The organism is Streptomyces sp. SID13726, from assembly GCF_010548375.1.
Lineage (GTDB): Bacteria > Actinomycetota > Actinomycetes > Streptomycetales > Streptomycetaceae > Streptomyces.
Genome location: NZ_JAAGLY010000014.1, coordinates 1 through 115,343, shown reverse-complemented (window position 1 = coordinate 115,343; position 115,343 = coordinate 1). Strand labels below are relative to the sequence as shown.

Sequence of the window (115,343 nt, the reverse complement as noted above, 5' to 3'; positions counted from 1 at the left end):
GCCATCTCCACTCCGACAACGGCCTGTCCAGGCGGGCCCTGCGCGACCTCCAGGTCGGCATCAGTTCCCGCCGCTTCACCAGGGTCGAACCGGTCATCGCTCTCTCCGCACTGGGCGGGACCCTGCTCTCCCTCTTGGAGCTGAGGTTCGCCCGCCCGGAACTCGACGGCGACGAGGCCGCCTCGAACCTCGCCGAGATGACCCTGCGCATGCTGGGCGTCCCGCACGACGACGCCCACGAGATCGCCCGGCGCCCGCTGCCCGAACTGGGGTGAGTACCCGGCACCACGTCTTGCGAAGGACACCACTCATGGCCGACACACAGGCCCCCGCAGGACACGCGCGAACGGCGTGGAGTCGCGTCGGCGGATCCTCGACGCCGCCCTGGAGATCGCAGGCGAACGCGGCTACGAGAGCACGTCCATCGCGGCGGTCAGCGCCAAGTGCGGGCTGCCCGCCAGCTCGATCTACGATCAGGCCGGCGGTGGCGGCACCCGTGCCGTCGTCCGCCGACGCCCCGGAGTTGACCGCGCCCAGGAGTGCGAGCAGATGGGCCTCGATGGCGCCCTGAGCGGGCCCGACGGGACGACCGTGCGGAAACGCCCTGAGCCTGTCCCTCGGCGAGGATGCCGCCGACCGTCTCGCGCGCCTGGTCCGGACCGAGGTTCTGGCCTGCTAGGCCGATCAGTGTGCGACAGCAGTCCCCGACCGGCCAGAGGGTGAGAACGAAACGCGCCAGGACACTCAGGGGGCCGAAGGCGCGTGAACTCGTCGCGGCGATCGCCAGACGTACCGCCTCCGCGGCCTCCTCAGCCAGATCCGCGACCAGCGCAGCGCGGCCGGCGAAGTGCGTGGAGACGGTGCGCCCCGATCCCGAAAGCAGGCTCGAGAATGCGGGTGCGCGTATGGCGCGTCGCGCGGCGGCGCCGTGTTGCCAGTGGCGGAGCTGTCGATGGGGTCGGGCTGCTCACGTGGGCACCTCGGCGTGGAGAAGGAAGGGGGCAACCGCGGCATTTCCACATCGACGAACAAGCCACTGATCTACTCATCGATGCCCAACTAACTCTCCGCCCTGGGCCATCGCCGCCAGCCCGCTGCCGGCCGGCGAGGAAGCCGACAACAAGGAGCATCGCCCGCTCCGTGCGCGAGTCGAGCACGCGATCGACCGGCTGAAGAACTACAACATCCTCCGTGACGCCCGCCAGCCCGGCGAGGGCCTCCACCATGCAGTCCAGGCAGTCGCCCGCATGCACAATCTCGCCCTGACCCCGTGATCAGCACAGCCGTATGGCGGGCCGTGACCTGCACACTCCCGTCCTTCTGCAACGCCCTTCAGCTCGGCACCTCGCTCCCCAACTCGGCAGCCCTATCCGCCAGTTCACGCCACACCTTCGCCGGTACCGGAATCCCCTTCGCGCCGCGCTCTGCGGCCACCATGGCGCTCCGTTCGCCCGGGTAGTAGATGTCGTCCGCGCCCTCCGCCACTGGCAGGCCCTTGAGCATGTTCAGGGTCGCGTCGACGCCCTGCGTGAAAGTCTCCGTGCCACCGAAGGCCGCCGGGTCCACCGCGATGAGCAGGGCGTTCTGGCGGTGCTTGCGGCTGTTCGGGGCGTCGCCGTGGAACGCCGCGAAAATCGGCGCGCCGACCAGCACGCTGGTGAGGATCTCGAAGGCCAGGGACATACCCGAACCCTTCGCGCCACCCAGCGGCAGGGGCATGACCGCCGCCGCGGGGTCGGTGGTGGGAGTGCCGTCCTCCGCCGCGGCCGCGCCCTCCGGCAGGGGCGTGCCGCTCGCCTTCGCCTGGCGGATCTTGCCGAGAGCGATGGTGGCCGTGGCCATGTCCAGCAACAGGGGCTCACGGCTCTCGGACGGTACGGCGATCGCGAGCGGGCTCGTCGCCACGGCCACGCCCTGCACTCCCGTGTACCCCATGTTCGGCATCCCGGCGACGAACCCGATCCCGACCAGCCCCTGGTCGGCGATCTTCGAGACGTAGTACCCGATAGCCCCGGTGTGCACCGTCTCACGCACACCGACCGAGGCGATGCCGGTCGTACGGGCACGGGTCACCGCCTCTTCGGCGGCGGCGGAGAGGGCCACGGGACCGGGCGCGCGGTCGGCGTACAGGACGGCGGCAGCCGGGGTCGTGGACTCCACCTTCATCTCGGCCCGGGCGTTGGCCACGCCCTTGGCCAACAGGTCCAGATAGGCCGGCACCCGGGCGATCCCGTGCGAGTCCACGCCACGCAGGGCGGCCCAGACAAATACGTCGGCAGTGGTGGCAGCGTGCTCCGCACTCAACCCACCCTTCTCCAACAGCGCAGCGGAGAACACCCGCAGATCATCTGCGGGAACCAGAACCTTGGGAGGTGCATCGGACATCACGAGAAAGCCTCCTGAACATGGAGCACCCCTCAGGGGCGCAGGTAACTGCGCGACCAGCGACAACCGGCCTGCAGACAAATGAATTCAGCGCGAAACCAGCACATCGACAACCGCAGTCGTCCCCGACGCCGCCGCCTTGAACGCCCGCTCCAGCGCAGGCCCGACCGCCGCCCGCGTATCGACCGTCTCGGTGTGCATCCCGAACGGCTCGGCGAAGGACGCCAGTCGAGGCAGCCGGCGAAGATCCGTCCCCCACCACTCCCCCGTCTCCGCAGCCGCCCCCTCCGGATAGAACCGCCGATGGTTGAGGTTCATCGACTTGTAGACCCGGTTGTTGAACACCACGATCAGCAGCGGGAGTTCATACGCCTTGGACGCGTCGTACGACGGAATCACCGGGTTGTAGGCGAACGCCCCGTCCCCGACGGTGAGCACCACCGGCCGCTCCCGGGCGGCGAGTTTGACCCCGAGCGCGACCGCGATGCCCTGCCCGAGTCCGCCCTGGACGTAGAAGTACGAGTCGGGAGCCGAGGTCTGCACATGCCGCTTCACCACCCGGCTGTGCGTGATCGTCTCGTCCACGACGACCCCGTCCGTACCGTCGAGCAGCTTGCGCAGAGCGGCCGCGAGGAACACCGGCTCGACGCCCTCGGCCTCCGCGGCCCTCGTCTCGGCGGAGTCGATCGCGGCCCGCTCGGCGGCATGCCGCTCCTCCTGCGCCGTACGACGCGCTGCCACGGCCGCCTCGTCGAGGTCCTTCGCCCGCTTGGCCAGCTGCCGCAGCGTGTTGGCGACGTTCCCCTCCAAGTACCGGTCGGCGAAGAGCACTTGGTAGACCACGTGCGGCCGCTGCGGCACCTCGTCGATGACGACGACCTTCGCCCGGGAGGGCCGGCGCGAGGGCGGATAGAAGGGGGCGCGGCAGTTCACGAGGAGGATCAGGTCCGCCTCGTCCATCCACGGCCCGATATCGCTCCCGGCGTGCAGCGGATGCGTCCGCGGGAAGTTGCCGCAGACCGCCGAGTCCGGCTCGACGACCGGGATGTTCCAGGCCTCCGCGAAGGCGACAAGGGCCTCGAAGCCGCCCTCCTCCCGCCCCGCGGTCTCCGTGACGATCACGGGATTGACGGCCTCCCGGATCAGCTGCGCGACCGGGTCGACCTCCTCCGGCGAGCTGTGCGTGGAGCCGGGAGCGACGAGGGGCTTGGCCTCGCGGCCGTCCCAGTCCTCCAGGAGGATCTCCAGCGGGATGTTCAGGTACGACGGTCCCGCGGGCGCCCGCCAGGCCAGCTCCGCCGCCCGCGTGACCATCGTGGGAAGCGTGTGGACGCTGGCAGCCTCAGTGGCCCACTTGGTGAATGGCTGAGCCACTCCATGCGGGCCGCCCACGATGGACAGGTTGCGGTACCACTGTCCGCCCGGGTCCTGACCGGGCCCGTCCCCGTAGGTGGTCGACTCCGACGAGGAGACCACCATCGGGACACCCGCGAGCAGCGCCCCGTGCACCGCCATCGAGCCCTGCAGCAGCCCGGGCGCCGCGTGCAGCAGCACCCCCTGCGGGCGGCGCTTCACCAGGCCGTACCCGGTGGCCATGCCGACCGCGACGGTCTCGTGAGTCAGGTCCAGATACTCCGGGCAGGGCAGCCCGTCCCGGTGGCGGCGGGCCAGGGACTCCCACACCGGGGCCCACTCGGAGCCCGAGGAGCAGAAGAGGTAGTCGGCGCCGACGGCGTTGAAGGCGGTGACGAGAGCGTCGCCGCCGTCGGCGCCCGGGGAGTTGGTCGTGTCGGTCATCTCTCGTGCTTCCTCAGCCCTCGATCGGCCAGTTCAGGACCTCGGAGATACCGCGGCCCATGATCCATTCAAGCTCCTCGGGCGTGAAGTCCCAGTGCTTGGTGAACTGCTCGATCGTGTCGGTGTAGGTGATGCCGTGGCCCAGCAGACGCGTGATGTCCGTGCCGTAGAAGCAGCGCTGCGGGCCCATCTTGTCGACCATCTCGCGGACGTACTTCTGGATGTTGTTGTTCGGGAAGGGCTGGGTGGAGTAGCCCGGCAGCGCGGAGACCTTGACGTAGATGTTCGGGTGGGCGGCCAGGTCGGCGGTCTCCTGGACCCAGTATCCGATCGCGTCGTCGACACAGCGGGCCATGATGCCCATGTGATCGATGATGATCTTCAGTTCGGGGTGCTTGGCGGCGATCTCCCCGAGCTCGCGCTTCCAGATCGGCGCGTGGACCATCGTCGGGATGCGCAGTTCCTCGGCGATCGGCCAGTACCAGTCGTTGGTGCCGTCGATCATCCAGTTGCGGTCGATCGGCCGGTGGAAGGTCAGTCGCGTCCCCTTGACGTGCGGGTTCTGCGCGAAGTCCTTGAGCATCGCCTTGCCCTCTTCGGGCTTGTTCTGCGGGATGCGGGCCATGATGCCGAAGCGGTCCGGGTGCGCCTCGCAGGCCTCCAGGGCGTAGTCGATGCGGTCGCCCTCCCAGGACGGCGGCAGGATCAGCGCGCGGTTGACGCCGGCCTCGTCCATCAGCTCCAGGGCCTCCTCGTAGGAGAAGGGGTCCTCGCGGTGGCCGTTGAGGCGGATGCGCTCCCGCGCGCCCGGCACCCAGGGGCGGTCCGGAGTCTCTTCCTTCCAGATGTGGATCTGGGTGTCGACGACGAACATGTCTTCAACTCTTTCCGTTGAGCAGGTGGTGGGGTGGTGCGGAAGGAACGCTAGGCGGGCGGTGAGGCCTTGCGGAGTCCCCGGGAGCGCAACCAGTAAGTGCGCCGTACGCAGGGAACTCTCAGGTTGCGGACGGGTTCCGGAACACCGCCTCGACGATGTGCTCGGCGATCGCCATCGAGGCCGTGGCGGCGGGCGAGGGCGCGTTGCGTACGGCGGTGACCCGGCCGACCTGATGGATGCGGAAGTCGTCCACGAGGGTGCCGTCGCGGTCCAGCGCCTGGGCGCGCACACCGACGCCTCCTCGTACGACGTCGGCCACCGTGACGCCGGGCACGTACAGCCGGGCGTCCTTCATGAAGGCCGTCGCGGAGAAGGAGCCGCGGTACTCCCTGATTCCGGTACGCCAGTGCCGGCCCGCCATCCTCCACGCGCCGGGGTAGGCGGCGAGGCCGAGGAGGTCCCTCGGGGAGACCTTGGTCCGGGTGTAGCCCTCTCTGGCGAGAGCCAGGACGGCGTTGGGGCCGACCTCCACGGAGCCGTCCACGCGGGGCGTGAAGTGGACGCCGAGGAAGGGGTAACGGGGGTCGGGCACCGGGTAGATCAGGCCCCGGACCAAGTCCGCCCGCTCGGGCCTGAGCAGCATGTACTCGCCCCGGAACGGGACGATTCGCAGCTCCTGCCTGTCCTGCGCGAGCCCCGCGACCACGTCCGACTGGAGCCCCGCGCACAGGATCAGCCGGTCCACCCGCAGACGCTCCTGTCCGGACGCCACCTCGATGCCGCCGGGGACGGAGGTGATGGAGGTGACCGGGAAGCCGAGCCGCACCTCGCCGCCGGAGTCGACGACGTCCTTGGCGAAGGCGCGGGCGATCGCCGGGTAGTCGGTGATCGCGGTGCGAGGGGAGTGCAGGGCGGCGATCCCGCCGGCGTTCGGCTCGATCTCCCGGATCTCCTCGCGGGAGACCTTCCTGAGGTCGGGCACGTGGTTGTTCCTGGCCCGGTCGTACAGGTCGTTCATCCGGCCGAGTTCGTCCTCGCGTACGGCCGTCACCAGCTTGCCGATCTCGCGGTACGGCAGCTCGCGGTCCTGGCAGTACTCGCGGAGCAGACAGACGCCCCGGACGGTGAGGTCGGCCTTGAGGCTGCCTGGCTTGTAGTAGATGCCGGCGTGCACGACACCCGAGTTGTGGCCGGTCTGGTGGAGCGAGACCTCCCGCTCCTTCTCCAGGACCACGACCCGGGTGCCGGGGCGGCTCAGGGCGATCTCTCGGGCGGTGGCCAGGCCCACGATTCCGGCGCCCACGATGCCGACGGTCTCGTCAGCCACGGGCCGGCTCCCCCAGGTGGACGGCGACCGTCTTGACGCGGGTGGAGAAGCGGAGCACCTCGTCGCCCTGCTCCTTGTAGGCCGTGCCGGAGTCGCGGAAGCCGCCGAACGGCAAGTGGACGTCCCAGCCGGTGGTGGTCGAGTTGACCGCGATCTGCCCGCACTCGACGTCGTCCGCGAAGCGGTGGGCGCTCGCGAGGTCACGGGTGAAGACCGCCGCCGCCAGGCCGAAGTCGGAGTCGTTGACGGCGTCGACGGCTTCCGTGAAGTCCTCGACGGCGCGGACGACGAGGACAGGGCCGAAGACCTCCTCGCGCCAAATGGCCGTCTCGGGGGTGATGCCGGCGAGGACGGTCGGCTGGACATAGCAGCCGTGCGCCCGCTCCCCCGTGGTGTCCGCCGCGCCGCCGGCCAACACGGTGGCGCCCTGCTCGACGGCCCTGGCCAGGTCGGCGAGCACCGAGTCCCGCTGCTTCGGGCTCGACAGCGGGCACAGAGTGGTCGCCGGGTCACTGCCCGGACCGACCTTCAGGGTCTCTACCTCGGCGACCAGCAGCCGGGTGAACTCCTCGTACACCGGCCGCTCGACGATCACCCGGCTGGTGGCGGTGCAGCGCTGGCCCGCCTGGCCGAAGGAGGCGGCGACGACGGCCTTCACGGCGGCCGCCAGGTCGGCGTCCCTGAGCACGACCGAGGCGTTCTTGCCGCCCAGCTCGCCCTGGAAGCGGACGTTGCGGTCGGCGAGCCGGCGGCGGATGCGGCCCCCGACGGCGTTGGAGCCGGTGAAGGTGATGCCGACGATCCGGTGGTCGTCGAGGAGGGCCTCCTCGATCTCCGCCGTACGGCCGGTGACGACGTTGAGCACCCCTGACGGCAGGCCCGCGTCGTGCAGGGCCCGGGCGAAGTGGAGCCCGGAGAGGGGCGTCTCGGTGGCCGGCTTGAACACGGCCGCGTTGCCCGCCGCGAGCAGCGGGGCGAGCTTGCGGGCCGGGGTGATCAGCGGGTCGTTCCAGGGGCTGATCACCAGGATCACGCCGATGGGCTCGCGCTGGGTGTGGGTGCGGTGGTTCGGGCGTACGTCGTGCAGGAGGGTGCCGTAGCCCTGGCGGGCGAGACCGGCGTAGTACTCCAGGAAGTCGGCGGCCTTGAGGGTCTCGCCGTTGGCCTCCGCGAGGGTCTTGCCGTTCTCGGCGGTGACGTCCTTCGCGATCTCGTCCACCCGCTCGCGGATCAGCCGGGCCGCGTCGGTGAAGATCCTCGCCCGCTCGAAGGGGCTGGTGCGCTTCCAGCCGGCGAAGGCGCGTTCGGCGTGGTCGTAGGCGCGGGTGACGTCCTTGGCGGTGAGGGCGGGGATCCGGGCGATCGGGGTGCGGACGTCGGCCGGGTCGTGGACGTCGATCCAGTCGCCGGTCGTCACCCACTCGCCGCCGGACAGGGTTTCGAGAGTACGCATACGGTTCACGACACCTCACCGTGCGGGGGTGGGACCAGCCCCGGGGCGGCAGACATTGGTTGCGCGGCACGCGGGCCGCTCATCAGGGGGTTCGTGCTGGAATCGGCTCGTCCCAGCACGCATTCCGCCGGAGGAAGAACATGGCCTTCACCGTCGTCGCCCACTACCGCTGCGAGCCCGCCGACGCGGACGCGGTGCGTTCCGCGCTGCTCAGGGCCCGGGAGGGCACGCGCACCGAGCCGGCCAACCTGGTGTACGAGGTGCACACGGTGGTCGACCGGCCGGGTGAGTTCCTGCTGTACGAGCGGTACGCCGATCAGTACGGGTTCGAGGCGCACAAGGTCGCCGACCACTTCAGGGAGATCATCGTGGAGACGGTCTGGCCGCTGCTGACGGAGCGGTCGGTGACCTTCGCCGAACTCCTGTGAGGGGCGTCAGAACTCGTTGCCCCACACGTACCGGGCCAGTGTCTCCACCAGGACGAGCTTCCCGCGCTGGCCCTCGGCGGTCAGCAGCGGGCGGCTCGCCACGTCGGCGAAGCCCCGGGACGGCGACAGCGCCGCGTCCTCCAGGTCCCTGAACTCGCCGACCGCGTCGATCCTGGCCAGCACCGTGTCGATGTCCTCGAGGTCGGGCACGGTCGCGTCGACCACTCCCAGGCACAGGTCACGGTCCTCAGGCAGCGTCCGGACCAGGTCGAGCTCGGCCTCGGTGCCCTGGTCGAAGGGGAGGACCCAGCGGTCGGCCGGGATCCCCTCGTACATCTTCTCGATCCGGGAGCGGTCGACCTCCGCAGGCGCCCGCCAGCCGGGGCAGACGGCGACGCGGACGCCCTCGGGGCGTTCGTCGAGGCGTACCGCGTGGGCGTCGACGGCCAGCAGTCCGTCGTCGGGCAACCCGTCCAGGAGGAGCGGGTTGTCGAGCTGGATCAGGCGTACGCCCTTCGAGACCAGCAGGGCGATCTCGGCCCGGACGATCTCCGCCAGGGCCTCGCCCAGTTCACGGACCGAGGAGGGGCCGAGGCCGGGCCGGTAGGTCGTGGCGGCGAGGTACGCCGGGGAGGGCAGCGTCACCTTGGACGCGATCACCGTCAGTGCGGCGAGCTTCTCCGCCCAGTCGGCGACCAGGGGGCCGTCCGCCTTGGGCAGGGACTCCGCGACCCAGCGGACCAGACCGTCGGGTCCGGTCTCGTCGGTACGGCGGAGACCTGACACTCCGTCAAGGACCGCGCTGCGGAAGTCCTCCCGGGGGTAGTCGCCGTCGGTGACGACGGTGGAGCGCAGCTTGCGCTGGTAGGCCACCGCGTTCTCGACCGCCTGCTCTACGCCGGTCGTGGCGAGGTCGGTCGGCCGTACCAGGCTGCCGTGGTGGTCGATGCGGTAGTTGAAGGTGTCCGCCATGGGTCATGCGTCCTTTCCGGACTCGGCCGGCCGGCCCGCGACGCCCCAGGCGGCGAACTCCAGCTCGTAGCCGAGGGACTGGAGGACCTCCTCGGCGATCTGCTGGTCCTCGTCGGCGGTGCCTCCGGCGATGCCGAGGCCTCCGATGATCTCGCCGTCCTTCTTGATGGTGACGCTGCCCTCGGTGGCCATGATCGGCAGGGCGGCGCCGGGGAGTTGGGAGAGCTGGGCGAAGAAGACGGGCTGGCTCTCCTGCCACTTCTTCAGCATCGTGCCGGGGCGTTGCATGATCGCCGCGGTGTAGGCCTTGGCGCGGGCGATGTCCGGGGTGAGCGGACGGGCCCCGTCGGGACGGCGGATCGCGATCGGGAAACCTCCCGCGTCCACCACGGCCACGCTCACCGCCTTTCCGAGGGCCTGGGAGCGCTTGTGGGCGGCGTCGATGATCTCCTCGGCGGCGTCCAGGGTGAGGGTGGTCATACGGCTTCCTTCGGTGCGGTGAGGGTGCGGTGCAGCCGGGCGATCGCCGCGTTGTAGGGGCCCGGGGTCTCCCAGTACATGGAGTGCGGGGCGCCCTCGACGATCTCCAGGTGGGATCCGGGGAGCAGTTCGTGGGCGCGGGTCACGGTCTTCACGCTGAGGACCGCGTCCTTCTCGCCCGCGAGGAAGGCGACCCGGACTCCGGACGCCTGGATCTCCTCCAGGGAGGGCCCGTTGGTGTCGAGGTTGCGCAGGTCCTGCATCTTGGCCACGTTGAACGTGCCCATCTGCTGGAACAGGAAGGTGAGGTCGGCGCGCTCCGACTGGAACGATTTTGTGAGGAGCCGGTCGATCACCGGCAGCTTGACGGCCTCGGCGCGGTCGGCGGCGGCCAGTTCCTTCAGCTCGGGGTGGCTGATGCCGCCCAGGGAGTGGCCGAGGACCACCGAGCTCACCCGCTCGGGGCGCAGCAGGCCGGCGCGCAGGGCGGCGACGGAGCCGATGGACTGGCCGACCAGCATCGCGTCGGTGACGTCCTCGGCGTCGAGGACGGCGACCACGTCACCGGGGAAGTCCTGGCCGTCGAACTCGTCCATGGAGGAGTCGGACTTGCCGAAGCCGCGCAGGTCCACGGTGAGGACGGTGAAGTCGGTGCGCAGTGCGGCGACCTGCTGCCACCAGGCGGCGTGGTGACCGCCGCTGCCGTGCACGAACAGGATCGCCGGACCGCTGCCGTGGCGCTCGTAGTAGAGGGAGGCGCCGTCGGAGTCGGCAATGGGCATGGGAGGTAACTCCTCAGCAGATGTGCTCAGTTGGGGCGCTTGCCGTGCCAGACCAGCTCGATCATGGTGTGGTCGGGGTCGTGGATGTAGCAGAACTTCGACTGGTTCTCGGGGCGTTGGATCGGCCGGGTGTGCCGGATGCCCAACTCCCCCAGGTGTTCCATGAACTCGTCCCAGTCGTCGACCTCGACGGCGAAGTGATAGGGCGCCATGCGCTCCATCTCCTCGACGGGCGTGAAGTGCAGATCGAAGTTGCCCCGGGTCATCAGCACCACCTTGGTGTTGGACTTGGGCATGATCCGCTTCATCCCGAAGACCTTCGTGTACCACTCGGCCGTACGGTCGGGGTCGGTCGTGGGGAAGTTGACGTGGTGGATGTAACGGGGTTCCTTGCTCATGCTCGATTCCCTTCGAGGTGTACGGGGTTGGACAGCACACCGATGCCGCTGATCTCGATCTCCACGGTGTCGCCGGGCTCCAGTTGGCAGGTCGACTCGGCGCCCATCCACAGCACGTCACCGGGGTGCAGGGTGAGGTGGCGGGTCATCTCCACGATGAAGTCGTAGGGGTCGAAGACCATGTCGCCGGTGGGGAACCGCGCGCACTCGGAGCCGTTGACCCGGAGCGTGGTGGTCTGCGTGAGCGGGTCGACGTCCGTCTCGATCCAGGGGCCCATCGGCTTGAAGGTGTCGCTGTTCTTGCTGCGCCAGAACGTGCGGTCCCGGTGCTGCCAGGCGCGGGCGCTGACGTCGTTGCCGATGGTCCAGCCGAAGACGGACTTCCGCGCCTCCTCGTACGTGGCGTGGCGGATCGTACGGCCGATGACGGCGACGAGTTCGGGCTCGGCCTCGAAGCGGCCCTCGACCTCGACGGGCTTGACGATGGGCGAACCGTGGCCGGTGAGCGCGTTGTTGGCGCGGTAGCCGACCTCGGGGCGCTCGGGGGTGTCGGCTCCGGCGTGGGCGATGTGGCGCGGGTAGTTGTAGCCGACCGCGTAGAACACCCCGGGCACGACCGGAGGCAGCCATACGGCCGCCTCGCGCGCCACCGTGCCGATGACGTCCGGTGTGCCCTCCAGCGGGGAGTCGGACAGCAGCTCGATCTCCGACTCCTCCACCCGGCCCCACACCGCCCGGCCGCCGACCGAGACTCGCGCGTACCTCATGGCACCAGCAGGTGGGAGACGCGCTTGGTGACCAGGTAGGCGTCCAGGGCCTCGGGGCCGCCCTCCCGGCCGTAGCCGCTGTCCTTCACCCCGCCGGAGGGGGCCTCGTGGACCGAGCCGCCGCAGTGGTTGAGGGAGAGGATGCCGGCCTCCAGCGCGTCGGAGAGCCTCTCGGCGGTCGCGGCGGAGCGGGTGAAGCCGTAGGCGGCCAGGCCGTAGGGCAGCTGATTCGCCGTGGCGAGTGCCGCGTCCAGATCGGCGAAGGGCACGATCGGCGCGATCGGTCCGAACGGCTCCTCGTGCAGCACCTCCGCGTCCTGCGGTACGTCCGTCAGGGCGGTCGGCGCGTAGAAGTACCCCGCGCGGTCGAGCCGTTCGCCGCCGGTGAGGACCTTGGCGCCGCGGGCGACGGCGTCGGCGGTGAGGCGTTCCATCGCCTTGAGGCGGCGCTCGTTGGCGAGGGGGCCCATCCTGGTGCCGTCGGCCAGACCGTCACCGACGACCAGCGCCTCGGCGGCCTTCACGAACTCAGCGGTGAAGTCCTCGACGAGGCTCTCGTGGACGAGGAAGCGGCTCGGGGAGGTGCAGACCTGCCCTGCGTTGGCGAACTTGGCCTGCGCGGCCTTGCGGGCGGCCTGCACGGGGTCGGCGTCGGCGCAGACGATCACCGGGGCGTGGCCGCCGAGTTCCATCAGGGAGGGCTTCATGACCTTGCCGGCCTCGGCGGCGAGGAGCTTGCCGACGGGGACCGAGCCGGTGAAGGCGACCAGGCGGGTGACCGGGGAGGCGATGAGGTGGGCGGAGACCTCGGCCGGTTCGCCGAAGACGAGGCCCAGGACACCGGCCGGAAGGCCCGCGTCGGCGTAGCAGGCGACCAGTGCGGCGGCGGTGGCCGGGGTCTCCTCCGAGGCCTTGATGACGAGGGAGCAGCCCGCGGACAGGGCCGAGGAGATCTTCCGATTGGGGCCGCCGACCGGGAAGTTCCACGGTACGAAGGCGGCGACCGGACCGAGCGGCTCGCGGCGCACGGTGAGCACGGTGCCGGGGGCCGACGGGATGATCCGGCCGTAGGCGCGGCGGGCGTCGTCGGCGTGCCAGCGCAGGGTCTCCGCGGTGCGGCGGGCCTCGCCGGTGGACTCGGCGAGAGGCTTGCCCTGCTCCAGGGTGCTGATCCGGCCGATCTCGACGGCCCGCTCGGCGATCAGGTCGGCGGCGGCGTGCAGGATCTCGGTGCGCCGGGCGACGGGGGTGCCGCGCCAGACGCGGAAGCCCTCCTCGGCGGCGGCGAGGGCGCGGTCCAGGTCGGCCGCGGCGGCCAGCGGTACCTCGCCAATCGCCTCCTCGGTGGCCGGGTTCACGATCGGGGCGGTGGTGCCGGATCCGCCCTGGCACCACTCGCCCGCGATGTACATGCGGACGGCGGGGTAGCCGTGGTCGGTGGTCATGGGTGGGTGCCTCTCAGGCTGGCTCTAGGGGGTCGCGGTCCGACCGCGCCGGAGGGTGCGGGTCAGGACGCCGGGGCGTCCTGGTCGCGGTTGGTGCGCAGGGCCCAGATGTGGTGCGGCGGGGTGGTCTCGTGTACCCGGGTCTCGTAGGAGTCGTCGACCCGGTCCATGTCGGCGGCGTACTCCACGCGGCCGCCGCAGGGGGCGTGCAGGAAGCGGAAGACGTTGGAGCCGATGGTGTGGCGGCCGAGCCTGCGGGCCTCCCGCCAGCCGCGTTCGATCATGAAGTTGCCGCCCTCGACGACATCGTCGAAGCCGGGCACCTCGTAGGCGATGTGGTTGACGCCCGCGCGGTCGGGACGGTGGCAGAGCAGCATGGTGTGCTGGTCGTCGTCGCCGGGGGCCTGCATGAAGACGCCCATCGGCTCGACGACGTCGGTGGGGCGGAAGCCGAGGCGCTCGGTGTAGAACGCGACCGCCTCGTCCTTGCCGGCCTTCGGGATGTTCAGGGCCACATGGCACATGCGCAGCGGATACGCGCGCCCCAGCGGCTCCAGGGCGGTGTTCCAGCGGTGGACCTCGCCGAGCGCGTTGGCGGGGCGCGGGGTGACGGGTGCCGGCCTGGGCCGGGCGAGGGTCAGCCCGACGCCGAAGCCGGTCTCGTCGACGGTGTGGTGGACGCCGTCGGCGCTCTCCCGGATCTCCCGGTCCTTGCCTGCCGCGGCCACCAGTCGCTCCAGTTCCTCCCGGGTGTCGACGCCCCACACCACCTCGCGCAGGGTGGGTCCCGCCTCCACGGGAGGCGGTGACAGGAGCTCCGTGTCCAGGTGGAGCGTCTGTCCGGTGAGCGTCTCGAACACGGCGTGCTCGTCGGTCCGCTCCACCGGGAACAGCCCGAAGTCCTCGAAGAAACGGACACACTCGCCGAGGTCGTCGATGCCGTAGGTGACCGATTCGATTCTCTGGATTCCCATGGACTCCTCGTTTCCGGGTCGCCTCGTGAGCGTAGGTTTCGGCACGCGAGAGCCTCAATGACCCGAGCCGCACGAGGTGCGCAATCGTTTGTTGCAGCTACGGCCGGATCACCGGGATGGGGTTCTGCGAGAACCACTCGCTGAGGAAGTCCAGGAAGACGCTCACCTTGCGCGGGGTGTCGTGTCCGGGGCCGTAGATCGCGTACAGGGGGCGGTCGGGGACCGCGAGGTCGGGGAGCAGGACCTGCAGGGCGCCGGAGACGAGGTCGTCGTAGGCCGGACGCTGCGGGAGCAGGGCGATGCCCCGGCCGTGCACGGCGGCCTTCTGGAGCGCGATGTAGGAGTTGGACGAGAACGCGATGTTGCGGATCTTGTGCAGGGTGCTCGCGTGTCCGTGGCCGATGCGCCAGACCGGGTCGTTCACATGGACCAGGCAGTCGTGGTTCGCCAGGTCGTTCGGGTGACCGAGGCTGCCGTGCCGGTCGATGTAGGCCTTGGAGGCGCACAGCACGAACGGCAGCGAGGAGACCTTCTTGAGCCGGACGCTGGAGTCGCGCAGATCGCGGGTGTGGAAGGCGATGTCGAATCCGCTGTCGAGAAAGTCGTAGGTCCGGTCGGACATTCCGCCGAGTTCGAAACGGATCTGGATTCTGGGGTGCTCCGCGGCAAAGGCGGCGATGGCGTCCCCGAGGTCCAGGCTGCCTATCCATTTCGGGCAGATGATGCTGAGCGTGCCTTCGGCGCGGTCGTGCGACTGGGCTATTCCGGCGTCCTCGGCCTCGATCTCGTCGAGAATCCGCGCGGCGAATTCGGCGTAACGCCGACCCGGCTCGGTGAGGCTCACCGAGCGGGCCGTGCGGTTGACCAGACGTACGCCCACCTGCCGTTCCAGCTCGGCGACGTGCCGTGAAACCAGGGAGCCGGAGGAGCCCAGCTTCTTGGCGGCCCCGCTGAAACTGCCGACCTGTGCCACGGTGACGAAGCTGTGCATGAGAAGCAGGCGGTCCATGGGTGGCTCCTTACTCGGGGCAGTACTGCGGCGCTTCGCCCACGTTGTCCTCGGTGACCAAGACAAGAGGAATGTTGGCAATCTTGTCAACGGTCTTGTCCTTGTTGAGCAGGCCGATCGTGTTCTTCACGGCCGTCTGCCCGATGGTCATCGCGGAGTTGGCGACGGTCGCGGAGAGCTGCCCGCTCTTCACGGCCGCGAGCCCGTCCTCCGTGCCGTTGACGCTGACGATCTTGACGTCGTCAGCGCCGGCCGCTTCGAAGGCCTTGCGGACCGCGAAGGCCATCTCCTCGTTGGCGACGAAGGCGTAGTCGAGGTCGGGCTGGGCCTGGATCATGTTCTCGGCGACGTCCTGCGCCTTGGCGGGGTTGAACATGCCGGGCTGGTTCGCCACGACCTTCGCGGTCGCCGGCAGCGCGCCCTTGAAGCCGCCCACCAGCAGGTCCGATGCGGCGCCCGGAGCCCCGGCGACGATGCCGACCTTCACGTCCTTGCCGGCAGCGTCCTTCGCGATCCACCCGGCGTCCAGCACGCCGACCTGCTTGAGGTCGACCTTGGCGACCCCGAGCACGTCGGAGGTGTCCGAGGTGGCGACAGAGGTGAGGTAGATCGGGATGCCTGCGTTCTTCGCCTTCGCTATGTCCCCTTCCAGGGCGTCGACGTTGACGGTCTGCACGATCAGCGCGTCCACGTTCCGGGCGATCATGTCCTCGATGTTGGACAGCTCGGTCCCGGCGTCCTGCTTGGAGTTGGCCGAGTAGACGGTGGCCTTCTCCGACTTCGCGGTCTGCTCGACCGCCTTCAGCAGACATTGATGGAAGTGCGTGTTGGCGCCGTTGACGAACCCGAGGGTGACCGAGCCCTCGACAGTGCCCCCGGCGTCAGACTCGGAACCGCAGCCGGACAGCACCAGGGCGCAGACGCCGCCGAGCGAGACCGCGAGCGCACGGCGGGAGCGGGTGGTGGACTTCATGGGGTCGGGCCTTCCTTCGTCATTGAAGTGAGGGGGTGGCGGACGGAACCCGTCGCTAATGTCCCGGCACGGACTTCCGCTGGAACTCGTTGATGATCGCGGCGACGAGCAGCACGCCGCCGGTCACGACGTACTGGTAGTAGCTATTGACCTGGAGCAGGTTCATCGCGTTGGCCACGACTCCCAGCAGTACAACTCCGAGCACGGTCCCTACGACGGTCCCGTGGCCCCCGGTCAGAGACGTCCCACCGATCACCACCGCGGCGACGGCGGTCAACTGAAGTTGCAGTCCACCGGTGTTGGGCGCGGCGGCGCCGAGACGGGACAGCAGCATGAGACCCGCCAGGCCGGCGAGGGCACCCGCGAGGGCGTACAACGCGAGTTTGCGTCCTGGGACGTTGATCCCGCTCAGCCGGGCCACGTGCTCGTTGCCGCCCATCGCGAAGGCGTCCCGTCCGAAGGTGGTGAACCGCATGGCCAGACCGGTCAGGACGAGCACCAGGACCGCGACAACGCACAGGTAGGGAACCCCGAGCACGTTGGAGTTGCCGAGGGCCCACATCCGCTGCCCGATGGTGATCGACTCGCCGTCGAGGACAAGTAGCGCGACCCCGTCGAACAGCATCGCGGAGGCGAGCGTGGCAACGAAGGGCGCGACCCGGGTGAAGGTCACGACGAGCCCGTTCACCAGCCCGATCAGGGTGGCGAGCAGCAGGGTGAGGACCACGGTGACGGACGTCGGCCGCCCGTCGTGCAGGAGCGTGGCTCCCACGGACACCGTCACCGCCGCGTTGCTGCCCATGGAGAAGTCCATGCCGCCGGCGGTCATCAGCAGGGTGAGCCCGGCCGCGATCACGGCGGTCACGCCGATCTGCCGGAGCACGTTGAGCAGATTCTGCGAGGTGGTGAAGGAGTCGGCCTGCACGGCGGTGAACACGGCGACCAGGACGAGGACGACGACGAGTCCGCCGTGCGGAGCGTGCAGCACCTCCCTTGCGGGCCTTCGGGGTTTGGGGTGGCCCAGCGCGGTTTCCGGGGTGGCCGAGGGGGTCTTGAGGCTCACTTCGGCTGACCTCCGAGTGCGGTGGCGACGAGTTCGTCGCGGGTGATGGCGGATATGTCGTGCTCGGCGACCGTGCGGCCGGCGCTGACCACGACGACCCTGTCGGCGAGACGCATGACCTCCTCGGCGGACGAGGAGGCGAGCAGTACGGCGACGCCGCGGGCGGCGAGGTCGTCGACGAGGGTGTGGATGTCGGCCATGGCGGCGACGTCGACGCCGTTGGTCGGGTCTTCGAGGAAGCAGGCGATCGGGTCGGTCTCCAGCCACTTGCCGAGCAGCACCTTCTGCTGGTTGCCGCCGGACAGCGTGCCCACGGGCGGGTTGCCGGTGAGGGCGACCACTCCGTAGCTGTCGCGCAACGGGGCGGCGCGGCGGGCGAGTTCACCCCGGCGGTGGAGTCGGCGGCGGGCGAGACGGTCACCGGCAAGCATCAGGTTCTCGTCCAGGGTCAACCCCTGGACCAGGCCCAGGGTGCGGCGGTCGCCGGTGACACAGCGCAGGCCGCTGGCGAGCGAGGCGGCGACCCGGCCGAACGGCACGATACGGCCGTCGACGTGGAGTACACCGGCGTCCGGCCGCCGCCGTCCGGACAACAGGTCGAACAGCCGCGACTGGGCGTCGCCCGCGGGCCCGAGGACGGCGACGATCTCGCCTCTGTGGACCTCCACGGAGAAGTCCCGGACGGCCCGGCCCTGCGTCAACCCCCTTACAGCAAGCCCGTGTTCGTCCTTCGGCGCGGGCCGCTCGGGGCGCCGCGAGACGACGTCCCTGCCGACCATGCTGCGGACCAGGGAAGCCGGGTCCAGCTCGGCGGCCGGGGCGCTGGTGACCACGGCCCCGTCGCGCAGGACGGTGAGGCGGTCGGCGACGGCCATGACCTCGTCGATGTAGTGCGAGATGTAGACGACGGCGACACCGTCCTCCCGCAGGGCGCGTACCAGTGAGCGGATCCGGTCCGCGTCCTGGGCGCTGAGACAGGCCGTCGGCTCGTCCAGGATCAGGATGCGGCTACCTTTCCGCACTTCGCGGGCCACCTCGACCATGGTCTGCTCGGCCACCGTGAGGGTCCCGGCGATCCGCTCGATGTCGATGTCGATGCCGAGCCCGGACAGGGCTGCGCGGGCCTCTCCCCGTACGGCCTTCCAGCGCACGGTGCGGCCACGGGTGGGCAGGTCGCCCAGCATGACGTTCTCGGCGACGGTGAGCCCCGTCGCCAGCTCGCGGCGCTGCGGGACGCAGGCGACGCCGAGCCTGCGGGCCTTGCGCACGGTCAGCCCTGAATGCTTCTCGCCATCCACCTCTACGGTACCGCCGTCCGCCTGGTGCACCCCCGAAAGGACCTGCACCAGCGTCGACTTGCCGGCACCGTTCATGCCCATGAGGGCGTGGATCTCACCGGGATACAGATCGAGGTCGACCCCCTTGAGGGCGGCGACCCCGCCGAAGGACTTGGTGACGCCCCGTACTCGTAGCACCGGGGTGATCCGCGGCACCGGAGTCACAGTCGGCCGCCCTCGGGCGCCACCCGGCCGTAGCCGCGGATGTCGGGGAACGGAGGCTCCTTGCCGGCCTGAAGGTCCACCTGGAAGGTGTTCAGGCACATGCCGAGCATGGTGAAGTTGCCGAGCGCACCGATGGTGTCGACGAGGCCCTTGGCGCCGAAATGCGCGAGAGCCGCGGCGAAGGTGTCGTCGGCGACGAAGTGCTCGTCGAGGATCTCCTTGCAGAACCGGTAGAAGGTCTGATCGGCCTCGTTGTCGAAGTCGGCCTCGCGCTTCTCGGCGACGGCCTTGACCGCGGCCTCCGGGATGCCGGCCTGGATCGCCTGGTGGACATGGGCGTTCCAGGAGTACTGCGCGTCCCAGTTGCGGGCCGCCATCAGGAGCGCGAGTTCGCGCAGATGCCTGGGCAGGGAGCAGTCGAAGCGGGCAAACGCGCCCAGGGACTCGGCCCGTTCGCACATCTCGGGGCTGTGCAGCCAGACCCGGAACGGCCCACGGACGGCACCACGGCGACCGGCGATCCGGACGGCCAGCTCCTGCTGCCGCGGGTTCATTTCCTCATCGCTGAGAACGGGAAGCCTCATCTGGCCGTACCTGCCTTCTCTTTCCGGCGTGCGGTCCGCGCGGAACGTGAACGGGGTGGCGCACGGACGCTGAAGCCGTGCGGTGCCAGGTGAAGGTACAGCCGTGTCCGAGAAGCTCACCCCTCTCGGATTGCAAGGTAAAGCTGCACGCCGGAGGCCCCCCAACGTGCCTGCGGCGACCTAACGTCGGCCACCATGACCACCATCATCAAGGCCGGCGAGGTCCCCCTGCTCGACCGCGGCGGCGCCGTCGTGACGACCCCGCTCGTCACCACGCCGGCCGCGCGCGGTGAGAACAGGATCACCAGCGGCATGAGCGTGTACCCGGTCGGCTCCGGGGCCCCCTTGCACTCCCACAACTGCGACGAGCACGTCACGATCCTCGAGGGCGAGGCGGAGGTGTGGGTCGACGGCGAGGTGACCAGGCTGGAACGGTACGACACGACGTACGTGCCCTCGCCGGTCCCCCATCTCTTCCGAAACGTCGGCGACACCCCTCTGCGGATCCTGTGGGTCTACTCCTCGGGCCATGTCACCCGGACCTTCACCGAGACCGGGAGGACAGTGGAGCACCTGTCGGCGGAGGACCAGATGGGCTCGGACACCTGAGCGGACGGGGCTCAGGCGAGACGAAGACCGGCCCCGTGCCCTTGCCCCCCGGGGCGGCCGTTGGCCGGGGCAGTGGGGGGCTGTGACCAGCTCTTACTCGCTGCCTTGCCTGTCAAGATCTACTTGTGGGGAGAACGCTGGGCAGGGCGACACTCGGGCCGGACTCAGCTCAACGCTTGGGGAGCAGGGAGTTGAGCCGTGTGAACAACTGGTCGGCGTGCGTGATCGTGGCTGCGTCGATGCGCGGTGCGAGCGCGGCTTGCTCGCGAAGGAGCACCGCGGCTGGCCTGTAGTGGTTGAACCGCGTGGTGATCTTCCGCTTCTTGAACACCGCCTCGATCTGTCGGACGACGCGGGGGTCCTTGGCGTTGAGCTCGGAGGCTGTGATCGGCTTGGTGAGCTCGGAGGCATAAGCGCGGTTAATGAGTTCGAGGTAGAAGTCCCGGTCGAAGAGGTCCTCGATGTCCGCATCGGCCGTGTTGGTGAACTCGCTGATCTCGACGAGCCCGTTCTTGCCGAGCTGGTCGTTATCCCGCAGTCGCTGGACGGCTCCGACGTCCTTGGTGCTGGAGTCGACGAGGACGGCGACATTCAGCTTGTTCGCACCCAGCAGAGTCACGAAGGTGGACAGCTTGCCGGAGCCGCCGATGGGCGTCTTGACCCAGCGCGGGTCGAGTCCGGTGGACCCGTTCGCCTCTGCGACGTCCGTGAGGACATCGAGGTAGATCAAGTCGCTAGGGCCTTCGAGGAGCAGGGTGTGCTCGCCCACGAACAGCGTCTGGGTCATCTCGACGCCCATCGCTGCCAGCAGCGGGAAGGCGGTGTCCTCATCGGCCTTGAAGATCTCAGCGGAGACCTTCGCGCCGCCGCGCTCCATGTCGATGACTGTCCGGACCCTCTGGAGGTGGTCGGGGTCGACCATGTACGGGGAATGAGTGGTGTAGAGGACCTGATGCTTGGGGGCCAGCCGCTCGTCGATCAGCCGGAGCAGGTCTTCCTGGGCCCGGCCATGGAGGGACAGCCCCGGCTCATCCAGGAGGAGGATCAGGTCGGTGGTGCCAGCCGCCTCCAGCTCGTTGAAGTAGGCGAGGAAGGAGAAGAACCAGACGAAGCCGCGGGAGCGGTCATCGAAGGGCACCGATGCGCGGTGGCGGCGGTTGAAGACGCGGACCTGCAGGATCGGCCCCTCGTGGAAGGGCGGCTGGGCCCCGGTTTCGGGGGGCAGGACCTTCAGTTGGACTTCCAGCTCAGTGTTCTGCGACCAGTACTCGAAGACCTCGTCCGAGATGACGTTGCCGGAGTTCTCCAGCTCGCGGAGAAGTCGTTCGTGCTGGTCGGAGTCTTTGAAATCCTCGGGCGAGACTCCTGCCATGTCCAGGAGGCTCAGCAGTGCGCGTTCGCCGCGTGTGAGCTGTCCCGACTCTCGTCGCTGGATCAGATCGGGCAGCGCGACCGGTGCGGACGACTACCTCGTGAAGCCGTTCCTGATGCGTGAGCTGATCGCGCGGATGCGGGCGGTGCTGCGTCGGCGCCCGGCCGGACCCGGTCCGACGGACTCCCTTCCCGACGGCCGGTGCCCGCGGCCGGAGTGCTGTCGCGACGCGGGGTCCCGGCCGCCGCGCGACTCCTACGGCCGGGTCTCCGTCGACCGCCGGGCGCATCGGGCCTTCCTGGACGGGGTCGAGGTCCCGCTGAGCCCCAAGGAGTACGCGCTGCTCGCCTTTCTCACGGAGCGGATCGACAGCCTGGTGACCCGGGAGGCCATCATGGCGTCGGTCTGGGACATCAACTGGTTCGGGCCGACGAAGACCCTGGACACCCATGTGACCGCCCTGCGCCACAAGCTCGGTGACGCCCTGTCGATACAGGCGGTCCGCGGAGTGGGCTACCGGCTGGGCATCGGGTCCGGGCGGGCCGCGGAGGCGCCGGCGTCCTGACGGCAGGGGCGGTGGGCCCTGGCGGAGTGCCATGAGCGTCCCGCCGATGTCGGGGAGGTCAGCCAAGGTCGGCGCGGCCGTCGGCGGCGCGCCACCGGTCGATCGCGGGTCGACGGCAGCGCGGATCGGCCCGTAGCGCATGACAGCCCAGATGCCCGTAGAGCATGAAAGCCCTCAGCGACGGCACCGCGGACCGGGCCGGCCGGGAGCCGACGGAAGTACAGGCAGCCCGCAGCACGCGGACCCGCGCCGGCATCGCCCCGGCGCTGTAGCAGCCCCCGCCGCAGAACCCCCCTACGGACCGTCCACCGGCCCCCACCCCGGTCTCCGGGTCAGGGCCGTCCGCCCGCCCCGGCCCCGCGCCTCAGGAACCGACCTCCGAGGGCCGGCAGCCGTCCACCATCTCGATGTGCCGTGAGATGGCGTCGGCGGCGCCGCGGACGTGGGGCAGCAGCTTCATCGGCTCGATGACCGCGACGGGGCCCACCACTCCGATCGCGGCGACCACGGCACCGCGGCTGTCGCGCAGGGGTACCGAGAGGGAGCCACGGCCGTCGACCAGGGTGCTCTGGACGAGGGCGTAACCCTGCCGCCTGACGGTGGAGAGACGATTGCGCAGCACCTCCGCGTCGGTGATGGTGGCCGGGGTGAACGCGCGCAGCACCCCGCCGCACACCGCGTCGAGCACCTCCTCACCGCCGTACGCGAGGAGCACCAGACCGGCCGAGGTGGCGTGTGCGGGCAGTCGGCGGCCCCGGGTGCCGAAGTACGCCGCGGCCCGCGGGTCGCTGGAGACGAAGGACGGGCACAGTACGTCGTTGCCGTCGCGGATCGCGATGAACGCCGCGGCCGAGGTCTGCACGTGCAGGCTGACCAGATACGGCTGGGCGCCTTCGGCCAACGACGCGCAGCGGGGCGCCAGTTCCGCCATCTCCCACAGGCGCAGCCCGATGCGGTAGGCGCCGTCGGCGTTGCGCTCCAGGGCTCCCCAGCCCGCGAGTTTGCTGACGATACGGTGCACGGTCGCGACCGGCAGCCGCGAGCGCCGGCTGATGTCGCTGAGGGTCAGACACGGGTGGTCCCGGTCGAAGCTGTCGAGGATGCTGAGCGTCCGGTCGACGACAGAGCGCTCCGTCGGTCTGGAGTGGGGGGAGATCATCCCGTCGAGTTCCCTTCACCTGCGCGCCAGGGGCGCGCGCTGACTCGTTTCAAGCAAGGTCAGACGTGATCTGACGACGGGCGGCCACCCTTATCATTGACGTATCAAGTGACTGGAGAAAGGTCGATCTCGGAACGCTCATGGTCGATTTCGCATCGTTACCGATCCCGCTCGTCCCATACACCCCGGTTTGCCGACCTGGTCTCGGTATCACTGTCGAGCGCCTGAGCAAACTCCTCGACTACATCTCCGTGGATGTCATCGCCGCTCCGCACCGGCTCGACTTCCACCAGATCCTGCTGATCACCGACGGCGAGGGCGCCCTGTCGATCGACTCCACCTGTTATCCCTGCCGCCGGGGCACTTTGCTCTGGGTACGGCCGGATCAGGTGATCCAGTCGTTTCCGCGGCCCGGCATGGAGGCGGACGTCCTCATGTTCACGGAGGCGTTCCCGCTGCGGATGGGCGCCCACATGGCCATGCTCAACGACGTCCTGCGGCCCTCGCACTGGCAGCTCTCGGACAGCGAGTTCGGCGCGTTCCAGCGGGTGCTGAACCTGCTGGAGGAGGAGTTCCGGCGGACCGACCGGGGCCTGGGCGAGGACCTGCTGAAGCATCTGCTCACGGTCGCGCTCCTGCACATCGACCAGATGTGCCGCGCACGGCACGCGCGGACCGAGGCCGACTTCCTGACCAGCGACAACGGCGAACTGTTCCTGCGCTTCCGCCGCGAGCTCGACCGCTCGTACCACGTCACCCGGCTGGTGGAGGACTACGCCGCCGCGCTCAGTTGCAGCACCCGCGCCCTGTCCCGCGCCTGCCGCGCGGTGACCGGCACGTCCGCCAAGGACGTCATCGACGCCCGGGTCGCACTCGAGGCCCGCCGCCTCCTGGCCCACACGGACCTGACCGTCAGCGCCGTCGCGCGGCAGCTGGGGTTCTCCGAGGTGACCAACTTCGGCAAGTTCTTCGCCCGGCGGGTGAACACCACGCCCGGTGCTTTCCGCAACGAGGCGAGGGCAAAGCCGGCGCGTTAAGGCAGCTGCGGTTCTACGCCCGTAAACTCAGAATTCTTTCCACTCTACGGAAGAGTGCTTGTTCAGCATTCCACCATCTGGCAACACTGTGACCTGCATACTTCGGGCGGCCACTCCGAAGTGGCGTCGACAGTTGTACAGACCAGACAGAAACTCACTGCCGTGATGCCGTCGCCGCTCTCGACGGCATTCGCAGAACTGGAACACCGCTCAAGTATCGATTGAGGATTCGGGTCGGTTTCCGGATCCGTGTCCTCAGTACGCCGCCGCGTGCCGTCCCCCGCTCACCCCTGGACGGCCCGTGCGACGGCACTCCCGCATGCCCATTCACCCGCGCCCCGGAGTCCCCGGAGGAGCGCGCGTAAGGGAAGGACGACCGTCATGGCCGTAGTGACCGCTGCCGAGGCCGAGAGCTGGCTGATCGAGAAGATCGCCCACCGACTGGGCGTGGCGCCCGCCGAGGTCTCGCGCGAGGTCTTCTTCGACGAGCTGGACCTCGACTCGACGGAGGCGCTGATCCTCGCGGGTGAGCTGGAGAACTGGCTCGGCTTCGAGCTGAGCACCACGACCCTCTGGTACCACCCGACCGTCAAGGACCTCGCGGCCTACCTCGCCGAAGAGAGCGCCGAGCGTGCGGCCGCCGCGTGACACGAGGCCCCCGGTAGCCCGCCCGTTCCGGTCCGCCGCACCCGGCGGGCGGACGGTGTACGTCGTCCACCCTGGCGCGCTCCCGGCCGTGGTCCACCAGGGCCTGGCCGACGCGCTGCCCGACGGGGACGGACTGACCGTCCTGGACCTGGGGGCGGTCGCGGAGTACGCGGACGCCGCGCTGACCGGGGGCCGGGCGGCGACCACCGTGGCCGACCTCGCCGACCGGCTGCTCGCCGCCATGGCCCCGGTGAACGGCCCCTGGACACTGGTCGGTTGGTCCTTCGGCGGGGTCCTGGCGCACGCCATGACCCGGTCGCTGCCGGCCGGCCGGCTGCCCGAGCGCCTGGTGCTCCTCGACAGCATCGCGCCCACCGAGGAGTACCAGCAGCCCGACGACGCGCTCGAACCCGCCCTGCTTCTCGGCTGGTTCGCGATGTACCTCGGGGCGAAGCGGGGACGCACCGTCGCCCTCGCCCCGGACGCCCTCGCCGGCCGGGACGTCGACGACGGACTGCCCGTCGTCCTCGACGCGGCCCTCGCGGCCGGGGCCCTGCTCCCGGGCACCCCGCTGCCGGGCCTGCGCAAGCTCTACGACACCTACGTGGACGGCCTGTTGCGCAACAACCGTCTCACCGCGCCCCACCGCCCCGGTCCGGCACCGCTGCCGCTGGTGCTGGTGAAGGCGGAGCGGAGCCTCATCCCGGGCGACCCCACGCTCGGCTGGCGCCCGCTGGCCCGGCACGGGCTGGCCCTGCACACCTGTCCGGGCGACCACTACACGATGCTCAGCCGCCCCGACGCCCTCGGTGTGATCGCCCCGCTGCTCGCCGCCGCCTGAAACCGCCGCCCCCCGCGTCACCCACAGGGCCCCGAACCGTACCGGGCCGCACTCCGGCCCGCCGTCCGACCAAGAGAGCCTCGCCGTGAACGCTTCGCGTCCCCATGACCTCGACCGCCGGCTCGCCCGCGATCCCATAGCGATCGTCGGGCTGTCCGCCCTGTACCCCAAGTCGCGCGACCTGCGCGAGTTCTGGGCGAACGTCGTCTCCGCCGCCGACTGCATCGAGGACGTCCCGGCCACCCACTGGGACGTGTCGGAGCACTACGACTCCGACCCCGCCGCACCCGACAAGACGTATGCCAGGCGTGGCGGCTTCATCCCCACCGTGCCCTTCAACCCGCTGGAGTTCGGGCTGCCGCCCAACACCCTCGAAGTCACCGACGTGCTCCAGCTGTTGAGCCTCGTCGTCGCCCGCGACCTGCTGCGGGACGCGGGCGCCGGACAGGACTGGTACGACGCCTCGCGCACCGGTGTGGTGCTCGGGGTGACCGGTGCCAACCAGCTCACCCAGCCGCTGACCGCCCGGCTCCAGACTCCGGTCCTCAAGGAGGTGGTCCGCTCCTGCGGGCTGTCGGAGCGGGACGCGGAGGAGATCGCGGAGAAGTTCAAGCTGGCGTACGCGCCCTGGGAGGAGAACTCCTTCCCGGGGATGCTGGGCAACGTCGTCGCGGGCCGGATCGCCAACCGCCTCGACCTGGGCGGCACCAACATGACGATCGACGCGGCCTGCGCCAGTTCGCTGGGCGCGGTGAAGACCGCCGTGAGTGAACTCCTGGAGCGGCGCGCCGACATGATGCTGGTGGGCGGCTGCGACGCCGAGAACACCATCTTCATGTACCTGTGCTTCAGCAAGACGCCGGCCTTCTCCAAGGCGGGCCGTATCCGCCCGTTCGACGAGAGCGCCGACGGCACGCTGATCGGCGAGGGCATCGGCATGCTGGCGCTGCGCCGGCTCTCCGACGCGGAGCGGGACGGGAACCGGATCTACGCAGTGCTGCGGGGCATCGGCTCCTCCAGCGACGGCCGGTTCAAGTCGATCTACGCCCCGCGCAAGGAGGGGCAGATGACCGCCCTGCGCCGGGCGTACGAGGACGCGGACGTGTCCCCCGCCTCCGTCGAGCTCTTCGAGGCGCACGGCACGGGGACGGCGGTCGGCGAGGCCACCGAGCTGTCGGCGCTGTCCGCGGTGGTCTCGGAGTTCACCGAGGAGCGGAACTTCGCCGCGGTCGGCAGTGTGAAGTCGCAGATCGGCCACACCAAGGCGGCGGCGGGCGCGGCCGGGATGATCAAGCTGGCGCTCGCGCTGCACCACCGGCTGCTGCCGCCGACGATCAACGTGGACCGGCCGAACCCCGCGATCGACTGGGCCGACAGCCCGTTCTACGTCGGCACGCGCACCCGCCCCTGGATCCGTGACCCGCACCGCCCCAGGCGCCGGGCGGGCGTCTCGTCGTTCGGCTTCGGCGGCACCAACTTCCACGTGGTGCTGGAGGAGCACGGCGACGGCGAGGACCTGCGGGTGCTGTTCCCCGTGAGCCGGATTCATGTATGGCATGAACCTGACATGAACAGTCTGGTGCGGGCGCTGGAGAGCGGCGCCGAGTCGGCGACCTCGCCCGCTCCGGCCGGCCGTCCGCGACTCGCGCTGGTCGCCCGCACCGACGCCGAACTCGCCGAGCTGCGCGCCCTGGCCGTGGCCGAGCTGCGGGCCAGGCCGACCGCCGGGTCCTGGTCGCACCCGAAGGGCGTCTACTTCCGCGCGTCCGCGGCCGGGCTCGGCAAGGTGGCCGCGCTCTTCGCCGGGCAGGGCAGCCAGTACGTCGAGCCCGGACGGGACGCGGTGCTGGCACTGCCTCCGCTGCGGGCGGCCTTCGACCGGGCCAACGCGGCCTTCGCGGAGTCCGAACTCCCGCTGTCCCGGGTCGCGTTCCCGCCACCCGCCTTCGACGAGGTGGCCCGCGCCGCCCAGGACAGCGAGCTGCGCCGCACCGAGTACGCCCAGCCCGCCATCGGCGCGCTCTCGGCCGGACAGTTCCGCTATCTCAGCGAACTCGGCTTCACCGCCGACGGGTTCCTCGGGCACAGCTTCGGCGAGCTGACCGCGCTGTGGGCCGCCGAGGCCATCGACGACGACACCTACTTCGCCCTGGCCAGGGCGCGGGGCGCGGCGATGGCGCCGCCCGCCGACGCCGACCCGGGCTTCGACCCGGGTGCCATGGCGGCCGTGACGGCGTCCGAGGACAGCCTCGCTCAACTCCTCGCCGCGCACCCCTCGTTGATCGTCTGCAACCGCAACGCGGCGGACCAGATCGTGCTCGGCGGTGCCACGGACGCCGTGGAGCGGTTCGTCGAGGCGGCGGGCGCTGCCGGGGTGCGGGCGCTGCGGCTGCCGGTGTCGGCGGCCTTCCACACGCCGTTCGTCGCCCATGCCGTCGAGGAGTTCGGCCGCCGGGTCGCCGACGCCGAGATCCGTGCGCCGCGCGGCCCGGTGTTCGCCAACTCGCCCGGCGCCTCGTACGGCACGGACGCCGACGCCAACCGGCGCACGCTGGTGGACCAGTTGGTGCGGCCGGTCGAGTTCAGCGACCGAGTGGAGGAGATGTACGCGGCGGGGTTCCGCACGTTCGTGGAGTTCGGGCCGAAGGGCGTGCTGACCCGGCTGGTCGGGCGGATCCTCGGCGAGCGGGAGCACCACGCGGTGCAGCTGGACCCCGGCAGCGGGGGCGACGCGGATCTCACCCTGAAGCGTGGGGTGGCTCAACTCTTCGTCCTCGGGATGCCGTTGGCGACGGCGGACCGGTATGCGGCGGAGCCGGTGGCCGTGGAGCCCGTCAAGGGGATGACCGTGCCGCTGAACGGCATCAACCATGTGCCGCAGGCGCGTCGGGAGGCGTATCGGGAGGCGCTGGAGAACGGGTACCGGGTGACGCTCTCGGGACGGGAATCCGTGCTGGAGCCGGTGGCGTCGGGCGTCGGTGCCGTCTCAGGTGACGGAGCCGTCTCAGGTGACGGTGCCGTCTCAGGTGACGGAGGCGGAGGCGTGTCTCCCGTCGCGGCCGTGCCGTCCGCCGGTCCCTCGGCGCGTCATGTGGCGAACTCCGACGGACCTGCCTGGTCCGCGCACGCACCCGGTGCGTCCCCCGTCCTGGCCGACGCGCCGGGCATCACGATCACGCCCGCCGAGGCCACCCCGACCGTCGCCGCCGCACCGGCGTCCGTCGCTCTCTCCGTCCCCACAGACGTCCTGGAGAACAAGCCCGTGGAACACGACGACCTCGGAACAGCCGCTCCGGCGGCCGACCAGCTCACCGAACTGATCGCCGGTCATCTCTCCCTGCACGACGAGTATCTGCGCAGCCAGTTGGACACCGCGCACCGCATGATGGGCCTCCTGGAACGGGCCGACGAGCAGGGCCGCGTCGAAGCGGTGACCCCGGGCGTGGCCTCGGTCAAGGAGCACGGCCTGGCCATCGGCCGCACCCACCTGCGGGCCAGCGAGATCCTGCGGGACCTGGCGTCCATGGAACTCGCCGGCACCCAGACCCCGACAGTGCCCGCCGGCACCCGGCCCTCGACGGCTCCGGCCGCCGAACCCGCGCTCCCGGCAACGCCGTTGACGGCCGCGTCGGCGCCCGCGCCCGCCATCGCCGCGGCCCCCATCGCCGTAGCCGCGCCTCCGGCCGCTCCCGAGCCGCCCGCCCTGCCCGCCCCGGCCCCGCCCGCGACCGCGGCGCTCCCGCCGGCCGGAACCCCCGCGCCCAAGCTCCCCGAGGCTCCCACGTCGGCCACCGCCACCAAGGAGGACATCGCGGCGGCACTGCTCGACGTGGTGGCGCAGAAGACGGGTTACCCGGCCGAGATGCTCGATCTCGCCATGGACGTGGAGGCGGACTTGGGCATCGACTCCATCAAGCGCGTCGAGATCATGGGCGTCCTCCAGGAACGCTTCCCCTCCCCCACCCCGGTCGGCCCCGAGCACCTCGCCGAACTCCGCACCCTGAGCGAGATCGTCGGCTTCGTCTTCAGCCTGGGCGGCACGACAGCTCGGGCGACCGCCGTCACCTCGGCTCCGGTCGCGCGCGTCAACGCCGACGACGTCACCAAGGCCCTCCTCGGCGTGGTGGCGGAGAAGACCGGCTACCCGGCGGAAATGCTCGACCTCACCATGGACGTCGAAGCAGACCTCGGCATCGACTCCATCAAGCGCGTCGAGATCATGGGCGTCCTCCAGGAACGCTTCCCCTCCCCCACCCCCGCAGGCCCCGAACACCTCGCCGAACTCCGCACCCTCAACGAGATCGTCGGCTTCGTGCTGGAGCTCAGCGGCCCCACGTCCGCAGCAACGGAACCGGCACCGACACCGATACCGGCACCAACCGCCCCCGCCCCCGCCCCCGACGACGTCCGCACCGCCCTCCTCGACGTCGTGGCCCAGAAGACCGGCTACCCGGCCGAGATGCTCGACCTCACCATGGACGTCGAAGCAGACCTCGGCATCGACTCCATCAAACGCGTCGAAATCATGGGCGTCCTCCAAGAACGCTTCCCCTCCCCCACCCCCATCGGCCCGGAGCACCTCGCCGAACTCCGCACCCTCGCCGACATCGTGGGCTTCGTGACCGGGTTGAACGGGACGCCGGTCGCCGAGGCACCGAGCAGCACCGCTCCGGTCAAGGTGGAGGCGGCGCAGATCGTGACGCCGTCCCTGATCGGCCGCGGGCAGGCGGAGTTGGTGGAGCTGCCTCTTCCCGACCGGCTCGTGGGGGCGTTCCCGCAGGCCGCGACCGCGCTGGTCGTGAACGACGGCAGCGAGGTCGCCGAGGCCGTGACGGCACGGCTGGTCGCGGCCGGCTGGCAGGTGCGGTCGCTGCGGCTGCCCGGGGTGCCGGAGCGCGTGGCCGGGGTACCGGAGCGCGAGGCCGGGGTACCGGAGCGTGTGGCCGGGGTACCGGAGCGCGTGGCCGGGGTGCGGGAGCTTCCGCTGACCGGCTGGGGCGCCAACGAACTGGCCGCCCGGTTCCAGGAGTTGGGCACCGAGAAGGTGCACCTGGCCGTGGGCTTCACGGCGGCGGACGAACTGCCGTGGTCCGAGGGCGTGCGACGGCTGGCACATCAACTGCTCGTCGCCCGGCACCTGGTGGCCCCGCTGACGGCAGCCGCCGCCGACGGCCACCGGGCCGCCTTCGTCACCGTCACCCGCCTGGACGGCGCTTTCGGGCTCGGCGGAGTCTCGGAGGACGCGGTGCCAGCGGGCGGTATCGGCGGGCTGGCCAAGACGCTGGCCGTGGAAGCACCCGAACTCTTCTGCCGGGCCGTCGACTTGGCGCCCGCACTCGGTGCCGCCGAGGCGGCCGAGCTGATCCTCACGGAGATCCACGACGCGGCGGTCGGCCCGGTCCAGGTGGGACATGACGGTGTCCGACGGGTCGCGCTGACCCTGGGTGAAGGTGAAAGGGAGAGCGAGGTCATCACCGAGCCCGCCTCCCCCCTCACCCCCGACGACCTCCTCGTCGTCACCGGCGGAGCCCGCGGCATCACCGCCCGGTGCGTCGAAGAGCTGGCCCGCACCCACAAGCCCGGCCTCCTGCTCCTGGGCCGCACCCCCCTCGGTAACGAACCCGACTGGGCGCACGGCGTGACGGCCCCGGCCGGACTGAAGGCCGCCGCGGCCGGCCGGCTCAGGGAGACGGGCGAGAAGCCGACCCCCAAGCGGGTCGAGCAGCTGTACCGGGCGGTCGTGGGCGAGCGGGAGGTCAGGAAGACCCTGGCCGCCGTACGAGCCGCGGGCAGCGAGGTCGAGTACCTCCCGGTGGACATCACCGACACCGCCGCGACCGCCGCCGCACTCGCCCCGTACCGGGAGCGGATCACCGGTCTGGTGCACGGTGCCGGGGTCCTCGCCGATCAGCTGATCTCCGCGAAGAAGGCGGCCGAGATCGAGCGGGTCTTCGCCGTGAAGCTCGGCGGTCTGCGGTCGGTGACGGCCGCGCTGCCCGCCGAACGGCTGCGCCACGTGGTGCTGTTCTCGTCGGTCGCCGGGTTCTTCGGCAACCGGGGCCAGTCGGACTACGCGATGGCCAACGAGGTGCTCAACACCTGGGCCGCATCCTTCAGGCGCACCCACCCCAAGGCCCATGTCTCCGCCCTCAACTGGGGTGCCTGGGACAGCGGCATGGTCTCGCCGCAGATCAAGGCGGTGTTCGAGGAGCGGGGCATCGCCCTGATCCCGGAGGAGACCGGAACGCGCCTGTTCACCGAGCAGTTCGCCCCCGAACGGTCCGGTGACGTCGTCACGGTCCTCGGCCCGACCACTCCCCTGTCGGCACCCGAACTCCCGGTCCGCACCGGCCCGTTCGTCCTGGAGCGCGACCTGAGCGACCTCCTGACCGACCCGCTGCTCGCCGACCACGTGATCGGGGACGCCCCCGTGCTGCCCGCCGCGGCGGCGCTGGGCTGGGCGGCCGGTGCCGTCGAACGCCTCACCGGCCGCACGGTCGCCGAGGTCCGCGACTTCGCCGTCCACAAAGGCGTCATCTTCGACGGCGGCTTCGACGGCCGACTGCGGCTGACCATCTCGACCACCGCCGACGGCACGACCGCCAACTCCGCGACCGCCGACTCCACGACCGCCAACGTCACGATCGTCTCCACCGCCGACGACGGATCCGTACGCCCCCATTACGCGGCCACCGTGGTCCTGGACCAAGGCACCCGCCGGACCCCGGAACGGCAGAGCGCCCTCCCCGCCCTGGGCGGCGGCAGCGACGCACGGGGCTTCTACGACGACGGCACGCTCTTCCACGGAGAGTCCCTGCGCGGGCTGCGCCGGGTGCTGAACGCGACGGCCGCGAACTTCGTCGTCGAGTGCGAGCTGGCTGAACTCCCCTCGGCCGGTCAGGCGTTCGGAACCGACCGCTACACGCCGGCCACCGCGGACCTGCTGCTCCAGGCGGCGCTGGTGTGGATGCGCAGCCACTTCGACACGGCCGCCCTGCCGATGGCGGTGCGCCGGACCGAGCTGTACGAGGTGCTGCCGAGCGGTGAGCCGTTCCTCGTGGTCGTCGCGCCGGAGACGGCGTCCGGAACCGGCGCCTCGGTCACGGTGACGGCGTGCGCCCCGGACGGGCGGGTGCTGCTGCGCCTGGTCGGTGTGTCCCTGGTGTCCACCCCGCAGCTGGCCGCGAAGTTCGCCAGCCGCTGAGCGAGCCGAGCCGATTTCCGGCCGCGGTCCCGGCGGGTGTGCGCCCGCGACGGCCTCAACACCCGCCGGGACGCGGCACCTTGGAGGAGACAGCTGTCATGAGCAAGTTCGCCATCGTCGGGATCTCGTGTCTGTTCCCCGGCGCCCGGACTCCCGAGGAGTTCCGCCGCAACCTCCGCGCCGGCACGGACAGCCGCCACGAGGGCGGTACGGAGGTCTTCGGGTCCGCGCCCGACGCGCGTGACCTCGATCCGCGCCACCGACTCACCTCCCGCAGGGGCGGGTTCGTCACCGACTTCGCCTTCGACCCGAGCGGCTACCGACTCGACGCCGCCGAACTCTCCCGGCTGGACCGCATCTTCCACTGGTCCCTGTACGCGGCCCGCGAGGCGCTGCGGGACTGCGGTCTGGACGGTCGGCCCGAGACCCTGGCCCGCACAGCCCTCGTGATGGGCAACTACTCGTTCCCCACTCCGACTTCGGCCGAGGTGAGCGTCCCGCTGGCGCAGGAGGCGGTGCTCGCCGGGCTGCGCCGGGCCGGGCTGCCCGAGCCGGCGGCGTTCCCGGAGTCGTACAGCCTGATCGACCGGGCGGCGATCGTGCCGGAGAACCTGCGGGTGAGCGGTTCGCCCGCCGCGGTCACCGCCGCCGCCCTGGGTCTCGGCGGCCCCCGCTACTGCCTGGACGCCGCCTGTTCCTCCGCGTTGTACGCGCTGAGCCTGGCGTGCGGTCATCTCGCCTCCGGGGAGGTGGACCTGGCGCTCGCGGGCGCGGTCTGCGCTCCCGATCCGACGCTGATCCACCTCTCCTTCTCCGATCTGCACGCCTATCCGGAGGACGGCTTCAGCCAGCCCTTCGACGCCCGTTCCGGCGGCATCGTCACCGGGCAGGGCGCCGGCATGGTCGCGGTGCGGCGACTCGATGACGCGCTCCGGGACGGCGACCGCATCCACGCCGTGGTGGACGGCATCGGCCTGTCCAACGACGGCTCCGGACGCCACCCCCTGGTCCCGAACAAGAGCGGCCAACTCGACGCCCTCGCCCGCGCCTACGCCGCTTCCGGCGTGCGCCCCGCCGACATCGACTACCTGGAGTGCCACGCCACCGGCACCCCCATCGGCGACGCCACCGAGGCGGAGTCCGTCGCCGAGTTCTTCGGAACCCACGGCAAGGTCCCCGCGCACGGCTCGGTCAAGGGCAACGTCGGCCATCTCCTCACCGTGGGCGGCCTCAGCAGCCTGCTCAAGGTCATCCTCGCCATGGCGGACGGCGTCATCCCACCGACCATCGGCGTCACCGACCCGATCTCCTCGAAGGACGGCAAGGTCGGCGCGGACACCCTGGTCCGCGCAGCCCGCCGGTGGCCCGAGGGCCCGGGCCCCCGCCGGGCAGCGGTCTCGGCGTTCGGCTTCGGCGGCACGAACGCGCACGTCGTCCTGTCGTCACCACCGGACCGCACCCCAACTACCTCCCCTCACAAGGCACATGGCACCACACCCCCCACAGCCGAGGACCACGGATCTACGACCCCCACCGCCACGGAGTCCCCCTCCACCCCCGCTCCAGCCCCGGAGCCCCACTCCAGGGTCCGCCCGGAGTCCTCGGCATCCCTCCCCGCCCTGGACATCGTCGGACTCGGCGCGCACTTCGGCTCGTTGGGCTCCCTGGACGCCTTCGAGCGTGCGGTGCACAGCGGTGCGCCGGACCTGCGTCCGCTGCCCGAGCGGCGCTGGCGCGGCCTGGACCGTACCGAGGGCGGCACTCTGGAGCGGGCGGGTCTCGCCGCCGACGCCCCGCACGGCGCCTTCGTGGACGGCGTGGAGGTCGATCCGGCCGAACTCCGGGTGCCGCCCGCCGACTTGCGGATCTACAACCCGCAGCACGCGCTGATGACCGAGGTCGCCGACGAGGCGCTGCGGGACGCGGGACTGGTGAGCGGCGCCCCGGAGTCCCGGCGGGTCGCCGTGGTCGTGGTGACGGAGATCGAGCCGTACACGCACGCCCGGCTGACCCGCTACGGGCTCGGCACCTTCCTGCGCCGCGAGTTCGACAAGGCGGGCGTGGAGCTGACGGAGGAGCAGCGGGCGGCGCTCGCCGAGGTGGCCCGGGACGCCGTGGTGGACCCGATCGGCGCCAACGAGGTGCTCAGCTACATCGGCAATGTGATGGCCGGCCGGATCTCCTCCCGCTGGAACCTCACCGGTCCCTCCTTCACGCTGTCCGCCGAGGGCGCGGGCACCGCCCAAGCCCTGGAGGTGGCCCGGCTGCTGCTGCTCGACCCGGACCTGGAGGCGGTCCTGGTCGGCGGCGTGGACCTGGCCGGTTCGGCGGAGAACCTGCTGCTCGACCCGGAGGTCCGCTCCACGCCGGGCCTCACCTTCAACGAGGGCGACGGCGGCCGGGTCGTGGGCGAGGGCGCCGGTGCCCTGGTCCTCACCCGCGCCGACGGCCCGCTGTCCCGGCGGCGGGTGTACGCCCGGATCGCGGGGACGGCCGTACGGTACGCGCCGGCTGACGGCGCGCTGCCCGCCGTATCGACGAAGGCCCTCGCCGAGGCGGCGCGGGCCGCGCTGCTCCAGGCGGGTGTGGACGCGGCCGACGTGGGCTGTGTGGAGGCGCACGCGCCGGGCACCCCCGAGGGGGACCGGGCGGAGCTCGCCGCGCTGGCGGAGGTGTACCGCGCGGGCCCCGGCGGTACCGCGCTGGGCAGTGTCAAGGCGCAGCTCGGTGACGCGGTGTGCGCGGCCGGGATCGCCGGGCTGATCAAGGCCGCGCTGTGCGTGCGGCACGCGTATCTGCCGGGTACGCGGGGCTGGCGCCGTCCGGACGACGCGCTCGCGGACGCCTTCGCCGCGTCGGCGCTGTACGTCCCCGACGCCTCGCGCCCCTGGCTGCGGGAGGAGCAGGACGGCCGTCGCCACGCGGCCGTCGACGTCCTGGGCGCGGGCGGTTCGCACGCCCACATCGTGCTGTCCTCGGTGCCCGCCGCCGAACGCCCGCGCGCCACCGCCGACTGGTACGGCGCACAGGGCCCCGTCCTGCTGGCGCTCGCCGCCGACACCCCCGAGGGGCTGGTCGCGGAGGCCGAGCGCCATCGGGTCCTGCTGACGGACGGCGGTGATCCCCGGGCCCTGGCACGGGAGGCGGCGGCCGGGCTCGACGGGCGCCGGCTGCGGGCCGTCCTCGTGGGCGCCGACCGCGAGGCCCTGCTACGACAACTCGCCTCGGCAGTAAGGGACTTGCCCGGCGCGTACGCCGAGGGAAGGGAGTGGGCCACCCCGGCCGGTTCCTTCTTCACGCCCCGGCCGCTGGGTCCCGAGGGGCGGGTCGCCCTGGTCTATCCGGGCGCCTTCAACAGCTATCCCGGGCTCGGCGCGGATCTCTTCCGGGCCTTCCCGGCCCTGCTCGACCGTTTCGAGGCACAGGCCACGCAGCCGGCCCGCATGCTGCGCGCGGCCCAGCTGTATCCCCGTACGGCGACCGCCCTGACCCGGCGCGATCTGATGCGGTGGGAGGAACGACTGGGCGACGACGTGCCGTTCATGCTCGCCACCGGCACCAGCTTCGCGATCCTGTACACCGCGCTGGTGCGGGACGTCCTGGGCGTCACCGCGCACGGCGGGTTCGGCTACAGCCTCGGCGAGGCCAGCATGCTGTTCGCGTCCGGGGGTTGGGACCCGGCGGGGCGCAGTGACTCGCTGCTGACCGAAAGCCCGGTGTTCCAGGACCGGTTGTGCGGTCCCCGGCGCACGGTGCGGGAGTCGTGGGGGCTGTCGGAGGACGTCCCCGACGAGAACGTCTGGGCCTCCCACGTGCTCCTGTCGGCCGCCGAGCCCGTCATGGCGGCGCTGGCCCGCCACGACCGGGTGCACCTCACGCACGTCAACACCCCCGGGGAAGTGGTGATCGCGGGCGATCCGGCCCAATGCCGGGCGCTGATCGCCGAGTTGGGCTGCCCCGCCGCCCGTTCGCCGGTCAACGTCGTCATGCACTGCCCGGTGGTGGACCCGGAGTTGACCGGCCTGGCCGCGCTCAACGACTACCCGACCGGCTCGTTCGGCGACCTGGAGCTCTTCAGCGCCTACGACTACGAGCCCCTGCCCGCCGAGCGGCTGGCCGACTCCCCGCAGCGCATCGCCCACACCCTGCGCTCCACGATCGACTTCCCGCGCCTGGTGCACGCGGCGTACGAGAGCGGCTACCGCTACTTCATCGAGGTGGGTCCCGGCGCCACCTGCACCCGCTGGATCCGCGAAACCCTGGGCGACGCCCCGCACATGGCCGCCTGTGTCGACCGCCGCGGCACCTCCGCGACGACTCCCCTCGCCCACCTGGCGGCCCGTCTCGTCGGCCACGGCCTCCCGGTCGACCTGACCGCACTGCTCGATGCCGCACCGACCGACCGTCCCGCCGTAGCGTCACGGCCGCGTCGCCTGCCGAAGGTGCGGGTGGGCGGAGGCGAGCCCATTCCGGTGCGGGTGGCGCGCGAGGCGGCGGCGGTTCTGTCGGCGGGACGGGGCGCTTCGGCGGCAGCGGAAGGTGAGCGGGAGGCCGACCTGGCCGCCGGTCTCGTCGGCACGCCCGCACGCGCGGCCGGTCTCACCGCCACGCCCACCCTCGCTGCCGGTCCCACCGCCACATCCGCCATCGGAGCCGGCTCGTCGCCCGGCGCCCCCGTCCCGACCGCCCGCTCCGCTCCTCCCCTCCCCACCCCACCCGCTCCGCCGGAGGTCCCCGACGTCATGCCCGCCGACCCCACGCTCGACGAGGTGCCCGAGGTCATCACCTTCGACGGGGACCCGGTCACGGCTCTCCCCTGGGCGGCCCGGCCCCCGGCCGAGGGCGTCCTCGCCCGTACCGCCCCCGCCCCGCACCGCCCGCCGTCGCCCCGCCCCGAAGCCCCGTCCGGTCCCCCTTCCGCCTCCCCGTTCCAGGCGCCGCCCACCGCCCCCTCCCGCCGCGCGGCCATCGCCGCCGACCTCGTGCGCGACCTGCGCCGGGACATCGTCGCGACCCACGGCGTGGTGATGGAGACGCACCGGATCCTCCAGTCGGCCGCACTGGACCGCGCCGAGGCACTGCTCGTAACGCCCACGGCCATGCCCATTCCCACGCCCACGCCCACGCCCACGCCCACGCCCCCCGCGAAGGCAGCCGTCCGCACCCCGGCCCTCGCCCCCGCCACCCCCGAACCCCCCTCCCCGAAGATCCACGAGGGTGTCGTCTGGGACGAGGCCGACCTCCTGGAGTTCGCCACCGGCTCCGTCGCCAAGGTCTTCGGGCCCGAGTTCGCCGAGATCGACGGCTTCCGCGCCCGCGTCCGGCTGCCCGCACCGCCGTACCACTTCGTCACCCGCGTCACCGCGCTCGACGCGAAGCCCGGTGTTCTCGAACCGTCCCGCATCACCACGGAGTACGACGTCCCCGAGGACGCCTGGTACGCCGTGGACGGCGGGGTACCGCCGGCCGTGACCGTGGAGTCGGGGCAGTGCGACCTGCTGCTGGTGAGCTATCTCGGGATCGACTTCCGCAACAAGGGCGACCGCGTCTACCGCCTGCTCGACAGCTCGCTGATCTTCCACGGCGGGCTGCCGACCACCGGCCAGACGCTGCGCTACGACATCTCGATCGACCGTTTCGTCCACCAGGGCGACACGACCATCTTCTTCTTCAGCTACCTCTGCTACGCCGACGGCGAGCTGATCCTCGAACTCAAGGACGCCTGCGCCGGGTTCTTCAGCAAGGCCGAGCTGGACACCCCGCTCGGTGTGGTGATCACCGACAAGGACAGGGCCCGTCGCGCGGCGCTTCCGCGAGGGACCTTCAAGCCGCTGGCGTACGCGCAAAAGGACCGACTCGACGCCACGGACCTGGAGTTGCTCGCCCAGGGCCGCCCCGGGGAGGTCTTCGGACCGGACCACGCCCAGGACCCCGGCCTCAACCCCGCGCTGCGGCTGCCGGATTCACGGCTGCGGATGGTCGACGAGGTCACCGTGGACCGCAAGGGCGGCCCGTGCGGGCTCGGGCTGATCACCGCGGTGAAGCGACTCCAGCCGGACGCCTGGTACTTCACCTGCCACTTCCCCGACGACCCGGTCCTCGCGGGCTCGTTGATCGCGGAGGGCGCGGTCCAGCTGCTCCAGGTCTATCTGATGCACCAGGGCCTGCACCTGACGCTCCCCGACGCCCGTTTCCAGACGGTCACGGGCCGCCGGATCGACGTCCAGGTGCGCGGCCAGGTCACCCCGAAGGACGCCGAGATCCGGTACGAGGTCGAGGTCACCGAGCTGACGCTGCTGCCCCGCCCCACGGTGATCGCCGATGTGCTGGTGTACCTCGGGGACAAGCCGGTGGTGCGGATGCGGGACCTGGGTCTTCAGATCGTGGAGAAGCCCGGCACCCCCTACCGCCCGGGCCCCGGTGGTGTCCCGGAGTTCCTGGGCCGCCGCAACAGGGCCGGCGAGCCCGCCATGATCAACGAGCTGCATCTGGCGCACGCCGCCCAGGGGTTGCTGGACATGGCGATGGGCCCGGAGTTCGAGATCTACCGGACCGGCAGGGCGCCGTACATCCCCAACGGGGACTTCCAGTTCGTCGACCGGGTCATGTCCCTGAAGGGCACGCGCGGCGACCTCGGCCCCGGCTCGGAGATGGTCACCGAGTACGACTCCCCCGAGGACGCCTGGTACTACCGCGAGAACTCCTACCCGCACATGCCGAACTTCGTGTACATGGAGTCCTCGCTCCAGGCCGCGATCTTCCTCGGCTACTACCTCGGCGCGACCCTGCGCCAGCCGGACGAGGAGTACGCGATCCGCAACCTCGACGGCCGCGCCACCCTCGTCAAGGACGTGGACCCGCGCGGACGGACGGTCCGGCACCGCTCGACGCTGCTGAGCACGAGCGTGGTCTCCGGTGCCGTGCTCCAGAACTTCTCCTACGAACTCTCCGCGGACGGCGAGGTGTTCTACACCGGCGAGTCCATGTTCGGGTACTTCAGCGAGGCCGCCCTGGCCAACCAGGTGGGCCTGGACCGGGGCGCGTACCAGGAGCCGTGGATCGAGGCGGAGCGGCCGGCCGCTGAGCGGGTCCGCCGTATCGAACTCCCCGACGAGGCGCCCGCGTTCACCGATCCGGCGGGCGGTTTCCTACGGTTGCCCGGGGACCGCTTCCATCTCGTGGACCGGGTCGACCTGGTCGCCGACGGCGGCACGTTCGGCAAGGGTTATCTGCACGGTCACCGCAAGATCCGCGCCGACGAGTGGTATTTCGACCGCCACTTCCACCGGGACCCGGTGATGCCGGGCTCGCTCGGCGTCGAGGCGGTGCTCCAGGCGATGCGGCTGTTCGTGCTGGAGGAGAACCTCGCCGAGGGCATGGAGCGGCCGAGGTTCGCGATGGCTACCGACGTCGAGATGTCCTGGAAGTACCGGGGACAGATCCTGCGCCCGGACGAGGAGCTCTCCTTCGACGTGCACGTCAAGGAGATCCGCCGGGAGCCCGGCCGGTTGCTGCTGATCGCCGACGCGAGCCTGTGGAAGCCGCGGCTGCGCATCTACGAACTCACCGACGTCGCCGTCGAAGTCCGCCCCGACGCGGGCTGACCCCGCAGCCCGAGGAGCAGTCGAGTCCATGAACACCCCAGAGGCCATGAACACCCCTGAGTCCAAGAGCACCCCACCCATGCACACCTCGTCCACCGACGGACCCTCCGTGAACTCCCCCGCAGAACCGCTCCGTTGGTACGGAGAGGGCGGCCCGAGCATCGACCCGGCCGGTGTCCAGCAGGTTCTCGGCCGGGTCGAGGAGCCGTGCTTCGTCGTGGCCGCGCCGCAGGGCATCGGCGCCGTCGCGGGCGGCGGGGCGGCCGTCGGCGGTACCGGGCCCGCCGTGCTGGCCGCCGTCCCCGCGCTGCCTCCGCAGCGGCTGGGGTCGGCCGGTTTCCGGGCCGCGCACGGCGTGCGGTACGCCTACATGGCGGGCGCGATGGCCGGCGGGATCGCCTCCGCCGACCTGGTGATCGCGCTGGCCCGGCGGGGCTTCCTCGCCTCCTTCGGCGCGGCGGGGCTGCTGCCCCGGCACATCGCGCGGGCGCTGGCCCGGTTCTCGGCCGAGATCCCCGGGCTGCCGTACGCCGTCAACCTGATCCACAGCCCGAGCGAGGAGCGCCTGGAGCGCGAGGCGGTGTCGCTGTTCCTGGAGCACGGGGTGCGGTGCGTGGAGGCGTCGGCCTTCATGGACCTGACGCCGCACATCGTGCGCTACCGGCTGGCGGGGCTGCGCCGGGACCCGTCGGGGCGGGTGGTGGCCGGTCACCGGATCATCGCCAAGGTGTCCCGGCCGGAGACCGCGGAGCGCTTCGTACGTCCCGCGCCCGCCGCGCTGGTGGACTCCCTGCTGCGGGAGGGTCTGATCACGGCCGAGCAGGCGCAGTTGGCCCACCACGTGCCGCTGGCCGACGACATCACGGTGGAGGCGGACTCCGGCGGCCACACCGACCGCCGTCCGCTTCCGGCGCTGTTCCCGGTGATCCAGCGGGTGTGTCACGCGATCCAGCGCGAGCACCACTACGCGACGCCGATCCGGGTGGGCGCGGCCGGAGGTCTGGGCACTCCCACGGCGGTCGCGGCCGCGTTCGCGATGGGCGCGGCCTATGTGGTGACGGGCTCCGTCAACCAGGCCTGTCTGGAGTCCGGGACGTCCCCTGCCGCCCGTGAGCTGCTGGCCCGCGCGGACGTCGCCGACTGCGCGATGGCGCCCGCGGCCGACATGTTCGAGATGGGCGTGGAGCTCCAGGTCCTGCGCCGCGGCTCGATGTTCCCGATGCGGGCCGCCCAGCTGTACCGGCTCTACCAGACCTACGACGGTATCGAGGCGCTGCCCGCCGCCGAGCGGGAGCGTCTGGAGTCCCAGGTGTTCCGTCGGCCGCTGGCGGAGGTGTGGCAGGAGTGCGTCGAGTACTTCACCCGGCGCGACCCCGACCAGTTGAGCCGTGCCGCGGACAACCCGAAGCGGCGGATGGCGCTGGTGTTCCGCTGGTACCTGGGCATGGCCTCGCGGTGGGCGGTGACGGGTGAGAGCGACCGCACCGCCGACTTCCAGATCTGGTGCGGCCCGGCGATGGGCAGCTTCAACGCCTGGGTGTCCGGGAGTTACCTGAGCACTCCGGGGAACCGGACGGTCGCCGACGTGGCCCACCATCTGATGCGGGGCGCCGCCTTCCACACCCGCACCGCCCAGCTGGCCACGGCCGGGGTCGCCCTGCCGCCCTCGGCGGCGGACTACCTCCCCGTGCCGCTGGAGCTGCCCGCGCTGTCGGAGGCCGCCCGATGAGCGGGCTGACCCCCGAGGCGGTCGAGGAACTGCTCGGGGACCCCGAGGACCCGCACAATCCGTACGGCTTCGCCGCCGCCGTGGCCCGTGACGAGGCCGACGCCCACCCCGACGACCTGTGCCGCAAGCTGGTCTCGGCGGGTTTCCACCTCAACTATCTGCCGCCGGCCTGGGGCGGTGAGCTGGAGTCGTTCGACCGCAGTCTGACGCTGGTGCGGGCGGCGGCCCGCCGGGACGTGAACATCATGCCCGGCACGATGTTCGGGATCATCGCGGCCACCTGTCTCCAGCTGCACGGCAGTGCGGAGCAGCGGCGCCGGGCGGCCGACGTCCTCACGCGTGGCGGCACGGTGGCGTTCGCGATGACCGAGGCCGCGCACGGCAGCGATCTGCTCGCCGGTGAGGTGCGTGTCGACGGGGACGGGCGGCTGTACGGCGAGAAGTGGCTGGTCGGCAACGGCATGCGCTGCGAGGCGGTGTACGTGCTGGCCCGCACCGGGGCGCGCGGACCGGGCGCGTTCTCGGCGTTCCTGCTGGACCCGGACGGCGAGGGGCTGGTCCGTGAGCCCGCCGCCCGGACCGGCGGCATGCGGGGCGTGGACCTGGCCCGGCTGCGCTTCACCGGGCTGCCGGTGCCCGAGGACGCTCTCGTGGGCCGGCGGGGTGAGGGCCTGGAGATCGCCGTACGCGCCCAGCAGGCGGTGCGGCTGATGAGCATGGCCGGAAGTCTCGGCTGCGCTGACACCGCGCTGCGCCTGACCCTCGGCTTCGCCGCCCGGCACCGGGTCGCCGGGGTACCGTTGGCGGAAACGCCTTACGCGCGCCGGGAGTTGGCGGTCGCGTCGGCGGCGCTGGTGGCGGCGGACGCGGTGGCGCTCTCGGCCGCCCGGGGTGTGCACGTGGCCCCGGAGGCATTCAGCGTCTGGGCGCTCGCGGCCAAGCACGTCGTCGCGGAGGCCACCGACGAGGTGCTGCGGCGCTGTGCCGGTGTCCTCGCCACCCGCTCGGTCCTGCGGGAACAGGCGCCCGGCGGGGGCCTGTTCCAGAAGCTCCAGCGGGACGTGGGCGTGGTGCGGGTGATCGACGCCAGTCCGCTGGCCAACCTGCGCGCCTACGCGGCCCAGATCCCCGCGCTCGTCGCCCGGGACGCCACGGCGGACCCGGAGCGGATACGCCAGGTCTTCGCCCTGGACGGGGAGTTGCCGCCGTACGAGCCCGCCCGGCTCGATCTCGTGGTCCGGGGCGCGGACCCGGTCCTCGGTGATCTGACCGGGATCACGGACGCGGTGTGCGAGCACCTGGCGGACGACCGCACGACCGCCCTGGTGTCGCGGCTGACCTCCGCGGTCGGCTCGCTCGGCGCGCGGGCCGACGCGGCCCGGCAGCGCGGTGCGGACCCGAACGCGCTGGTGGACCTGGCCGAGCGGTACGCCTGGCTGCACGCGGCCGCCTGCTGCGTACGGCTGTGGTGGGCGAGCCGGCATCTGTCGCTGTACGGCGGCGAGCCGGGCGCGTCCAGCTGGCTGCGCGCGGCACTCGCCTTCCTGCTGGCCCGCGCCGAGGGCACCGACCCCCGGCGCGCGGGACCCGACCAACAGCCTGCCCTGGACGCCGTCCTGGCGCTCCGGGACGGCGACCTGCTGCTGACCGCGCGGCCCGTGCGGCTCGCGTCCGGCACCGCTCACCCGAGGGAGAACTCCTGATGTCCCAGGCCGAGTTGACCACACTGGCCGAGTCGCTGGAGGAGTATCTCGGCGATCCGCACGACCCGGCGAGCCGGATGTCCTTCGCCGCCGTGCTGGACCACGACGAGCGCGACAGCTTCCCGTACGCGTTCGTCAGCATGCTGCACCGCTGGGGCTTCCTCGACCACGGCCTGCCGAAGGAACAGGGCGGGAAGGCCGGCAACCCGGAGACCGGGTTCACGCTGATGCGGCTGGTGGCCCGGCGCGACGGGGCGACCGCGATCGCGCTGGGGCTGACCAACGCGGCCTTCACCCCGCTGTGGATCGCGGGCACCGACGAGCAGAAGCGGCGCCAGATCGACGACGTCCACCGGGGCGTGAGCATCGCCTGGGGGCTCTCCGAGGCGGCGCACGGCAGTGATCTGCTCAGCAACGAGGTGGTCGCCGAGAAGGTGCCTGGCGGCTACCGGGTCACGGGTGAGAAGTGGCCCATCGGCAACGCCACCTTCGCCGACCGCATGGTCGTCTTCGCCCGTACCGGGCCGCGCGGTGGGGCCGGTGACTACTCGATCCTGGTCGTCGACAAGTGGCGGGCCGAGGCCGGGACGCTGCGCGAGACCCCGATGCTGAAGCTGCACGGGGTCCGGGCGCTGGATCTGAGCGGGCTCAGGATGGACGGCGTCTTCGTCCCGGACTCCGACCTGGTCGGCGCCGAGGGCCAGGGACTTGAGATCGCCCTCAAGACCAGCCAGACCGCGCGTCTGGTGATCCTCAGCCTGGCACTGTCCGGCGTGGACACCTCGCTGCGCACCGCGCTGGAGTTCGCCCAGGACCGGGTGCTGTTCGACCGCCCGGTCGTCGAGTCGCCGTACACCGCGCGGCAACTCGCCGAGTCGTTCGCCGAGTTGATGGTCGCCGACGCGGTGTGCCTGGGTGCCGTGCGCAGTGTCCAGGCGTCGCCGGCGCAGGTGAGCGTGTGGTCGTCGGTGGCCAAGTACGTGGTGCCGACGCTGCTGGAGCAGACCCACGCGCGGCTGAGCGTGGTGCTCGGGGCGCGTACCTTCCTGCGCGCGCATCCCCGGTTCGGCATGCACCAGAAGATGCTGCGGGACCTGATGGTGACGAACGTCGCCGACGGCAACACGATCGTCAACCTGCGCAACATCGGCCACCAGTTGGCGTCCCTGCTGGAGCGGGCGCGCACGGCGGACCCGGAGCTGCGCCGCGAGGCGGCCGGGCGGGTCGCCGTGCTGTACGGCATGGACACCGGGCTGCCGCCCTACCGGCCCGGCGCGCAGGAGCTGTCCAGCCGGGGCCTGGACGACGCGGTGCTGGCCGCGCCCGAGTCGCTGGTCCGGCTGCGGGTGCTCGCCGACCGGGCCGCCGACAAGGACCGCGACCGGCTGCTCCAGGCCGCCGACGTGGCGGCCCAGCTGCTCAACCGGCTGGCCCCGCTGGAGGACCGGGCCTCCGCCCTGCGCGCGGAGCTGGGCCGCGGCTACGCCACCTCGGCCGAACTCTTCGACCTGGCCCAGGAGTACTGCCTGGTCCACGCGGCCGCCGCCTGTGTGCACACGTACGTCCACTCGTGCGAGGCGATGGCCGCCCCACTGCCCAGCGCGGCCCTGCTGCTGCTCCAACTGGAGCGGATCAACCGGCAGTTCCACCCCTACGAGCCCTATCGCGACCCCACCGCCGCCGACGAGGTCCTCGATGTGCTGACCCGGCTGCACGAGGACAACCGGCTGCTGTCGCACTGGCCGATCACGCTCGCGGACCGTACCGCGCCCACCGAGGGGGCCCGGTGCGCGACGGCCCGCTGACCCCGGACACCAAGGTGATCGACCTGTGGACGCTCGCCGAGCACCGGGTGCCCGGGCTGACCGCGCGCCTGGGCGGTGCCGAACTGCTCGGCCGGGAGGAGCGGGAGCGGTTCGCGCGGTTGCGCCGCCAGGCCTCCCGGCGCCGCTTCCTCGGCGGGCGTCTGCTCGCCCGGATCGCCCTCGGGTCCCGCGCCGAACTGCCCCTGGACGCCTGGCGGTTCACCACGGGGCGGCACGGACGTCCGGAGCCGTCGCCCGACCACGGGGGGCTGCGCTTCAATCTGTCGCACACCCCCGGGCTGATCGTGTGCGTGGTCACGCGGGGCCGGGCGTGCGGGGTGGACGTCGAGCGGGTGCCCTTCGACGCGGACAAGGCCCGCTTCGTGACCGCCTATCTCGACACCACCGGCCGGCCCACCCCGTACCGGGCCCCCGACACCACCGGCCGACCCACCCCCTACCGGGCCCCCGACGCCGACGGCGACCCGAGTGAGCGGTGGGTGCTCACGGAGGCCTATCTCAAGGGGCTCGGCGTCGGCCTGTCCGGCGGTCCGGGCGGTCTGGAGTTCCGCGGCCTGGCTCCCGGCCGGTTCGCCGTGACCGACCGGCGCCGCCCCGCCACCGGCGCCCGCTGGCAGCTCCAGCTGCTGCGCCCGTCCCCCCACCATCTGCTGGCCGTCGCGACCGAGGGCGGCGGCACGATCCACCGCCACGAGCCCGCCTGGTCCGAGCCCGTCTCCAACTCCCGCCCCACCACCCCGACTTCGTAGCGAGAGGACCTGCCATGTCCCAGCACACCCCGCCGAACATCGCCGTGATCGGGGCCGGCCCCGCCGGACTGTCCGCGGCCTACCGTCTGCGCGACCGCGCCCGCATCACCCTCTTCGAGCGCGAGGCCCGCCCCGGCGGCCACGCCAGCACCGTGGAGGTCGAGGAGAACGGCCGCGTGCTCGGCCTGGACACCGCGTTCATCGTCTTCAACCGCCGCTTCTACCCGCAGTTGTGCGGCTTCTTCGACGAACTCGGCGTCGAGGCCGTCGTACACCCGGGCGGGTTCGAGTTCTTCGACCTCGACAGCGGACTGGAGTTCGGCACCGAGGAGCTGGAGCTGGACGAGGCGTCGATCGAGGAGCGCTACGCGGCGCGGTTCCCGTACTTCCCTCGGGTGTGGCGGGAGGTGCGCCGCTTCCACGAGGAGAGCCGCAGGGACTTCGTGCGAGGCCGTGCCGACGTGTCGATGGGCGAGTACCTGGACCGGGGCGGATACAGCGAGGAGTTCCGGCACTCGTATCTGATCCTGCTGTGCTCGGCCGTGTGGTCGGTGCCCCCGGAGCTGGTCTGGGAGATGCCCGCGGCGACGGTGATCGCGTTCTTCGTCGGCCATGACGAGGGCGGTCTCGGCGGCCGGCGGGTCGACTGGCGCACGGTGGGCGGCGGTTCGATCTCCTACGTCCGCAAGGCGCTCGCGGCGATCGGCCCCGACCTGCGGCTCGCCGAACCCGCCACCGCCGTACGCCAGGAGGCCGACGGGGTGCGGGTGACCACGGCGTCCGGCACCGAGTCCTTCGACTACGCGGTACTGGCCACGCACGCCGACGAGGCGTTCGCCCTGCTGGAGAACCCGACGGACGAGCAGCGGGCGGCCGTCGAGGGGGTCCGCTACAGCAGCTCCCGGGTCTCGCTGCACCGCGACGCCTCGCTGATGCCGGGCGACCGGTCGCGCTGGGGTGCCTGGAACTACGGCAAGGTCGAGCAGGACGGCGTGACGCGCTGCTTCGTGACGTACTACCTGAACCGGCTCCAGGACCTCTCGGCCGAGCAGGACTACTTCGTCACCCTGGACCCGCCCCGGCCGCCCGCGCCGGGCACGGTCGTCGCCGACTTCGACTACACGCACCCGGTGATCGACATGGACCTGCGGGCCCGGCAGCCGGAGATCCACCGGGCCAACGAGGGCACCCGGGTGAAGCTGGCGGGTTCGTACTTCCACTCCAAGGAGCTGGGCCCGGACCTGATCGGCTCGCACGAGGCCGCGTTCTCGGCGGGGGCGGAGGCGGCGGCCCGGATTCTGGCCGAGCTGGACTGAACCGGCCGCCGGAGAACCGGCGTTCAGGCCTCGCCGTCGGCGAACCGGCGCTCAGCTCTCGCCGTCGGCGTGCCGGCGTGCCGACTCGTTCTCCTGGGCCAGGCGCCGCAGCGCGAGCAGCGCGGGTTCCAGGAGGACGGTCAGCAGCAGGGCGCGCTCGGCCTTCTCCAACGGCTCGCCGATGCCGTCCAGTTGGTCGAGGTCCAGGACGGCGGTCCGCTCGGCGAGGCGGGCGTAGGGCAGCAGGGTGTGCCAGTCCAGCGGGGCGCCGAGGGAGCGCAGCGAGGCGAGGGTCTCGGCGAGGGCGGCACGGGCCGGTGCCGCCTCGTGCACCCGCCAGCCGAGCTTGTCGACCAGCGCGTCGACCGCCGCCGTCTCCGGTACCTCCTCCGGGGGTGTCTCCTCCAGCCGGATGGCGCCGAGGGCGAGGCCGAGCTGGCGGTGGGTGTCCCCGGTGTGCTCGGCGAGGACGTCGAGGAGATGGCGGGTGGTGTTGACGGACAGGCCCCGGACGCCGGTGAGGGCGCGGATCAGCCGGAGCCTGCGCAGGTGCTCCTCGTCGTACTCGGCCTGGGTGGCGGAGGTCTGGCGGCCGGACGGGAGCAGGCCCTCGCGGAGGTAGTACTTGATCGTCGTCACGGAGACGCCGCTGCGGCGGCTCAGCTCGGAGATACGCATCGTTTCCCGTCCCGCCACTTGAAAATTGGATACCTCTACTGTCTAACATAGATAGTAGAGGTATCCAATTTTCTCGGGAGAAGGCCGTCGCCATGCCCACCCTGCGCTGGACCACCGTCAGCACCCCCGCCGCCGACGCCGAGGCATTCGTCATGGCGTCCCGGTTGGAGGTGCGCTCGCTCAAGGACGTGCCCCGCTTCTTCCTCAAGTCCCTGGCCGCGTGGCGGCAGGTCTCCCGGGCTCCCGGCGCGTACGGCGCCTCGCTGATCGCCCAGCCGCTCGGGCGCACCTTCTGGACGCTGTCGGCCTGGGAGGACCGGGACGCGCTCTACCGGTACGCGCGGACCGAACCGCACAAGTCGATCATGACCGGACTTCGCCCCACGATGAAGGATTCGGTCTTCACCTTCTGGCAGGTCCCGGCCGCCGGCCTGCCCATCGACTGGGCCGACGCCCGACGCCGGCTCGCCGAAGCGGAAGCGGAAGCGGAAGCCAATGCCGAAGCCGAAGCCGAAGCCGAAACGGAAGCCGAACAGGACCGCACCGGTGCCTGACACCCCTCACTCAGGAGACTCCCCCACCATGACGCTGTCCGAAGAGAGCCCGGTCCTCGACAAGCCGGCCGCCCCCGCCCCCGAGGGCCGACGCATCCCCCTCTGGCTCGCGATCGTCGCCGCGAGCGTGCCCATGTTCATGGTCGCGCTCGACAATCTCGTCGTCTCCACGGCCCTGCACACCCTGGCCGTCGATCTGAAGGCCGACACCCAGGAACTCCAGTGGTTCGTCAACGCCTACGTCCTCAGCTTCGCCTGCCTGCTGATGACCGGCGCGGCGCTCGGTGACCGCTTCGGCCGCCGCCGGGTCTTCGTCACCGGCATCGCCGTGTTCACCCTGGCCTCCATCGGCTGCGGTCTCGCCGACACCAGCAGCGGGCTGATCACCTTCCGCACGATCCAGGGCTTCGGCGCGGCGGCCGTCATGCCGCTCTCGCTGACCCTGCTGTCCCAGGCGGTGCCCGAGCGGCTGCGCGGGATGGCGCTCGGCGTCTGGTCCGGGGTGAGCGGTCTGGCCGTGGCGATGGGCCCCGTCGTGGGCGGCGCCGTGGTCGACGGTCTCGACTGGCGCTGGATCTTCTGGATCAACGTGCCGGTCTGCGTGATCGCCGTCCCGCTGGTCCTGTTCGCGCTGCGGGAGAGCTCCCTGCCCGGTGTCCGCCTCGACCTGGCCGGCATGGTGCTGGCGGCGGCCGGACTGTGCGCGGTGGTGTGGGCGATCGTGCACGGCGAGCCCGACGGCTGGACGTCGGGGAAGGTGCTGGGCGCGTTCGCGGCGGGCGCGCTGCTGCTGGCCGTGTTCGTGGTCTGGGAGTCCCGGACAGCCGAGCCCATGCTGCCTTTGTCCTTCTACCGGGTCCGCGCCTTCACCCTCACCAACATCGTCTCCGCGACCATGTACTTCGGTGTGTTCGGCTCGCTCTTCCTGCTCGCCCAGTACCTCCAGATCGTGCCCCCGCGCACCCCGCTGGAGGCCGGTGTGCGCACCCTCGCCTGGACGCTGATGCCGATGTTCGTGGCGCCGGTCGCGGGTCTGCTCACCGACAAGGTCGGCGGCGGCCGGCTGATGGCCCTCGGTCTCTTCCTCCAGGGCGTGGGCCTCGGCTGGATCAACCTCGTCGCGGACACCGACACGGCGTACTCCGCCATGGTCGGCCCGATGATCGTCGCCGGTATCGGCATGGGCTTCGTCTTCGCCCCGACCGCCGCCGTCGTCCTCGGCTCGGTCAGCCGTGAGCACGCGGGCAAGGCGTCGGGCGCCAACACCACCGTCCGCGAGATCGGCGGCGCGCTCGGCATCGCCGTACTGAGCACGGTCTTCGTGACGTACGGCAGCACGCGCAGCCCGCAGGAGTTCGTGGACGGTCTCCACCCGGCGGTGTGGGTGGGTGTCGCGGTGGTCCTCTTCGGCGCGCTGTGCGCCCTGGGCATTCCGCGCCACCCGCGCCCGGCGGACGCGGAGTAGTCCGCGCAGGTCCGACGAAGGGGCGGGTCCCGGCCGGACACCCGCCCCTTCGAACCCCATGTTTCAGCCTTCCCGCGACCCTGCGAACAGCGGCTTCCGGCCCCCGGCCCAGGCACGGCGAACAGGAAGTCGTACGACGACGAAGCCCATGCCCGCCCCATCGCCAACCGGCACAAGGGCACCCGGCACCTCCGATCACACGAACCCGGCGTGGCGCGACCGGAGCGGGATCACGTGTGCGTCGGGCTGTGCGGGCGCGGCGAGCAGGGCGCAGAGTTCGGGCCGGTCCGTGGTGAGCATCGCGTGGCTGACGACGGACAGGGCGACCACGGTGACGGCGGCCCGGGTGCAAAGGTTCGTGGCGGCAAAGGCCACCGCGAGCGCCATCGGCACGTACCAGCTCGCGCCGGCGCCGGGCAACGCCGGGTAGTCGTGGAGGAGTTGGGAGTCGCGCTCAGACAGGCCGCTGTGCAGCGCGCCGGAGCAAGGCGGCGCACACCGGCCCAACCCGATGCCCGCCGACCCCGCTCCGCCCGCGCGGTTCACTCGTCGTCCGGGAACTCTCCCGCGAACGCGCCGGCCATCCGCAGCCAGGGCTCCGCGTCCGCCTGGCGCCCCTGCCGCTGGAGGGTGCGCCCGAGCATCAGGTGGGCGTAGTGCTCCACCGGGTCCCGCTCCACGATCACGCGCAACTGCTCCTCGGCGCGCCGCAGTTGGGCGGAGTGGTAGTAGGCGCGGGCCAGCAGCAGCCGGGGGCCGGTCTGCTCCGGCGCCTCCTCGACGACGGCGTCGAGGAGCTTCGCGGCGCCGCTGTAGTCCCGCGCCTCGAACAGCAGTTGCGCCCGCTCCCAGCGCTCGACGGTGCTCTCCTCGTGCGGCACGCCGACGCCGTCGTCGAAGAGGTGCAGCGCGCTGGCCCAGCGGTCGGGGGCGACGCCGCCGGTGGCCGGGTAGGCGTTGAAGTCGTTCATGGTTCCTCCGTCGCTACGGGCTGTGTCGTTCGGTGTCAGACGGCGGGGTCGGCGGTCACCGCGTGCCGCGCCTCACGGGCGGCGAGCAGGGAGGCGTGGGTGGGGGCGTCGGGCACCCCGGCCGGCCGGTTCACCGCGAACTCCTTGCGCAGCACCGGTACGACCTCCTCGCCGAGCAGGTCGATCTGCTCCAGCGCGGCCTTCAGCGGGATTCCGCCACCGTCCACGACGAACAGCTGGCGCTGGTAGTCACCGGCGTACTCGCGGAAGGTGAGCGTCTTCTCGACGACCTGCTCGGGAGTGCCGACGGTCAGCGGTGTCTGCTCCATGTACTCCTCCATCGGGAGCCCGCCTCCCATGACCGGCGAGTGGTCGAAGACGGGGCGGAACTCCCGTATGGCGTCCTGGGAGTTGTGCCGCATGTAGACCTGTCCGCCGAGTCCTACGATCGCCTGCTCGGCCGTGCCGTGGCCGTAGTGGGCGTACCGCTGCCGGTACAGCTCGATCAGCTTCCGGGTGTGCTCCTTCGGCCAGAAGATGTTGTTGTGGAAGAAGCCGTCGCCGTAGTACGCGGCCTGTTCGGCGATCTCCGGGGAGCGGATGGACCCGTGCCAGACGAACGGCGGTACGCCGTCCAGCGGGCGCGGTGTGGCGGTGAAACCCTGGAGGGGGGTGCGGAACCGGCCCTGCCAGTCCACGACGTCCTCGCGCCACAGCCGGTGCAGCAGCGCGTAGTTCTCCACGGCGAGACCGACGCCGTCGCGGATGTCCTTGCCGAACCACGGGTAGACCGGGCCGGTGTTGCCACGCCCCATCATCAGGTCGACGCGCCCGTCGGCCAGATGCTGGAGCATCGCGTAGTCCTCGGCGATCTTCACCGGGTCGTTGGTGGTGATCAGGGTGGTGGAGGTCGACAGGACGATCCGGTCGGTGTGCGCGGCGATGTGGCCGAGCAGGGTCGTCGGCGAGGACGGCACGAACGGCCGGTTGTGGTGCTCGCCGGTCGCGAAGACGTCGAGTCCGACCTCCTCGGCCTTGCGCGCGAGGGCCACCATCGCCTTGATCCGCTCATGCTCGGTCGGCGTACGTCCCGTGTTCGGGTCGGTGGACACATCACCCACGGTGAAGATGCCGAACTGCATCGCCCTCACCTCTCCTGACTGTTGATACATCAACTACACGCCTGCAACACACCCCGGCACCCGCCTATTCCGCGGCCGGCGCGGGCACCTTCGGCCGGGGCGGCCAGGCCGCGGCGGGCGGGGACGGCGGAGGACTCACCCATGAGCCGCCTTCCCTGCGGCGGTCAGCGGCGCGGCGGGTTGCCGCGCGGGGTGATGACGGCGTTGGGCAGGGCCGGGGCGGCCAGCCGGCGTCCGGGGTAGCCCTCGACGCTGCCGAAGCGGTCGGAGGCCGCCTCCCAGTCATCCCGGGCCCGGACGATGTCCTCGTGGCTGCGGCCGATGAAGTTCCACCACATGACGATCTCCTCCTCGAAGGGAGGTCCGCCGAGCAGGATCGTGCGGGCGGGGGCGTCCGACTCGTTGACCAGGGTCAGGGTGTCGGCGCCGCAGGGGACGTAGCCGAGTTCGGCGGGCCGCAGGACCGTGTCGATCAGCCGGACGTCCCCGCTGTCCACGAGGAGGCCGTGCTCGAAGGCGGTGTCCAGGTCGAGGGTGATCGCCGCGCGCGGAGCGAGGACGATCTCGGCGCCGAGCAGCGGGGTGAAGGTGCGCACCGGCGAGGTGGTTCCGGCGAGGGAGCCGAGGAAGACCTTGATGTCGGCCCCGTCGAGACGCACGGCTTGAGGGACGTGATGCTGGAAGTCGCGTGCGGCGTGCCGGTGCCGCTCGGGCAGCGCCACCCAGAGCTGGACGCCGTGGATGACGGTGGTGTCCGGGGTGGAGACCTCCGAGTGGGCGATGCCGTGGCCGCCGGTCATGAGGTTCAGCTCGCCGGGCCGGATCAGGGCGTGCGAGCCGAGCGTGTCGCGGTGCTCGATCTCGCCGCTGAACAGCCAGCTCACGGTCTGGAGACCGGTGTGCGGATGCGGGGGTACGTCCATGCCGGTCGCGGAGGCGTCGACGGGGCCGTAGTGATCGGCGAAGCACCAGGCGCCGATCAGGGTCCGGGCCCGCTGGGGCAGCGTGCGGCGCACCTGAAGGGCCCGGGGGCCGCCCAGGGGCACTTCGCGGGCCGACAGCACCTCCACCCGGGGGCTCCCGTCCGGCCGGTCGGGGTCCTCGGCCGCCTTGCAGCGCAGTGCCGCCGGGTCGGTTTCCACGTTGCTCACCGGGACCGCCTCCCACATGCTCTAGTTGTCACATCAACTACCATGCCACGGGGGCGGGCGGATGGCTACTGCACCCACCTGGCGTACAGTCCCGTGGGCAGCCCCGAAGGAGGCACGAAGTGAACGAGCGAGCCGATGGATCCGCACCCCGGAGGATCTTCATCGACAAGCAGAGCCCGAAGGCCTTCCACGCCCTGGTGGAGACCTCGGAGGCGGTGGGCGCGACGGCCGCCGAGGCCGGACTCGACCGCACCACCGTGGAGTTGGTCAATCTCCGGGTGTCCCAGCTGAACGGCTGCGCCTTCTGCCTCGACCTGCACACCCGCAAGGCGCTGCGCGCCGGCGAGTCGGCGCAGCGGCTCGGGGTGCTGGCGGCCTGGCGGGACACCGACGTGTTCACCGACGTGGAGCGGGCGGCGCTCGCGCTCGCCGAGGCGACGAACGACCCCACGGACGCCGCCGCCCAGACGTCCGCCTACGAGACCGCGCGCCGCACCCTCACCGAGGACCAGATCTCCGCCGTGATCTGGGTGGCGATCACCATCGGCGCGTTCAACCGCGTGTCGATCCTGAGCAAGCACCCGGTACCGGCGGCCCGCCGTCCGCAGACCGCGCCGGTGCCCGACTGACGACCGCGGCACCCTGAGCGGCGTCGCCGCTCAGGCCGGGTCCTCGTCCAGCTTGCCGATGACGCGCTCGGAGATGTCGGTCAGCACGCGCAGTTCCGCGGGCGTGACATGGTCCATGAACAGCTCGCGCACCGCCTCGACATGACGGGGGGCGGCGGCCTCGATCGCGCACCGGCCGGCGTCGGTGATCACCACGAACGCCCCGCGCGCGTCCTCGGCGCACTCCTCGCGCACCACCATGCCCCGCCCTGCCATCCGGGCGATGTGGTGGGACATCCGGCTCTTCTCCCACTCCAGCGCCCGCGCCAGATCCTGGTACCGCTGCCGTCCGTCCGGTGTGTCCGTCAGATGGACCAGCACCGCGAAGTCCGCGGGCGACACGTTCGACTCCGACTGGAGCATGCGCCCGAGGCGACCGCCGAGCCGTTCGTGCAGCCGGACGAAGCCGCGCCAGGCGCGCTGTTCCTCCGGTGTCAGCCATCGCGCTGTCTCTGCCATGCGGAGAGTGTACGCGTAGTTGACAGTTCATCGAATGAGTGACGGGCCGGTCCCCTGGCACGGGAGCCCGGCCCGTAGCGGTGGCGTTCTCAGCCGACCTGGATGTCCGGGCCGTTCTCGGCCAGCCAGTCGTCGAAGCTCTTCAGCTCCGGGTGGATCTCCCGGAGTTCGCCCAGATCGCGGGCGCCGGTGAACTCCTGGTCGAAGTCGCCGTAGTACTGGAACATGTTGGCGATCTCGTCGCCCGCCGGTACACCGAGGCCGCGGAAGACGTCGTAGGGCACCGACTGGAAGCGCACCGGCTCACCGACAGCCGCCCCGATCTTCTCCGCGTACTGGGCGCCGGTCAGGTGGTCGCCCGCCAGGCCGACGGTGTGGCCGACGAACCGCTCGGGGTCCTTGAGGATGGCCAGGGCGGTGCGGCCGATGTCGTCCACGTCGACGCCGGCCAGCAGCTTGCCGTCCTCGAACGGCAGGGTCAGCGTCAGCACGCCGTCCTCGCCGCGCTTCGGGCCCATCATCGACAGGAAGCCCTGGAAGAAGAACGTGGTGTTCAGGAAGGTGGTCGGCACGCCGGCCTGCCGGAACAGCTCGTTCGCCTCGCCCTTGGCGTCGAAGTGCGGCACGTTGTACTTCTCCTGGAGGACGGGCATCCGCTCGTCCTCCAGCGGCAGCAGCTCGCGGGTGTCCTCCAGCGTCGACCACACCACATGCTTCAACCCGGCGGCCTTGGCGGCCCCGACCAGGGTCTCGACCTCCTCGGTCTCCTTGGCCGCCGAACCGTGCGCCCAGAAGTTGGTGACCAGGAAGGCGCCGTACGCGCCCTCGAACGCCTTGTGCACCGACGGCTCGTCGTAGAAGTCCGCCTTGACGACCTCGGCGCCGAGTCCGGCCAGTTCCTCGGCGGCCGGGGCGTCGGGGTTACGGGTCAGCGCACGCACGGTGAAGCCCGACTCCGGGTCGGCCAGGATCGCCCGCGCGGCACCGCCGCCCTGCGCACCCGTGGCTCCGGCGACCGCGATGACCTTCTTGTCGCTCATGACAGCTGCTCCCGTTCCGAGGAGAAATTATCGTTGACACATCAACTGAACCACACTGTTGTTGACGTGACAACTTCCACCGATCGAGTTCGGCCAGGACGGTCACGCCTCGCGGGGCGCGGAGCGTGGCCGCGACCACCGTTTCCCCGAGAGGCCCTGGCCGGAACGCGTCCGCCGCCTGCGTAGTGGCTTCAGTAATTTCCCCGATGGACGCACGGGAGAGCTCTGGGACGGTGAGCCGTGCCGTCGGCCGTCGGGGCGGGCGGCGGCAAGTCGAGGAGAAGATGAGTTTGTCCCAGAGACGGCGTGCCGCTCTTCAACAGCGCATGCGGGAGAGCGGGTTCGGCGGCGGTCACCGCGTGTACGCCATCACGGGAGTGCTGGGCAGCCTGGGCCAGATGGCGTGGCGGACGATCGCGGTCCTGAACGTCCTGGCGCTCTGCATGCTGTGCGTCACGCGACCCCCGTCCGCACTGCTCAAGATCACGTTCCTGGCCGGGCTGCTGCTCGTCTGGATCGGCCTGAGACTGGCCTGGCGCCGGCTGTCCGCCGCCCTCGACCTGAACCGGTGCCTCCTCTACGCCGACGGCCTGATCCTCACCGACCAGTTCGGGCAGTGGCAGGGCACGGCGGCGTGGGCGGACGTGACCCACATGAAGCACACGTACGGCGCCTGGCTGTTCACGGTGTCCCACCGCTTCGAACTGACACGCCGCGCCGCACCGCCCATCACCTTCAACGTCCTGGGGCCCGGCCCCGACCTGGTCAAGGAGTTGCAGGCGCGGGCGGCACGGCACGAGATCCCGCAGCAGAACGTGCACATCCGCGTTCGATAGGTCCGGGCCGGAGCGTGTTTCTTCGCTCCGGCCCGGACCCGGGCCTGCGCGGCCGACGGACCGCCTTCCACCCTCGCGTAAGAGAAGCGCTGCTCGCCCGGCGGCGTCTTGCAGAGGCGTCCTGAAGCGGTCGAGAGATCCGTCAGCCGATGGTGAAGCGCTGGTTCTGGGCGCCTCGGTCACAGGTGGCAGTGCGGTAGTAGCCGTTGTCCTGCTGGTAGAGGCAGCGGCCCGTGCCGACGCTCTGGAGCATGACGGCGCTGCGGGCGGCGGGCTGGACGGTGCGCCACTTCTGGTAGGAGCCGCCGTTGCAGCGCAGGGGGTAGACGTCGCCCCGGTCATTGCTGTCGAGGCAGCGGCCCCAGAAGTTGTTCTTCAGAGTGGTGTTGGTGTTGAGGCGGCCGTTCCACTGCCACAGGAGACTGCCGCGTCCGGTGGTGCAGCGGTCGCCCGCGAGCTCGGTCTCGGAGGACTCGCGCAGGCAGTCACCGTAGCGGTAGTTCGCGAAGCGGCTCGTGGTGGTGGCAGCCGAGGCGGGTGTGGGCATGAGGAGGGGAAGGGCGAGGCCGGCTGCGGCGATGAGGGCGGCGAGGGCTTTCCGGGTCGGGCAGCGCACTGGGGGCTCTCCTTGCAGTGGTGTGCAGATGTACCCCGACAGGATTCCCGAACATCACCTCGCGCACCTCAACAAAACGGCGAAACCCCCAGATCGAGGCTGATCGGACAGACACGTCCGATCAACTGACCACCCCGTCAAAGAGAAACGCTCCGCCCCTCGACCCGCGCCGGCGGAATGCTCCCCGTCTTCGCCAGTTCCCGGTACCAGAGCGCGCTGTCCTTCAGGGTGCGGCGCTGGGTCTCGTAGTCGACGTGGACGATGCCGAACCGCTTCGAATACCCGTATCCCCACTCGAAGTTGTCCATCAGCGACCACACGAAGTACCCGCGCAGATCGACGCCGGCGGTGAGGGCCCGGTGGGCCGCGGTGAGGTGGCGGTGGAGGTAGTCGACGCGCTCGGGGTCGTGGACGGCGTGGGCGCCGTCGGGGCCGACGGTGAGGTGGTCCTCGAAGGCCGCTCCGTTCTCGGTGATGACCAGGGGCTGGTCAGGGAAGCGGGCGTGCAGGTCCAGGAGGAGTTCTTCGAGACCGTCGGGGTCGATGTTCCAGCCCATGGCGGTGTGCGGGCCGTCCTGCGCGACGAACTCGACCTGCGGCGATCCGGGCCAGGGCGATCCGCCCATGTCCTTGTGCCCGTCGTTGTTCTGACGCTGCGTCACCCCGTCCCACAGCCGGACGGTCGTGGTGGCGTAGTAGTTGACGCCGAGCAGGTCCAGCGGCTGGTGGATCTGGGCGAGGTCGCCGTCCCGCACGAACGACCAGTCGGTGACGGCCGCGGTGTCCTCGACGAGGTCCTGCGGATACCGGCCGCGCAGCAGGGGCTCGGTGAAGGCACGGTTGGCCAGGGCGTCGATACGGCGTACGGCCTCGTCGCCGCCCTCACCCTGACCGCGCAGGACATGGAAGTTGAGGGTGATCGAGTACTGCGGGTCGTTGGTGGCGACCGCCCTGAGCTGCTGGACCGCCAGTCCGTGCGCGAGGTTCAGGTGGTGCACGGCGGTCAGCGCCTCGGCTCCGTCACGGCGGCCGGGGGCATGGGCGCCGGAGCCGTAGCCGAGATAGGCGGAGCACCAAGGCTCGTTCAGCGTGGTCCAGATCGCGACGCGGTCACCGAGGGCCTCCCCCGCGAGACGGGCGTAGTCGGCGAAGGCGTCGGCGGTGGCGCGCGCGGTCCAGCCGCCCTCGTCCTCCAGGGCCTGGGGCAGGTCCCAGTGGTAGAGGGTGGCGACCGGGGCGATGTCCCGCTCCAGCAGACCGTCGACGAGACGGCTGTAGAAGTCCAGCCCCTTGGGGTTGGCCGGGCCGCGCCCCGTCGCCTGGATGCGGGGCCAGGCGATCGAGAACCGGTAGGCCTTCAGCCCCAGGGACGCCATGAGGTCGAGGTCTTCGTCGAGGCGGTGGTAGTGGTCGGCGGCGACGTCGCCGGTGTCGCCGTTCCACGTCCGGCCCGGGGTGTGCGAGTAGGTGTCCCAGATGGAGGGGCCGCGGCCGTCCTCGGTGGCGGCGCCCTCGATCTGGTAGGCCGCGGTCGCGGAGCCGAGGAGGAAGTGGGTGGGGAAGGCCGGCCGATCGATGGGTTCCTGCCTGGCAGTCGACATGCACGCTTCTTTCCTGAGAGGGGTGCGTTCCGGCTTCTGCCGGTCCTCTTGCCCGGAACCAAGGCAATGTTAACGTTAACAAGCTGTCAAGGTCTCCGCCCGACGAATCCCGACCCACCTCTCTTCCCGCCACCTCCCACCCCTCCCGCTTCGGAGTGCGCCCGTGCCGACCTTCACCAACCCCGTCCTCCCCGGCAGCCACCCGGACCCCTCCGTCTGCCGGGTCGGCGAGGACTTCTACCTGGTCACGTCGTCGTTCGCGTACTTCCCCGGGCTCCCGCTCTTCCACAGCCGCGACCTGGTGAACTGGACACCGCTCGGCCATGTCGTGGACCGCCCCTCCCAGGTGTCCCTGACCGGCCTGGACGTCTCGGACGGCCTCTGGGCCGCCACCGTCCGCCATCACGAGGGGACCTTCTACGTGGTCGTGACCCTGGCGCGGGGCCGTCAGGGCAGCACCACGTTCCTGTTCACGGCCGCCGACCCCGCCGGTCCCTGGTCGGACCCGACCGACCTGGAGGCCGAGGGAATCGACCCGTCCCTCTTCTTCGACGACGACGGCCGCTGCTGGTTCACCGCCTGCCGGGACGCCGCCGAGCCGGAGGTGACGGGTCCCGGCGAACTCTGGATGCGCGAACTCGACCTGGAATCCCTCGCGTTGACCGGCCCCACACACGCCCTCTGGTACGGCGCGATGCGCGGCGCCTGGGTGGAGGCCCCGCACGTGTACAAGCGGGACGGGGTCTACTACCTCATCGCCGCCGAGGGAGGCACGGAACACCACCACGCCGTGACGGCCGCCCGCTCCGGCACCGTCACCGGCCCCTACTCCACGGACCCCAGGAGCCCCCTGCTCACCCACCGCCACCGCGGGGACGCGGAGCCCATCCACAACGTCGGTCACGCAGACCTCGTCGACACGCCCGCCGGGGAGACCTGGGCCGTCGTGTTGGGGGTACGACCACTCGACGGCACGCACACGCTCGGCCGCGAGGTGTTCCTCGTCCCGGTCGAATGGACGCCCAGGGGCCCGGTGTTCGCGCCGGACGCGGGGCGGGTGCGGCTGTCGGAGCGGGCCACGGCGGGGGCGGTGGCCGTGGCGCAGGGGGACGGTGTGGTGCGGGACGAGTTCGACGGGGCCGTGTTGGGGCCGGAGTGGAACAGCTTGCGGGGACCGGTCGATGGTCTGGTGTCGCTGGAGTCTGGAGGCGGCGGAGCCGTAGAGGGTGGAACCGGCGAGGCCCGCTCAGAGAAGGCCGGCCTGCGCATCCGCCTCTCCCCCGACGCCCTCACCTCCACCGGCACTCCCGCGTTCCTCGCCCGCCGCCAGCAGCATGTGCGGATGCGCGCCAGGACCCGCGTCCACCTCGCCGCCACCGCCCCGTCCCAAGAAGCGGGCCTGGCCGTCTTCCAGAACCACCACCAGCACGCCACCCTCGCCCTCACCGCCGACACCTCAGGAACCCCGCAGGTCGTCCTCACCACCGTGGAGGCGGGCACCGCGACCCGCCTCGCGGCGATCACGGTGACGGACGACGAGGTGGTCCTCGCGGTCGACAGCGACGAGTCGGACTACACCTTCCGCGTCGAGGCAGGCACAGGGGCAACCCTGGGAAGCATCGAACGGTCCTTCTTCAGCACGGAACGAGCCGGTGGGTTCGTAGGCGTCCACCTCGGCCTCTACGGCACCGGCGGGACCACGACCGACGCGGCCGAGGCACACGTGCGGTGGTTCGAGTACGCCCCGGGACAGGCCGGGACCGACGGCTGACCGACATCGACCCCGGCAGAAAACGATTGGCGTCCCCGCAGACGGCCCCGGCAGGGCGGACGGCGACTCGGTCCCGTACGACAGCGGATGGACCGTACCAGCGCCTCCCACCACAGGTCTCAACCCCCGCTGCCCCCGCCGAAGAGACGGCGGCGGCAGCGGATCGTCGTGCTCCCGAGGGGCGTCGTCAGGCGGCGGTCTTCCGGCCGATCGACTCGGCCAGGCGGCCCGCCTGCTCGTGGGCGCCGGCCAGGGACGCCTCGTGGAGCGGGATGAGCGCGGCCAGGGCCGGCTTGTGGGGGGCCAGGGTCAGTTCGGGGGTCACCGTGGTCAGGGCGAGGCCGAGGGTGTGGGGGTCGCCGAGGATGGTCTCCAGCGCGGGCACGAGGTGGTCCTTGCCGTGGTTGGGGGTGCCGGGGCCGTAACCGCCGCCGCGCGCGGAGATCAGCACGGCCGGACGGCCGGTGCTGGCGGGGCCGTTGGTGAAGTCCAGGGTGCGGCCCTCGGCCAGGATCTGGTCGAGCCAGGCCTTGAACACCGAGGGCATCGAGTAGTTGTACATCGGCACCGTGAACAGGTAGGCGCCCGCGCCGAGGAACTCGTCGATGAGCTCCTTCTGGACCGCCGCGGCCTCGGCCTGCTCCGGGGTGTGCAGGGCGGGGTCGGTGATTCGGGCGGCGATGCCCGCCGCGCTCAGGTGGGGCACGGGAGACAGCGCGAGGTCGCGGTGTACGACCGGGCCGTCCCACTCGGCGCGGAAGGACTGGGCGACCTGGCGGGAGACGGAGGCGTCGCCCAGCGCGGAGGCGTCGATGTGCAGGAGGTAGGACATGGCTGGCCTTTCCATGGCAAGGTGGGGAAAAGAGAGGGAAGTTGACGCCGGTACCCGTGAGCGGGAGTCAGGCGTGGGCGGGATGGTCCGCCGGGACCGCGCAGCCGTCGGGGCCGCAGACCTCGCCGGTGCCACCCGAGGCGGCCACGTGGGAGTCGTCCCACAGCTCGCGCAGCGCCCGCAGCAGGGTCTCGGTGTCCTGCGCGCCGGGCAGTGCGTACCGGCCGTCGATGACGATGAACGGCGCGCCCGTGGCGCCCAGCCGCCGCGCCTGCTCCGCCTCGTCGCGCACCTGCTGCCGGAACCGGCCCTCGGTGAGCGCCTGCCGGGTCTTCTCCCGGTCCAGGCCGAGTTCGTCGGCCAGGTCGAGCAGGGCGTCGAGGCCGAAGACGGGCCGGGCCCGGCCGAAGTAGGCCCGGAAGACCGCGTCCCAGGCGGCGCGGTTCTTGCCCTCGGCCGAGGCGTGGGCGAGGAACTCGTGGGCGAGGCCGGTGTTGCCGACCTGGTTGTCGAGCACGATGTACGGGCTGAGGCCCTCCTGCTCGGCCAACGCCTCGATCCTGCGGGTCGTGGCCTCCAGCTGGGCACCGCCCAGGCCGTGCTTGCGCTTCAGGGCCTCCCGGACGCTGATCGTCCCGCCCGTGGGGAAGCTGTCGCTGAGGGGCAGTGAACGGTGGATCACCTCGACCTCGTCGCCGTGCTCGAACCGTTCCACGGCCCGGTCCAGACGGTGGCTGCCCAGACCGCACCAGGGGCAGGTGACCTCGGCCCAGATCTCGATCCTCATGGCGCACCTCCAATTCTTACTGTTTGTGCGTAGCGCCATGGTGGACCAGTATGGAAGGCCGTACAAAAGGCACATCGGTGTCCGTGTCAGAGGAGAATGTGCGCCATGGAGGTCACGAACGGATCGGTTCCCGCCGCAGACCGGGGGCCGTGCGCCGCCATTCCGGCCGAGCAGATCGACTTCGTACGGCAGGTGCTGGACCGGGTCGGCGACAAGTGGAGCGTGCTGGTGATCGCCGTACTGGACATCGGCCCGCTGCGCTACACCGATCTGCAGCGCGAGGTGCCCGGCATCTCCCAGCGCATGCTCACGCTCACGCTGCGTCAGCTGGTGCAGGACGGACTGGTGACGCGGACCGCGTACGCGGAGGTGCCGCCGCGGGTGGAGTACGCGCTCACCCCGCTGTCCCGCAGCCTTCTCGGCATCGTCAACTCGCTGATCACGTGGGCCACCGAGCACCACGACGAGATCCGCGCCCACCGGGACCGCGCGGCCGCAGCTTCTTCGTGACCGCGCGGGAGGGCGGTCAGCTGTAGAAGTTCTTGGCCCAGCGGTGCCCGGCGAGCACCGACAGCTCCTTCGGGGTGAGCGGGGGCGCGTCGGCGATCGCCGCGTTGCGCTCCACGTTGCGCAGGGACCGCATGCCGACGATGACGGTGGAAACGGCCTGTCCGGCGAGGGCGAAACGCAGGGCGGTGGAGGGGAGTTGACCGGCGTCGGTGCCCAGGTCGGCGAGGAGCGCGTCGACGTGTTCCTCGACCTGGGCGGGCCGGTCGTCCCTGAAGTACCAGTTGCGCCAGTCGCCTTCGGGGAAGGTGACGCCCGTCCGGATCGAGCCGGTCAGCGCGCCCTCGTCGAGGGCGACACGGACGATCACGCCGACGCCGTACTCCTCGCAGGCGGGCAACAGGGCGTCGGACGGGGCCTGTTCGAAGATGTTGTAGATGACCTGGACCACGTCCACCACGCCGGTGCGCAGGACGTCGAGCACGTTCTCGGGCTGGTGGTCCTTGACGGAGATCCCGAACGACCTGATCTTGCCCTCCCGTTTGAGGGCGTCCACGGTCTCCAGCCAGTCGCCGCGGCCGGTCCACGCGTCCTCCCAGGTGTGCAGCTGGAGGAGGTCGACGTGGTCGCGGCCGAGGGCGCGCAGGCTGGTCTCCAGGCTCGCGCGCAGGTGCCAGCCCGGGAACGTCTCCGGCACGTCGAGCCCGCTGGGCGCCAGCGACACCGGCACCCTGGGCCCGACCTTGGTCGCCACGTGGACGCCGTCCCCGCCGTCCCGGAGTTCCCTGAGCGCCCGGCCGACGACGCTCTCGCTGCGGTCGTAGCCGCGGGCGGTGTCGATGAAGGTGACGCCGACCTGGGGGGCGCGGTGCAGGGCGCGTACGCCGGAGTCGTCGTCGGCGCCGACCCAGGCGCCCTGGCCCAGACCCCAGGCTCCGTAGCCGATCTCCGACACGGTCAGTCCGGTACGGCCGAGTTCGCGGTAACGCATGTGCTGTTCGTACTCCCCGGTGCCGTCCCTGGTGCTGACCGTGGCGCTGTCCGTGGTTCTGTCCCCGGTGAGGGTCGTTTCACGGCGTGCCCGGCCGACGCTACCGACGGCTCCGGCGGGGGCGACAGCCCACAAGCGCAGCGAAACTTTCGGATCGGCGCTCAGGAGTCGGCGCGAGGCGCGGCGGTGCTGTGCCGTACGACGAGTTCCGGTGTGATCCGCTGCCGCTGCGCGGGCTCGCCGCCGAGCATGCCGACCAGCAACTCGATGGCGTTCCCGCCGAGTTGGGCGAAGTCCTGGCGGACCGTGGTGAGGGCGGGGACGAGGTAGTCGGCGCCCTTCATGTCGTCGAAGCCGACGAGGGAGACGTCCCGGGGCACCTTGACGCCCCGTTCGGCGAAGGCGGCCAGCGCCCCCATGGCCATCTGGTCGTTGCCCGCGAAGACCGCGGTGGGCAGGCCGGCCTCGTCGTCGCAGAGCGTGTGGGCGAGGCGGAACCCGCTCTCGGCGCTGAAGTCGCCCTCCAGCAGGGGCCCGTCCGCTCCCCCGGCGGTGAGTTCGGCCCGCCAGCCGTCGACGCGGGCGCGGGCGTCGAAGGTGCGCAGGGCGCCGGTGAGATGGGCGACGCGCCGGTGTCCGAGGTCGAGGAGGTGGCGTACGGCGAGCCGGGCGCCGAGTTCCTGGTCGACCTCGACGAAGCTCAGCTCGGGGTGGGGCACGCTGCCGGACATCACGACCGCGACCGGCACTTCGAGGACGAGGCCGGACAGTGCCTCCACGACACCGGGCCGGTCGGCGACGACGGCGATGGCCTCCACCGACTGGTCGGTGAGCCGGCGCAGGGTCTCCACCAGGTCACCGGTGGTGCTCTCGCCCTGCCGGCTGGCCAGGCTCACCCAGTAGCCGGCCTGCTTGGCGGCCGTCTCGACACCGAGGAGGATGCGGGGCAGTTCGAAGAGGTCGGAGCCGACGATCACCACGCCGATCGTCGAGGAACGGCGGCTCTTGAGGGCCCTGGCCACGCTGTTGCGGCGGTAGCCGAGCTTCTGGATCGCGGCCTCGACACGGGCCCGGGTCTCCGGCCGTACCGAGGGGTGGTCGTTGATCACGCGGGAGACGGTGATGTGCGAGACGCCGGCCTCCCGTGCCACGTCCATCATTCCCGGCGGCCGGTTCATGTCGTTCGTCCTCTGCCCTCGACCCCAGCACGTGGCCGTGCGTCCACCGCCGATACTGTCACAGGCTCCCGGCCGCATCCCCGCAGATCAAGGGTTGCGCGACGCCGTGAGCCGGGCCCGCAGCGCCGTCGCGATCCGGTCCGCCGCGGCCAGGTCCTCGGGGGTGAGGGCTTGGACGAACAGTTCGCGGACGGCCCGCAGATGCGGCAGCGAGGCGTTGCGGAACGCCTCCGCGCCCGCGGCCGTGAGAACCACTTCGGCGCCGCGGCTGTCGGTGGCGCACTCCTGGCGCCGCAGCAGGCTCCGCCGCTCCATCCGGCCGAGCTGGTGCGAGAGCCGGCTGCGCTCCCAGCCGACGGCGGCGGCCAGCGCGGAGGAGCGCAGCCGGTGCCCGTCCGCCTCGCGCAGGGCCAGCAGTACGGCGTAGTCGCCCGGGGAGAGGGAGGACTCGCTGTGCAGCCGTGAGCCGAGTTCGGAGCGCAGGGCTTCCGTCGTCTCGATGAAGTCCCGCCAGATCCGCAGCTCCTCAGCCGTGGGGAAGGCCTTCCTCCGCTCCGTCATGATGATCACCCTCCTTTAGTTGACACATCAATTATGGCGAGCAATACTTGACGCGTCAACCAGGAGGAGCTGTCCGGCGAAGGTCGAGACGGGCGCGCTGTTCGTCGGCTCCCCCGGGACCGTCGCCCGCACGATCGACCTGCTGGGCCGCGAAGTCGCCCCGCGGGTCAGGGAACTGCTCACGAAGGAGCCCGCCCATGTCTGAACTCGTCTTCGGTCTGGACACGTTCGGCGATGTCCCGGAGGACGACTCCGGCACTTTGGTGTCCGACGCCCGGGCCATCCGGCAGGTCGTCGACGAGGCCGTCCTCGCCGAGCAGGTCGGCGTCGACGTCGTAGCCCTGGGCGAGCACCACCGCCCGGAGTTCGCGATCTCCTCCCCCGAGACCGTGCTGGCCGGCATCGCCACCCGCACCGACCGCATCCGTCTGGCCTCCGGCGTGACCGTGCTCAGCAGCGACGACCCGGTCCGCGTCTTCCAGCGCTTCGCCACGGTCGACGCGCTCTCGAACGGCCGGGCCGAGGTCATCCTCGGACGCGGTTCCTTCACCGAGTCGTTCCCGCTGTTCGGCTACGACCTCGCCGACTACGACGTCCTGTTCGAGGAGAAGATCGAGCTCTTCGCCCAACTGCTGGAGGAGAAGCCCGTCACCTGGAGCGGCACCAAGCGGGCCGCCCTGGAGAACGCCGACGTCTTCCCCAAGACCGAGTCCGGGCACCTGAGCACCTGGGTCGGGGTCGGCGGCTCACCGCAGTCCGTGATCCGCACCGCGCGCTACGGCTTCCCGCTGATGATCGCCATCATCGGCGGCAGCCCGGAGCGGTTCGCGCCGTACATCGACCTCTACCGGCGCGCCGCCGACAAGTTCGGCACGACCGCCCACCCGGTCGGCATGCACTCGCCGGGCTTCGTCGCCGACACCGACGAGCAGGCCAAGGAGCTGCACTGGCCGCACTACAAGGTCATCCGGGACCGTATCGGCGCACTGCGCGGGTGGCCGCCGGTGCGCAGAGAGGAGTACGAGGCCGAGATCGCGCACGGCTCGCTGTACATCGGTTCACCTGAGACGGTCGCCCGCAAGACGGCCGCCGCCGTCAAGGCGCTCGGCGTCGGCCGGTTCGACCTGATCTACACCACGGGCGCCCAGCCGGTCAGCGCCCGGCTGCGCTCGGTCGAGCTGTACGGCACCAAGGTGCTCCCGATGGTCCGCGAACTCCTCGCCGACTGACCCCGTGAACGCAGAGGACGACATGGACACCACCGCCGTAGGCACCGTCGGCATCCTGGGCGCGGGCAAGGTCGGCACCGTGCTGGCCCGGCTCGCGGTGGCCGCCGGGTTGCGGGTGCTGATCGCCGGGTCGGGCGACCCCGAGAAGATCGCCCTCACCGTCGAGGTGCTCACCCCCGGCGCAGAACCGGTCACCGCGGCGCGGGCCGCGGCGGAGGCGGACGTCGTCGTGCTCGCGCTGCCGCTCGGCAAGTACCGGAGCGTGCCGGCCGAGGCGCTGCGCGGGAAGCTCGTCGTCGACGCGATGAACTACTGGTGGGAGGTCGACGGCATCCGCGAGGACCTCACCGACCCGCTGACCTCCTCCAGCGAGACCGTGCAGGAGTACCTGTCCGGGTCCCGGGTGGTCAAGGCCTTCAACCACATGGGCTACCACGACCTGGAGGACGGAGCCCGCCCCGCGGGCACACCGGGCCGCAAGGCGATCGCCGTCGCCGGTGACGACCCGGCCGGCCTCGCCACGGTCGCCCGCCTCGTCGACGCGCTCGGCTTCGACCCGGTGCCGGCCGGCCCCCTCGCCGAGGGCGTCCGCCTCGAACCCGGCACCGAGCCGTTCGGCGCCGACGTCGACGCCGAGCAACTGCGCGCGATGCTCGACCGCTTCCCGGAGTCGGAGCGCGGGCGGGCCGTGGTCGGCGCGCGGGCGGCCGCCGCAGAGGCGGCCTGAGCGAGGCCGACGCCGCGGAGACATCGTCGGCCCGGACAACCGCAGTTGATACGTCAAGCTCTCTTCGTCGGCGGCCCGCCGCTCAGGCGTCCCCCGCCGCGTGCACCCGCCTCCCCTCGACGAAGGTCTGCTGGACACGGGTGGCGGCGATCTCCTCGGGCGGGCCCGCGAACGGATCCCGGTCGAGTACGACGAGGTCGGCCGACTTTCCGACGGTGATGCTGCCGGAGATGTCGTCGAGGTGGTTGGCGTGGGCGCTGCCCGCCGTGTACGCGGCGAGGGCGGTGCCGAGGTCGAGGCGCTGTTCCGGGAGGAAGACCGGGGTGTCGTCGGGGGCGTCGGGGGCGAGCCGGTTGACGGCGACGTGGATGGCCTGGAAGGGGTCGGGGCTGCTGACCGGCCAGTCGCTGCCGGCGGCCAGGGTCGCGCCGGCGCGCAGCAGATCGCCGAACGGGTACTGCCGTGCGCCGCGTTCGGCGCCGAGGAAGGGCAGGGTCAGCTCGTCCATCTGGGGTTCGTGGGCGGCCCACAGCATCTGGAGGTTGGCGCTCGCACCCAGGGCCCGGAACCTCAGGACATCGTCCGGGTGCACGACCTGGAGGTGGGCCAGGTGGTGCCGGGTGTCGCGCCATCCGTTGGCCGTGCGCGCGGACTCCACGGCGTCGAGGGCCTCGCGCACCGCGCGGTCGCCGAGCGCGTGGAAGTGCACCTGGAAGCCGAGCGCGTCGAGTTCGGTGACGTACTTCCTCAGGTCCCCCGGGTCGACGAAGCTGATGCCGTCATTGCCCGAGGAGCAGCCGCAGCCGGTGAGATAGGGGTCCAGCATGGCGGCGGTGTGGTTCTCGGCGATGCCGTCCTGCATCACCTTCACGGTCGTGGCACGGAACCGCCCTCCGCTCAACTCCTCGCGCTTGGCGGCGAGTTCGGGGATCTGCTCGGCACCGCGCTCGCGGTCCCACCACAGGGCCCCGACGACACGGGCGGTGAGCAGGCCCCGGTCGAGGGCGGCCCGGTAGGTGGGCGCGGGGTCGGTCATGTTGGCGTACGTGCCGACGATGGCGTCCTGCCAGGCGGTGACGCCGTACGAGTGCAGCACGCTCTGCGCCCGCAGCAGCGCGGTGAGTTGCTCCTCCGGGGTGGGCTCCGGCACCAGCTTCCCCACCAGGTGGACGGCGCCTTCCTGGAGGGTGCCGATGGGGTTGCCGTCGGCGTCGCGTTCGATGCGGCCGTCGACGGGGTCGGGGGTGCGGGCGTCGATGCCCGCGCGCTCCAGGGCCCGGGTGTTGACCCAGGCGCCGTGGTGGTCGCGGTTGGGCAGGAAGACCGGGCGGTCCGGGACGATCGCGTCGAGGGCCGCCGCGGTGGGTGCCCCGCCGGGGAACGCCTCCAGGGACCAGCCGCCACCGGTGATCCACTCGGCGTCCGGGTTCCGGTCGGCGTACGCCTTGATCCTGCGCAGGTACTCGGCGGGGTCAACGGTGTCGGCGAGGTGGCACATGCCGAGTTCGAGGCCCGCGCCCTGCGGGTGGACGTGCGCGTCCTGGAAGCCCGGGAGCAGCAACTTCCCTGCGAGGTCGACGACTTCGGTGCCGGGGCCGATCAGCTCGTGCACCTCGTCGTGGCCGACGGCGACGATCCGCCCGTCGCGCACGGCCACGGCGGTGGCGCGGCTGCGGGCGGGATCGACGGTGTGCACGGGGCCGCCCGTGAGGACGAGGTCCGCGGTGAGTGACATGAAGGTGGGCTCCAGGGTGGGTCAGGCCGCCGAACGGTCCATCGGCAGGGTCAGGGACTCGGCGTCGGTACCGCGCCCGGTGGTGAAGTACGGCGAGTGCCGCGCGTACTTGGCGACGGCGGCCATGCCGAGGCCGGCGAGCACGATCACGGCGGGCAGCGAGAACATGAACCAGCCGTTGTCCGGGCTGAGTTCGAAGTGGTCGCTCATGGTCAGGTACGAGTATCCGAGATAGGTGCCGAGGCCCAGCAGGATCAGGCCGGACACCGCGGGCACGCCGATGGCCAGCAGCGCCTCCCGCGGCCCGTCGTGCCGGGCGGACCGGAACCGTACGGCGCAGGCGATCGCGGTGAGGCCGTAGTAGAGGGCCACGATGAGGCCGATGGCGTTGACCGCGGCGAGCAGCATGTCGCTGAGCTTGGGGATCGCGACGGCGAGCAGGGCGATCACCCCGGCGATGGACATCACGATCACGGTACCGGCGGCGGGGGTGCCGTAGCGCGGGTGGATGCGGGTCCACACCGGCCCCATGGTGCGGTCGCGGCTCATGGCGAACAGGCCGCGTGCGGTGGGGATCAGAGTGGCCTGCACGGAGGCGACCGCGGAGAACATCAGGGCGACCAGGGGCAGGGTGGCCCAGGGTTCGGCGGCGAGTTTCTCGCCGAGGTACGGCAGGGCCTGGGGGCCGTTCGTGACGAGTTCGCTCAGGCTCATCTCGCGCTGGAAGGCGACGGAGGCGAAGAGGAACAGGCCGAGCATGGCGAACAGGGCGATGAGTCCGCCGCGGGCCGCGTCGCCGGGGCTCTTGGTCTCCTCGTTGACGCTGAAGGCCGCGTCCCAGCCCCAGAAGAAGAACACCGCGAGGACCATGCCCTGGGCGAAGGTCGTGCCGCTGGAGATCTCGAAGGGGTTGAACCAGGACAGCGAGAAGGCGTGGTCTCCAGTGATCAGGGCCCAGCCGCAGAAGGCCAGCAGGACCGCGTACTCGAAGACCAGCAGGGCGAACTGGAGCCGGGTCGCGGAGCGGATGCCGGTGACGGCCAGGGCGGTGAGGCCGACGAGGATCACCATGCCGACCGCGGTGGTGACACCGGTCGACGTCGGGTCGAGGTCGATGCCGGCGAGGCTGTGCAGGCCCGCCTTGTTGGCGAAGAGCAGGACGACCGAGCCCATGATCGCGCTGGTGTAGGCGCAGAAGATGATCGAGCCGACCAGGGTGACCCAGCCGGTCAGGAAGCCGGGCCAGGGGCCGAGCGCCTTGCCGACCCAGACGTAGCCGTTGCCGCAGTTCGGCTCCGAGCGGTTGAGGCGGGCGTAGGCGGTGGCGATGCCGAGGACCGGCAGGAAGGCGAGGAGCAGGAGCGCGGGGGCCTGGAGGCCCACGATGGTCGCGATCGTGCCCATGCCGATGGCGATGCTGGTGGTGGCCGCGGTGCTGGACGCGGCGATGGCGACACCGTCGACGACGCCGAGGGAGCGGCGCAGGGTCGGGCCCGGTGCGGAGGGGAGGGGCGGTGCGGACGACATGGAGGGCTCCTCGGGGACGGGAGACGGGGAAGAGCCGCGCGGTGAGGTGATGGAACAGCCGATGTCCACATTGGGTCAACCCTGTTGACGTAAGCCCGCCCGGGGCCGTTCACTGAGGGCTCCCGGCGAAGAGGAGCCCGGCATGTCCACCCGTGTCCCAAAGGAGCGCCGGCGCAGGCGCCCCACCCGCTCCGGGGTCCTGCTGTCCGGGGACCTGATCGTGGAGACCGCGCTGCGCCTGATCGGCGAGCACGGTCCCGAGGCGCTGAGCGTGCGGCGGCTCGGGGCGGCGCTGGGCTGTGATCCGACCGCGCTGTACCGCTACTTCCACGACACCGACGACCTGGTGCTGGCCATCGCGGACCGGATCATCGGCGACGCGATGGAGGGGTTCGTCCCGGGGGACGACTGGGTGGCCTCGCTGCGCGAGATGGCGTTGCGGGTGCGGGCCGGGTACGTCGCCCATCCGCGGGCGGCGGCGATGGCCGCGCACCGGGTGACCCGGCGCGTGAGCGAGATCCGCGCGGTGGACACCGGTATCGGCCTGTTGCTGTCGGCGGGCTTCGAACCGGCCGCCGCCGCCCGGCTCTATCTGGCCTTCATCGACACCGTGCTCAGCCACGCGGCCACCGACGCGGCCTTCCAGGCGCTCCCCCGCCAGCAGCGCGAGGCCGATCACCGGGCGTGGCGGGACGTCTACCAGGACCTGGACCCACAGGCGTACCCGGCGCTCACCGCCGTACGCCGGGAGCTGCCGGGGATGGCGGACAGCTCGTTCGAGGAGGCGGTGGACCTGCTCCTGGAGGCGCTGGCGGCTCGGGCGGCGCGGGCGGCGTCCACAGGGGGTTCGTCACCCGGATGAGTTTTTCCGTACGTTCCGTGGGGCGGGGGTTGGCCCGAGGGGCTGGACGGTAGCAACGACAAGATCGCACAGTCGGCTCACAGGGGGGCTCCATGAGACACAGACGATTAGCAGCCGCGGCACTCGCGCTCGCACTCCTCGGACTCGGCTCGGGACCGGCGCTCGCCCAGCCCGCGAAGCCGTCCCCGCCCCAGTACACCGCCCTCGACCTGGGCACGCTCGGCGGCACCTACAGCTCCGCGGTCGCGCTCGACCCGGACACGGTGGTCGGCAGCTCGACACTCGCCGGTGACGACTTCAACTCACACGCCTTCGCCTACGACCGCTCCACGCGCGTGATGACCGACCTCGGCACGCTCGGGGGAACGTCGAGCACCGCGATCGACGTCGAGGGCCGGTACGTGGCCGGCAACATCTACTGGCCGGACAGCGACCGCCGGGGCTTCGTACACGACCTGCGCACCGGCCGGATGCGGACCATCGGCACCTTCGCCGAGGGCGACAGCCATGTCACCGACATCAGCGGCCGTACGGTGGTGGGCAGCGCCTCCACCCCGGCCAACCGGAACACCCACGCCTACGCCTACGACGCGCGCACCGGCGTGCTGACCGAACTCGACTCACCGGTCGGCCCGGACGGGACCAGCTCCGCGGTCGGCAGCTCCCTGAACCGGTATGTCGCGGGCACCTGGGACTACCCGAACACGCCGTTCGAGACCGGCCACGCCTACGTCTACGACCTGCGCACCCGGACCTGGACCGACCTGAGCACCTACGACAACGGTGTCACCAGCAAGGTCACCTCGATCAGCGGGCACACCGTCGTCGGCACCTTCCAGCCCCGGCCGGACGGCGCCTCCGGCACTCCCGCGGAGCGCGGTTTCGCCTACGACATCCACAGCGGGGTCTGGTCCGACCTGGGCCCCGAGCTGTCCTACCGCCCGGTCGTCACCGGGCACACCGTCCTGGCCACAGCCCGCCCGGCGTACGCCTACGACCTGCGCTCCAAGACCCTGTCGACCTTCGGCACCGGGCCGGGGCGGACCTTCGTCAACGGCGCGGCCGGGAAGTTCGCCGCCGGGGACACCAACCCCGGGCCCTTCGCCTACGTCTACCGCCTCGACACCCGGGAGTTCACGCTGCTGCCCGCCCTCGGGGGCGTCCACTCCACGGCGTCCGACGTGGACCGGTACGGCGCCGCCGTCGGCAACAGCGCGCTGCCGCCGACCGATCCGGCCGAGCCGGACGGCGTCTACCACGCCACCCTCTGGACCGTCCGGCACCACTGACGTGCCCGGCCCGGCTCGCCCGCTGCCACACGTCGCCGGCGGGCCGGGTGTCGCGCGAGCGACGGACAAGGGGCGCGAATACGACGTACGGCCGTCGTGCCCACCGCACCCCTGGGACATCTGCGCAGGAGCATCACACAGGCTGCACACTGCCTTTCGAAAGCGTCGCTAGCTTTACCTCCGGCTCGATCCCCCGTGCGAACGAGACCGGCCACGGCCAGCGGGCCGATGGTGCTGTCGACTCAGGAAGACCAGATGGACTACTGCTCCTCGTGCCGTCGGCATCTCAACGGCGCGCTGGCGTGCCCCGGATGCGGCGCCTACGCCCCCGACATCGCTCCCCCCGTCCAGATCCACGCGACGACGGGCGCGGCGGTGTGGGAGGAAGCGCCCACGTGGCACGAAGCGGGCCGCTACGAGGAGCCGGTGCCCGGCGCCGACCCGGCCGGTACCGAGGACGTGGCGGACGCTCCCGTGGCCACGGAGGGCCGGGCGGCCCGGCGGCGCCAGCGGGCCCGCTGGCGCAAGAGCCAGCGCAAGGCCGTGGTCGCGACCGCGGTCGCCCTCGTCGGCGGCGGACTGACCGTCACGGCGATGAGCCAGCAGTCCAACGGCCGTCCCCAGGCGGCCACTTCGCCGGACAACCGAGCCATGGGCGGGGCCGAGGTGCCGACCTCGGACGACTCGCTCCCCACGGCGGACACTCCGGGCGAGGCGCACCAGGCCGCCACGAAGACGCCCGGCACGAAGGTCTCCTCGCACCGCGGGACGGCCGGTTCGGCGTCCACGAGCGGCCGTTCGTCGATCCACACGGACTCCGCCGCCACGCCCACGCCGACGGCGACGACCGCCTCGCGGTCGCAGTCGAAGGCCTCGCTCTCGGCGTCGGTCGCGGCCACTGCCGACACCGGCACCACCACGTCCACGACGACGGAGCAGACCCCTTCGTCGACGGCTACGGACAGCGGCACGACCGCCACCGACTCGGGAACCGGCACGAGCACGGGTTCCGGGAGCTCTCAGACCTCGGAGACGACCACCCCCTCGTCGTCCGCCACCGATCCGGCGGGGCTGTGCGTGCTCAACCTGCTGTGCATCAGCTGACCGCCTGACCGGTGCGGTGAAGCTCCCCTCCCTGGAGGGGAGCTATTCCCTGTGGTGCGTTCCCGGCGGCCAGTGCGTCGAGGTGTGCCTGGATGTACGGGACGGCCACCAGGGACAGTTCGCCGTCCACGAAGGCCGGGTGGACGTTGACCTCGAAGACGACTCCGCCGTTCTCGACGGCCAGGTCGACCCCGGCGAAGGGCAGGCCCACGGACTCGGTCGCGGCGACGGCGAGTTCGGCCAGGCGCGGGTCCAGGTCCGCGGGCGCGATGTGCAGCGGGGTCGCGCCCCGGCAGGTGTTGCAGGGCGTGTCGGGCGCGGGCTGGACGTGCTCCCGGGCGTGGACGATCCGGTCACCCAGGACGAAGACCCGGAACTGGTGGCGGTGGCCTTCCGCGGTGACGTTCCCGGCGTCCCGGGACAGCAGCCAGTCGGTGCCGCGCCCGGCGTAGAAGGCGGCGGCCCGCTCCAGGGCCGGTTCGGTGGTGAGGTGGAAGGTGTCGTCGCCGCCGGTGCCGACGACGGGCCGGGCCCACACGTCACGCCCGAGCCGGTCGAAGACGGCCGCCGCCGCACCGGGTCCGGGCCGGGACAGCACGGCGGTCTCCATCTGGGCGACCCCGTCGCGCTCGAACCGCCCGACGGTCAGGTTCTTCTCGGTCGCCGTCCGCCACGCCTCGGGGTCACCGGCCAGGCTCACCGCGCCGTGCCGCCGCAGCAGCCGCTGGAAGCCGGCCAGCGCCCGGCGCCGGTGCGGCTGGATCTCGTACAGGACGACCACGTCGGGCCGCACGTCCAGGCCCTGTTCGGGGACGCTCAGGCGTAACCGTCCCCGCTCGGGCACCGCGCGCCCGGTGCCGCCGGCGGCGAAGTGCCGGGAGTCGATCCGGACCGGCGGTGCCCCGGTGAGCAGTTCGACCGCCCGGGCCAGGTACTCGCGGCAGCCCTCGGGCGAGGTGGGGTCGGCGATCAGCGCGACGCGGGGTCGGTGCACGGCTGCCTCCACGGAGCTCTCGACGCACACTCGTGCCGCGGGCTCCCGGTTTGCGCGGCCGAGCGGACTCAGGGGTGGTTCCTGTCGCGCGCGTGATCGCCGGGGCATCGCCCGTGCCGCCGCACCGCACCCGGCCGGCGACCGGACCGGACGTCCGGTGACCACAGGAGGTTCCGCCCTGCCGCATCCCTGTCGCAGGGCCGTGCCGTCACGGTAGGCGCCCGGCGGCAGGCCGTACCAGGGCGCACACGGCCCGGCGGTCTGCCCCCGATCCTGCGCCGCCCGCCCCGGTTCGTGCGCCCTGGGGACGCCGTCGGGTCAGCTCTTGCCGAGCAGCCGCCAGATCTGGTTCTTCTTGGTGCCGAGCGCGCTCGCCGCGTCGCAGGTCCACTGGTGGACCAGTGCCCCGGCCGTGGTCGAGACGTTGCTGACGTCGACGCACTTGCCGCTGTGGACGGCGACCAGCTGGTAGTCCTTGCCGTTGCCCAGGGCGGTCACGGGGTTCAGGGTGAACTGCTGGTTGGTGGCGCCGTTGCAGGTGTACTGGATGACGGCGGCGCCGTCGGCGGTCGAGGCCCCGGACACGTCCAGGCACTTGCCGCTGAGCTCGTCGACGACGGTGTAGGTGTTCGTCCTGCCGCTGACGGGCTTGAGGTCGAGCATCTGCTGGTAGCCGCCCTCGCAGTTCCACTGCTGGTACTGCGTGTTGTTCGCTTTGCTCAGGCCGGTGTCGTCCAGGCACTGCCCGCTGTTCTGGCTGACCGCGACGGTGGAGACGGTCGTCTCGGACGGCGGCAGCAGGGTGACGGTCCAGCCGTCCTTGGCGCTGCTCCAGGGGATGCTCACGGAGGCCGCGTTGTTACCGACGGTCAGGGTGGTGTCGGAGATCGTCTCGGGACCGGCCACCGCGGCACCGTTGTTGTACGGGACGCGCTGGACGACGGCACGGACCTTGCCGCTCTCCACCACCGAGGTGCTGCCGAGGCCGGTGAGATTCACGGTGACGGTGCCGGTGTTGCCGCTGCTGCCGAGCAGGATCTTGGCGTTCCTCGCGGTGTTGTCCTTGGTGGCGAGGCCGTCGGTGCCGGTGCCGGGCACGAGGTTGACGATGTTGCCGGTCTGCGAGCCGTAGTAGCGGTACATGAACCACTCGCCCAGCGGCAGGTACTGGCCCGCGCTGTTCTTGGTGAGCAGGGCGGCCTCGTAGTCGTGGAGGTTGGTGCCGGAGGCCCAGTTGCCGCGCAGCCCGTCGGCACCGGCCCGCTCCAGACGGCCGATGAACCAGGCGCCGCCGCCCGGGGACTGCATGGACGAGGTGGCGTACTCGTTGATCTGGTACGCCCGGGTGTTCGTCAACCCGGCCGCCGCGAGCGTGGAGTTGGCGCGGCCGACGTCGGTGACCGGGTCACCGGGCTCGTCGTGCCAGCTGTAGATGTCGGGGGCGACGTCGTTGGCCTTCACGTAGTTCAGGTACGTCGTCCACCAGCTGTTGGAGGAGTTGGGCTGGCCGGCGATGCTCGGGCCGACGATGAGCTGGTTCGGGAAGGCGGCGCGGACCTTGGCGTAGAAGCGCGACCACATCTGCAGGTACTGCGCCTGCGAGGGCTTCCAGAAGCCGCTGCCGTCGGGCTCGTTCCACAGGTCCCACTGGACGGTCATGTTGTTGGCCTTGACGTCGCCGATGAGCTGGGTGACGAAGTCGTCGAACTGCGTCCAGTCACCGTTGTCGCCGGGCCAGCCCTGGCTGGTGGTGCCGTCGGCGCCCCACAGGTCGTGGGGCAGCAGGACGAAGGTGCCGCCGAGGGCGGCGGTGCGCTGGTACTGGGCGAGCGTCGAGTTCCAGCGGGTCCGGTAGTCGGCGAGGCTGGTGGCGTAGCCGCCGCTGTTGAGCTGCGCGCCCCCGGCCCGCATGAAGTGCCACTTGATGTCCTTGAAGAAGTGGTCCTGCGGGAGCGAGCCGTTCGGCGTCATGCCGTAGATCGTTCCGGAGGCGTGGTAGGTGGGGGCGCCGCCCGCCGTGGCGAAGTCGACGGTGACGCCGGTGTCGGCGGCCGCGGCGGGGGTCACCGGGACCAGGGTCGTGGCCAGGGCGGCGAGGAGGACGGCGGCGGACGAGAGCGTTCGCCGGCCGGTGCGGGTCGTCGATCTGGGGACGTTGGTGGGCATGGTGCGGCTCCTGGAGGGGAGGGAGGGGGAACCGGGGCCCCGCTGTGGCCCCGGGGCCGGGGGTTTGGTGTTCAGCGGCTCTCTCGGTGGGCGTGCGCCTCGGCCAGCAGGAGGTAGCCGGCCGCGGTCCAGGTGTAGGCGCGGTCGCGCAGACCCGTTCCGGTGAGGGCGTCGAAGTTCTCGGCGAAGCCGTGGGCCTCGCACAGGGCGCGGAAGCGGGCGCTGATGTCGTCGGCGAGGCGGTGGTGCCCGGCGCGGCGCAGGCCGTCCTCGACCAGGACGGTGGCCGGGGCCCAGATCGGGCCGCGCCAGTAGCCGTCGGCCAAGTAGTGCGGTGAGGTGGTCAGTTCGGTGGCGAGGCCGTACGGGGTCAGGTGGGCCTTGATGTGGTCGGCGAGGGTGCTGCCGATGTCGTCGGGCAGGTGCTCGCCGAGGACGACGGGCATGAGGTCGAGGAGGCCGGCGCTGGTCCAGGTGTCGCCGGTGGCCACTCCGCGGGCCACGAACCGGTCGTCGGCCCAGAGTTCGTCGAGCAGTGCCGTCTGTGTCTCCTCGGCGCCGGCCGCCCACCGGTGCGCTTCGTCCGTCTTCCCCAACTCCTTTGCGAGGTCGGCTAGTTCGCGGAGCTGGAGGACGAGGAACGCGGCGAGGTCGGCGGTGACGACCACCCGCTCGGGGTCGAAGGCGGTGGCGTTGTCCCAGCCGCTGTCGTTGCCGTGCTGGTAGTGGGGCAGCCGGGCGCCGGGGGCTCTTCGGGCGGTGATCCAGAAGTCGGTCCAGCGCGCCAACCGGGTGTAGGCCAGGGTCAGTTCGGCCCGGCTCGGCGGGGTCGGCAGGCGGCGGCGCAGACGGCCGTAGGCCCAGCCGTGGATGGGGGGCTTGACGAAGTTGTGGAGGACCTCGGAGTGGGTGACGGAGTCCGGCAGGGCTCCGCTGTCGTCCTGGTGGTCGAAGGGCAGGTGGAACTGGTCCAAGGCAAGGTCGGGGCAACCGGGCGCGAGGGCCAGGGCGTTGAAGCAGTGGTCCCAGCTCCAGACCTTGTCCATCCAGTGCTTGGACATCAGTACGGCGGGCCGGGTGACCAGGCCGGTGGGGCGTACGGTCGCCGACCACAGGACGTAGGCGGCGAGTTCGGCGGCCGGGGTGTCCGGCGAGCGCCAGGGGGCCACCGCGTCGGCGAAGTCGCGGAACGCGCCCCGCGCGGCCTCCGTGACGTCGTCGAAGGACGCGGACGACGTGTACGGCGGGCGGGCGGTGTCGAGTTCCTCGACCGCGATCTCCCAGGCTCCGTCGCCCGGCGCGGTCACGGTGAGCCCGCGCTCGGCCGTGCCGAGGGCCTGGGCTCCGGCCGGGTCTGCGAGGGTGCCGGACAGCGTGGTGACGCGGTAGCGGCGGCCGGTCTCGTAGGAGGTGAACACGTGCGCGTCGGCCGCCGGGTCGTGGAAGAAGTAGGTCCCGCTGAACGGGGTCAGGGCGTGGGCGGCGGCGAGGACACCGAGGCCCAGGCCTCTCCCCCGCAGCCGGACGGTGTCCGGGGACTCGTAGGCGAGGTCGACGCGGCCGTTCTCGCCGGTCCAGCTGAGCAGGCCGGGGCTCGCCTCGACGCGGGTGGCGGCCCGGGCTCCGGTGGCCGGGTCGACGGGGAGCAGGCGCAGGACGGCGTGCATGCCGTTCTGGTGCGAGACGAGGTGGAGGTCGTCGGCGTAGGTCTTCTCCGCGACCACGGGCGAGATGTCGAACCAGGATCCGTGGGTGCTGAAGGGGATGTCATGGACGTCGAAGGCCGGGCCGGAGGGGGCGGCGGTCATGTGGTGTGACTCGTTTCTGGAGCAGGGGGCACCGGTCGGGGTGACAGGGTGGGGGGCTCAGTCCTTCACGGCACCGGCGGTCACACCGGCGGCCACGTAGCGCTGGGCGAGGACGAGGATCACCGCGGCGGGCAGCGAGGCCACGACGGCGGTGGCCATGATGGCGTTCCACTCCTGGTTGTTGTTGCCGATGTAGTGGTAGATGCCGAGCGTGATCGGCTCCTGGGCACCGCCGTTGACGAGCGTGCCGGCGAAGACGAAGTCGGACCAGGACCACAGGAAGGCGAACAGGGACACGGTGACGACGGCGTTGCGGCTCATCGGCAGCACGACCGACCAGAAGATCCGCAGGGCCCTCGCGCCGTCCATCTGCGCGGCCTGGAGCAGTTCGCCGGGGATGCCGGACATGAACGCCGTGAAGATCAGCACCGCGAAGGGCACGGCCAGGGTGGAGTCGGCGACGATCAGGCCGGGGACGGAGTGCAGCAGGCCCAGCTGGAGGTAGATGGCGTAGAAGCCCATCGCCATGATGATGCCGGGGATCATCTGGGCGGCCAGCAGCAGGAAGCTGAGGACTCCGCCGCCGCGCGGGCGCAGCTTGGCCAGGGCGTAACCGGCGGGTGCGGCCAGGGCCACGGTGAGGGCGACGGTGCCGAGGCCGACGACGAGGCTGGTGCCGAGGTAGGGCAGCTGCTCGCCGAGGACCGTGCGGTAGCCGGCGAGGGTGCCGTGGGTGGGGAAGAGGTCCGGTGGGCTCTTGCGCATGTCCTGGTCGCGGGTGAAGGACACGTTGACCATCCAGTAGACCGGGAAGAGCATGATCCCGGTCAGCAGGAGCCCGAGGGCCGTCTTCAGGGACTTGCTCATGACAGCGCTCGCTTTCTCATGACGGCACCCGATGTCTCATGACAGCGCCTGCTTGCGCTGGACCCGCACGTACACCAGGCCGAAGGCCAGCGCGGCGACCACCAGCAGGTTGCCGACGGCGGCTCCCGGCCCGAACGCGGGCAGGAGGTTGCCGAAGCCGAGCTGGTAGGACCAGGTGGCGAAGGTGGTCGAGGAGTCCGCAGGGCCGCCCTTGGTCATGATCCAGATGATGTCGAAGACCTTGAGGGTGTAGATCAGGCCGAGCAGCAGGGTGATCGCCGACACCGGGCGCAGCAGCGGGAAGGTGATGCTCCAGAACCGCTGCCAGGCGTTCGCGCCGTCGAGCGCGGCTGCCTCGTACAGGCTGGCGGGGATGGACTGGAGGCCGCTGTGGAGCACGACGAGGTTGAACGGCACGCCGATCCAGATGTTCGCGATGATCACCGAGGCCAGCGACCAGGACGGCGAGGTCAGCCAGTTCACCGGGTCGAACCCGAGGCCGCCCAGCAGGGAGTTGACGATGCCGGAGTCGCTGTTGAGCATCCACGACCAGGTGGAGGCCGACACGATCAGCGGCAGCAGCCACGGCACCAGGAACAGGGCGCGCAGGGTGGCGGAGAGCCGGAAGTTCTGGTGGAAGAAGACCGCGAGGGCCAGGCCGATGGCGTACTGGAAGGCAAGGCACACGACGGTGAAGACCACGGTGTGCAGCAGCGCCGGGGCGAAGGTCGGGTCGTCCAGGACGGTCCGGTAGTTCTTCAGGCCGGTGAAGGGCGCGTTGCCCTGCACGAAGGAGCGCACGGTGTAGTCGCGCAGGCTCAGGTCGAGGTTGCGGTACAGCGGATAGGCGTAGAAGAGGGCGAGGTAGAGGGTCACGGGGGCGAGGAACGCCCAGGCGGCCCACTGCGGGGAACGCCCGCGGCGGTCCGCCGCCGGTGGCGGGGCGACCGGGGCCCGCGCGGACCGCTGGTTCAGCGGGCGGGTCGTCTGCTTCGTCGGTCCCATGTCACTTGACCGCGGACTGCGCCGAACTCAGCGCGTCCTTGGGCGACTTGGAGCCGCTGAGGGTGGACTGGACGGCCTTCCACAGCTGCTCGGAGATCTTCGGGTACTTGGTGCCCAGATCGTCGCTGGTACGTCCCTTGGCGGACTTGACCGCCTCCACCCACGGCTTCAGGGCGGCGTTCGCGGCGACCTGCTTGTCCTGGACCTCGGAGGTGGGGGCCACGTAGGACAGCGTGTTGTCGGTCTCCAGGAGGTTCTCGCTGCTGGTCAGGCAGGCGGCCAGCTTCTGGGAGATGGCGTAGCGGCCGGTGTCGTCCTGGACGGGCAGGGTGACGAACTCGCCGCCGGTCGGGGCGGGGGCCGAGCCTCCGGTGGCGCCGGGGATCGGCAGGACGCCGTAGGGGAATCCGGCCTTCTCGGCGTTGGCGAGCTGCCAGGTGCCGTTCTCGGCGAAGGCGTAATCGCCGCTCGCGAACTCCTGCCAGCTGGTGGTCTGGGTGTTGTTGAGGACGGAGTTGGGGGCGTAGCCGTCGGACAGCCAGTTCTTCCACAGGGTCAGCGCGGACACGCCCTGCGCGGAGTCGAGTTGGGTGAGCTTCGCGCCCGAGCCCCAGAACCAGGGCAGGAACTGGAAGCTGCCTTCCTCGGTGCCGATCGCGGAGAAGGTGATGCCCTTCTTGCCGGCCTTCTTGACCTTCGCGAGGGCCGCCGTCAGGGAGTTCCAGTCCTTGACGGAGGCGATGTCCACGCCGGCCGCCTTCAGGACGTCCTTGTTGTAGTAGAGGGCGAGGGTGTTGGCGCCGATCGGGGTGCCGTAGGTCTTGCCGCCGGACTGGCCGGCCGCGAGCAGGTTGGGGTCGGCCTTGGAGGTGTCGAGCTTGCTCTCGTCGGTGGTGGTGAGCACGCCCGCCTCGGCGAGGGTGGAGACGACCGGGTTGTCGACGATGAGGAGGTCCGGGGAGTTGCCCTGCTGGGCGGCGAGGAGTGTCTTGTTGGCGAGGTCGCTGGTGTCGAAGCCGGTGCGCTTGACCTTCACTCCGGCCTCGGAGCCGCACTTGTCGAGCAGGGTGGTCCAGGCGGAGCCCTTGGCGAACTGCGGGTACGGGTCCCAGACGGTGTACGTGCCGCTGTCGGCGCCCTCGGTGCCGCTGCTGCCCGAGCCGGAGGAGCAGGCGGTGGCGCTGACCGCGACGGCCAGGGCGGTGAGGGCCGCGGCGGTCAGACGGCGCTGTCTGGAGGAGCTGTTCATCTCGGGAGGTCCTTTGTTCTGGGCATGCGGGTGCCGAGGGCATGGGGCGCGCCGACGGCATGGGGTGCGCCGAGGGCATGGGGTGCCGAGGGCACGGGTCGGTGAGGAGGCGCGGGCACGGCGAACGGCCCTGTCGAGCGGTCCGGGTGTCCGGTGAGGTGAGGTCGGGTCAGGTCAGGTCGGATCAGGTGATCCGCGTGGGCCGGTGCGGTCAGGCCGTGGTGCCCGTGCCGGCGGGGCTTCCGGCGGGCCCGGTGCTGGCCCGCAGTGAGATCGGCGGGGTGAGGAGGTGGTGCCGGGGCGGCGCGTCGGGGTGGTCGAGCCGCTCCACCAGCAGGTCGACGGCCCGGCGGCCCATGTCCTCCGCCGGTACGTCCGCCGCGGTGAGCTGCGGGGTCATGGTCTCCGCCCAGCGCGCGGCCACGACCCCGGTGACGGAGAAGTCGCGCGGTACATGACGGCCGGCCTGGGCTAGCCCCCGGTAGAGGCCGCCCAGGGCCGCCTCGTTCAGGGTGACCAGGGCAGTGGTGGCGGGGTCGTCGTGCAGAATCTGCTCCAGACACGCCTGGCCCGAGGGCGCGTCGTCCCCGCAGCAGTACGTCCGCACGGTCAGCCCGCGTTCGGCGGCGGCCTTGGTGAAGCCGTCGAGGCCGCGCTGCGCCGACTCGTAGCCGGCCCGCAGCAGTTGCTGGGGGCGGTTGACGAAGGCGACCCGGCGGTGGCCGAGGTCCGCCAGGTGGTGGACGCAGGCGGCCGCGAGCGCGGTGTGGTCCAGGCCGACCCACCAGCTGCCCTCGGGGTGGGCGGTGCGGCCGATGGCGACGGAGGGGAAGCCGAGCGCGGCCAGGTGGTCGGCCCGGTCGTCCGCCAGTCTGATCTCCATGAGGATCGCGCCGTCGACCCGCCGCTCCCCCAGCAGCCGCTGGAAGGAGCGGTCGCTGTCCACTCCGCTCGGGGAGAGCAGTACGTCGTAGTCGTAGGCCGCGGCGGCCTCGACCACGCTGCCGATGAAGTCCAGCTGCATCCCGGTGTAGTGGTTGCCGGCCGGCGGGAAGACCAGGCCGATGGTGCTGGTGCGGCCGTTGGCCAGGGCGCGGGCGCTGGCGTTGGGGCGGTAGCCCAGCTCGTCGATGACCTCCTGGATCTTGCGGCGGGTGTCGTCCGAGACGGGGCGCTTGCCGCTGAGCGCGTAGGACACGGTGCTCCGCGACACACCGGCCCGCCGGGCGATCTCACCGATGTTCACGGGCGCTCCTTCGTCGAACCGGTTCGCTCACGACCGGTTGTCGAACCGGTTCGCGTGAAGTGAAGTTAGGAACTGCCCCGACGCCTGTCAACACCTCCGGCCGGACTTTTACGCTCTTGACCCGGCCGTCCGAAAGCTTGTGCCGGGGGGATTGCTGGCCGGAGGTCCCGGTGCTAGCTTCCCCGAACCGGTTCGATGAAGTGATCCTTCCGTCTCCCGTGAGCCCCGGTCCGCCCTTCCCCGGGCGGACGGCGCCGATCTCCCCCACCGCCCAGCCATGTCCGGCGCCGCATGACGCCGCATTGTCGAACCGGTTCGATCACCGTCGACCCCAAGGATTGAGGACGCGATCCATGCCATCCGCTGACAGATCCACGCGCCGCCGCGCCCCGGCCGCCCTGGCGCTGGCCCTCGGCGCGGGCCTGCTGGCCGCACCCGCCGTCCCGGCGCGGGCGGCCGAGACACCCGGGCCCGCCGCCCACTACACCTTCGACCAGGACGACCTCGCGTCCGGGAGGATCACCGACAGCTCCGGCAACGGCCTGACGGCGACCCTGGTGAACGGCTCCACCGCGCAGTCGGTCGCGGGCACCGACGACGGCAGGGCACTGGCCCTGCCCGGCGGGGCCGCCACCTCCGACGGCGCGTACGTCCGGCTGCCCCGCGAGGTGCTCGGCGACGCGAGCGACCTGACCGTTTCGGCCCGGGTGAAGTGGAGCGGCGACCAGTCGTCCTGGCAGCGGATCTTCGACCTGGGCACCGACACCACCGAGTACCTGTTCACCACGCCCTCCAACGGCAGTGTGCTGCGCACCGCCGTGACCACCGGCGGAGGGGGCGCGGAGGCCCAGGTCTCCGGGTACGCCCCGCTGCCCGCCGACGGCTGGCGGACCGTCACCGTCACCCTGGACACCACGGCCCGCCGGGTCACCACCTACCTCGACGGCGTGCCGGTCTCCTCCGCCGAGACCGGCGTCAAGGCCAGGGAGCTGCTGGACGGTTCGGCCACGGCCGCCGGCTACATCGGGAAGTCCTTCTACCCGGACCCGCTGCTCAAGGGCGCGATCGACGACTTCACGGTCTGGCACTCGGCGCTCAGCCCCGAGCAGGTGGCGGACACGGTCGGGACGCTCCCCACCCTCAAGGACCTCTCGCGGTCCTCCTTCGACGTCCGTACGACGACCGGCACGGCCCCCTCCCTCCCGGCCGCGGTCCGCGCCTCCTTCTCCGACGGCTACGACCGTGACACCGCGGTCGCCTGGGACGCCGTACCGTCCGGGAAGTACGCCGTGCCGGGGACGTTCACGGTGGCCGGCACCGCGGCCGGGCGCGCGGTGAAGGCGACGGTCACCGTGGTCCGCGAGGGCCAGCTCACCGTCGATCTGGGCTCGGACACCGGCGCGTTCCACGGCGGCGCCTCCGGCACCCTCTACGGCGTGTACGGACCGGACGTCCCCACGAACAACCTCATCGAGGGCATGGGGCTGCGCACGGTCTCCACCAAGGCCCAGGACGGCCCGCAGCACCCCGGTGCCGACGCGCTGGAGGTGGTGAAGCCGCTCGCCGACTCCACCGACGGCGACGTGTACATCTACATGACCGACATCCACCGCGGCTTCCCGTACGAGTGGCCCGGCGACACCCCCGCCGAGAAGCTCAGGCTGTACGAGGAGAAGCTGGCCAAGCAGGTCGACCAGGTCCTCAAGCTGCCGAAGAAATACCAGGACAACATCGTCTTCGTGCCGTTCAACGAGCCCGAGGGCAACATGTTCGGGACCGGCGAGTGGAGTTACGACAAGGTCAGCTGGCTGAACGACCCGGACGCCTTCTTCGCCGCGTGGGACTCCGCGTACCGGCTCATCAAGGGGAAGATGCCCGCCGCCCGCATAGCCGGTCCCAACACCAGCGTCCTGTACGACCAGGTCAAGGGCTTCCTCTCCCACGCCCTGGCCGCGGGCACGCTCCCGGACGTCGTCACCTGGCACGAGCTGAGCCACCCGGAGGCGGTGCGCCAGAGCGTGGCCAAGTACCGGGCGTGGGAGAAGGAGTTGTTCAGGGGCACCGACCGCGAGGGCACCCGACTGCCCGTCAACATCAACGAGTACGCGTTCAACTACCACACCTCCGTCCCCGGTCAGATGATCCAGTGGGTGTCCGCGATCGAGGAGTCCAAGGTGGACGCCGACATCGCGTACTGGAACATCGACGGCAACCTCTCCGACTCCGCGGTGCAGTCCAACCGCGGCAACGGCCAGTGGTGGCTGCTGAATTCGTACGCCTCGATGAGTGGGCACACGCTGACGGTGACCCCGCCGTTCCCGGGCGAGAACTACACGATGCAGGGCGTGGCCACGCTCGACCCGAAGAAGAAGCAGGCCCGGCTGCTCTTCGGCGGCTCCACCGGGAAGGGTCACATCACCTTCTCGGGCGTCCAGAAGAAGCTCTTCGGGGACCGGGTGCACGCCTGGGTGCGGGAGATCGACTGGAGCGGGCAGGTCGGCGACAACTCCGGCCCGAAGCTGCTGGCGGAGAGGGACCTGAAGGTGGCGCGGGACGGCTCGGTCGTCGTCGACTTCGGCGACGGCGCCCTGCCCACGCTCAAGGAGTCCTCGGCGTACGAGATCGTCCTCAGCCCGGCCGGCCGGACGAGGAGCACGCAGTCGCCGCCGGTGCGCTGGCAGGGCTCGTACGAGGCGGAGGACGCGGCGCACACCGGGTCCGGGTACTCCAAGAACGGTCCCGAGGGCTCGACTTCGAACGTGTCGAAGTTCTACACCTCGGGCGGCTACGACGTGGGCGGACTGCGCACCGGCTCGGACGTCGCCCTCGACTTCACGGTGGACGTGCCCGAGGACGGCACCTACGACCTGAGCGTCTTCGCCAACTCCCTGAACACCTTCGACAAGGTGAAGGAGCAGGGCCCCACCAACGTCTTCCTGCGGGTGGACGGCCGGGCGGACGCCGAACAGGAGCTGTATCTGCCGCTCGGCTACAAGTGGGTGGTGTGGGACCACACGGACACCGAGGTGAAGCTCACCAAGGGCCGGCACACGCTGACGCTCGCCGCGAGGAGCGCCGACGGGAAGCGCGCCACGAAGGGTGACGCCATCGTCGACCGTCTCACCCTGTCCCTGCCGTCGGCCTCGGCGGCCACCCGGGTGTACGAGGGCGAACTGGCCTGGACGAGCGGCGGCGCCCGGCCCGTCTACGACCTGCCGAAGTCCTCCGGTTCGGGTGCCGTCCGGCTGGCGAAGGGGCAGACGGCCACGTTCTGGGTGTACTCCCCCGCCGACCGCGAGGCCACGCTCCGGGTCGACGGGCTCGGGGGTTCGGGGGCCCGGCTCGCCGTCAACGGCAACGACGTGCTGCGCCTGGCCAAGGGCCGCGGCAGCGTCACGGTCTCCCTCTCCGGGGGCGTCAACAAGGTGACGGTGACCGGCGGTTCGTCGCCCACCCTCGTCGACCGGCTCACGGTCACCCCGACCGAGGGCACGCTCAGGACGCGTACCTACGAGGCGCAGGATGCCGTACTCGCGGGCACGGCCACGCTCACGCCGCTGTCCCTGGCCACCGGCGGTTCGGCGATCACCGGTGTCGGCGGGGACCCGGGCAACGGCAACACCGCGACGTTCACGGTCACCGCGGACAAGGCGGGCCTGTACGCGCTGCGCGTGCGCTACTCCAATCCCGAGCAGTCCGAGGCCACCCACTACAACCCGGACCCGCTGGCCCGGCACGCCGACATCAGCGTCAACGGCGGCGGCGCGCACCGCGTGGGCTTCCCGCACACCTTCCACGAGAACAACTTCTGGGAGCTGACCGTGCCGGTCACCTTGAGGAAGGGACGGAACACGATCGCCTTCCGCTCCGAGGAACTGCCCGATTTCGACGGCACGACCTACGCCTCGGAGACCTTCCCCGGGGTGCTGCTGCGCTCACGGTACGCGCCGCTGATCGACCGGATCTCGGTGGCGCCGTACGCACGTTGAGGCCCTGATGGGCTCCCGGGCGATGCGAGGAGGTTCTCACTCCTGGGTCTGAAGCCCCAGCAGAAGCGACAGATCGCCGCGTCGGCGGACCGCGAGCTTGCGGTAGACGCGGGTCAGGTGTTGCTCGACCGTGCTCACCGTGATGAAGAGCCGGCTGGCGATCTGTCGGTTCGACCTGCCGGTCGCGGCGAGGGAGGCGACCCGCCACTCCGCCTCCGTCAAGCTGCCGGTGGCGGTCGTGTCGGTCGCCGCGGAGTCGGGTCCAGGACTTGTCCGGCGGTGGTCGACGTCGGGATGGATCGGCTCGGCCGGGTCCGCGTGCCCGTCGAGCGAGGACGCGGACCGGAGCGACCGGTGGGGGGCGCCGCACTCGTCGGCCAGGTGCAGCGCCTCGTTGTGGCGGGTGCGGGCGGCGTGTGTGCGGCCCTCCTCCAGATCGGCGCGGCTGAGACGGGCGAGGACCTTCGCGAGCGAGAGCCTGCTGCCCGCCTTGCGCAGGGTGTGCTCAGCCTCCTCCAGACGCGCTCTGCGCAGGGCCGGTTCGTCGACCGTGGCCAGGATCTGGAGGGCCCGGCCGCGGGCGTCGGTGGGCCGGTCGTCCTGCGCCAGTTCGGCGAAGGCCATCCCGCGGGCCTGGTCCGGCTCGCCGAGGGCCAGATACGCCTCGGCGGCATGGGCGCGCCAGCCGAGGGGGCCCAGCAGGTCCACATGCTGTGCCTCGCCACGAGGAGCGCAGGCGGCGAAGTCGTTCAGCGCCTCCCGCGGGCGGCCCGTCTCCAGCAGATAGCTGCCGCGGGCGACCCGGTACAGCGGGCCGAAGGCCGAGTCCCACATCTCGTCGGGTACCGGGCGTTCCAGGTAGCCGGCCGCGTGGTGCGGAACTCCCATGAGCGTGTACGCGGCGATCAACGCGGAGAGCGGCAGGCCGACGGTGACGCCCCAGCTGTGGTCCGGCAGCAGCGCCAGAGCGGAGGCGGCGCAGGCGACTGCTGTGCGCAAGTCTCCCAGGTTCCAGCGGATGTGGGCACGCAGGCCCGCGAAGAACGCCTGGCGCGCGGGGAGTCCGGCCACGGGCGCACGCCGCCGCTGTTCCTCACAGAGCCGGTCGGCGCGGGTCAACTCGCCCTTCTGTAACACCTCCGTCACGGCCGCGAGGTCCAGCCCCCAGAACCGGCGGGGGTCCGTCACGGCCGGAGTGGACCGCGCCCCGGTGGCATCGTTGTCAGCACCTTCCGGAGCGGGCTCCCGCGCGTCCGGTGGAACGAGAGCGGGGACGTCCCCGGCCTCCCGGAAGTAGCCGCGTATCGAGGGCTCGTTCAGCAGGTCCGGCCACAGGCAGCCGATCAGCGCGTTGAGCCCTCGGACCCCCTCCGGTCCCTGAGGTGGTCCGACAGACGCAACCAGACGGGTCATCACCTCTCGGGCATGGTCCCGCCAGCCGAACCAGAGGAACCAGGCGACGAGCAACTGCAACGACCGGCGATCCACGTGTCCGGCGCGCGCCGCGGCCAGCAGCCGGTCCACCTCCTCCGTAGCCGCCAGCGGATTGACGTAGCACAACGCGCCGATCAGCGCGGCCAAGGCCTTGCCGCGCTCCTCGTCACCCAGGTCGGCACGGCCGGCGAGGCGCAGACAGGCGATCGCGCGGTCCACGTGCCCGCCCACGAGCAGCTGTTTCCCTGCGTGTTGCAGCAGCCGCGCCTGGGACGGGTCGGGTCGCTCGTCCGCGGCCACGAGCTGTCGGGCGACGGTGAGCGCCGGTGCACCCTCGGCGAGCAGCAGCGTGGCGGCCTTCCGGTGCAACGCCGGCAGTTCCGCGCCGACCGCGCCAAGGACGGTGTTGGGCAGGGTCGGGTGCCGGAAGCGGCCGGCTCCCAGCAGGCCCGCGCGTTCGAGGTCCGACAGGTGCTGCTCGATCTCCCCGGGACGGCGCTCCAGCAACCGGGCGGCACGGGCTGCGGTGGCGTCGTCCCCCAGCACGGCCCACGCCTGGACGGTCCTGGCGAGGGAGGGGTGGCGGACCAGACCGGCCAGGTAGGTGGTGCGGAAACCGTCTCCGACGGGCACGTTCGTGCCGGTGCGGGCGGCTGCGGACGGGGCCAGGTCGCGGACCAGCGCGGTGGTCAGCGCCGGATTGCCGCCGCTGATCCGGTGGACGGGTGCGGCCAGCCCACGGGCCGCGTCGGCGCCGACCTTGCCCTCCAGCAGGCTTCTCACCCCCTCCACCGGCAGGTTGGCGGCCTCGACCAGCCGGGCACCGGGGAGTGCGGCGAACTCCAGATGATCGCCCGTACCGTCGCCGAAGACGCGCGGACAGGCCAGCACCATGGCGATGCCGTAGGTATGGACGCGGCGGGCGAGATAGAGCAGGCACGACTGCGAGGACGGGTCCATGTGCTGGGCGTCGTCGACGAGGACGACGATCCGGGTCCTTCCGGCGGCCGCCACCAGCGCCGAGGCGAGATCGTGCACGAGCCGGACGGGGACGGTGGTGTCCGGCCCTCCGGTCCGTGCCTGCCTGATGAGCCGCCAGACCGCCGATTTCACGGCATCCGGAACTCCGGGGTCATGGACGAGCTGCTCCACCGAGGAAAAGGGAATTTCCCGTTCGTCTCGGAATCCGGTGACACTGAGGCAAAGGGAACCGGATTCATCCGCGGTTCGCTTCATCTTCTCCAGGAGGAAGGTCTTCCCGGTTCCCGGACCTCCTTGCAGGATGACGACACCTAACGAAATGGCCGCTAAGTCACAGTTCTCAAGTTGCATCGCACCGTCCGTTCCCGACACATGACCATCGGTGACCGAGTGTAGGTCGGGACAGTTGGCGACACTGAACCGCGATTCAGCATTTTGCCACTTGTTTGTAACGTGCATACACTATTTCGAGCGCAATGCGCCATGCGTGCATCCGGCATTGCGCGAGGCGGGCGGTTCCCTCGGTCATTCCTCGCCGACCGCCGGGACAGGCGGGTTCTCCGGGTGCACCCGCTGCGGAACGCCGGTCCTGGCGGACGCGTACACCGCTGTCACCACGGCCACCGCCCGCCGGCCGGCGCTCCCGTCCACGGACGGCGACCGCCCGTCACGCACGGCGTCACAGAAGTCCAGGAGCTGGTCGCGGTGCGGCTGGTACAGCAGGCCGCAGGCGTCCCGGGTCCGGTCCCGCGCCAGTGCCGCCGCGTGCGCGGCGGACTGGTCGCCGGCGCCGAACGCCCCGTACACCGGTGCGTCGTTGCCCTCTTCGGCGAGGTGCAGATAGGTGAGTTCGTCGTCGTCGATGACGACGGAGCCCCGGTCGCCGTTGACCGCGATCCGGCTGGTGCGCCCCGGGTAGGCGGCCGTGGTCGCGAGCAGGGTGCCCAACGCCCCGTCGGCGAAGCGGAGGCTGGCCGTCGCCACGTCCTCCACCGCGATGCCGGGGTGGGCGAGTCGCGCGGTGTGCGCGGTCACCTCCACCACCGGTCCCGCCAGCCACTGCACCAGGTCCACCGCGTGGATCGCCTGGTTCATCAACGCGCCTCCGCCGTCCAGGTCGGGCGTTCCGCGCCAGGTGCCGGAGGTGTAGTAGGCGGGGGCGCGCCACCAGGCCAGTTCGGTCATGACCGAGGTGACCCGGCCCAGCTTCCCGGACTCGATCGCCGTACGAGCCAGCCGGGCCGCGGGGTCGAAACGGTGCTGGGACACCACGCCGAGGGTCCGCCCGGTCCTGCGGGCCGTGTCGATCAGGCGGTCGGCGGCCTGGGGCAGTACGTCGACGGGCTTCTCCACCAGCACGTGCTTGCCCGCGAGCAGGGCCGCCTCGGCCACCTGGGCGTGCGTGCCGCTGGGGGTGCACACGAGTACGGCGTCCACGTCCTCCCGGGCCAGCAGTCCCGGCACGTCGGTCGCGGCGCAGCCCACCTCGGCCGCCAGTTTCCCGGCGCGCTCCGGGTCCCGGCCGGCGACGGCGGCCAAGCGTGCCCGGCCGGCCAGTTGGTCGTCGCCGCGGGTCAGCAGTCGGGCCAGGAAGCCGCCGATCGAGCCGCAGCCGATCACTCCGAAGTTCAGCACGAGATCTCTCTTCCGGTCGTGGCCGGGGCCTCGGCCAGGTGGTTGGGGAGCGCTGCGAGGCGGCGCTCCTGGTCGTCGAGGTCGGCCGGGTACTCCTCCCGGTATCGCCGGGTCACGTCCCTCACCTCCCGCCAAGTCGCCGGGGCCGTACCGCCGTTGAGAGCGGGGGCGAGATCGGCGTACTCAGGGGTGCCGGGGGTCGGGGTGAAGCGGCGTGTCCTGAAGCGGGCCGGAATGCGTGCCGTGTGCTCGACCAACTGGTCCGAGCGGCAGGCTTCGTCGTCGGGCAGGCCCACCGGTACGGACACGAACGGTGTGATCCCTGCTCTGTCCAGGCTCAGTACGGCGTCCCTGAGATCCCGTTCGGGCACACGGGAGTTCAGCCACACGCCCTGGCAGCCCGCCTCGCGCCACCGGCGGAGATCGGCGGCCAGGACGATGTCGGCCCGTGTCCGGGCGGTCCAGCCGATGCCCCGGCCCCGCAGCCGGTCGCGGATCTCCCCGTGGAAGGCTGCGTCGGCACCGAAGGCGTGGTCCAGGAAGAGCAGCTCCGGCAGGCCGGCCGCGTGCTGGGTCTCGACCTCGGCGACGACCTGTTCGGCGGTGGGGCACGACGCCGCCCACACGGTGGCCGCCGGTGCGGTGCGGAGCAGGCCGTCCACGGTGACCTCGGCCGTGTAGCGCCCCAGCGGCACCAGGTCGTAGGCCGGTGGCGGCCACCGGTCCCGGCTCAGGTCCGGGTAGGGCCGGGGGTGGTTGCCCACCACGGTCACCGGGGCGGCCGGGCGGGGCAGACCGCCGTAGAGGACCGGGGCCCTGGTTCCTGCCGTGAGGTCGCGGACACCGTGCACGGCCGCCGAGTCGGCGGCACCGACGGCGACATGGTCGACCCTCAGGTCCAGCAGGGTGGCTCCCGGCAGGTGGGTGCCGTGGGGGCCGACCGCCATGGTCCGGGCGGCCGGGAAGAGCTGTCGCGCGCGCTCGGCCGTGACACGCGCCGACGTGAGGTCCGGGGCGTAGTGCCGGGCGGGTCCCGTCACGGCGGTGAAGATCACCACCAGATCGGGGTCCGCCTTGTCCGGCCGGGGTTCCGGGAGGCGCTGGTCCCGGACGGTGATCTCGTGGCCGTCGGCGCGGAGCCGGGCGGCGGCCCGCAGTACCTGGCGGGGGACATGGACGCGTCCGCGGTCGTCCGGGTCTGCGGGTACCACCAGGCGGATGCGCATCGGCGGGCGCCTCACGAGCGGACGGAGGGGTGGGCGGTCCTCGCCAGCGCGTCGATGCGGGACACACCGCGCAGGTCGAGGCCCGGTGGGACGTCCGGGCCCAGCAGCGCGGCGGCGGACCAGCGCAGGGCGTTGTCCAGGGGCGAGTCGTGGATCAGCCACTCGCGCCGCAGGTCCGGTCCCTGCACGGCCAGCCGGTGGGTGTTGCGCGGCAGCCGCGTCCCCCGGGGCAGGGTCACCGGGTCCAGGTCCAGCGCGAAGCGCACCGGCCCGGCGAGCACCTCGACATGGCGCTGGCGGCTCTCCCCCTCCGCGACAGGCAGGTCGAACCAGGAGGGCACGGGGACCTGTCCGGACGGATCGGGGCCGACCACGGTCGAGTACAGCTCGATGTCCACTCCGTCGGCGACGGCGTGCTCGTGGGCCGCGGTGCTGGTCAGTTCGGGGTCGGTCGCCACCCGGACGCCGTACTCACCGGGGCCGGTGCCCATGTAGCGGTCGTACGTCCCCGTCGGCAGCGCGCCGCGTACCAGGGCCAGCATGTGCAGCCATTCGTAGCCGAAGACGCCGTAGTCGTGGTCGACGAACCGGCCGGCCGCGATGTCGGCCCGCCGGTCCTTGCCGAACCCGACGCGGAGCGCCCGCAGTTCGTGCCGGGGCGCCAGCTCCCGTCGTAGTGTCCGCAGCAGGGCCATCGCCTGAGAGTGCCGGTACTGGTCCATGACGACCAGTCGGGCGTCGGGGTGGCGGTCCAGCAGCGCGGTCAGTTCGGGTATCTCCCGGGCACGGCACAGCGGTTTCTCCACCAGCAGCCGGGCCGCGGGATCGACGGCGAGCACGTCCGCGACCGCGGCCACATGGGTGGCGGTCGGCGAGCACACCGACCAGATGTCGACGGGGCGTCGGCGGGCGGCCTGTTCCGGGTGCTCGACGACCGGGACGGCACTCGACCGGTCGCCGGGTGCGGGGTCGACCACGCTCACGTCGAACCCGAGGTCGCCCAGCAGGCGTTGGTGGAGTCGCCCGGCCGCCCCGTACCCGATGACACAGACGTGGGTGCCGGACGCGCGGGACGTCATCGGGTCACCGGGGCCGTGACGGCCGCGGATGCGGCGCGGCGCGTGCCGGAGCGCAGGTACTCCTCGTAGTAGGCGTGGAACAGCCCCGCGTCGTCGATCGCCCGGTCCACCGGGTCCAGATGGAGGCCGGGCCCCAGCCGGCCGGCCTCCCGGCACAGGGTCTTCGCGGCGATCAGGGTGCCGGCCCGGTAGGCGTCGTAGCCGCGGTTGGCGATCCCCTCGTACTCGAAGAGGTTCAGGGAGCGGCCGTCGCCCAGCAGGGTGGCCGTGGTGCCGGTGGGCAGGGTGTGACGGACACCGACGTGCGGGACGGTGGTGGACCGCAGTCCTTCGAATCCCTCGCTGAGCAGGCTGAAGTCCTTGGTGGCGAAGCCCGCGAGGTACACCTCGTCGGGCAGCAGGGGCAAGTCCTCGTGGGTCAGGGCGAGTTCGCCGGTGTTGCCGATGACCAGGAAGGGCGCGTGGGCGCTCAGGGCCTCGCCCGCGCAGGTGTACGTCTCGTAGCCGTGTTCGGCGGCCGTGATCAGCGCCAGGATCTCGGTGTCCACCACGGCGACCCGGCAGCCCAGGGCGCGCAGCGCGTGCGCGACCCGGGCGCCCAGGGTGCCGTAGCCCAGGAGCAGTACATGGCGGCCGATGAACTTCTCGCCGGGCAGGACCGCGCGCAGGCGGCGGACGCAGGAGTCGGCTATCTCGTTGTAGCCGAGCATGCTCTTGAGGCGCGAGCGGGCCATGTTCAGTACCGGGATGGTCAGTTCACCGGGCGCGTTCGCGATGCGCTTGAGCCCGCTGACCGTCAACTCCAGGGCGCCGTCGATGTGTTGGTCGAGGACTCCGTCGGCTCCGTAGCCCTGCGCGAGGAGGCCGCCGTCGTCGACCACCAGCACCTTGCGGCCCGCCTCGTGCGCCCGGCGGACGAACTCGTCCACCTGCTCGTTGACGGCGAGGGCGTACGCCTTGGCCTCGGTGTCGGCCGAGCCGTTGATCACCGAGTTGTCGAGGGTGTCGCTGCGGTAGCCGCGGTCCAGGAACCAGGCGTGGACGCGGTCGCGGTGCAGGGTCCGGTCGCCCTTGTTCAGCGCGAAGATCCACTCCCGGTCGATGCCGGCCCGCTCCATGCCGAGCAGGAAGCCGATGCTGTTCTCCACGTAGTGGTCGCGGAAGATCAACGCCCAGTCGCGCAGGGCGGGTTCCTCGGTGGCGTAGCGGGCGACCAGGGGCATGCCGCGCACGATGGAGTCGATCTCCGCGCCGGTGTAGCAGCGGCCGCGCAGGGTGAGCGCCTCGACCACGCGGTCGAAGACGTCCTCGGCCCGCGCGGAGAGCGGTCCGGTGGCGGCGAGCAGCACCTGGGTCCGCCCGGCCGGCGGGTGGACGGCGTCGAGGGTGTCGGGCGCCGGGTCGGCGACCGGCCTGGTGCGCAGGTGCACGGCGGTGCCGTCGAGGTCGATCAGGCGGTCGCCGGGCGTGGGGCACGGGAGTAACACCCCCTCCCCGCGCAGCACCGAGCGTACGGTCGCGTCGACGTCGTCGGGTGTCATACGGCCGTCGACGATCTCGTACCGGCCTGCTGCGTGGTGCGTCGCGGTGCTGTCCTCGACGGCGACATTCGTGGTGTCGCGTTCGGTGAAAGTCATTGTCTCGACCTCATCTCGTAGGCAGCGCAAGGCCGGATCGCGCGATGGCGCTTCGGCGGCCCGTGCGGGGGCGGGGGAGGGAGTCCGGGGCGGGAAGCGCAGCCGGACCGTGGTGGGCCCTCTCACGCCGGGAGCCTATGAAGATCGTCCACCGCTGCCCCAGCCCCTACGGCCCCTACCGACCCCTAACCGCCAGGTGGAGGCCGCCGACGACGGTCCCGTAGGGGGTCGTAGGGGCCGTAGGGGCTGGGGTGCCGCCGACGATCTTCATAGGCTCGCGGTGGGACTGCGGCACCAACCACGGCGCGATGCGGCGGAGTTGCCGTCCGGCGGCTCGACGCCCGCACCCGCCCCTCTCCCCTGCCTGTGCCTTCACCCGCCGATACCTATGCCCGGGAGCCCCCATGACCCAGGTCTGCTTCGCCATCCCCGACGACGAGTTCGAGCGTGACTTCCTCCAGCTGCCGCTCGACGTGGCCAACGCCTGCGCGGCGCTGCGTGCCGAGGACATCGGGGTGTCCGTCTGGGACAACCGTCTCACCGGCAGCCCGCCCGACACCGGCCAGGATCCCGACATCGTGGTCGTCGTCACGGCCATCGCCGACCGGGCCCAGTGCTATCCGCTCGTGCTGCATCCGGTCAGGGTGCTGGCGGAACGGGTCCGCCGGCAGTGGCCGCGGGCGACCGTGCTGGCCTGCGGGCCGCATGCCACCCACCTCCCCGAAGCCACCCGCCGCGAACTGGGCGTCGACTTCGTCGCACGCGGCGAGGTCGACTCGGCCGCGATCCAGGCGATCCACGACCTGATCGCCGGGCGGTCCCTGACGCCGGTGCTGCCGCTGCTCGACAGCTATCCCCAACTGGCGCCCGATCACTGGCCGTTGCCCGCCTACGACCTGTTCGACCTGTCCGCCTACACCGCCGAGGTGTTCATGGACGGGCAGGTGCGGCGCGGCTCCTGCGGGATGGTGCTGGGGGTGCGGGGCTGCACCTACGGCTGTACGTTCTGCCATCTGCCGTTCGGCACCCGGATGCGTCCGCAGGCCGTCGAGCGCACCCTCGCGGAGATCACGGCGATGCGGGAACGCGGCGTCGACTTCGTGTTCTTCCTCGACTACGTCTTCGGGCTGCACCCCACGTTCTACCGGGACCTGTGCCACGGCCTGGCCGGACAGGACGTGGGCTGGACGGGCCAGAGCAGGGCCGAGGTGGTGCTGCGCACCGACGTCGAGCAGTGGGCGCGGGCCGGCTGCAAGGGCATGTGGCTGGGCGCCGAGTCCCCGGGGATCGCCGGAACACCGGTCGGCAAGCGGGTCAAGCCCGGGGTGACCGACGCGGCGGTGCGCAAGCTTCAGGACGCGGGGATCACGCCGTTCGCCTTCATGCTCATCGGCCTGCCCGAGGACACCGCCTGCGAGAACGGGGAGTTGCTGGAGTGGGCGGCGAACCTGCCCGGCTACTTCGGCCTCAACCAGCTCTTCCTGCGCCCCGGCACCACCCTGTACGACCAGTTGGCGCCGCGCTACAACGACGGCCGCATGCCTGCCACTTGGGCCGAGGTCGAGGCCGTGACCCGGCGCTACCGGGAGAGCTATCCGGTCGATCTCGACAAACTCTGGGGGCAGTTGGTGCGGCTGCCGAACTACCTGGGCAACGCGATGGCGACGCTGTGAGGTCCGCTCCGCGGCGGCGGGAGGCCGGGCCGCGATGAGCACGGCGCCGTCGGCGCCCTCGCGATCCGGAAGGCTGAGCACGGCACTCGGTCTGCCCCGGCTGCGCGGGCAACGCCTGCTGCTCGCCGCCGTGGTGATCGACAGCACGGGCAGCGGCCTGGCGGTGCCCTTCCTGCTGCTCTACCTGATCTCACGGGACCACATGCCGGCGGCCACCGCCGGAACCGTCCTGACGGTGGCCGGACTCGTCGCGCTGGCGGCGGGGCCGCTGTCCGGGCCGCTGCTCGACCGGTGGGGCCCGGGCCGGCTCGTCCAGTGCGCGCACGCACTGCGGGCGACCGCGTTCCTCGGCTACCTGGCCGTCGGCTCGACACCGGCCGTACTGGTCCTGGCCACCCTCGCGGCGCTGGGCGACAACCTCTTCTGGCCGGCCAACCGAGCTTTCCTGGCCCGCCGTTGCCAACCCGGGGAGCTGCTGCGCTGGTACGGCCTCGAACGCGCCCTGCGCAATATCGGGCTGGCCGTCGGCGGCCTGGCGGCGGGCGTCCTTGCCGGGTCCGGTACGACCGGGCTGCGGCTGGTCATGGCGGGCAACGCGGTCAGTTATGTCATCGCCGCGGTCCTGATCGCACTGCTCCCCGCCCCCGCGGCACCCGGTCCGCCCCGGGCAGCGCCGGGGTCCCGTCCGGCCGCGCGCCGTCCCGACCGCGCGTACGTCACCATGGTGGCGGCCAACACCCTGCTGGTGCTCGTCTGCGTGGCCCTTCCGGTGCTGGTGCCGCTCTACGTCGTACGCCAACTGCACCAGCCCTCCTGGGTCGTCGGGGCGGTGTTCGCGCTGAACACCCTGCTGGTGACGGCCGGTCAGACCCTGGTCGTGCGACGCGTGGAGCGCCACGACCACCTGGTCGTCCTTCGGTCGGCCGCCGTGCTGTGGTCGGCTGCTGCCGTGCTGTTCGGCGCGGTGAGCGGGATGCCGGGGGGCGCGGTGCTGCCGCTGCTCGCTCTCGCGGTGCTGGTGTTCACGGCGGCGGAGCTGATGCACGGCCCGACCAGTGACGCGGTGGCCGTCCGGATGGCCCCCGAGGACGGTCCGGGGCGCCATCTGGGCCTGCACCAGCTGTCCTGGGGCGTCGGCTCGGCGATCGCCCCGCTGATCCTGACGCGGGCGTTGTCCCTGGGCCCCTGGTGGCCGTGGGTTCTGCTGGCCGTCGGCGCGGGGGCGGCCACGGCGATGCTGAGCGCCGTCGGCAACGGCCACCCGGGACGACGACGCGAAGAGACCGAACACGACCGGAGGGCACAAGGCGATGGCTGACGAGATCACGTTCTGGGACTACTCGCGATCACAGGCGCTGAGCCGGCACAACGGCGCGCGGATCGACGTACGGGAGATCTCGGCGCTGTGCGGAGTCCGCAGCGCCGCCGAGTCCGTCGAAGTGAGCGTTCCCGCCCCGCAGGAGATCGCGGGAATCCATCCCCTGGCGCTCGCGAAGCCCCGCCGGTGGGAGGCGGCCATCGCCGCGACGATCTACGCCTTCAGCGGTCAGGTGGCCGCACGGCAGGAGATCATCAAGGCGAGGGAGGTCCTCGACCGGCTTCCCAGGACCGCGCGCCGGTCTCTCACCGTGCCGCGCATGCTGGCACTGGTCGCCACGGTCATCGCCGGATTCCGCTTCAGCCGACGGAGCGAGTCGTTCAACCCCGAGTCGAACCGCTGCCTCGACGGCGCGCGCTTCCTGTCGACCCTGCTGGAGGACAGGCCCGCCCTCGACGTGGAGATCGGCCTGTGCGCACACCGGGCCGGCGTGGCCGATCCGGTCCTTCCCGAGCACATCAACCGGGCGGCCGCACACCGCATGGTGGCCTTCGTCGGTGCCCTGATGGACAACTCGCTCGCGAGGAGACGTACCGTCACGGTCTCTCAGCAGACAGCCACCGACCGGGCGGCCGGAACGGTGAACTCCCTTGTCTTCGAGCACTACGCGAGCGCGGGAAGGGTGGAACACGTCCTCCGCGTCCTCGATCGGCACGCGGCCGACTTACGGGCGGTGCTGGCGCGGCACGACTCCCTCTCGGAGACGGCGTTCCGCTTCTCGCCGCTCGACCCCTTCAGCGACCTCGTCGAACGCGACATGGAGGAGCTGTTCGGCCCGGACGGGTCCGGTGTGCCCGCCGTACCGCAGTGGGAGCGCGGCGGGACGCTCGACCGCGCCGTCGAGGAGGCGAAGCGGAAGATGGCGCGTTTCCTGCGTGACGCACCGCTCGACCTCGACCACCTGCTCACCGTGCACAAGAACTCGGAGCACCCGAGCGAGCGCGGTGTGTCCGCGCTGCACTGGTTCGACCGTCATCAGCGACAGCCGCTGGAGGTCCGGGCGCGCTACGACGTCGCCTTCCACCACCGCCTGGCACTGACCACCCTGCGCAACGACAGCGTGGGGATCGGCATGGAACGGGGCTGGGACAAGTACCAGTGGCTCGCGTGGAACGCGGCCTACGGCTCGGCCGGGGCCGCGATGCCCCTGCTCTACGCCAGGAGCTCGAGCGAACCCGCGAGCCATGTCTCCCTGCGGAGCTTCAACCTGCGGCAGTTCTGGTGAGTCCGAGTCAATACTCTACAGAACCTTGACGAGCATCCGTAGTTCTGTAGAAGCTCTTCTCGACGGCATCCACGCCGGCGCGAGGAGGCGCTCGTCATGGTGGTGACGTTCGACCGGAGCCCGGAGCACTACCGGCACTGGAAGCTGAGCACCGACGGCCCGGTGGCATGGCTGGAGCTGGACGTCGACGAGCGGGGCGGGCTGGTCCCCGGGTACGAGCTGAAGCTCAACTCCTATGACCTGGGCGTGGACATCGAGTTGTACGACGCGCTCCAGCGGCTGCGGTTCGAGCACCCCGAGGTCCGGTCGGTGGTCGTGACCAGCGCCAAGGAGAAGGTGTTCTGCGCCGGCGCCAACATCCGCATGCTGGCGTCCTCCTCGCACGACTGGAAGGTGAACTTCTGCAAGTTCACCAACGAGACCCGCAACAGCATGGAGGACGCCTCCGCGCACTCGGGGCTGACCTTCATCGCCGCGGTCAACGGCACCTGTGCGGGCGGCGGTTACGAACTCGCGCTGGCCTGCGACCGCATCCTGCTGATCGACGACAACTCCTCGGCGGTGGCGCTGCCCGAGGTCTCGCTCCTCGGCGTGCTGCCCGGCACCGGCGGCCTGACCCGGGTCACCGACAAGCGCCGGGTCCGCAGGGACCTGGCCGACCTGTTCGCCACCCGCAGCGACGGCGTGCGCGGCAAGACGGCGGTGGACTGGGGGCTGGTGGACGAGGTGGTGCCGCGCCGGGACTTCCGTGCCGTGGTCGAGCAGCGGGCCCGGGAGGCGGCGGCGCGCAGTCCGCGTCCGGCGGGGGTACGAGGCGTTCAACTCGCGCCGCTGGAAAGGGAGATAAGCGAGGAAGCCGTCGACTACCGATACGTGCGCGCCGAGTACGACCGTCCGCTCGGCCTCGTCCGGATCACCGTACGGGGGCCGGGCGACGAGGAGAACTGGCTGCTCACCCTCACCCGCGAACTCGACGACCTGATCCTGCGGCTGCGCACCAACGAGCCCGAACTCGGCACGTGGGTCCTGCGCACCGAGGGCGACCCGGCGCGCGTCCTGGCCGAGGAGCAGGCTCTCCTGAGCGCGGACGACTGGCTCGCGAACGAGATCCTGCACTACTACAAGCGCACCCTGAAGCGGCTCGACGTCACCAGCCGCAGTCTCATCGCCCTGATCGAGCCGGGCAGTTGCTTCGCCGGGCCGCTGCTGGAGCTGGCGCTGGCCTGCGACCTCCAGTACATGCTGGACGGCCCGCCCGTCGAGGACCCGGACAGCGACGAGCGCGCCCATCTCACGCTCTCCGAAGCGAACTTCGGCTCCTTCCCCATGGGAAACGGGCTCACCCGGCTCCAGTCCCGCTTCTACCTCCGGGACGACCACCTCGACTGGCTGCGCCGCGAGACCGGACGCCCGTTGAACCCCGCCCAGGCCCGCGAGTTGGGTCTCGTCACCGACGCGCCCGACGACCTCGACTGGGAGGACGAGATCCGCATCGTCCTGGAGAGCAGGGCGGCGCTCAGCCCGGACGCGCTCACCGGGATGGAGGCCAACCACCGTTTCGTCGGCCCGGAGACCCTGGAGACCAAGATCTTCGGGCGGCTCAGCGCCTGGCAGAACTGGATATTCACCCGGCCGGGCGCGTCCGGACCCGAAGGCGCGTTGCGCCGCTACGGCACCGGCCGCAAGCCGGTCTACGACCGGAAGCGAGTGTGATCTCGATGCCCGCGAACATCGACTACGACTCCCGCATCCCCAACAACGTCGCCCTCGCCGACGACCGCCGCCTCCAGCGCGCGCTGGAGGGCTGGCAGCCCAAGTTCCTCGACTGGTGGGGCGAGATGGGCCCGACCCTGGAGAACCACGGCGTCTATCTGCGCACCGCGACCTCGGTCGGGCGGGACGGCTGGGCGCACTTCGGTCATGTCCGGGTGCCCGACTACCGCTGGGGCATCTTCCTGGCCGAGCCCACCCCCGACCGCCGTATCGCCTTCGGGGAGCACATGGGCGAACCGGTCTGGCAGCAGGTGCCGGGCGAGTACCGCGCCGACCTGCAACGGCTGATCGTGGTCCAGGGCGATACCGAGCCGGCCTCCGTCGAGCAGCAGCGGATGCTCGGGCTGAGCGCGCCGAGCCTGTACGACCTGCGCAACCTCTTCCAGGTCAACGTCGAGGAGGGGCGCCATCTGTGGGCGATGGTCTATCTGCTGCACGCCTACTTCGGCCGGGAGGGCCGTACGGAGGCCGAGGCGCTGCTCGTGCGCAACTCCGGCAGCCCGGACTCGCCGCGCATCCTGGGGGCGTTCAACGAGGAGACCGCCGACTGGCTGGCCTTCTACATGTTCACGTACTTCACCGACCGGGACGGCAAGTACCAGCTCGGCTCGCTGAAGGAGAGCGCCTTCGACCCGCTGTCGCGGACCTGTTCGTTCATGCTGAAGGAGGAGGCGCACCACATGATGGTCGGCACCACCGGCGTCGACCGGGTGGTGACCCGCAGCGCCCAACTGGTGCGCGAGCACGACACGATGGACATCGCCGCCTGCGGTGGCATCCCGCTCGACATCATCCAGAAGTACATCAACTTCCACTACACGGTCTCCCTCGACCTGTTCGGCAGCGAGACCTCCACCAACGCGGCGAACTACTACACGGCGGGGCTCAAGGGCCGCTGGCAGGAGGAGCGCCGCAAGGACGACCACCGGCTCACCGACGACAGCGCCTTCCTGGACCGGCCGGACGCCGACGGCACCTGGTCCCAGGAGGAGGTCTCCACGCTGCTCGCCCTCAACCTGGATCTGCGCGACGAGTACATCGCGGACTGCGAGACCGGCCTCAAGCGCTGGAACCGGATCCTGGAGGAGCACGGGATCGACTTCCGGCTGCGGCTGCCGCACCCGGGCTTCAACCGGCACGTCGGCCTCGCCGCGGGCCGCCGTGTCACCCCCGACGGCACGATCGTCGACGAGTGGACCTGGGAGCTCGGCCGCAGCCACTGGCTGCCCACCGCCGAGGACCTCGCGTTCGTCCGGTCGTTGATGCAGCCGGTCTACGAGCGCGGCAGGATCGCCCAGTGGGTCGCGCCGCCGACCAACGGCATCAACGGCAAGCCGTTCGACTACGAGTACGTCCGCCTGGTGTGAGGTGAGCGGGATGCCCGAGGTGTTCAACGCGACGGACCACCTGGTCGACCGGCATCTGCGGGAGGGCAACGGCTCCCGCACCGCTCTCGTCACCCCGACCCGGTCGCTGACGTACCGGGAACTGTCCGACGAGGTCCGCCGGGTGGCGGCCGGGCCGACGGCCCTCGGGGTGCGCCCCGAGGAGCGCGTCCTGATGTGCATGGCCGACGACGTGGAGCTGTTCACCGGCATCCTGGCCGCGTTCCGCATCGGCGCCGTCGCCGTGCCCGCCTCGACCATGCTCACCGGGGGTGAACTGGGCACGCTGATCGCGGACTCCCGGAGCCGGGTCGTGCTGGGTTCAGCGGAGTTCGCCCCGGTCGTCGGTGCGGCGCTCCAGAAGGCGCCGGAGGTCGAGCACGCCGTCCTCACCGGGGGCGGCGGTCCGCAACTCCCTTTCCGGGTAACGGGCTTGAGCTGGCCGGAGCTGCTCGACGCGGGCGCGGACGACAGCCCGTACGCCACCTGGCCGGACTCCCCCGCCCTGTGGCTCTACACCTCGGGCACCACGGGCACCCCCAAGGCTGCCATGCACCGGCACGTCGACATCAAGGTCGTCGCCGAGAACTACGGGCGCCAGGTGCTCGGCATCGGCCCCGAGGACCGCTGTCTGTCGGTCGCCAAGCTCTTCTTCGCGTACGGCATCGGCAACTCCATGTTCTTCCCGCTGGCCGCGGGCGGCACGGCCCTGCTGGAGCCCGCCAGACCGTCCCCGGCGCTGTTCGCCGAGCGAGCGGCCGGCGACCGGGCGACGGTCCTGTTCGGCACTCCCAGCTTCTACGGTCCGCTCCTCGCCGGCGCCGGCATCCCGGACGACGCCTTCGGCACCGTACGACTGGGTGTGTCGGCGGGAGAGGCGCTGCCGGCGCGGATGTACCACGAGGTGCTGCGGCGGTTCGGGGTGGAGGTGCTCGACGGGATCGGGTCCACCGAGATGCTGCACGTCTTCGTCTCCAACCGCGCGGGCCGGGTCCACCCGGGCTCCTCCGGCGAGCCCGTTCCGGGGTACGCCGTGGAACTGCGCGACGCGGAGGGCGGGTTGGTGGAGGGGGTCGGCGCACCGGGCGAGCTGTACGTCCGCGGCGAGTCCGCCGCCACCGGCTACTGGTGCCGGGCCGGGACCACCCGGCAGGTCTTCCTCGGCGACTGGATGCGCACCGGCGACACCTACGTCCGCAACGCCGACGGCACCTACACGTGCATGGGCCGTACCGACGACCTGCTCAAGGCCGGCGGTATCTGGGTCTCCCCCGCCGAGGTGGAGGAGCGGCTGCTGGCCCACCCGGACGTGGCCGAGGCGGCCGTGGTGGGCGCGCCCGACGCCGACGGCCTGGACAAGCCGGTCGCCTGCGTGGTGGCCAGGCCCGGCCGTGCGGTCGATCCCGGCGCGCTGGTCGCCTGGTGCCGGGAGGAGCTGGCCGCCTTCAAGCGCCCGCGCGGGGTGGTCGCGCTGCCCGAACTGCCGAGGACGCCCACGGGCAAGATCCGCCGCAACGTCCTGCGCGCCCTGGTCCGCGACGGCTCCTGGGCGGAGCCGTCGCCGCCCCTGCCCACCGGCCGCCCACCGCTGGTCGGGGAGGACGCGCGGGTCCCGCCGGCCGGCTGACCACGGCGGGCAGCGGTGGCTCCCCGTGCCGCGCAGGTTTCACTCGCCTCCGTGCGCCGCCGAGAGGTGCTGCCAGCGGCGCAGTGCGGCCGTGTTCCACTCGGCGTGTCTGCGGTGGAAGAGGGCGACCGCCTTGGCCCCGCTCCAGTTCGCCGGCAGGAGCTTGTGCGGGAGGCGCGGGTCGAGGAAGGGGAAGCGGCGCCATTCGTGCACGAGCATGGTCTGGGCGTGCAGAACGGCGTCGTCGTCGGCCGGGCGCAGGCCGGTGAACTCGTCGATGAACACCTCGTAGCGGTACTCGACCTCGCTGAGGTCCCAGGCCCGGGACACCATGGCCGCCTCGCTGCCCATCGCGCCGTAGGTCGCGGTGAAGGACATCGCGTCGTCGGCGAGCCCGAGTTCTTTCAGGACGCCCATCGCCTCCGCCTCGCGGTCCGCGCGGGGCGTGATCCACACACCGGGTTCCGGCGAGCCGAAGCCCGCCCAGGTGAGCCGGGTGCGCACCTTGTGGCGCAGGTCCCGCTTGGTCTCCGGGACCGACACCAGGACCACCAGCCAGGTGCCGTCCCAGGTGCCCTCGCCGGTGCCGAAGTCGTAGATGCGCTGGGCGCCCTCGGTCAGCAGCCGCCGCCCCGGCGGGGTGAGCGCCCACCGCACCCGGCGGCCCTCCCGCTCCGAGACCAGCCAGCCCTCCGCCGCGGTACGGGCGAGCGACTGGCGGGCCGACTTCTCCTCGACACCGAACATCGCCAGGGCCTCCAGCAGCGCCGAGGTCCACACCGGCCGGCCCTTCGGCAGCACGTACTCGCCCAGCATGGTCATCAGCAGCGACCGCGCGCTCACCTCACCGAGCTCACGGCGCCGGCTGAGCACGGGCTTCGCGCCTTCTGCCGGGGCCCGGTCGACACGCGGTCTCCGGCCGGCTCCACGCGACGCACCGTCGACCATGGCCCATCACTTCCCTCCGTGCCGGCCGTCCCCTCACCGCACGCCGACTCACGCCACTGCGCGGCATCCGGGACATCAGCGTATCCGGGCTGTTCCCGGCCGACGGAGTCCGTCGGCCGGGACGGGCGAGCCGGCGATACGGAGCGCACTGCCGATGCGGACTCCGACGCGTCGGCCGCAGAGAACAGACACAAGAGGGCCTTGCGGCTGCACTGCCATGTACCACTGCATCAGCCATCTTCGCCTTATGTGATCATTTACTGCAGTCAATGGAACCGATGCCTGTGACGGGCGTAGTACGGAGGACTCACGGTCATGGCGGACTGGAACACGCGTGACCGCGTCGCGTTCGAGGATCTCGACCAGCACCGAACCTTCAAGTGGACGTCCGTCATGCGAGTCATGGCTCAGGGACACGCGAATGCACCGAGAGGCATCTGGCCCGAGGGCTCGCGCGCCGAGTACTCGGCCGTCCACGGCATCCACTCCATCGTGTCCTACTTCGATCTCACCCGAGCACTCCACCGACCGATGTCCGACGGTGTCCTCGCGCTGCACTACGAACGGCAACTGGGTTACACCATGGACAGGGGAGGCCACTCACGCCGCTACGGAGGCATCGACACCTCCTCGGTCGTCGACGACGCCGGACTGCTTCTGGCCCAGGCACGGCATCACTGGCTGTGGTTCCGGGCCGATCGCGGGGCACTGCTCGACGAGCCGGCGCCGGGGTTCACACCCGACGAGCAGTCCACCGAGCTCCCGCCCGTGCCCGTACGTCCGAGCGCACTGGAGGAGTCCGTGACGGACCATCGATTCCGGTGGTCGTCGCGCGAGACCGATCTCAACCAGCACGTGACCTTCTCGGCCTATGTGGAGCGGGCCGAGAACGCCCTCGCGGACGAGAAGACCGGCACCGACGGCCTCCCTCGCCTCGAGGCGTGGTTCAGGCAGCAGTCGTTCCTCGGCGACGCCATGAGGACCGCGGTCCAGTCCGGCGACGGCTGCGAAACAGTGCGACTGGAGCACGCCGAGTCCGGGGCGCTGTGCGCCGTTCTGCGTTGGTCGACCCCGTCGACCCCCATGCCTGAGGCTGTACGGACGCCTGCAGCCGGCTCATAGCGGATGTTCGTCCCTCAAGGGACAGCCGGTCGCCTACCGATCGCCGCGGGGGGGGTGCCCCATCCCGGGCCACCCGCCCCGCGGCGCCACGGGCAGCGGATCATGGAGCCGTGGTTCTGCAGATCGACCGTGCCCCTACCGAGTCACGGCCTTCCTGCCTCGCCCTGCGCGGCACGCAGAGCCACAGCGCTGAGCACGTTGTGGTGCTTGTCGCTCCAGCCGACCGAGCCGAACCTCCAGTCTCCGGGGGCGGCGTCGGTGCGGGTGAAGGTGATCCTGTAGGTGGCACTCGCGCCGGGCGGCACGATCAGCGCCCTCGGTGAGACAGCCGCCTTGTAGCCGGGCGGTGTCTGGAGGGTGACTGTGTAGACGCCCGTCTCGTCGGCGACGTTGGTCACCGTGCGGGTGACGGTCTGCTGCCGCGCCAGGTCGCCCACTGAGATCGTGGGGGTGTTGAGGTCGCTCGGGTCGGTCCTCCTCGCTGTCGCACAGGCATCGCCGCCGTCGCCGGTCACCGGGGGCTGGCCGATGGCGCACAGGTACGCGGTCCAGTCGTCGGAGGTGGAGTCGTAGACCAGGCCCGGGTCGTCGGCGGTGTTCGGGGCGACCTGGCCGGCACCGTAGTCGAGCGGGGTGGCGGTGATACCGCCGGAGCGCCGGATGGGCCTGCCCTCGTTCGTCCTGGTGGTCGCGGTGGTCATCAGGGCCGACTTGACCTCCATGGGTGACCAGTCGGGGTGCAGCTGGCGCAGGAGCAGTCCCAGGCCGGATATGTGCGGGGCGGCCATGGAGGTGCCCGACAGGATGCCCTGCTGTCCGGTGTAGGTGCCGCCGTCGCCGCCCGGAGTGGTGCCCGCGACGATGTCCACGCCGGGGGCCGCGATGTCGGGCTTCAGCAGGTCGCCGTTGCTGTTCAGATCGGGCCCGCCGGAGGAGAACCCGGGGATCTGTGGGGCCTCCTGGTGCCCGGAGCGCGCCGCGGTCAGCCGGGCGGTGGCACCGGCTTCGTCGGCGTACGCCTTGGTGGCCTCACCGTCGGCCTTGTCGAGCAGGAGGCTCGGCACCGTGTGCGAGTCGACCGACTGCTCGTCGGTGGAGTTGGTGTTGTACAGCACCATGCCGACTCCGCCGGCCGCTTTCACCTCGGCGCTCTTGGCCGGACGGGGTGCGCCTCCCCGGGCGCAGACCACGATCGCGCCCTTGACCGCGTCAGGTTCCAGGGTGCCCGGCATGCACATCGCGGCCTTTCCGCTGTCCACCCCGGCCTTGGCGGCGTTCGCCGCGTCGGTCAACGGGGCGGAGGGCAGGGCGGATTCGCTGCCGCCGACCCCTGTGTACGAGGTACCGTTGCCGAGCGTGACGGTCGCGCGGTATCCGACATCGTGGCTGGAGGCTCCGACGGTGGTCAGCCACGGGACCCCGTTGGAGGCTGTACCGGGTCCGGTGTTGCCCACCGCGGCGGAGATGAAGACGCCCGCCTTGGCCGCGTTGAACTCGGCCATGTACTCCGGCCTGTTCGCGGGCTCGGAGTTGCTGCCGCCGAGGGAGAGGTTGATGACGTCGACTCCGTCGGCCACGGCCTTGTCGAGGGCGGCGACGATGTCCACGGTCCAGCAGCCGCTGCTCCAGCAGACCTTGTAGGCCGCGATCCGGGCAGCGGGAGCGAGTCCTGACGTACGCCCGGCTATGCCCGTGTCGGGCACACTCACAGGCACGTCGAAGTCGCCGGCCGCGGTGGTCGCGGTGTGCGTGCCGTGGGACGAGGAGTCCATGGGCGACGCCCAGTCGGTGTCGGACGGCTCGGTGACGCCCTTGTTGAAGTACTGGGCGCCGATCACCTTGTTGTTGCAGGTGACCAGATGGGCGGGGTCAGCGCCGCGATCACAGCTGCCCTTCCACTTCTTGGCGATGACCTCGGCGTCGAGGCGCGGCTCCGGGAGGGCGGCCAGCGACGGGTTGCCCGTGTCGATCCCGGTGTCGATCACACCGAGGATCATCTTCTGCCCGGCTTCTGCCTGACCGCCGGGCATCTTCGAGTAGAGACCCTTGCGATCCTTCAGCCCGAGGAACCTGGCGACATCAGGGGGCGTGAGCGCACCGGCGGTGGCGGTGGACGCGGACGTGGCGGCAGGGTGGCTCGCCACGTTGCGGGTGAGCGAGACGACACCCGGGGTGCGGGCGATCGTGTCCGCCTGTCGGGAGGTCAGCTCGGCGGAGAAGCCGTTCAGCACGTAGGTGTAGGTGTACTGCGGCCTGACCCCCGGTACGGCGTCCAGGACCTTGTCGCGTTCTCGCTTCAGGTCACGGACGTGGTCACGTACGGCTTCGGTCCTGGTGTCGAGTCGCTCGCCTCGCGCGGGCGCTGTGTCGGGGTCGGTGGCGACAGGCCGGTCGGCGAGCTGGACCAAGTAAGTGGTCTTCTGGGCGTCGCGCGACGATGCCTTCTCCTGCGGAGCCGCCTGGACGGGCGAGGCGCAGGCCAGGAAGAGGCCACCGGCCAGGGCCGATGACACCAATGAGGCGGTTCTGCGGCCGAGGCGGCGGCCCTTGCCGGCGTGTTGTTGAGACAAGACGGGAATCCTCCCCCGCGCATGCCGGTCGACGCATGCGCATGGCGGTGTGGTGCGGTGAGTGATCAAGCCCCCGAGATCACTCTCATCGTGTTACGAGGCAGGCTCCCAGCGAAAGAGAAAGATCTTGAACTCTACATAACTTCACGCCGGCACCACGGAGTTCACCCGCAGTTCGGACGGGAGCGAGGGCGTCCATCGGCGACGGGCACATGCCCGTGGCTGCCGTACACGTAGGATCACGCGGGTTACATACATGAACTCCCGGAGGGTCGTCCGTTGTTCAGCATCACCGTCCGCGATCACATCATGATCGCCCACAGCTTCCGCGGCGAGGTCTTCGGCCCCGCGCAGCGTCTGCACGGAGCGACGTTCCTGGTGGACGCCACGTTCCGGCGCGAACAGCTGGACGACGACAACATCGTCGTCGACATCGGACTGGCCACCCAGGAACTCGGCGCGGTGGCGGCCGCCCTGAACTTCCGCAACCTCGACGACGAACCCGATTTCAAGGGCGTCAACACCTCGACCGAGTACCTGGCGAAGGTCATCGCCGACCGGCTCGCGGAGCGGGTGCACAGCGGCGCGCTGGGCGAGGGCGCGCGGGGCCTGTCGGGCATCACGGTCACGCTGCACGAGTCGCATGTCGCCTGGGCGAGTTACGAACGCGCCCTCTGACCCGCGCGATCAGCCCTTTGGGGCAGCGGTGCGGCCCTTTGGCGCGGGGCCGGCCGCGTCACGACGGACGCTCAGACGCCCAGACCGACGGTGCTCGCGGCGCAGCGGCTGAGCCGGCCGGCCGCCTCACGCACCATGCGGCGGACGACGTCCCCCGCGGGCAGGATCTCGTGGACCAGTCCGACCGCCTCGCCGACGATCATGTTCGCGGTGTCGAAGTCCTGCTGCGCCACGGCCGCGTGGAACTCCGCGAGGGCCTCCGGCATCCGAGCGGCCAGGTCCGACTCATGGCCGTGCCAGCGATCGGTGAACCGGTTGCGCAGCAGGCGTCCGTTGTACTCGGCCGGCCACGGGTGGCTGCGGACGATGTCGTAGACGCTCGTGCGGAGGGTGTCGTCACCGCTCGCCTCGACGGCACGGGTGTGCGCGAGCGGGGAGACGACGGCCTCCTCGGTCGCCCAGAAGCGGGTGCCGACGAGCACGCCGTCCGCGCCGAGCGCCAGTGCCGCGGCGAGCCCGCGCCCGTCGGCCACACCGCCCGCCGCGACAAGGAGCGTCTCGGGGCGGCGGGCCGCGATCAGGTCGGCGATGTCGGGTACGAGGGTGAAGGTCGACCGCGATCCCACCCCGTGGCCGCCGGCCTCGCCGCCCTGTGCGACGACCACGTCGGCCCCGACGTCGAGGGCCTGACGAGCCTGGTCGAGTGTGTGCACCTGGCAGAGAAGCGGCACCCCGGCGTCACGCACGCGTCCGGCGAAGGGGGCCGGGTCGCCGAAGGAGAGCATGACCGCGGCGGGCTCGAACTCCAGGGCGGCATCGAGCAGTTGAGGGCGGCGGGCGAGGCTCCAGGTGATGAACCCGCACCCCACTCGGGTGCCGTGCGCCGCGGCGAGTTCCCGCTCCAGCCAGTCCTCGTCGCCGTAGCCGCCCCCGATCATGCCGAGGCCGCCCGCGGCGGCCACGGCGGTGGCCAGTCGGCTTCCGGACACCAGGTCCATGGGGGCGAGCACGACGGGGTGCTCGATGTCGAAGGCTTGGGTGAGGCGGGTGTTCAGCAAGGCGAAGTCCCCTCGGTCCGGGCACCGTCCGCGTGAACTTCCGGCAGGCGGTGCTGCGTTACGAGGACAGTAGGTCCGCCCGGGTTTCAGATCCAACGATTGCTTGTGATGGGAGCCATCGCCGACCGCGAACCCGCTGTACACGTCGGGTCGGCGGAAGGCCGGCTACGCGGTGCGCCTCTCGACCCGTCGTACGACGTCGCGGCAGAACTCCCCGATGCCGTCAGGGTCGTCGATGAACTGGTTCGGCTTGATGCAGAAGGTCGTGAAGCCCTGTTCCAGCTGCTCGGGGATCGACGCGAGGGCCGCGCCCAGGTCCGCCGGCGAGTGGTCGTCGGGGAAGACGGCCTGCGTGCCGCCGATCATCTCCAGCTCGGCGATGTCACGCCCCTCGGCGGCCAGGGCGGTCTTCAGCGTCTGCATGTCCTGCGGGGTGGGGCGGCCCAGCGGATGGAAGCCGTGGCCGTACTGCACCAGTCGGCGCAGGAGCGGTCCGTGGAGGTGCCGGCCGCCGAACCACAGCCGGGGCCCCTCGGGGCGATGGGCCTTGGGCTCGAAGTAGACGTCCCGGAACGGGTAGTGCTCGCTGTCGTGGGAGATCGGGGACGGTCCCCAGGCCTTCGCCCAGACCTCCAGATGCTCGTCGAGCAACCGGCCCCGCTTGTTGAACGGCACGCCCAGCGCGGCGTATTCGTCCTCGCTCCAGCTGACCGTGGGCTGCACGAGCAGCCGTCCCCCGCTGAGCAGGTCGAGGGTGCCGAGTTCCCTGGCCATCAGCAGGGGGTGGCGCAGCGGGGCGAGGACAGCGGCGGCGGCCAGGCGCAGGCGCTCGGTGACGGATGCGATGGAGGCCAGCAGGAGCAGGGAGTTGGGCCAGGGGGTGTACGGGTCCTGGTTGCCGGGGAGGGCGTAGTCGCGGGGGTTGCCCATGATGCCGTCGGCGGCGGCGTCCGGGCCGAGCACGATGTGCTCGCTGACCATGACGGAGTCGAACCCGGCGTCCTCGGCCTCCCGCGCCCACCGGACGGCGGCGGGCAGGTCGGCCCGTCCGCCGGTCAGCGTCCAGTTCTCGCTCAGGACGAGGAGCATGCGGGGCGGGCTGGTCGTCGTCATCGAGGTCCTCACGTTCCGGGCGTGCCTGGGGCCGCCACAGGATTTCGTTTGACCTCAAACTTATTGTCTCGCTCGACCCTCGACAACCCCCGGACCCGTCCGTCACGCGCTCGGTGCGTTCAGCGGTGGCCGCCGACCATCCGCAGGACGGGCGGAGCCTGGTCGACCGTCCGCGCGTGGGTGAGGAAACGCGTCAGCGCGGCGGACGGCGGTACGTCGGCGCGACGGACGAACACCGTCTCGCACCGCGCCTCGTCCTCCGACAGCTCATGGACGCGCAGTTGGTCCCGCCCGACGTACTGCTCGATCGTGACCGAGGACAGCAGGCTGACGCCCATGCCCGCGCTGACGCAGCCGAGGATGCCCTCCACCGTGCCCAGCTCCGTACAGCGCACACCGACCGCGCCGCGCGCCTGGAGGATGCTCTCCAGCCGGCGGCGGTAGGCACAGCCCGTCCGGAAGACGAGGATCTTCGGGTCGCGCAGCACGCTCTCCAGGTCGGTCACCCGGCGCGCGGTGACGAGCGCCAGGTGCTCGACGAAGACCGACGTCTCGACCAGGTCGGGGCGCTGCACCGGCCCCGCGACCAGGGCCGCGTCGAGACGGTATTCGAGGACGTCCCGGATCAGCTGGTCCGTGGGCCCGGTGACCAGGGAGAAGTCCACCCGGGGGCAGTCCTCGGTGAAGGCGGCCATGACGCCGGGCAGCCGCATGCCCGCCGTGGTCTCCATCGCCCCGATCCGCAGCGGCCCGCACGGGTCGCTCTCGTCACCGATGACATGGAGCGCCTCGTCGACGAGCCTGCTGATGCGTTCGGCGTACGGCAGCAGCTGCTCGCCCGCATTGGTCAGCGCGACCCCACGGGCGTGCCTGCGGAACAGCGGGGCGCCGACCTCCTTCTCCAGGGCGTGGACGCGGGCGCTGACGTTGGACTGCACCGTGTGCAGTTCCCGCGCCGCCTTCGTGATGCCGTTCGTGCGCGCTACGGCCAGGAATATCCGCAGGTCGGAGACTTCCACATCGACCTCCACAGGGGCCCGGGGTGGCTGGAGCATACCCGCGGCCGATCCGCGGCCACAGCGGCGGCGCTGAGCCCTTCGGACCGATGGGGCGGATACGGTACATCCGGGCTCTTTCGGACCCGGCGGTGCATGAGAAGAAAGCGAGACCGTAGATGCTGGCATGGGAGTTTCTGCCGGATTCCACGCTTCACGACACGGTCGAGATCCTGGCCCGCCTGGTCGAGTTCGCCGGGGCGGTCGTCATCTTCGTGGGCGCGATCATCGCGTTCCTCGGGTTCGCCACCGAAAGCCTCCGGGCCACCCGCCGCTCCGGGACGGGGAAGTCGGCGGCGGCCGGGGACTTCAACCGGGTGCGCCTCGGTCTCGGCCGGTTCCTCGCCCTGGGGCTCGAGTTCCAGCTCGCCGGGGACATTCTGCGTACGGCGGTGGCCCCGACGTTCACGCAGATCGGCCAGCTGGCCGCCATCGCGGCCATCCGGACCGCGCTGAACTACTTCCTCGGCAAGGAGATCAAGGAACAGCGCCGGGAGGTCGAAGGGACCACGGGCACCCATCCGGCCTCCTCGGCCTGGTCGTCGTGAATGCGTTCCTGGCGCAGATCGCTCTCGTGATCGCGGCGGTGGGAGTGGTGACCGCGGTCCTGGTCGTCGTCCGGCTGCGGCGCACCCGGCCGGCGGTGGCGCTGCTCTCGGACTTCCTGCTCGGCGCGGGGCTGGTCGGTCTGACGGGAGACCCGTCGTGGACTTCTCTCGCCGTCGTGTCGGCGGCGGCCGCCGTCCGCGTCCTGCTCAACGCGAATCTGCGGGTCCTCGACGACCGGCACCGCGCCTCCGCCGCGTAGACGCGGGGATCACTTCGTGGGCGCGGGTTCCCGTGAGCCGGCCGGCTCGGTCGTGCCCATCCGGTCCCACACCGCGCGGACGAACCGGTTCTCCGCTCCCCCGCGCAGCAGCGTCACGCTGATCAGCGTGGACACGGCGGCGACGGCGATCGGGTAGGCCAGTCCCGCGAGTTGGTTGCCGGTCGACTCGGTGAGCGAGAGGGCGATGAGCGGCACGAAGCCGCCGAAGACCCCCGCGCCGAGGTGGTAGGAGACCGACAGCCCGGTGTAGCGGATGCGGGGAGGGAAGAGCTCCGTCAGATAGGCCGCCGTCGGGGCGTAGACCATGGCGCTGAACACGATCTGGAGCGTCACCGCGATGACCACCTGGGCCCAGGAACCGGTCGAGACGGCTTCCCGCATCCACGCGTACAGCGGGAGGAAGCTCACCGCGGACAGGGCCAGGCCGGTCACGAGGAGGCGCTGCCTGCCGTACCGGTCGGAGAGCCGGCCGAAGACGACGTAGGACGGGGTGCCGAGCACGAGGGCGACCGCCATGCAGACGTTGGTGGTGAGGAAGTCCACCTTCAGCACGCTCTGGAGGAAGTACAGGGCGTAGAACTGGCTCGTGTACCAGACGGCTCCCAGTCCGGCGGTCAGGCCGAACACGGTGAGCAGGACGAGTCGCAGGGACCGGGGATCGCCCAGCGCCTCACGGACGGGCGCCCGCGAGATGGTGCCCTGCGCCTGCATGCGGACGAAGACCGGTGACTCGTGGAGCTTGAGCCGCATGCGCAGGGACAGCAGTACGAGGACGGCGGAGAGCAGGAAGGGCAGCCGCCAGCCCCACGCCGTGAACGCGTCCTCGCCCAGCAGGAGCCGGCAGGCGACGACGACCCCGATGGACAGCAGCAGTCCGAGGGTGGCCGTGGTCTGGAGGAAGCTGGTGTAGGTGCCCTTGCGGTCCGCGGGCGCGTGCTCGGCGACGTAGGTGGCGGCGCCTCCGTACTCGCCGCCCACCGCGAAGCCCTGGACCAGCCGCAGCAGCACGAGGAGTACGGGGGCCGCCGTGCCGATCGTGTCGTACCTGGGCAGACAGCCGATGAGGGTGGTCGCCGCGCCCATGACGACGAGCGTGGCGAGGAAGGTCTTCTTGCGGCCGACGCGGTCGCCGAGCCTCCCGAAGAACACCGCGCCGAGCGGGCGGACGACGAACCCGGTGCCGAACGCGGCGACGCTCACCAGGAGTCCGAGGCTCGACTCGCCCGAAGGGAAGAAGAAGCCGGAGAAGACGACGGCGAGGCTGCCGTAGACGAAGAAGTCGTACCACTCGATGAGCGTGCCCGTGCTGGACGCCGTGATGATGCGGCGGAGTTCCGCGGGCGGGGTCTGCGGGAGCTGGGAGCCGGACATGGCGATCCTTCCCGACGCCGGTGCGGCATTGTCACGTCCGCCCGGCCCGGAGTGGGACGAGCGGTGCGGCGTCAGGGGGACCCTAGGATTGCCGGTCGTTCAGATCCAACGATTGGTTGCGATGGGAGCCATCGCACGGAGAGAACTTTTCGTTGGCGGATGAACGCGTCCGCACACGAGCGCGCGGCGTCCCGTATGCCGCCCGATCTACGGAACGCCACGCCGCACGGTCACTGGCCGGGGACGGCGAGGTCGCCCTCGATGTACTGGGCGCGTCCGAAGCCGAACGACCAGTCCTGCGGGTTGTTCTCGATGATGCTGAGGAAGACGTCCTCGCCGCGGATGCCGAGGGCTTCCAGGTGT

The 115,343-nt window shown here is 71.3% G+C and carries 90 protein-coding genes and 3 pseudogenes (1 of these 93 running past the window's edge); 39 read left to right on the top strand and 54 right to left on the bottom strand.

Going from position 1 to position 115,343, the window contains the following annotated elements; genetic code table 11:
* The 3 genes and pseudogenes from G3I78_RS30940 to G3I78_RS52240 all read left to right on the top strand — a co-directional run.
* Nucleotides 1–275: the 3' end of a TetR/AcrR family transcriptional regulator gene (locus G3I78_RS30940; protein WP_164430554.1), read on the top strand. Its footprint begins 361 nt before the window's first position; only the last 275 of its 636 coding nucleotides appear in the window; its start codon lies off the left edge, out of view; its stop codon occupies nt 273–275.
* Nucleotides 276–351: 76 nt separating this feature from the next.
* A pseudogene (locus G3I78_RS30935) lies at nt 352–471 on the top strand (helix-turn-helix domain-containing protein); the annotation flags it as partial.
* A 623-nt stretch (nt 472–1,094) separates the two neighbouring features.
* Nucleotides 1,095–1,274, top strand: a pseudogene (locus G3I78_RS52240) (IS5/IS1182 family transposase); the annotation flags it as partial.
* 58 nt (nt 1,275–1,332) lie between these two features.
* On the opposite strand, the gene G3I78_RS30930 reads toward G3I78_RS52240, so the two are convergent.
* The 5 genes from G3I78_RS30930 to G3I78_RS30910 form a co-directional block, all read right to left on the bottom strand.
* The gene (locus G3I78_RS30930) at nt 1,333–2,385 is read right to left on the bottom strand and encodes an Ldh family oxidoreductase (protein ID WP_164430552.1); all 1,053 of its coding nucleotides are present in this window, start codon (nt 2,383–2,385) and stop codon (nt 1,333–1,335) included.
* 87 nt (nt 2,386–2,472) lie between these two features.
* Nucleotides 2,473–4,182 carry a thiamine pyrophosphate-dependent enzyme gene (locus G3I78_RS30925; protein WP_164430550.1) on the bottom strand — a complete coding sequence of 570 codons (1,710 nt, stop codon included), beginning with the start codon at nt 4,180–4,182 and terminating at the stop codon, nt 2,473–2,475.
* Between the two features lie 13 nt (nt 4,183–4,195).
* Nucleotides 4,196–5,056, bottom strand: coding sequence for an amidohydrolase family protein (locus G3I78_RS30920; protein ID WP_164430547.1), 861 nt, complete (start codon nt 5,054–5,056; stop codon nt 4,196–4,198).
* Nucleotides 5,057–5,177: 121 nt separating this feature from the next.
* On the bottom strand, nt 5,178–6,386 hold the full coding sequence (gene lhgO, locus G3I78_RS30915; RefSeq protein ID WP_164430545.1) for an L-2-hydroxyglutarate oxidase: 1,209 nt from the start codon (nt 6,384–6,386) through the stop codon (nt 5,178–5,180).
* Nucleotides 6,379–7,839 carry an aldehyde dehydrogenase family protein gene (locus G3I78_RS30910; protein ID WP_203615769.1) on the bottom strand — a complete coding sequence of 487 codons (1,461 nt, stop codon included), beginning with the start codon at nt 7,837–7,839 and terminating at the stop codon, nt 6,379–6,381. The genes lhgO and G3I78_RS30910 overlap by 8 nt, the downstream gene beginning before the upstream one ends.
* Before the next feature lie 140 nt (nt 7,840–7,979).
* Here G3I78_RS30910 and G3I78_RS30905 point away from each other — a divergent pair, with 140 nt between their 5' ends.
* Nucleotides 7,980–8,267 (top strand): putative quinol monooxygenase, encoded by a 288-nt coding sequence (locus G3I78_RS30905; RefSeq protein ID WP_164430541.1) that lies wholly within the window; start codon nt 7,980–7,982, stop codon nt 8,265–8,267.
* A 6-nt stretch (nt 8,268–8,273) separates the two neighbouring features.
* On the opposite strand, the gene G3I78_RS30900 is transcribed toward G3I78_RS30905, so the two are convergent.
* From G3I78_RS30900 to G3I78_RS30845, 12 genes are all read right to left on the bottom strand, one after another.
* On the bottom strand, nt 8,274–9,239 hold the full coding sequence (locus G3I78_RS30900; protein WP_164430539.1) for a methionine synthase II (cobalamin-independent)-like protein: 966 nt from the start codon (nt 9,237–9,239) through the stop codon (nt 8,274–8,276).
* A gap of 3 nt (nt 9,240–9,242) precedes the next feature.
* Entirely contained in the window at nt 9,243–9,719 is a 477-nt protein-coding gene (locus tag G3I78_RS30895) for a heme-binding protein (protein ID WP_164430537.1), read from the bottom strand.
* On the bottom strand, nt 9,716–10,501 hold the full coding sequence (locus G3I78_RS30890) for an alpha/beta hydrolase (protein WP_164430535.1): 786 nt from the start codon (nt 10,499–10,501) through the stop codon (nt 9,716–9,718). The genes G3I78_RS30895 and G3I78_RS30890 overlap by 4 nt, the downstream gene beginning before the upstream one ends.
* Before the next feature lie 26 nt (nt 10,502–10,527).
* Nucleotides 10,528–10,899: a VOC family protein gene (locus tag G3I78_RS30885; protein WP_164430533.1), complete on the bottom strand. Its 372-nt coding sequence runs from the start codon at nt 10,897–10,899 to the stop codon at nt 10,528–10,530.
* On the bottom strand, nt 10,896–11,666 hold the full coding sequence (locus G3I78_RS30880; RefSeq protein ID WP_164430531.1) for a fumarylacetoacetate hydrolase family protein: 771 nt from the start codon (nt 11,664–11,666) through the stop codon (nt 10,896–10,898). Before G3I78_RS30880 ends, G3I78_RS30885 begins: the two co-directional genes overlap by 4 nt.
* A complete protein-coding gene (locus G3I78_RS30875) occupies nt 11,663–13,111 on the bottom strand; it encodes an NAD-dependent succinate-semialdehyde dehydrogenase (RefSeq protein ID WP_164430529.1) in 1,449 nt (482 codons plus the stop codon). Before G3I78_RS30875 ends, G3I78_RS30880 begins: the two co-directional genes overlap by 4 nt.
* 62 nt (nt 13,112–13,173) lie before the next feature.
* Nucleotides 13,174–14,085, bottom strand: a complete 912-nt coding sequence (locus tag G3I78_RS30870; protein ID WP_164430527.1) for a VOC family protein — start codon at nt 14,083–14,085, stop codon at nt 13,174–13,176.
* A 97-nt stretch (nt 14,086–14,182) separates the two neighbouring features.
* Nucleotides 14,183–15,094, bottom strand: a complete 912-nt coding sequence (locus tag G3I78_RS30865) for a LysR family transcriptional regulator (protein WP_164430525.1) — start codon at nt 15,092–15,094, stop codon at nt 14,183–14,185.
* 10 nt (nt 15,095–15,104) lie between these two features.
* Nucleotides 15,105–16,067: a sugar ABC transporter substrate-binding protein gene (locus G3I78_RS30860; RefSeq protein WP_164430523.1), complete on the bottom strand. Its 963-nt coding sequence runs from the start codon at nt 16,065–16,067 to the stop codon at nt 15,105–15,107.
* Nucleotides 16,068–16,122: 55 nt separating this feature from the next.
* Entirely contained in the window at nt 16,123–17,130 is a 1,008-nt protein-coding gene (locus G3I78_RS30855) for an ABC transporter permease (RefSeq protein WP_164430521.1), read from the bottom strand.
* A complete protein-coding gene (locus G3I78_RS53270) occupies nt 17,127–18,623 on the bottom strand; it encodes a sugar ABC transporter ATP-binding protein (RefSeq protein ID WP_343243887.1) in 1,497 nt (498 codons plus the stop codon). The genes G3I78_RS30855 and G3I78_RS53270 overlap by 4 nt, the downstream gene beginning before the upstream one ends.
* A 5-nt stretch (nt 18,624–18,628) precedes the next feature.
* Nucleotides 18,629–19,186 carry a carboxymuconolactone decarboxylase family protein gene (locus G3I78_RS30845; RefSeq protein WP_164430519.1) on the bottom strand — a complete coding sequence of 186 codons (558 nt, stop codon included), beginning with the start codon at nt 19,184–19,186 and terminating at the stop codon, nt 18,629–18,631.
* A 225-nt stretch (nt 19,187–19,411) separates the two neighbouring features.
* On the opposite strand from G3I78_RS30845, the gene G3I78_RS30840 reads away from it, so the two are divergent.
* Entirely contained in the window at nt 19,412–19,825 is a 414-nt protein-coding gene (locus G3I78_RS30840) for a cupin domain-containing protein (protein WP_164430517.1), read from the top strand.
* 169 nt (nt 19,826–19,994) lie between these two features.
* Here G3I78_RS30840 and G3I78_RS30835 read toward each other — a convergent pair whose 3' ends face one another.
* Nucleotides 19,995–21,197, bottom strand: a complete 1,203-nt coding sequence (locus tag G3I78_RS30835; protein ID WP_203615768.1) for an AAA family ATPase — start codon at nt 21,195–21,197, stop codon at nt 19,995–19,997.
* Between the two features lie 82 nt (nt 21,198–21,279).
* Here G3I78_RS30835 and G3I78_RS30830 point away from each other — a divergent pair.
* Nucleotides 21,280–21,762, top strand: a pseudogene (locus G3I78_RS30830) (response regulator transcription factor); the annotation flags it as partial.
* Nucleotides 21,763–22,126: 364 nt separating this feature from the next.
* Here G3I78_RS30830 and G3I78_RS30825 read toward each other — a convergent pair.
* Nucleotides 22,127–22,921 (bottom strand): IclR family transcriptional regulator, encoded by a 795-nt coding sequence (locus tag G3I78_RS30825; RefSeq protein ID WP_164430513.1) that lies wholly within the window; start codon nt 22,919–22,921, stop codon nt 22,127–22,129.
* Between the two features lie 251 nt (nt 22,922–23,172).
* Between G3I78_RS30825 and G3I78_RS30820 the strand changes: the two genes are divergently transcribed.
* The 10 genes from G3I78_RS30820 (at nt 23,173) to G3I78_RS30775 (ending at nt 47,578) form a co-directional block, all read left to right on the top strand.
* Entirely contained in the window at nt 23,173–23,958 is a 786-nt protein-coding gene (locus tag G3I78_RS30820) for an AraC family transcriptional regulator (RefSeq protein WP_343243886.1), read from the top strand.
* 381 nt (nt 23,959–24,339) lie between these two features.
* A complete protein-coding gene (locus G3I78_RS30815) occupies nt 24,340–24,606 on the top strand; it encodes an acyl carrier protein (protein WP_164430509.1) in 267 nt (88 codons plus the stop codon).
* Nucleotides 24,590–25,447, top strand: coding sequence for a thioesterase domain-containing protein (locus tag G3I78_RS30810; RefSeq protein WP_164430507.1), 858 nt, complete (start codon nt 24,590–24,592; stop codon nt 25,445–25,447). Before G3I78_RS30815 ends, G3I78_RS30810 begins: the two co-directional genes overlap by 17 nt.
* A gap of 85 nt (nt 25,448–25,532) precedes the next feature.
* The gene (locus G3I78_RS53265; protein WP_164430505.1) at nt 25,533–32,651 is read left to right on the top strand and encodes a type I polyketide synthase; all 7,119 of its coding nucleotides are present in this window, start codon (nt 25,533–25,535) and stop codon (nt 32,649–32,651) included.
* A 98-nt stretch (nt 32,652–32,749) separates the two neighbouring features.
* The gene (locus tag G3I78_RS30800) at nt 32,750–40,255 is read left to right on the top strand and encodes a beta-ketoacyl synthase N-terminal-like domain-containing protein (protein WP_164430504.1); all 7,506 of its coding nucleotides are present in this window, start codon (nt 32,750–32,752) and stop codon (nt 40,253–40,255) included.
* Nucleotides 40,256–40,283: 28 nt separating this feature from the next.
* Nucleotides 40,284–41,984: a PfaD family polyunsaturated fatty acid/polyketide biosynthesis protein gene (locus G3I78_RS30795; protein WP_239158142.1), complete on the top strand. Its 1,701-nt coding sequence runs from the start codon at nt 40,284–40,286 to the stop codon at nt 41,982–41,984.
* Nucleotides 41,981–43,687 carry an acyl-CoA dehydrogenase gene (locus G3I78_RS30790; protein ID WP_164430502.1) on the top strand — a complete coding sequence of 569 codons (1,707 nt, stop codon included), beginning with the start codon at nt 41,981–41,983 and terminating at the stop codon, nt 43,685–43,687. The genes G3I78_RS30795 and G3I78_RS30790 overlap by 4 nt, the downstream gene beginning before the upstream one ends.
* Nucleotides 43,687–45,492 (top strand): acyl-CoA dehydrogenase family protein, encoded by a 1,806-nt coding sequence (locus tag G3I78_RS30785; RefSeq protein ID WP_164430501.1) that lies wholly within the window; start codon nt 43,687–43,689, stop codon nt 45,490–45,492. The genes G3I78_RS30790 and G3I78_RS30785 overlap by 1 nt, the downstream gene beginning before the upstream one ends.
* The gene (locus G3I78_RS30780; protein ID WP_164430499.1) at nt 45,474–46,262 is read left to right on the top strand and encodes a 4-phosphopantetheinyl transferase; all 789 of its coding nucleotides are present in this window, start codon (nt 45,474–45,476) and stop codon (nt 46,260–46,262) included. The genes G3I78_RS30785 and G3I78_RS30780 overlap by 19 nt, the downstream gene beginning before the upstream one ends.
* Nucleotides 46,263–46,276: 14 nt before the next feature.
* The gene (locus tag G3I78_RS30775) at nt 46,277–47,578 is read left to right on the top strand and encodes an FAD-dependent oxidoreductase (protein WP_164430497.1); all 1,302 of its coding nucleotides are present in this window, start codon (nt 46,277–46,279) and stop codon (nt 47,576–47,578) included.
* A 51-nt stretch (nt 47,579–47,629) separates the two neighbouring features.
* Here G3I78_RS30775 and G3I78_RS30770 read toward each other — a convergent pair whose 3' ends face one another.
* On the bottom strand, nt 47,630–48,256 hold the full coding sequence (locus G3I78_RS30770; RefSeq protein WP_164430495.1) for a MerR family transcriptional regulator: 627 nt from the start codon (nt 48,254–48,256) through the stop codon (nt 47,630–47,632).
* Nucleotides 48,257–48,348: 92 nt separating this feature from the next.
* Between G3I78_RS30770 and G3I78_RS30765 the strand changes: the two genes are divergently transcribed.
* Complete coding sequence (locus tag G3I78_RS30765; RefSeq protein ID WP_164430493.1) at nt 48,349–48,810, top strand: DUF3291 domain-containing protein; 462 nt, start codon at nt 48,349–48,351, stop codon at nt 48,808–48,810.
* Between the two features lie 28 nt (nt 48,811–48,838).
* Entirely contained in the window at nt 48,839–50,275 is a 1,437-nt protein-coding gene (locus G3I78_RS30760) for an MFS transporter (RefSeq protein WP_164430491.1), read from the top strand.
* 195 nt (nt 50,276–50,470) lie between these two features.
* Here the strand turns inward: G3I78_RS30760 and G3I78_RS30755 are convergent, their stop codons facing one another.
* The 4 genes from G3I78_RS30755 to G3I78_RS30740 all read right to left on the bottom strand — a co-directional run bounded on the left by G3I78_RS30755 (nt 50,471) and on the right by G3I78_RS30740 (nt 53,539).
* A complete protein-coding gene (locus G3I78_RS30755) occupies nt 50,471–50,821 on the bottom strand; it encodes a hypothetical protein (protein WP_164430489.1) in 351 nt (116 codons plus the stop codon).
* Nucleotides 50,818–51,246: a tetratricopeptide repeat protein gene (locus G3I78_RS30750; protein WP_164430487.1), complete on the bottom strand. Its 429-nt coding sequence runs from the start codon at nt 51,244–51,246 to the stop codon at nt 50,818–50,820. The genes G3I78_RS30755 and G3I78_RS30750 overlap by 4 nt, the downstream gene beginning before the upstream one ends.
* A 35-nt stretch (nt 51,247–51,281) precedes the next feature.
* Nucleotides 51,282–52,388 carry an LLM class flavin-dependent oxidoreductase gene (locus G3I78_RS30745; protein ID WP_164430485.1) on the bottom strand — a complete coding sequence of 369 codons (1,107 nt, stop codon included), beginning with the start codon at nt 52,386–52,388 and terminating at the stop codon, nt 51,282–51,284.
* A gap of 164 nt (nt 52,389–52,552) precedes the next feature.
* Nucleotides 52,553–53,539: a pirin family protein gene (locus tag G3I78_RS30740; RefSeq protein WP_164430483.1), complete on the bottom strand. Its 987-nt coding sequence runs from the start codon at nt 53,537–53,539 to the stop codon at nt 52,553–52,555.
* A 119-nt stretch (nt 53,540–53,658) separates the two neighbouring features.
* On the opposite strand from G3I78_RS30740, the gene G3I78_RS30735 reads away from it, so the two are divergent.
* A complete protein-coding gene (locus tag G3I78_RS30735) occupies nt 53,659–54,168 on the top strand; it encodes a carboxymuconolactone decarboxylase family protein (protein WP_164430481.1) in 510 nt (169 codons plus the stop codon).
* 30 nt (nt 54,169–54,198) lie between these two features.
* Here G3I78_RS30735 and G3I78_RS30730 read toward each other — a convergent pair whose 3' ends face one another.
* Both G3I78_RS30730 and G3I78_RS30725 read right to left on the bottom strand, forming a co-directional pair.
* A complete protein-coding gene (locus G3I78_RS30730; protein ID WP_164430479.1) occupies nt 54,199–54,666 on the bottom strand; it encodes a MarR family winged helix-turn-helix transcriptional regulator in 468 nt (155 codons plus the stop codon).
* A gap of 89 nt (nt 54,667–54,755) precedes the next feature.
* Complete coding sequence (locus G3I78_RS30725; RefSeq protein WP_164430477.1) at nt 54,756–55,706, bottom strand: NmrA/HSCARG family protein; 951 nt, start codon at nt 55,704–55,706, stop codon at nt 54,756–54,758.
* 284 nt (nt 55,707–55,990) lie between these two features.
* Between G3I78_RS30725 and G3I78_RS30720 the strand changes: the two genes are divergently transcribed.
* The gene (locus G3I78_RS30720) at nt 55,991–56,542 is read left to right on the top strand and encodes a hypothetical protein (protein WP_164430475.1); all 552 of its coding nucleotides are present in this window, start codon (nt 55,991–55,993) and stop codon (nt 56,540–56,542) included.
* 142 nt (nt 56,543–56,684) lie between these two features.
* Here the strand turns inward: G3I78_RS30720 and G3I78_RS30715 are convergent, their stop codons facing one another.
* Together G3I78_RS30715 and G3I78_RS30710 are read right to left on the bottom strand one after the other, a co-directional pair.
* Nucleotides 56,685–57,158, bottom strand: a complete 474-nt coding sequence (locus G3I78_RS30715) for a hypothetical protein (protein ID WP_164430473.1) — start codon at nt 57,156–57,158, stop codon at nt 56,685–56,687.
* Nucleotides 57,159–57,295: 137 nt separating this feature from the next.
* A complete protein-coding gene (locus G3I78_RS30710) occupies nt 57,296–58,759 on the bottom strand; it encodes a GH1 family beta-glucosidase (RefSeq protein WP_164430471.1) in 1,464 nt (487 codons plus the stop codon).
* 163 nt (nt 58,760–58,922) lie between these two features.
* Here G3I78_RS30710 and G3I78_RS53260 point away from each other — a divergent pair, with 163 nt between their 5' ends.
* Nucleotides 58,923–60,530, top strand: coding sequence for a glycoside hydrolase family 43 protein (locus G3I78_RS53260; RefSeq protein WP_164430469.1), 1,608 nt, complete (start codon nt 58,923–58,925; stop codon nt 60,528–60,530).
* Between the two features lie 187 nt (nt 60,531–60,717).
* Here G3I78_RS53260 and G3I78_RS30700 read toward each other — a convergent pair whose 3' ends face one another.
* Complete coding sequence (locus G3I78_RS30700; protein ID WP_164430467.1) at nt 60,718–61,362, bottom strand: NAD(P)H-dependent oxidoreductase; 645 nt, start codon at nt 61,360–61,362, stop codon at nt 60,718–60,720.
* Between the two features lie 67 nt (nt 61,363–61,429).
* On the bottom strand, nt 61,430–62,149 hold the full coding sequence (locus G3I78_RS30695) for a DsbA family oxidoreductase (protein ID WP_164430464.1): 720 nt from the start codon (nt 62,147–62,149) through the stop codon (nt 61,430–61,432).
* 105 nt (nt 62,150–62,254) lie between these two features.
* Here G3I78_RS30695 and G3I78_RS30690 point away from each other — a divergent pair, with 105 nt between their 5' ends.
* On the top strand, nt 62,255–62,659 hold the full coding sequence (locus G3I78_RS30690; RefSeq protein WP_203615765.1) for a helix-turn-helix domain-containing protein: 405 nt from the start codon (nt 62,255–62,257) through the stop codon (nt 62,657–62,659).
* A gap of 16 nt (nt 62,660–62,675) precedes the next feature.
* On the opposite strand, the gene G3I78_RS30685 is transcribed toward G3I78_RS30690, so the two are convergent.
* The 3 genes from G3I78_RS30685 to G3I78_RS30675 all read right to left on the bottom strand — a co-directional run bounded on the left by G3I78_RS30685 (nt 62,676) and on the right by G3I78_RS30675 (nt 65,386).
* Entirely contained in the window at nt 62,676–63,647 is a 972-nt protein-coding gene (locus G3I78_RS30685; protein WP_164430460.1) for an aldo/keto reductase, read from the bottom strand.
* A gap of 161 nt (nt 63,648–63,808) precedes the next feature.
* Nucleotides 63,809–64,825 (bottom strand): LacI family DNA-binding transcriptional regulator, encoded by a 1,017-nt coding sequence (locus G3I78_RS30680; RefSeq protein WP_164430458.1) that lies wholly within the window; start codon nt 64,823–64,825, stop codon nt 63,809–63,811.
* A gap of 87 nt (nt 64,826–64,912) precedes the next feature.
* Entirely contained in the window at nt 64,913–65,386 is a 474-nt protein-coding gene (locus G3I78_RS30675) for a MarR family transcriptional regulator (RefSeq protein ID WP_164430456.1), read from the bottom strand.
* Between the two features lie 19 nt (nt 65,387–65,405).
* Here G3I78_RS30675 and G3I78_RS30670 point away from each other — a divergent pair, with 19 nt between their 5' ends.
* Genes G3I78_RS30670 through G3I78_RS30660 form a run of 3 tightly spaced genes read left to right on the top strand, consistent with a single transcriptional unit; the run spans nt 65,406 to nt 67,342 of the window.
* Nucleotides 65,406–65,591, top strand: coding sequence for a hypothetical protein (locus G3I78_RS30670; RefSeq protein ID WP_203615764.1), 186 nt, complete (start codon nt 65,406–65,408; stop codon nt 65,589–65,591).
* A complete protein-coding gene (locus tag G3I78_RS30665) occupies nt 65,584–66,615 on the top strand; it encodes an LLM class flavin-dependent oxidoreductase (RefSeq protein ID WP_164430454.1) in 1,032 nt (343 codons plus the stop codon). The genes G3I78_RS30670 and G3I78_RS30665 overlap by 8 nt, the downstream gene beginning before the upstream one ends.
* A 4-nt stretch (nt 66,616–66,619) precedes the next feature.
* A complete protein-coding gene (locus tag G3I78_RS30660; protein ID WP_343243885.1) occupies nt 66,620–67,342 on the top strand; it encodes an NAD(P)-binding domain-containing protein in 723 nt (240 codons plus the stop codon).
* 82 nt (nt 67,343–67,424) lie between these two features.
* Here G3I78_RS30660 and G3I78_RS30655 read toward each other — a convergent pair whose 3' ends face one another.
* Nucleotides 67,425–69,077, bottom strand: coding sequence for an amidohydrolase (locus G3I78_RS30655; protein WP_164430451.1), 1,653 nt, complete (start codon nt 69,075–69,077; stop codon nt 67,425–67,427).
* Between the two features lie 21 nt (nt 69,078–69,098).
* Entirely contained in the window at nt 69,099–70,604 is a 1,506-nt protein-coding gene (locus G3I78_RS30650) for an APC family permease (protein ID WP_164430449.1), read from the bottom strand.
* 142 nt (nt 70,605–70,746) lie between these two features.
* Here G3I78_RS30650 and G3I78_RS30645 point away from each other — a divergent pair, with 142 nt between their 5' ends.
* The 3 genes from G3I78_RS30645 to G3I78_RS30635 all read left to right on the top strand — a co-directional run bounded on the left by G3I78_RS30645 (nt 70,747) and on the right by G3I78_RS30635 (nt 73,859).
* Complete coding sequence (locus tag G3I78_RS30645) at nt 70,747–71,466, top strand: TetR/AcrR family transcriptional regulator (protein ID WP_164430447.1); 720 nt, start codon at nt 70,747–70,749, stop codon at nt 71,464–71,466.
* A gap of 92 nt (nt 71,467–71,558) precedes the next feature.
* Nucleotides 71,559–72,755 (top strand): hypothetical protein, encoded by a 1,197-nt coding sequence (locus tag G3I78_RS30640; RefSeq protein ID WP_164430445.1) that lies wholly within the window; start codon nt 71,559–71,561, stop codon nt 72,753–72,755.
* 255 nt (nt 72,756–73,010) lie between these two features.
* On the top strand, nt 73,011–73,859 hold the full coding sequence (locus G3I78_RS30635) for a hypothetical protein (protein WP_164430443.1): 849 nt from the start codon (nt 73,011–73,013) through the stop codon (nt 73,857–73,859).
* On the opposite strand, the gene G3I78_RS30630 is transcribed toward G3I78_RS30635, so the two are convergent.
* The 7 genes from G3I78_RS30630 to G3I78_RS30600 all read right to left on the bottom strand — a co-directional run bounded on the left by G3I78_RS30630 (nt 73,852) and on the right by G3I78_RS30600 (nt 83,194).
* On the bottom strand, nt 73,852–74,853 hold the full coding sequence (locus G3I78_RS30630; RefSeq protein WP_164430441.1) for an alpha-L-glutamate ligase: 1,002 nt from the start codon (nt 74,851–74,853) through the stop codon (nt 73,852–73,854). The genes G3I78_RS30635 and G3I78_RS30630 overlap by 8 nt on opposite strands.
* A gap of 318 nt (nt 74,854–75,171) precedes the next feature.
* Nucleotides 75,172–77,019 carry an RICIN domain-containing protein gene (locus G3I78_RS30625; protein WP_164430439.1) on the bottom strand — a complete coding sequence of 616 codons (1,848 nt, stop codon included), beginning with the start codon at nt 77,017–77,019 and terminating at the stop codon, nt 75,172–75,174.
* 71 nt (nt 77,020–77,090) lie between these two features.
* Nucleotides 77,091–78,827: a trehalase family glycosidase gene (locus G3I78_RS30620; RefSeq protein WP_164430437.1), complete on the bottom strand. Its 1,737-nt coding sequence runs from the start codon at nt 78,825–78,827 to the stop codon at nt 77,091–77,093.
* 57 nt (nt 78,828–78,884) lie between these two features.
* Nucleotides 78,885–79,694: a carbohydrate ABC transporter permease gene (locus G3I78_RS30615; RefSeq protein ID WP_164430434.1), complete on the bottom strand. Its 810-nt coding sequence runs from the start codon at nt 79,692–79,694 to the stop codon at nt 78,885–78,887.
* Nucleotides 79,695–79,730: 36 nt separating this feature from the next.
* Nucleotides 79,731–80,699 carry a sugar ABC transporter permease gene (locus G3I78_RS30610; protein WP_164430433.1) on the bottom strand — a complete coding sequence of 323 codons (969 nt, stop codon included), beginning with the start codon at nt 80,697–80,699 and terminating at the stop codon, nt 79,731–79,733.
* A 1-nt stretch (nt 80,700) separates the two neighbouring features.
* Complete coding sequence (locus G3I78_RS30605) at nt 80,701–81,948, bottom strand: extracellular solute-binding protein (RefSeq protein WP_164430431.1); 1,248 nt, start codon at nt 81,946–81,948, stop codon at nt 80,701–80,703.
* A 211-nt stretch (nt 81,949–82,159) separates the two neighbouring features.
* Entirely contained in the window at nt 82,160–83,194 is a 1,035-nt protein-coding gene (locus G3I78_RS30600) for a LacI family DNA-binding transcriptional regulator (protein ID WP_164430429.1), read from the bottom strand.
* Nucleotides 83,195–83,547: 353 nt separating this feature from the next.
* Between G3I78_RS30600 and G3I78_RS30595 the strand changes: the two genes are divergently transcribed.
* Nucleotides 83,548–87,183 (top strand): LamG-like jellyroll fold domain-containing protein, encoded by a 3,636-nt coding sequence (locus G3I78_RS30595; protein ID WP_164430426.1) that lies wholly within the window; start codon nt 83,548–83,550, stop codon nt 87,181–87,183.
* A 36-nt stretch (nt 87,184–87,219) separates the two neighbouring features.
* On the opposite strand, the gene G3I78_RS30590 is transcribed toward G3I78_RS30595, so the two are convergent.
* From G3I78_RS30590 to G3I78_RS30570, 5 genes are all read right to left on the bottom strand, one after another.
* Nucleotides 87,220–89,949 (bottom strand): LuxR C-terminal-related transcriptional regulator, encoded by a 2,730-nt coding sequence (locus G3I78_RS30590; RefSeq protein WP_164430424.1) that lies wholly within the window; start codon nt 89,947–89,949, stop codon nt 87,220–87,222.
* A gap of 174 nt (nt 89,950–90,123) precedes the next feature.
* On the bottom strand, nt 90,124–91,233 hold the full coding sequence (locus tag G3I78_RS30585; RefSeq protein WP_164430422.1) for a Gfo/Idh/MocA family oxidoreductase: 1,110 nt from the start codon (nt 91,231–91,233) through the stop codon (nt 90,124–90,126).
* The gene (locus G3I78_RS30580) at nt 91,227–92,459 is read right to left on the bottom strand and encodes a radical SAM protein (RefSeq protein WP_203615762.1); all 1,233 of its coding nucleotides are present in this window, start codon (nt 92,457–92,459) and stop codon (nt 91,227–91,229) included. Before G3I78_RS30580 ends, G3I78_RS30585 begins: the two co-directional genes overlap by 7 nt.
* An 11-nt stretch (nt 92,460–92,470) precedes the next feature.
* Nucleotides 92,471–93,538: a Gfo/Idh/MocA family oxidoreductase gene (locus G3I78_RS30575; RefSeq protein ID WP_164430418.1), complete on the bottom strand. Its 1,068-nt coding sequence runs from the start codon at nt 93,536–93,538 to the stop codon at nt 92,471–92,473.
* Nucleotides 93,535–95,175, bottom strand: a complete 1,641-nt coding sequence (locus tag G3I78_RS30570) for a hypothetical protein (protein ID WP_164430416.1) — start codon at nt 95,173–95,175, stop codon at nt 93,535–93,537. The genes G3I78_RS30575 and G3I78_RS30570 overlap by 4 nt, the downstream gene beginning before the upstream one ends.
* 404 nt (nt 95,176–95,579) lie before the next feature.
* Here G3I78_RS30570 and G3I78_RS30565 point away from each other — a divergent pair, with 404 nt between their 5' ends.
* The 6 genes from G3I78_RS30565 (at nt 95,580) to G3I78_RS30540 (ending at nt 104,236) form a co-directional block, all read left to right on the top strand.
* Nucleotides 95,580–96,848 (top strand): radical SAM protein, encoded by a 1,269-nt coding sequence (locus G3I78_RS30565; RefSeq protein ID WP_164430414.1) that lies wholly within the window; start codon nt 95,580–95,582, stop codon nt 96,846–96,848.
* Between the two features lie 34 nt (nt 96,849–96,882).
* Nucleotides 96,883–98,166 (top strand): MFS transporter, encoded by a 1,284-nt coding sequence (locus G3I78_RS30560; RefSeq protein ID WP_164430412.1) that lies wholly within the window; start codon nt 96,883–96,885, stop codon nt 98,164–98,166.
* Nucleotides 98,159–99,451, top strand: a complete 1,293-nt coding sequence (locus tag G3I78_RS30555) for a hypothetical protein (RefSeq protein ID WP_164430411.1) — start codon at nt 98,159–98,161, stop codon at nt 99,449–99,451. The genes G3I78_RS30560 and G3I78_RS30555 overlap by 8 nt, the downstream gene beginning before the upstream one ends.
* A 96-nt stretch (nt 99,452–99,547) precedes the next feature.
* Nucleotides 99,548–101,164: a 2,3-epoxybenzoyl-CoA dihydrolase gene (gene boxC / locus G3I78_RS30550; protein ID WP_164430410.1), complete on the top strand. Its 1,617-nt coding sequence runs from the start codon at nt 99,548–99,550 to the stop codon at nt 101,162–101,164.
* A 5-nt stretch (nt 101,165–101,169) separates the two neighbouring features.
* Nucleotides 101,170–102,591, top strand: a complete 1,422-nt coding sequence (gene boxB, locus G3I78_RS30545; protein WP_164430408.1) for a benzoyl-CoA 2,3-epoxidase subunit BoxB — start codon at nt 101,170–101,172, stop codon at nt 102,589–102,591.
* 10 nt (nt 102,592–102,601) lie between these two features.
* A complete protein-coding gene (locus G3I78_RS30540; RefSeq protein WP_164430406.1) occupies nt 102,602–104,236 on the top strand; it encodes a benzoate-CoA ligase family protein in 1,635 nt (544 codons plus the stop codon).
* A 39-nt stretch (nt 104,237–104,275) separates the two neighbouring features.
* Here G3I78_RS30540 and G3I78_RS30535 read toward each other — a convergent pair whose 3' ends face one another.
* Nucleotides 104,276–105,109: a PaaX family transcriptional regulator C-terminal domain-containing protein gene (locus tag G3I78_RS30535; RefSeq protein ID WP_343243884.1), complete on the bottom strand. Its 834-nt coding sequence runs from the start codon at nt 105,107–105,109 to the stop codon at nt 104,276–104,278.
* 390 nt (nt 105,110–105,499) lie between these two features.
* Between G3I78_RS30535 and G3I78_RS30530 the strand changes: the two genes are divergently transcribed.
* Nucleotides 105,500–106,306 (top strand): hypothetical protein, encoded by an 807-nt coding sequence (locus G3I78_RS30530; RefSeq protein ID WP_164430401.1) that lies wholly within the window; start codon nt 105,500–105,502, stop codon nt 106,304–106,306.
* Nucleotides 106,307–106,449: 143 nt separating this feature from the next.
* Here G3I78_RS30530 and G3I78_RS30525 read toward each other — a convergent pair whose 3' ends face one another.
* Nucleotides 106,450–108,876: a S8 family serine peptidase gene (locus G3I78_RS30525; protein WP_203615761.1), complete on the bottom strand. Its 2,427-nt coding sequence runs from the start codon at nt 108,874–108,876 to the stop codon at nt 106,450–106,452.
* Between the two features lie 279 nt (nt 108,877–109,155).
* Between G3I78_RS30525 and G3I78_RS30520 the strand changes: the two genes are divergently transcribed.
* Complete coding sequence (locus G3I78_RS30520) at nt 109,156–109,554, top strand: 6-carboxytetrahydropterin synthase (protein ID WP_164430399.1); 399 nt, start codon at nt 109,156–109,158, stop codon at nt 109,552–109,554.
* Nucleotides 109,555–109,625: 71 nt separating this feature from the next.
* Here the strand turns inward: G3I78_RS30520 and G3I78_RS30515 are convergent, their stop codons facing one another.
* The 3 genes from G3I78_RS30515 to G3I78_RS30505 form a co-directional block, all read right to left on the bottom strand.
* Nucleotides 109,626–110,612 carry a nitronate monooxygenase gene (locus G3I78_RS30515; protein ID WP_164430397.1) on the bottom strand — a complete coding sequence of 329 codons (987 nt, stop codon included), beginning with the start codon at nt 110,610–110,612 and terminating at the stop codon, nt 109,626–109,628.
* Between the two features lie 165 nt (nt 110,613–110,777).
* Nucleotides 110,778–111,725, bottom strand: coding sequence for an LLM class flavin-dependent oxidoreductase (locus G3I78_RS30510; RefSeq protein ID WP_164430394.1), 948 nt, complete (start codon nt 111,723–111,725; stop codon nt 110,778–110,780).
* Nucleotides 111,726–111,844: 119 nt separating this feature from the next.
* Nucleotides 111,845–112,744 carry a LysR substrate-binding domain-containing protein gene (locus tag G3I78_RS30505; RefSeq protein WP_164430392.1) on the bottom strand — a complete coding sequence of 300 codons (900 nt, stop codon included), beginning with the start codon at nt 112,742–112,744 and terminating at the stop codon, nt 111,845–111,847.
* A 155-nt stretch (nt 112,745–112,899) separates the two neighbouring features.
* On the opposite strand from G3I78_RS30505, the gene G3I78_RS30500 reads away from it, so the two are divergent.
* Nucleotides 112,900–113,328: a DUF1622 domain-containing protein gene (locus G3I78_RS30500; RefSeq protein ID WP_164430390.1), complete on the top strand. Its 429-nt coding sequence runs from the start codon at nt 112,900–112,902 to the stop codon at nt 113,326–113,328.
* Nucleotides 113,325–113,588: a hypothetical protein gene (locus G3I78_RS30495; RefSeq protein ID WP_164430388.1), complete on the top strand. Its 264-nt coding sequence runs from the start codon at nt 113,325–113,327 to the stop codon at nt 113,586–113,588. Before G3I78_RS30500 ends, G3I78_RS30495 begins: the two co-directional genes overlap by 4 nt.
* 9 nt (nt 113,589–113,597) lie before the next feature.
* Here G3I78_RS30495 and G3I78_RS30490 read toward each other — a convergent pair whose 3' ends face one another.
* Complete coding sequence (locus G3I78_RS30490; RefSeq protein ID WP_164430386.1) at nt 113,598–114,980, bottom strand: MFS transporter; 1,383 nt, start codon at nt 114,978–114,980, stop codon at nt 113,598–113,600.
* Between the two features lie 230 nt (nt 114,981–115,210).
* On the bottom strand, nt 115,211–115,339 hold the full coding sequence (locus G3I78_RS30485) for a tautomerase family protein (RefSeq protein ID WP_239158148.1): 129 nt from the start codon (nt 115,337–115,339) through the stop codon (nt 115,211–115,213).
* Nucleotides 115,340–115,343 lie beyond the last annotated feature (4 nt).

Excerpts from the sequence above, each read along its gene's own strand:
- G3I78_RS30770 (WP_164430495.1), bottom strand. The coding sequence starts at position 48,256 with ATGCGTATCTCCGAGCTGAGCCGCCGCAGCGGCGTCTCCGTGACGACG.
- G3I78_RS30865 (WP_164430525.1), bottom strand. The coding sequence starts at position 15,094 with ATGGACCGCCTGCTTCTCATGCACAGCTTCGTCACCGTGGCACAGGTC.
- G3I78_RS30815 (WP_164430509.1), top strand. The coding sequence starts at position 24,340 with ATGGCCGTAGTGACCGCTGCCGAGGCCGAGAGCTGGCTGATCGAGAAG.
- G3I78_RS30835 (WP_203615768.1), bottom strand. The coding sequence starts at position 21,197 with ATGGCAGGAGTCTCGCCCGAGGATTTCAAAGACTCCGACCAGCACGAA.
- G3I78_RS30790 (WP_164430502.1), top strand. The coding sequence starts at position 41,981 with ATGAGCGGGCTGACCCCCGAGGCGGTCGAGGAACTGCTCGGGGACCCC.
- G3I78_RS30650 (WP_164430449.1), bottom strand. The coding sequence starts at position 70,604 with ATGTCGTCCGCACCGCCCCTCCCCTCCGCACCGGGCCCGACCCTGCGC.
- G3I78_RS30560 (WP_164430412.1), top strand. The coding sequence starts at position 96,883 with ATGAGCACGGCGCCGTCGGCGCCCTCGCGATCCGGAAGGCTGAGCACG.
- G3I78_RS30900 (WP_164430539.1), bottom strand. The coding sequence starts at position 9,239 with ATGGCGGACACCTTCAACTACCGCATCGACCACCACGGCAGCCTGGTA.
- G3I78_RS30590 (WP_164430424.1), bottom strand. The coding sequence starts at position 89,949 with ATGCAACTTGAGAACTGTGACTTAGCGGCCATTTCGTTAGGTGTCGTC.
- G3I78_RS30730 (WP_164430479.1), bottom strand. The coding sequence starts at position 54,666 with ATGGCAGAGACAGCGCGATGGCTGACACCGGAGGAACAGCGCGCCTGG.
- G3I78_RS30680 (WP_164430458.1), bottom strand. The coding sequence starts at position 64,825 with ATGAACCGGCCGCCGGGAATGATGGACGTGGCACGGGAGGCCGGCGTC.
- boxB (WP_164430408.1), top strand. The coding sequence starts at position 101,170 with ATGCCCGCGAACATCGACTACGACTCCCGCATCCCCAACAACGTCGCC.
- G3I78_RS30530 (WP_164430401.1), top strand. The coding sequence starts at position 105,500 with ATGGCGGACTGGAACACGCGTGACCGCGTCGCGTTCGAGGATCTCGAC.
- G3I78_RS30500 (WP_164430390.1), top strand. The coding sequence starts at position 112,900 with ATGCTGGCATGGGAGTTTCTGCCGGATTCCACGCTTCACGACACGGTC.
- G3I78_RS30625 (WP_164430439.1), bottom strand. The coding sequence starts at position 77,019 with ATGCCCACCAACGTCCCCAGATCGACGACCCGCACCGGCCGGCGAACG.
- G3I78_RS30510 (WP_164430394.1), bottom strand. The coding sequence starts at position 111,725 with ATGACGACGACCAGCCCGCCCCGCATGCTCCTCGTCCTGAGCGAGAAC.
- G3I78_RS30880 (WP_164430531.1), bottom strand. The coding sequence starts at position 11,666 with ATGAGGTACGCGCGAGTCTCGGTCGGCGGCCGGGCGGTGTGGGGCCGG.
- G3I78_RS30890 (WP_164430535.1), bottom strand. The coding sequence starts at position 10,501 with ATGCCCATTGCCGACTCCGACGGCGCCTCCCTCTACTACGAGCGCCAC.
- G3I78_RS30885 (WP_164430533.1), bottom strand. The coding sequence starts at position 10,899 with ATGAGCAAGGAACCCCGTTACATCCACCACGTCAACTTCCCCACGACC.
- G3I78_RS30700 (WP_164430467.1), bottom strand. The coding sequence starts at position 61,362 with ATGTCCTACCTCCTGCACATCGACGCCTCCGCGCTGGGCGACGCCTCC.
- G3I78_RS30595 (WP_164430426.1), top strand. The coding sequence starts at position 83,548 with ATGCCATCCGCTGACAGATCCACGCGCCGCCGCGCCCCGGCCGCCCTG.
- G3I78_RS30775 (WP_164430497.1), top strand. The coding sequence starts at position 46,277 with ATGTCCCAGCACACCCCGCCGAACATCGCCGTGATCGGGGCCGGCCCC.
- G3I78_RS30745 (WP_164430485.1), bottom strand. The coding sequence starts at position 52,388 with ATGCAGTTCGGCATCTTCACCGTGGGTGATGTGTCCACCGACCCGAAC.
- G3I78_RS30685 (WP_164430460.1), bottom strand. The coding sequence starts at position 63,647 with ATGCGTTACCGCGAACTCGGCCGTACCGGACTGACCGTGTCGGAGATC.
- G3I78_RS30840 (WP_164430517.1), top strand. The coding sequence starts at position 19,412 with ATGACCACCATCATCAAGGCCGGCGAGGTCCCCCTGCTCGACCGCGGC.
- G3I78_RS30870 (WP_164430527.1), bottom strand. The coding sequence starts at position 14,085 with ATGGGAATCCAGAGAATCGAATCGGTCACCTACGGCATCGACGACCTC.
- G3I78_RS30620 (WP_164430437.1), bottom strand. The coding sequence starts at position 78,827 with ATGACCGCCGCCCCCTCCGGCCCGGCCTTCGACGTCCATGACATCCCC.
- G3I78_RS30860 (WP_164430523.1), bottom strand. The coding sequence starts at position 16,067 with ATGAAGTCCACCACCCGCTCCCGCCGTGCGCTCGCGGTCTCGCTCGGC.
- G3I78_RS30720 (WP_164430475.1), top strand. The coding sequence starts at position 55,991 with ATGAGTTTGTCCCAGAGACGGCGTGCCGCTCTTCAACAGCGCATGCGG.
- G3I78_RS30765 (WP_164430493.1), top strand. The coding sequence starts at position 48,349 with ATGCCCACCCTGCGCTGGACCACCGTCAGCACCCCCGCCGCCGACGCC.
- G3I78_RS30655 (WP_164430451.1), bottom strand. The coding sequence starts at position 69,077 with ATGTCACTCACCGCGGACCTCGTCCTCACGGGCGGCCCCGTGCACACC.
- G3I78_RS30635 (WP_164430443.1), top strand. The coding sequence starts at position 73,011 with ATGGACTACTGCTCCTCGTGCCGTCGGCATCTCAACGGCGCGCTGGCG.
- G3I78_RS30875 (WP_164430529.1), bottom strand. The coding sequence starts at position 13,111 with ATGACCACCGACCACGGCTACCCCGCCGTCCGCATGTACATCGCGGGC.
- G3I78_RS30675 (WP_164430456.1), bottom strand. The coding sequence starts at position 65,386 with ATGACGGAGCGGAGGAAGGCCTTCCCCACGGCTGAGGAGCTGCGGATC.
- G3I78_RS30665 (WP_164430454.1), top strand. The coding sequence starts at position 65,584 with ATGTCTGAACTCGTCTTCGGTCTGGACACGTTCGGCGATGTCCCGGAG.
- G3I78_RS30760 (WP_164430491.1), top strand. The coding sequence starts at position 48,839 with ATGACGCTGTCCGAAGAGAGCCCGGTCCTCGACAAGCCGGCCGCCCCC.
- G3I78_RS30575 (WP_164430418.1), bottom strand. The coding sequence starts at position 93,538 with ATGACGTCCCGCGCGTCCGGCACCCACGTCTGTGTCATCGGGTACGGG.
- G3I78_RS30580 (WP_203615762.1), bottom strand. The coding sequence starts at position 92,459 with ATGCGCATCCGCCTGGTGGTACCCGCAGACCCGGACGACCGCGGACGC.
- G3I78_RS30555 (WP_164430411.1), top strand. The coding sequence starts at position 98,159 with ATGGCTGACGAGATCACGTTCTGGGACTACTCGCGATCACAGGCGCTG.
- boxC (WP_164430410.1), top strand. The coding sequence starts at position 99,548 with ATGGTGGTGACGTTCGACCGGAGCCCGGAGCACTACCGGCACTGGAAG.
- G3I78_RS30795 (WP_239158142.1), top strand. The coding sequence starts at position 40,284 with ATGAACACCCCAGAGGCCATGAACACCCCTGAGTCCAAGAGCACCCCA.
- G3I78_RS30570 (WP_164430416.1), bottom strand. The coding sequence starts at position 95,175 with ATGACTTTCACCGAACGCGACACCACGAATGTCGCCGTCGAGGACAGC.
- G3I78_RS30725 (WP_164430477.1), bottom strand. The coding sequence starts at position 55,706 with ATGAGCGACAAGAAGGTCATCGCGGTCGCCGGAGCCACGGGTGCGCAG.
- G3I78_RS30785 (WP_164430501.1), top strand. The coding sequence starts at position 43,687 with ATGTCCCAGGCCGAGTTGACCACACTGGCCGAGTCGCTGGAGGAGTAT.
- G3I78_RS30565 (WP_164430414.1), top strand. The coding sequence starts at position 95,580 with ATGACCCAGGTCTGCTTCGCCATCCCCGACGACGAGTTCGAGCGTGAC.
- G3I78_RS30710 (WP_164430471.1), bottom strand. The coding sequence starts at position 58,759 with ATGTCGACTGCCAGGCAGGAACCCATCGATCGGCCGGCCTTCCCCACC.
- G3I78_RS30690 (WP_203615765.1), top strand. The coding sequence starts at position 62,255 with ATGGAGGTCACGAACGGATCGGTTCCCGCCGCAGACCGGGGGCCGTGC.
- G3I78_RS30930 (WP_164430552.1), bottom strand. The coding sequence starts at position 2,385 with ATGTCCGATGCACCTCCCAAGGTTCTGGTTCCCGCAGATGATCTGCGG.
- G3I78_RS30910 (WP_203615769.1), bottom strand. The coding sequence starts at position 7,839 with ATGCGTACTCTCGAAACCCTGTCCGGCGGCGAGTGGGTGACGACCGGC.
- G3I78_RS30825 (WP_164430513.1), bottom strand. The coding sequence starts at position 22,921 with ATGATCTCCCCCCACTCCAGACCGACGGAGCGCTCTGTCGTCGACCGG.
- G3I78_RS30640 (WP_164430445.1), top strand. The coding sequence starts at position 71,559 with ATGAGACACAGACGATTAGCAGCCGCGGCACTCGCGCTCGCACTCCTC.
- G3I78_RS30695 (WP_164430464.1), bottom strand. The coding sequence starts at position 62,149 with ATGAGGATCGAGATCTGGGCCGAGGTCACCTGCCCCTGGTGCGGTCTG.
- G3I78_RS30605 (WP_164430431.1), bottom strand. The coding sequence starts at position 81,948 with ATGAACAGCTCCTCCAGACAGCGCCGTCTGACCGCCGCGGCCCTCACC.
- G3I78_RS30750 (WP_164430487.1), bottom strand. The coding sequence starts at position 51,246 with ATGAACGACTTCAACGCCTACCCGGCCACCGGCGGCGTCGCCCCCGAC.
- G3I78_RS30895 (WP_164430537.1), bottom strand. The coding sequence starts at position 9,719 with ATGACCACCCTCACCCTGGACGCCGCCGAGGAGATCATCGACGCCGCC.
- G3I78_RS30645 (WP_164430447.1), top strand. The coding sequence starts at position 70,747 with ATGTCCACCCGTGTCCCAAAGGAGCGCCGGCGCAGGCGCCCCACCCGC.
- G3I78_RS30540 (WP_164430406.1), top strand. The coding sequence starts at position 102,602 with ATGCCCGAGGTGTTCAACGCGACGGACCACCTGGTCGACCGGCATCTG.
- G3I78_RS30925 (WP_164430550.1), bottom strand. The coding sequence starts at position 4,182 with ATGACCGACACGACCAACTCCCCGGGCGCCGACGGCGGCGACGCTCTC.
- G3I78_RS30905 (WP_164430541.1), top strand. The coding sequence starts at position 7,980 with ATGGCCTTCACCGTCGTCGCCCACTACCGCTGCGAGCCCGCCGACGCG.
- G3I78_RS30800 (WP_164430504.1), top strand. The coding sequence starts at position 32,750 with ATGAGCAAGTTCGCCATCGTCGGGATCTCGTGTCTGTTCCCCGGCGCC.
- G3I78_RS30610 (WP_164430433.1), bottom strand. The coding sequence starts at position 80,699 with ATGGGACCGACGAAGCAGACGACCCGCCCGCTGAACCAGCGGTCCGCG.
- G3I78_RS30845 (WP_164430519.1), bottom strand. The coding sequence starts at position 19,186 with ATGAACCCGCGGCAGCAGGAGCTGGCCGTCCGGATCGCCGGTCGCCGT.
- G3I78_RS30920 (WP_164430547.1), bottom strand. The coding sequence starts at position 5,056 with ATGTTCGTCGTCGACACCCAGATCCACATCTGGAAGGAAGAGACTCCG.
- G3I78_RS30490 (WP_164430386.1), bottom strand. The coding sequence starts at position 114,980 with ATGTCCGGCTCCCAGCTCCCGCAGACCCCGCCCGCGGAACTCCGCCGC.
- G3I78_RS30615 (WP_164430434.1), bottom strand. The coding sequence starts at position 79,694 with ATGAGCAAGTCCCTGAAGACGGCCCTCGGGCTCCTGCTGACCGGGATC.